This is a genomic window from Collinsella bouchesdurhonensis, from assembly GCF_900155365.1.
In the GTDB taxonomy this organism is placed as follows: domain Bacteria; phylum Actinomycetota; class Coriobacteriia; order Coriobacteriales; family Coriobacteriaceae; genus Collinsella; species Collinsella bouchesdurhonensis.
Genome location: NZ_LT699738.1, coordinates 147,247 through 262,589, shown reverse-complemented (window position 1 = coordinate 262,589; position 115,343 = coordinate 147,247). Strand labels below are relative to the sequence as shown.

At 58.6% G+C, this 115,343-nt stretch carries 99 protein-coding genes, 2 tRNA genes and 1 pseudogene (1 of these 102 running past the window's edge); 80 read left to right on the top strand and 22 right to left on the bottom strand.

The genetic code is table 11. The features are described 5' to 3' along the window. The 21 genes from BQ9843_RS01800 to hisE all read left to right on the top strand — a co-directional run. Window positions 1-701: the final stretch of a DNA methyltransferase gene (locus tag BQ9843_RS01800; RefSeq protein WP_075843636.1), read on the top strand. 2,131 nt of this gene lie to the left of the window's left edge; the window shows 701 of its 2,832 coding nt (coding positions 2,132-2,832); the start codon falls outside the window, past its left edge; it ends in the stop codon at window positions 699-701. Between the two features lie 20 nt (window positions 702-721). After that, entirely contained in the window at window positions 722-1,141 is a 420-nt protein-coding gene (locus BQ9843_RS01795; protein WP_143327601.1) for a selenium binding protein, read from the top strand. Further along, window positions 1,134-2,903 (top strand): GmrSD restriction endonuclease domain-containing protein, encoded by a 1,770-nt coding sequence (locus tag BQ9843_RS01790; RefSeq protein WP_075843634.1) that lies wholly within the window; start codon window positions 1,134-1,136, stop codon window positions 2,901-2,903. Before BQ9843_RS01795 ends, BQ9843_RS01790 begins: the two co-directional genes overlap by 8 nt. A gap of 21 nt (window positions 2,904-2,924) precedes the next feature. After that, on the top strand, window positions 2,925-3,851 hold the full coding sequence (locus tag BQ9843_RS01785; RefSeq protein WP_230205534.1) for a toll/interleukin-1 receptor domain-containing protein: 927 nt from the start codon (window positions 2,925-2,927) through the stop codon (window positions 3,849-3,851). 521 nt (window positions 3,852-4,372) lie between these two features. Continuing rightward, the gene (locus BQ9843_RS01780; RefSeq protein ID WP_195906597.1) at window positions 4,373-6,106 is read left to right on the top strand and encodes a carbohydrate-binding domain-containing protein; all 1,734 of its coding nucleotides are present in this window, start codon (window positions 4,373-4,375) and stop codon (window positions 6,104-6,106) included. A 247-nt stretch (window positions 6,107-6,353) separates the two neighbouring features. Further along, window positions 6,354-7,367: a LacI family DNA-binding transcriptional regulator gene (locus BQ9843_RS01775; protein ID WP_075843631.1), complete on the top strand. Its 1,014-nt coding sequence runs from the start codon at window positions 6,354-6,356 to the stop codon at window positions 7,365-7,367. A 558-nt stretch (window positions 7,368-7,925) separates the two neighbouring features. Further along, window positions 7,926-10,430, top strand: a complete 2,505-nt coding sequence (locus BQ9843_RS01770) for a phosphoketolase (RefSeq protein WP_075843630.1) — start codon at window positions 7,926-7,928, stop codon at window positions 10,428-10,430. Between the two features lie 338 nt (window positions 10,431-10,768). Then, window positions 10,769-12,370 (top strand): ATP-binding protein, encoded by a 1,602-nt coding sequence (locus BQ9843_RS01765; RefSeq protein ID WP_195906596.1) that lies wholly within the window; start codon window positions 10,769-10,771, stop codon window positions 12,368-12,370. After that, complete coding sequence (locus tag BQ9843_RS01760) at window positions 12,360-13,082, top strand: response regulator (RefSeq protein ID WP_075843628.1); 723 nt, start codon at window positions 12,360-12,362, stop codon at window positions 13,080-13,082. The genes BQ9843_RS01765 and BQ9843_RS01760 overlap by 11 nt, the downstream gene beginning before the upstream one ends. Window positions 13,083-13,294: 212 nt before the next feature. Then, window positions 13,295-16,153 (top strand): cation-translocating P-type ATPase, encoded by a 2,859-nt coding sequence (locus tag BQ9843_RS01755; protein WP_075843687.1) that lies wholly within the window; start codon window positions 13,295-13,297, stop codon window positions 16,151-16,153. Between the two features lie 2 nt (window positions 16,154-16,155). After that, on the top strand, window positions 16,156-16,809 hold the full coding sequence (locus tag BQ9843_RS01750) for a potassium channel family protein (protein WP_075843627.1): 654 nt from the start codon (window positions 16,156-16,158) through the stop codon (window positions 16,807-16,809). Window positions 16,810-16,819: 10 nt separating this feature from the next. Further along, window positions 16,820-17,479 carry an NAD-binding protein gene (locus BQ9843_RS01745; RefSeq protein WP_075843626.1) on the top strand — a complete coding sequence of 220 codons (660 nt, stop codon included), beginning with the start codon at window positions 16,820-16,822 and terminating at the stop codon, window positions 17,477-17,479. 148 nt (window positions 17,480-17,627) lie between these two features. Next, window positions 17,628-19,427, top strand: a complete 1,800-nt coding sequence (gene hisG / locus BQ9843_RS01740; protein ID WP_326844818.1) for an ATP phosphoribosyltransferase — start codon at window positions 17,628-17,630, stop codon at window positions 19,425-19,427. 64 nt (window positions 19,428-19,491) lie between these two features. Beyond that, complete coding sequence (hisD, locus tag BQ9843_RS01735) at window positions 19,492-20,892, top strand: histidinol dehydrogenase (protein ID WP_075843625.1); 1,401 nt, start codon at window positions 19,492-19,494, stop codon at window positions 20,890-20,892. A gap of 2 nt (window positions 20,893-20,894) precedes the next feature. Next, a complete protein-coding gene (gene hisC / locus BQ9843_RS01730; protein WP_075843624.1) occupies window positions 20,895-22,010 on the top strand; it encodes a histidinol-phosphate transaminase in 1,116 nt (371 codons plus the stop codon). Continuing rightward, the gene (hisB, locus tag BQ9843_RS01725) at window positions 22,011-22,598 is read left to right on the top strand and encodes an imidazoleglycerol-phosphate dehydratase HisB (protein WP_075843623.1); all 588 of its coding nucleotides are present in this window, start codon (window positions 22,011-22,013) and stop codon (window positions 22,596-22,598) included. Window positions 22,599-22,619: 21 nt separating this feature from the next. After that, a complete protein-coding gene (locus tag BQ9843_RS01720; protein WP_075843622.1) occupies window positions 22,620-23,390 on the top strand; it encodes an imidazole glycerol phosphate synthase subunit HisH in 771 nt (256 codons plus the stop codon). Next, window positions 23,387-24,139, top strand: a complete 753-nt coding sequence (locus BQ9843_RS01715; protein WP_075843621.1) for a 1-(5-phosphoribosyl)-5-[(5-phosphoribosylamino)methylideneamino]imidazole-4-carboxamide isomerase — start codon at window positions 23,387-23,389, stop codon at window positions 24,137-24,139. The genes BQ9843_RS01720 and BQ9843_RS01715 overlap by 4 nt, the downstream gene beginning before the upstream one ends. Then, on the top strand, window positions 24,133-24,915 hold the full coding sequence (hisF, locus tag BQ9843_RS01710) for an imidazole glycerol phosphate synthase subunit HisF (RefSeq protein ID WP_075843620.1): 783 nt from the start codon (window positions 24,133-24,135) through the stop codon (window positions 24,913-24,915). The genes BQ9843_RS01715 and hisF overlap by 7 nt, the downstream gene beginning before the upstream one ends. Next, complete coding sequence (gene hisI, locus BQ9843_RS01705) at window positions 24,916-25,248, top strand: phosphoribosyl-AMP cyclohydrolase (protein WP_022387589.1); 333 nt, start codon at window positions 24,916-24,918, stop codon at window positions 25,246-25,248. It abuts the gene before it with no gap. Window positions 25,249-25,303: 55 nt separating this feature from the next. Beyond that, window positions 25,304-25,621 (top strand): phosphoribosyl-ATP diphosphatase, encoded by a 318-nt coding sequence (gene hisE / locus BQ9843_RS01700; RefSeq protein ID WP_075843619.1) that lies wholly within the window; start codon window positions 25,304-25,306, stop codon window positions 25,619-25,621. Window positions 25,622-25,729: 108 nt separating this feature from the next. On the opposite strand, the gene BQ9843_RS01695 is transcribed toward hisE, so the two are convergent. Together BQ9843_RS01695 and BQ9843_RS01690 are read right to left on the bottom strand one after the other, a co-directional pair. Continuing rightward, complete coding sequence (locus tag BQ9843_RS01695) at window positions 25,730-26,638, bottom strand: PHP domain-containing protein (RefSeq protein ID WP_075843618.1); 909 nt, start codon at window positions 26,636-26,638, stop codon at window positions 25,730-25,732. A 28-nt stretch (window positions 26,639-26,666) separates the two neighbouring features. Continuing rightward, window positions 26,667-27,011 (bottom strand): DUF4190 domain-containing protein, encoded by a 345-nt coding sequence (locus tag BQ9843_RS01690; protein ID WP_040219758.1) that lies wholly within the window; start codon window positions 27,009-27,011, stop codon window positions 26,667-26,669. A gap of 215 nt (window positions 27,012-27,226) precedes the next feature. On the opposite strand from BQ9843_RS01690, the gene larC reads away from it, so the two are divergent. The 3 genes from larC (at window position 27,227) to yfcE (ending at window position 29,604) form a co-directional block, all read left to right on the top strand. Next, window positions 27,227-28,555, top strand: a complete 1,329-nt coding sequence (gene larC, locus BQ9843_RS01685; RefSeq protein ID WP_075843617.1) for a nickel pincer cofactor biosynthesis protein LarC — start codon at window positions 27,227-27,229, stop codon at window positions 28,553-28,555. Window positions 28,556-28,639: 84 nt separating this feature from the next. Beyond that, entirely contained in the window at window positions 28,640-29,011 is a 372-nt protein-coding gene (locus BQ9843_RS01680; RefSeq protein ID WP_022387595.1) for a hypothetical protein, read from the top strand. Window positions 29,012-29,049: 38 nt separating this feature from the next. Beyond that, a complete protein-coding gene (yfcE, locus tag BQ9843_RS01675) occupies window positions 29,050-29,604 on the top strand; it encodes a phosphodiesterase (RefSeq protein WP_075843616.1) in 555 nt (184 codons plus the stop codon). 34 nt (window positions 29,605-29,638) lie between these two features. Here yfcE and BQ9843_RS01670 read toward each other — a convergent pair whose 3' ends face one another. Continuing rightward, window positions 29,639-30,886 carry a helix-turn-helix domain-containing protein gene (locus tag BQ9843_RS01670; RefSeq protein ID WP_075843615.1) on the bottom strand — a complete coding sequence of 416 codons (1,248 nt, stop codon included), beginning with the start codon at window positions 30,884-30,886 and terminating at the stop codon, window positions 29,639-29,641. A 458-nt stretch (window positions 30,887-31,344) separates the two neighbouring features. Between BQ9843_RS01670 and BQ9843_RS01665 the strand changes: the two genes are divergently transcribed. Continuing rightward, a complete protein-coding gene (locus BQ9843_RS01665) occupies window positions 31,345-32,310 on the top strand; it encodes a DegV family protein (protein ID WP_075843614.1) in 966 nt (321 codons plus the stop codon). A gap of 87 nt (window positions 32,311-32,397) precedes the next feature. Here the strand turns inward: BQ9843_RS01665 and BQ9843_RS01660 are convergent, their stop codons facing one another. Continuing rightward, window positions 32,398-32,919: a nitroreductase family protein gene (locus BQ9843_RS01660; protein ID WP_075843613.1), complete on the bottom strand. Its 522-nt coding sequence runs from the start codon at window positions 32,917-32,919 to the stop codon at window positions 32,398-32,400. Between the two features lie 286 nt (window positions 32,920-33,205). Here BQ9843_RS01660 and BQ9843_RS01655 point away from each other — a divergent pair, with 286 nt between their 5' ends. The 4 genes from BQ9843_RS01655 (at window position 33,206) to BQ9843_RS01640 (ending at window position 37,846) form a co-directional block, all read left to right on the top strand. Next, window positions 33,206-33,502 carry a hypothetical protein gene (locus BQ9843_RS01655; protein WP_022387600.1) on the top strand — a complete coding sequence of 99 codons (297 nt, stop codon included), beginning with the start codon at window positions 33,206-33,208 and terminating at the stop codon, window positions 33,500-33,502. A 187-nt stretch (window positions 33,503-33,689) separates the two neighbouring features. Then, window positions 33,690-34,172 carry a MarR family winged helix-turn-helix transcriptional regulator gene (locus tag BQ9843_RS01650; RefSeq protein ID WP_083647863.1) on the top strand — a complete coding sequence of 161 codons (483 nt, stop codon included), beginning with the start codon at window positions 33,690-33,692 and terminating at the stop codon, window positions 34,170-34,172. 16 nt (window positions 34,173-34,188) lie between these two features. Next, window positions 34,189-35,949, top strand: a complete 1,761-nt coding sequence (locus tag BQ9843_RS01645) for an ABC transporter ATP-binding protein (RefSeq protein WP_075843612.1) — start codon at window positions 34,189-34,191, stop codon at window positions 35,947-35,949. Then, entirely contained in the window at window positions 35,942-37,846 is a 1,905-nt protein-coding gene (locus BQ9843_RS01640; RefSeq protein WP_075843611.1) for an ABC transporter ATP-binding protein, read from the top strand. Before BQ9843_RS01645 ends, BQ9843_RS01640 begins: the two co-directional genes overlap by 8 nt. Window positions 37,847-37,924: 78 nt before the next feature. Here the strand turns inward: BQ9843_RS01640 and cysE are convergent, their stop codons facing one another. Beyond that, on the bottom strand, window positions 37,925-38,638 hold the full coding sequence (gene cysE, locus BQ9843_RS01635) for a serine O-acetyltransferase (protein ID WP_075843610.1): 714 nt from the start codon (window positions 38,636-38,638) through the stop codon (window positions 37,925-37,927). 173 nt (window positions 38,639-38,811) lie between these two features. Between cysE and BQ9843_RS01630 the strand changes: the two genes are divergently transcribed. From BQ9843_RS01630 to BQ9843_RS01620, 3 genes are all read left to right on the top strand, one after another. After that, window positions 38,812-39,099 (top strand): type II toxin-antitoxin system Phd/YefM family antitoxin, encoded by a 288-nt coding sequence (locus tag BQ9843_RS01630; RefSeq protein WP_075843609.1) that lies wholly within the window; start codon window positions 38,812-38,814, stop codon window positions 39,097-39,099. Window position 39,100: 1 nt separating this feature from the next. Next, window positions 39,101-39,403: a hypothetical protein gene (locus tag BQ9843_RS01625; protein ID WP_075843608.1), complete on the top strand. Its 303-nt coding sequence runs from the start codon at window positions 39,101-39,103 to the stop codon at window positions 39,401-39,403. Window positions 39,404-39,557: 154 nt separating this feature from the next. Continuing rightward, entirely contained in the window at window positions 39,558-40,205 is a 648-nt protein-coding gene (locus BQ9843_RS01620; RefSeq protein ID WP_022387607.1) for a VTT domain-containing protein, read from the top strand. A gap of 94 nt (window positions 40,206-40,299) precedes the next feature. Here the strand turns inward: BQ9843_RS01620 and BQ9843_RS08830 are convergent, their stop codons facing one another. Then, a complete protein-coding gene (locus BQ9843_RS08830; RefSeq protein WP_075843607.1) occupies window positions 40,300-40,671 on the bottom strand; it encodes a DUF6591 domain-containing protein in 372 nt (123 codons plus the stop codon). 16 nt (window positions 40,672-40,687) lie between these two features. On the opposite strand from BQ9843_RS08830, the gene BQ9843_RS08825 reads away from it, so the two are divergent. After that, window positions 40,688-40,852, top strand: coding sequence for a hypothetical protein (locus tag BQ9843_RS08825; protein WP_154665538.1), 165 nt, complete (start codon window positions 40,688-40,690; stop codon window positions 40,850-40,852). A gap of 118 nt (window positions 40,853-40,970) precedes the next feature. Here BQ9843_RS08825 and BQ9843_RS01610 read toward each other — a convergent pair whose 3' ends face one another. After that, window positions 40,971-41,423: a helix-turn-helix domain-containing protein gene (locus BQ9843_RS01610; protein ID WP_075843606.1), complete on the bottom strand. Its 453-nt coding sequence runs from the start codon at window positions 41,421-41,423 to the stop codon at window positions 40,971-40,973. A 311-nt stretch (window positions 41,424-41,734) separates the two neighbouring features. Here BQ9843_RS01610 and BQ9843_RS01605 point away from each other — a divergent pair, with 311 nt between their 5' ends. From BQ9843_RS01605 to BQ9843_RS01560, 10 genes are all read left to right on the top strand, one after another. Beyond that, a complete protein-coding gene (locus BQ9843_RS01605) occupies window positions 41,735-42,841 on the top strand; it encodes a branched-chain amino acid aminotransferase (protein ID WP_268258795.1) in 1,107 nt (368 codons plus the stop codon). Window positions 42,842-42,921: 80 nt separating this feature from the next. Next, a complete protein-coding gene (locus BQ9843_RS01600) occupies window positions 42,922-44,010 on the top strand; it encodes a M42 family metallopeptidase (RefSeq protein ID WP_083647862.1) in 1,089 nt (362 codons plus the stop codon). A gap of 187 nt (window positions 44,011-44,197) precedes the next feature. Continuing rightward, window positions 44,198-45,973 (top strand): LPXTG cell wall anchor domain-containing protein, encoded by a 1,776-nt coding sequence (locus BQ9843_RS01595; protein ID WP_075843605.1) that lies wholly within the window; start codon window positions 44,198-44,200, stop codon window positions 45,971-45,973. Window positions 45,974-46,194: 221 nt separating this feature from the next. Beyond that, window positions 46,195-47,049: an amino acid ABC transporter substrate-binding protein gene (locus BQ9843_RS01590; protein ID WP_075843604.1), complete on the top strand. Its 855-nt coding sequence runs from the start codon at window positions 46,195-46,197 to the stop codon at window positions 47,047-47,049. A 108-nt stretch (window positions 47,050-47,157) separates the two neighbouring features. After that, window positions 47,158-47,811: an amino acid ABC transporter permease gene (locus tag BQ9843_RS01585; RefSeq protein WP_022387614.1), complete on the top strand. Its 654-nt coding sequence runs from the start codon at window positions 47,158-47,160 to the stop codon at window positions 47,809-47,811. 12 nt (window positions 47,812-47,823) lie between these two features. Further along, window positions 47,824-48,606, top strand: a complete 783-nt coding sequence (locus tag BQ9843_RS01580) for an amino acid ABC transporter ATP-binding protein (protein WP_075843603.1) — start codon at window positions 47,824-47,826, stop codon at window positions 48,604-48,606. A gap of 117 nt (window positions 48,607-48,723) precedes the next feature. Continuing rightward, window positions 48,724-49,407: an orotate phosphoribosyltransferase gene (pyrE, locus tag BQ9843_RS01575; protein ID WP_022387616.1), complete on the top strand. Its 684-nt coding sequence runs from the start codon at window positions 48,724-48,726 to the stop codon at window positions 49,405-49,407. Window positions 49,408-49,623: 216 nt separating this feature from the next. Then, window positions 49,624-50,196 carry a hypothetical protein gene (locus BQ9843_RS01570; RefSeq protein ID WP_022387617.1) on the top strand — a complete coding sequence of 191 codons (573 nt, stop codon included), beginning with the start codon at window positions 49,624-49,626 and terminating at the stop codon, window positions 50,194-50,196. A 540-nt stretch (window positions 50,197-50,736) separates the two neighbouring features. Continuing rightward, window positions 50,737-52,635, top strand: a complete 1,899-nt coding sequence (locus tag BQ9843_RS01565) for a carbon starvation CstA family protein (protein WP_040219784.1) — start codon at window positions 50,737-50,739, stop codon at window positions 52,633-52,635. Between the two features lie 226 nt (window positions 52,636-52,861). Continuing rightward, the gene (locus BQ9843_RS01560) at window positions 52,862-54,862 is read left to right on the top strand and encodes a hypothetical protein (RefSeq protein ID WP_075843602.1); all 2,001 of its coding nucleotides are present in this window, start codon (window positions 52,862-52,864) and stop codon (window positions 54,860-54,862) included. 118 nt (window positions 54,863-54,980) lie between these two features. Here BQ9843_RS01560 and BQ9843_RS01555 read toward each other — a convergent pair whose 3' ends face one another. Continuing rightward, a complete protein-coding gene (locus BQ9843_RS01555) occupies window positions 54,981-57,134 on the bottom strand; it encodes a Tex family protein (protein WP_075843601.1) in 2,154 nt (717 codons plus the stop codon). Here BQ9843_RS01555 and BQ9843_RS01550 point away from each other — a divergent pair. Beyond that, complete coding sequence (locus BQ9843_RS01550) at window positions 57,133-57,354, top strand: hypothetical protein (protein ID WP_075843600.1); 222 nt, start codon at window positions 57,133-57,135, stop codon at window positions 57,352-57,354. The genes BQ9843_RS01555 and BQ9843_RS01550 overlap by 2 nt on opposite strands. Before the next feature lie 283 nt (window positions 57,355-57,637). On the opposite strand, the gene BQ9843_RS01545 is transcribed toward BQ9843_RS01550, so the two are convergent. Together BQ9843_RS01545 and BQ9843_RS01540 are read right to left on the bottom strand one after the other, a co-directional pair. Then, window positions 57,638-57,708 (bottom strand) — tRNA-Gln (locus BQ9843_RS01545). Between the two features lie 37 nt (window positions 57,709-57,745). Beyond that, window positions 57,746-58,651 (bottom strand): peptidoglycan-binding domain-containing protein, encoded by a 906-nt coding sequence (locus tag BQ9843_RS01540; RefSeq protein ID WP_195906593.1) that lies wholly within the window; start codon window positions 58,649-58,651, stop codon window positions 57,746-57,748. Between the two features lie 241 nt (window positions 58,652-58,892). Between BQ9843_RS01540 and BQ9843_RS08700 the strand changes: the two genes are divergently transcribed. Continuing rightward, entirely contained in the window at window positions 58,893-59,036 is a 144-nt protein-coding gene (locus BQ9843_RS08700; protein WP_154665537.1) for a hypothetical protein, read from the top strand. Here BQ9843_RS08700 and BQ9843_RS01535 read toward each other — a convergent pair. The 3 genes from BQ9843_RS01535 to BQ9843_RS01525 all read right to left on the bottom strand — a co-directional run bounded on the left by BQ9843_RS01535 (window position 59,033) and on the right by BQ9843_RS01525 (window position 62,613). Then, window positions 59,033-60,052: a polyprenyl synthetase family protein gene (locus tag BQ9843_RS01535; protein WP_040219788.1), complete on the bottom strand. Its 1,020-nt coding sequence runs from the start codon at window positions 60,050-60,052 to the stop codon at window positions 59,033-59,035. The genes BQ9843_RS08700 and BQ9843_RS01535 overlap by 4 nt on opposite strands. Before the next feature lie 105 nt (window positions 60,053-60,157). Next, window positions 60,158-61,219, bottom strand: coding sequence for a UDP-glucose 4-epimerase GalE (gene galE, locus BQ9843_RS01530; protein WP_075843599.1), 1,062 nt, complete (start codon window positions 61,217-61,219; stop codon window positions 60,158-60,160). Window positions 61,220-61,374: 155 nt separating this feature from the next. Further along, window positions 61,375-62,613 carry a coiled-coil domain-containing protein gene (locus tag BQ9843_RS01525; protein WP_230205533.1) on the bottom strand — a complete coding sequence of 413 codons (1,239 nt, stop codon included), beginning with the start codon at window positions 62,611-62,613 and terminating at the stop codon, window positions 61,375-61,377. A gap of 167 nt (window positions 62,614-62,780) precedes the next feature. Here BQ9843_RS01525 and murB point away from each other — a divergent pair, with 167 nt between their 5' ends. After that, window positions 62,781-63,743: a UDP-N-acetylmuramate dehydrogenase gene (gene murB, locus BQ9843_RS01520; RefSeq protein ID WP_075843598.1), complete on the top strand. Its 963-nt coding sequence runs from the start codon at window positions 62,781-62,783 to the stop codon at window positions 63,741-63,743. Between the two features lie 202 nt (window positions 63,744-63,945). On the opposite strand, the gene pknB is transcribed toward murB, so the two are convergent. The 6 genes from pknB to BQ9843_RS01490 all read right to left on the bottom strand — a co-directional run bounded on the left by pknB (window position 63,946) and on the right by BQ9843_RS01490 (window position 73,674). Then, a complete protein-coding gene (pknB, locus tag BQ9843_RS01515) occupies window positions 63,946-65,889 on the bottom strand; it encodes a Stk1 family PASTA domain-containing Ser/Thr kinase (protein WP_022387627.1) in 1,944 nt (647 codons plus the stop codon). Window positions 65,890-65,939: 50 nt separating this feature from the next. Next, the gene (locus BQ9843_RS01510) at window positions 65,940-68,828 is read right to left on the bottom strand and encodes an FtsW/RodA/SpoVE family cell cycle protein (RefSeq protein WP_075843681.1); all 2,889 of its coding nucleotides are present in this window, start codon (window positions 68,826-68,828) and stop codon (window positions 65,940-65,942) included. Next, a complete protein-coding gene (locus tag BQ9843_RS01505; protein WP_075843680.1) occupies window positions 68,828-70,012 on the bottom strand; it encodes a Stp1/IreP family PP2C-type Ser/Thr phosphatase in 1,185 nt (394 codons plus the stop codon). The genes BQ9843_RS01510 and BQ9843_RS01505 overlap by 1 nt, the downstream gene beginning before the upstream one ends. Before the next feature lie 437 nt (window positions 70,013-70,449). Continuing rightward, window positions 70,450-70,863 (bottom strand): FHA domain-containing protein, encoded by a 414-nt coding sequence (locus tag BQ9843_RS01500; RefSeq protein ID WP_022387630.1) that lies wholly within the window; start codon window positions 70,861-70,863, stop codon window positions 70,450-70,452. Window positions 70,864-70,872: 9 nt separating this feature from the next. Next, the gene (locus tag BQ9843_RS01495; RefSeq protein ID WP_075843597.1) at window positions 70,873-71,871 is read right to left on the bottom strand and encodes an FhaA domain-containing protein; all 999 of its coding nucleotides are present in this window, start codon (window positions 71,869-71,871) and stop codon (window positions 70,873-70,875) included. A gap of 6 nt (window positions 71,872-71,877) precedes the next feature. Beyond that, window positions 71,878-73,674, bottom strand: coding sequence for a serine/threonine-protein kinase (locus BQ9843_RS01490; RefSeq protein WP_075843596.1), 1,797 nt, complete (start codon window positions 73,672-73,674; stop codon window positions 71,878-71,880). A 146-nt stretch (window positions 73,675-73,820) separates the two neighbouring features. Between BQ9843_RS01490 and dnaX the strand changes: the two genes are divergently transcribed. Then, window positions 73,821-76,283: a DNA polymerase III subunit gamma/tau gene (gene dnaX, locus BQ9843_RS01485; protein WP_075843595.1), complete on the top strand. Its 2,463-nt coding sequence runs from the start codon at window positions 73,821-73,823 to the stop codon at window positions 76,281-76,283. 432 nt (window positions 76,284-76,715) lie between these two features. Here the strand turns inward: dnaX and BQ9843_RS01480 are convergent, their stop codons facing one another. Then, on the bottom strand, window positions 76,716-77,564 hold the full coding sequence (locus tag BQ9843_RS01480; RefSeq protein ID WP_075843594.1) for a MurR/RpiR family transcriptional regulator: 849 nt from the start codon (window positions 77,562-77,564) through the stop codon (window positions 76,716-76,718). Window positions 77,565-78,121: 557 nt separating this feature from the next. On the opposite strand from BQ9843_RS01480, the gene BQ9843_RS01475 reads away from it, so the two are divergent. The 12 genes from BQ9843_RS01475 (at window position 78,122) to BQ9843_RS01420 (ending at window position 86,980) form a co-directional block, all read left to right on the top strand. Next, a complete protein-coding gene (locus tag BQ9843_RS01475) occupies window positions 78,122-78,910 on the top strand; it encodes a PTS mannose/fructose/sorbose/N-acetylgalactosamine transporter subunit IIC (protein ID WP_075843593.1) in 789 nt (262 codons plus the stop codon). Between the two features lie 36 nt (window positions 78,911-78,946). Next, complete coding sequence (locus BQ9843_RS01470) at window positions 78,947-79,903, top strand: PTS system mannose/fructose/sorbose family transporter subunit IID (protein WP_083647861.1); 957 nt, start codon at window positions 78,947-78,949, stop codon at window positions 79,901-79,903. A gap of 13 nt (window positions 79,904-79,916) precedes the next feature. Continuing rightward, window positions 79,917-80,336: a PTS sugar transporter subunit IIA gene (locus BQ9843_RS01465; RefSeq protein ID WP_022387637.1), complete on the top strand. Its 420-nt coding sequence runs from the start codon at window positions 79,917-79,919 to the stop codon at window positions 80,334-80,336. 12 nt (window positions 80,337-80,348) lie between these two features. Then, the gene (locus BQ9843_RS01460) at window positions 80,349-80,840 is read left to right on the top strand and encodes a PTS sugar transporter subunit IIB (RefSeq protein WP_022387638.1); all 492 of its coding nucleotides are present in this window, start codon (window positions 80,349-80,351) and stop codon (window positions 80,838-80,840) included. An 8-nt stretch (window positions 80,841-80,848) separates the two neighbouring features. Next, entirely contained in the window at window positions 80,849-81,838 is a 990-nt protein-coding gene (locus BQ9843_RS01455; protein ID WP_075843592.1) for an NAD(P)-dependent oxidoreductase, read from the top strand. A 114-nt stretch (window positions 81,839-81,952) separates the two neighbouring features. Then, window positions 81,953-82,678, top strand: a complete 726-nt coding sequence (locus tag BQ9843_RS01450; RefSeq protein WP_075843591.1) for an HAD family hydrolase — start codon at window positions 81,953-81,955, stop codon at window positions 82,676-82,678. Window positions 82,679-82,692: 14 nt separating this feature from the next. Then, entirely contained in the window at window positions 82,693-83,256 is a 564-nt protein-coding gene (locus BQ9843_RS01445) for an STM3941 family protein (protein ID WP_075843590.1), read from the top strand. A gap of 11 nt (window positions 83,257-83,267) precedes the next feature. After that, window positions 83,268-83,561, top strand: coding sequence for a UxaA family hydrolase (locus BQ9843_RS01440; RefSeq protein WP_075843589.1), 294 nt, complete (start codon window positions 83,268-83,270; stop codon window positions 83,559-83,561). Further along, window positions 83,558-84,727: a UxaA family hydrolase gene (locus BQ9843_RS01435; protein WP_075843588.1), complete on the top strand. Its 1,170-nt coding sequence runs from the start codon at window positions 83,558-83,560 to the stop codon at window positions 84,725-84,727. The genes BQ9843_RS01440 and BQ9843_RS01435 overlap by 4 nt, the downstream gene beginning before the upstream one ends. A gap of 68 nt (window positions 84,728-84,795) precedes the next feature. Next, window positions 84,796-85,455, top strand: coding sequence for a bifunctional 4-hydroxy-2-oxoglutarate aldolase/2-dehydro-3-deoxy-phosphogluconate aldolase (locus BQ9843_RS01430; protein WP_230205529.1), 660 nt, complete (start codon window positions 84,796-84,798; stop codon window positions 85,453-85,455). 80 nt (window positions 85,456-85,535) lie between these two features. Further along, complete coding sequence (locus tag BQ9843_RS01425; protein WP_022387645.1) at window positions 85,536-86,633, top strand: iron-containing alcohol dehydrogenase family protein; 1,098 nt, start codon at window positions 85,536-85,538, stop codon at window positions 86,631-86,633. Between the two features lie 74 nt (window positions 86,634-86,707). Beyond that, window positions 86,708-86,980: an HPr family phosphocarrier protein gene (locus BQ9843_RS01420; RefSeq protein ID WP_022387646.1), complete on the top strand. Its 273-nt coding sequence runs from the start codon at window positions 86,708-86,710 to the stop codon at window positions 86,978-86,980. 215 nt (window positions 86,981-87,195) lie between these two features. Here BQ9843_RS01420 and ilvD read toward each other — a convergent pair whose 3' ends face one another. Beyond that, entirely contained in the window at window positions 87,196-88,848 is a 1,653-nt protein-coding gene (ilvD, locus tag BQ9843_RS01415; RefSeq protein WP_040219802.1) for a dihydroxy-acid dehydratase, read from the bottom strand. Window positions 88,849-89,067: 219 nt separating this feature from the next. Between ilvD and gnd the strand changes: the two genes are divergently transcribed. From gnd to BQ9843_RS01380, 7 genes are all read left to right on the top strand, one after another. Further along, a complete protein-coding gene (gnd, locus tag BQ9843_RS01410; protein ID WP_407641404.1) occupies window positions 89,068-90,135 on the top strand; it encodes a phosphogluconate dehydrogenase (NAD(+)-dependent, decarboxylating) in 1,068 nt (355 codons plus the stop codon). 138 nt (window positions 90,136-90,273) lie between these two features. Continuing rightward, window positions 90,274-90,594: a YbaB/EbfC family nucleoid-associated protein gene (locus tag BQ9843_RS01405; RefSeq protein ID WP_075843587.1), complete on the top strand. Its 321-nt coding sequence runs from the start codon at window positions 90,274-90,276 to the stop codon at window positions 90,592-90,594. A 3-nt stretch (window positions 90,595-90,597) separates the two neighbouring features. After that, window positions 90,598-91,194: a recombination mediator RecR gene (gene recR / locus BQ9843_RS01400; RefSeq protein ID WP_022387650.1), complete on the top strand. Its 597-nt coding sequence runs from the start codon at window positions 90,598-90,600 to the stop codon at window positions 91,192-91,194. 511 nt (window positions 91,195-91,705) lie between these two features. Then, window positions 91,706-95,242, top strand: coding sequence for a pyruvate:ferredoxin (flavodoxin) oxidoreductase (gene nifJ, locus BQ9843_RS01395; RefSeq protein ID WP_075843586.1), 3,537 nt, complete (start codon window positions 91,706-91,708; stop codon window positions 95,240-95,242). 206 nt (window positions 95,243-95,448) lie between these two features. Further along, a complete protein-coding gene (locus BQ9843_RS01390) occupies window positions 95,449-96,891 on the top strand; it encodes a MurT ligase domain-containing protein (protein ID WP_075843585.1) in 1,443 nt (480 codons plus the stop codon). Next, window positions 96,881-97,630, top strand: a complete 750-nt coding sequence (locus BQ9843_RS01385; protein ID WP_075843584.1) for a glutamine amidotransferase — start codon at window positions 96,881-96,883, stop codon at window positions 97,628-97,630. Before BQ9843_RS01390 ends, BQ9843_RS01385 begins: the two co-directional genes overlap by 11 nt. A gap of 604 nt (window positions 97,631-98,234) precedes the next feature. Beyond that, window positions 98,235-99,443, top strand: a complete 1,209-nt coding sequence (locus tag BQ9843_RS01380; protein WP_075843583.1) for a glycoside hydrolase family 3 protein — start codon at window positions 98,235-98,237, stop codon at window positions 99,441-99,443. A 63-nt stretch (window positions 99,444-99,506) separates the two neighbouring features. Here the strand turns inward: BQ9843_RS01380 and BQ9843_RS08565 are convergent, their stop codons facing one another. Continuing rightward, a complete protein-coding gene (locus BQ9843_RS08565) occupies window positions 99,507-100,148 on the bottom strand; it encodes a C39 family peptidase (RefSeq protein ID WP_230205527.1) in 642 nt (213 codons plus the stop codon). 977 nt (window positions 100,149-101,125) lie between these two features. On the opposite strand from BQ9843_RS08565, the gene BQ9843_RS01370 reads away from it, so the two are divergent. The 14 genes and pseudogenes from BQ9843_RS01370 to BQ9843_RS01310 all read left to right on the top strand — a co-directional run. Next, on the top strand, window positions 101,126-102,412 hold the full coding sequence (locus BQ9843_RS01370) for a metal-dependent hydrolase family protein (protein ID WP_075843582.1): 1,287 nt from the start codon (window positions 101,126-101,128) through the stop codon (window positions 102,410-102,412). A 348-nt stretch (window positions 102,413-102,760) separates the two neighbouring features. Then, entirely contained in the window at window positions 102,761-103,705 is a 945-nt protein-coding gene (locus BQ9843_RS01365; RefSeq protein WP_075843581.1) for a zinc dependent phospholipase C family protein, read from the top strand. A gap of 252 nt (window positions 103,706-103,957) precedes the next feature. Next, the gene (locus BQ9843_RS01360; protein ID WP_075843580.1) at window positions 103,958-105,211 is read left to right on the top strand and encodes an MFS transporter; all 1,254 of its coding nucleotides are present in this window, start codon (window positions 103,958-103,960) and stop codon (window positions 105,209-105,211) included. 85 nt (window positions 105,212-105,296) lie between these two features. Next, on the top strand, window positions 105,297-105,875 hold the full coding sequence (locus BQ9843_RS01355; RefSeq protein WP_040219818.1) for a QueT transporter family protein: 579 nt from the start codon (window positions 105,297-105,299) through the stop codon (window positions 105,873-105,875). Between the two features lie 77 nt (window positions 105,876-105,952). Continuing rightward, window positions 105,953-107,161 carry a glycosyltransferase gene (locus tag BQ9843_RS01350; protein WP_075843579.1) on the top strand — a complete coding sequence of 403 codons (1,209 nt, stop codon included), beginning with the start codon at window positions 105,953-105,955 and terminating at the stop codon, window positions 107,159-107,161. Next, window positions 107,148-108,500 carry a sensor histidine kinase gene (locus BQ9843_RS01345; protein WP_075843578.1) on the top strand — a complete coding sequence of 451 codons (1,353 nt, stop codon included), beginning with the start codon at window positions 107,148-107,150 and terminating at the stop codon, window positions 108,498-108,500. The genes BQ9843_RS01350 and BQ9843_RS01345 overlap by 14 nt, the downstream gene beginning before the upstream one ends. 96 nt (window positions 108,501-108,596) lie before the next feature. Further along, the gene (locus BQ9843_RS01340) at window positions 108,597-109,313 is read left to right on the top strand and encodes a LytR/AlgR family response regulator transcription factor (RefSeq protein ID WP_075843577.1); all 717 of its coding nucleotides are present in this window, start codon (window positions 108,597-108,599) and stop codon (window positions 109,311-109,313) included. Continuing rightward, window positions 109,313-109,780 carry a metallophosphoesterase family protein gene (locus tag BQ9843_RS01335; protein ID WP_075843576.1) on the top strand — a complete coding sequence of 156 codons (468 nt, stop codon included), beginning with the start codon at window positions 109,313-109,315 and terminating at the stop codon, window positions 109,778-109,780. Before BQ9843_RS01340 ends, BQ9843_RS01335 begins: the two co-directional genes overlap by 1 nt. A 196-nt stretch (window positions 109,781-109,976) precedes the next feature. After that, window positions 109,977-110,053: transfer RNA gene (locus BQ9843_RS01330), tRNA-Asp, on the top strand. Window positions 110,054-110,160: 107 nt separating this feature from the next. Then, window positions 110,161-110,226 (top strand): annotated as a pseudogene (locus tag BQ9843_RS08965) (zinc-ribbon domain-containing protein); the annotation flags it as partial. 33 nt (window positions 110,227-110,259) lie between these two features. Beyond that, on the top strand, window positions 110,260-112,311 hold the full coding sequence (locus BQ9843_RS01325) for a hypothetical protein (RefSeq protein ID WP_230205525.1): 2,052 nt from the start codon (window positions 110,260-110,262) through the stop codon (window positions 112,309-112,311). A 122-nt stretch (window positions 112,312-112,433) separates the two neighbouring features. Further along, window positions 112,434-113,132, top strand: coding sequence for a dTMP kinase (tmk, locus tag BQ9843_RS01320; protein ID WP_075843574.1), 699 nt, complete (start codon window positions 112,434-112,436; stop codon window positions 113,130-113,132). Continuing rightward, a complete protein-coding gene (locus BQ9843_RS01315; protein ID WP_075843573.1) occupies window positions 113,132-114,256 on the top strand; it encodes a DNA polymerase III subunit in 1,125 nt (374 codons plus the stop codon). Before tmk ends, BQ9843_RS01315 begins: the two co-directional genes overlap by 1 nt. After that, a partial coding sequence (locus tag BQ9843_RS01310; protein ID WP_075843572.1) for a PSP1 domain-containing protein occupies window positions 114,247-115,343 on the top strand: 1,097 nt, incomplete at its 3' end. The genes BQ9843_RS01315 and BQ9843_RS01310, both read left to right, overlap by 10 nt.

Sequence of the window (115,343 nt, the reverse complement as noted above, 5' to 3'; positions counted from 1 at the left end):
TTGGATCAAAAGAGTTCATTCATGGCTATCACCGCTGGTGCCTGTGGCTTGGGGAGGCAACCTTCTCAGATTTAAAGCAGCTTCCTGAGTGCAGAAAGAGGGTAGAACAGGTTCGTGAATACAGGCTTGCAAGTAAAAGCGCTGGAACCCGGAAAATAGCAGATAAGCCAACGAGATTTCACGTTGAGAACATGCCCGAGGGAAGTTCCATCATCATCCCAGAGGTGTCTTCAAGCAGAAGGAAACGTGTTCCAATGGGCTTTGTTGGTCCAGAGATATTCTGCAGCAACAAGGTTAGATTGATACCTAATGCCTCTCTCTATCACTATGGCATTCTGCAATCTCAATTCCATAATGCATGGGTTAGGATCGTAACTGGAAGATTGAAGGACGATTACCAGTATTCGGCCAATATTGATTACAACAACTTCGTCTGGCCTGACCCAACGGAACCGCAACGCGAGGAAGTCGAGCGCTGCGCCCGGGCCGTGCTCGATGCCCGTGATGCTCAAGAGGATGCGACGCTCGCGGACATGTACGATCCAAAGAACGAAACGTTCTTCCCCGAGCTGATGTCTGCGCATAAGGCGCTCGACGCTGCTGTCGAAGCTGCCTATGGCGTCGACTTCGGTGGGGACGAGGAGAAGATAGTCGCCCATCTTTTCAACCTGTACGCCAAGAAGGTCGGTGATAGCGAATGATCCACCCCACGCGTTTCTCCTTGCCTGACGAGGAATACCTGACCCTTCTTGGGGAGGCGGTATACGTATTCAACTCGAATGTCTCGTTCTTTGTGGAGAATCTTATGCACGCCGGGGCTCCCGATTGGTATGGGCTTACCGACATGATGACGGGGCAGCTCAAGGACGAAGGAAAGAAATGGCTTGTGAACGAAGAGGACGTAAGAATCCTGGAACTGCTCTGTGATCTTGGAAATGAGAGGAACAGAATCATTCACAGTTTTCCGGTGACGCATGGTGGACGACAGGAGCTCCGAACGAAGGTTAAGGCCAAGGATGCAGAACGCCCAAACTATCAATACCAGATTGACCGTGAACTGCTCTGCTCCTTCATCGACAGAAATCAAGAATTGAACGACGAGCTATACAAGTGTAGAGATAGGAATACCGCCAATGCCTAACTCCATCTATAACCCCATATCGCTTGAGGTTGGTAACATCCTGAAGGATGTTCAGACGGGTAAGATTGGCTTGCCTGACTTGCAACGACCCTTTGTATGGGGCAATGACAAGGTCCGTGACCTTCTCGATTCCATGCTTCGTGGATACCCCATCGGTTATGTGATGTTGTGGGATTCTCCGAGCGATGATGCGGGCAAGAGGTCCGTGATAGGTTCGAACCAAAAGGTGTATGCCGTTCCCAAGTCCCTTGTCATCGACGGACAGCAGAGGCTCACTGCCCTCTTGAGCTCTCTGTACGGCGTACCCGTGCGAGACAAGAACTTCAGGGAGCGTACGGTGAAGATCGCCTACGACCCCATCGCACGCTCATTCAAGAATGCCGATGCCTCGACCGAGAGGGATTCGCGCTATGTGCCGGACGTATCCGAGGCTTTCGCAGCGAACCACGATAACAAGCTGAGTGTCTACCGCAAGGCGTTCATCAAGCGCCTTAACGAGGCGAATGCCAAAAAGGGCGAACCCGAGCTCGACGATGGCGGCGAGGATGCCGTCGAGAGTGGGCTCAACGCATTGCTCGGGCTTGAGCGTTATCTCCTGCCGACGCTGGAGATTTCCGAATCGGCGGACGAGGAGATCGTATCGGACATCTTTGTGCGCGTGAACTCGCAGGGGCAGGCGCTTAAGCAGGATGACTTTATAATGACCTTGCTTTCTGTCTACGAGCCCGCCATGAGGGAGCGTATCGAGGGGTTCTGCGCCATGAGCCACTCGCCTGCAAAGGGCACCTCGTACAACCCGCTCATGACCCTCTCTCCGACGCATATCATTCGCACCACGGTGGGCGTGGGGTTCAAGAGGGGTCGCCTGCGTTACGCCTACCAGATTCTTCGCGGGCGAAATCTCAAGAAAAAGAAAACGACGCCCGAGACTCGAGCCGAGAACTTTGCCACGTTCGGCCGCGCCCTCGATCTCGTGCTCGACTTGAACAACTGGCATGCTTTCATCAACACGCTGGCGGAGGCGGGCTACGTCTGCTCCGACCAGGTGGGGTCGGGCAACGCACTCATGTTCTGCTATGCGTTCTACCTTATCGGGCGCTATGAGTTCGACATAGAGCCGCTTGCCGTCCGCAGGCTCGTGCGGCGCTGGTATTTCGCCGCAGCAATAACGGGGCTCTATGTGGGGTCCTTCGAATCCGAGTTCGAGCAGCAGCTTAACGACGTCTCGCGCCTTGATACTGCCGACGAGTTCCAGGCGTACTTCGACCGTAGGCTCGCTGCCACCATGACGGACGATTATTTCTCCATTACGCTGCCCAGCTCCCTCGATGCAAACGAGGCGACGGGTCCGACCTGGTGGGGCTTCGTCGCGGCCCAAGTCGTGCTCGGTGCCAAGGCGCTGTTCAGCACGGCCCCTCTTTCTCAGCTGCTGCTTACCGGTTCGTCGGGCTCCAAGAAGGCCCTGGACAAGCATCACCTGTTCCCAGATAACTACCTGAAGGTCGAGGGCTACCTTTCGCAGCGCAGCAATCGAGGTAACTTTACCCTCGTTGACTATCAGAACAACATCTACATCTCGGACGACGCGCCGAGCGAGTACGTCAGGAGGTACCGTGAAGCCCTGGGCGAGGACGAATACCGCCGCAACTGCGAGGAACATGCCCTGCCCCTCGGATTCGAAGAACTTGATTACGAGGACTTCCTCGGTCAGCGCAGGCGGCTAATGGGTGAGCTCGTGAAGAGGGCATATGAGCGACTGTAGATTACGGACTTGGGGGTCATTTTGACCAAGGTTTTCATATCCTACGCATGGGAAAGCGAAGAACACTGCGAATGGGTAAAGGCGCTGGCCAACCGCCTTCTGTCGGACGGGATCGATGCAGTCCTGGACCAATATGATCTCGAACTGGGTGACAGGTTGCCGCAGTTCATGGAGAAATCGGTCAGATCGTCGGACTATGTCCTTATAGTATGCACTCCCACTTATAAGCAGAAGGCCGATGAACGAATCGGCGGGGTGGGCTACGAGGGCCACATCATCAGTGGCGAGCTGTTTTCGCAGCGCAACGAGAGGAAATTCATCCCGGTCTTAAAAGAAGGTAGTGTCAAGGATTGCATCCCAACCTTCCTTGAGGGGAAACTCGCGATTGACCTGAGCGAAAGGGGCGAGCTGGAGGGCTACAACGACCTTCTTGCGACTCTTTATGGGGTCAAGAAGAAGCCGAAGGTCGCGGCTGTTCATCGCATCGCTCAGACGTCTTCGAAAAACGTCTTCGAAAAACGCGAAGAAGAGGGCGAGGGCTCTGAGCCCATCAGAATCGTCGGCATTGTGGTCGATGAGGTGAGAGAACCGAGGAACGACGGAACGAGGGGGAGTGCCCTGTACGAAGTGCCGTTCCGATTGTCGAGACGCCCCAGCTCTCTGTGGCGCGAGTTCTTCTTGAAGTCCTGGGACTTGCCGCCAAGATTTACCACCATGCATAGGCCCCATATCGCATCGGTTGCCGGCGACGAAATAATCCTTAATGGGACCACCATCGAAGAAGTTAGGGACTATCACCGTGACACCCTCGTCTTGTGCGTGGAAGAGGCTAACAAACTTGAGGCCGAATATCTTGAGAAGGAACGGAAACGCCAAGCTCGCGAAGAAGCTGCTCGGTCAGCCTATCGGAAGAACGTCGAGGACGTTGCGGGGACGATAGACTTCTAGACCGGCTTCCACCGTAGGACTGCCATAACAATTGGCCTTGCGGCCGATGGGCCCCGCTTATGGGCGGGATCCCCGCGACGCATGGCATCGCTCCCGCTGCGGTGCCCTGGCAACGCTCCCCGGGGTCGCGTTTCGTCCGCCTCTGCTCACGCCGGCCTCGCCCGCCGTGCGACACCCCCCCATGGGTTACGTCGCCACGGCGTCTGGCTCGCCATGGCGCTGCGGCTGTTCAGGCTTCCACAAACGCCCCCATGCTCGCCTGGCTCCATTTCCGGGCCATGTGTCCATCGCTGCCAGCGGATAATGAGCCGCTGGGCGATATGAGCAGGGAGCTTGCCCCCTGTACCATCTAACATGCTACACAAGATCGCAAAGCTATCGAAAACGGCGCCACCGCGACTGCCGTCGGACACATGCCGCAGCGACCTCGACATCAACCGTCGGTACTCATGGTTGCACCAGGGCGCGTCAAACGCCGGTTTCACTCCTTTGCGAGTCCACCAGGACGAAAGGGGGGCGTCATGAGTAAGATACGGAAACTGATAGGTTTTGCCTTAGCACTCGCCTTCACTATGGCGATGCTGCCGGCAATGGCATTTGCTGATACGTCGTACTACGACCTGTATGTCAATGGCGAGCGATTCACCAGCGACAATCTCGCCATCGAATGCGGCGAGGGCACGGCAACGTACGACCCTGCTACGCAAACCCTTACGCTGGATAATGCATCCATCACGAATGCACTCGGTTCTGGCGGCATCTATTCGGGGCTGACGAGCGATCTGAACATCGTGCTCCAGGGTGAGAACCGCATTACTTTTGATGGCAACATGGGCGTTATGGCTACGGGGAATATCGAGCTTTCGGGGTCTGGCAGCCTCACTATCGATGTTGCGGGGGAAACGAGGGACGGCATAAGCGCTGCCGGTAACGTTTCGGTACATGGAACGACCCTTAACATTAATGCCCCGGGTGGTGTTGGCATTTGCAGCGACGGTTCGGTATTCGTCGACAACGCGAGGCTCACGTCGCACGCGCTGTATGCGGGTATCGATGCCGCTAACCTTACTATTAACAACAGCAGCGTGGTCGACATTTCAGCGACGGAAAACAATTGCAACGCCGCGTACATCAGCTCCTGCGGTGGCACCACGGGCGGCAACTTGAGCATCTCGAATTCTAACGTCGTGGCGAAAAGCCTCTTCCCCGGTCTGTTCGCCGGCGGAAACCTAACGGTTGATGGCGGCTCTGTCCAATCGACCTCTACCGCCGATGCCGCTCTGTGGGCAAGCGGCGATCTGACCGTCAAGGGCGGCGCAAAGGTCATGCTCGCCGGCGTATATCCGGCTGGCTGTGCTGGCGATTTCACAGTCTACGCGGCCGAGGTCGATGCCAAGAACACAAACGTGGATAATATCCCCGCGCTCTCGGATAACCCCGTCATTTACGGTGATTTCGACCTGACGCAAGCCGTTGCCGTTGACAGCGAGGGCGCGACTATCGACCTCATCGAGCACGATGGCGTCGAGCAGGCCAAGGGCTTCCTGCATCTCTATAAGAACATCCACTTCACTACGGGCGAGAAATCCGTCACCTATAGCTTCCCCTTCACGAAGGTCGTTAAGAAGGGCGGCGACATCGCTCCGGGCAAGCAGGAATTTGAGCTCGAGATTTTCAACGTTGGCGTCGGCCAGATTGATGATTACGCCGACGTGACCGTGACGGCGAGCGTCGCCACCAACGGAGTGGGGGAATACAAGGGCGTGCTTACCATCAAGGGTCCCAAGAGCCAGGTCCGCGACATCACCTGTGAGGGTTTCTGCGTGCGTGAGAAGAATACGGGTGTGGCAAACTGGACGTATTCCGACACTGTCTACCAGATCTTCTGCCATGAGTACACGATTGCGACCGATGCCCAGTCGGCCACCCAGTCGAGTTATGAAATCTTCCCCGTCAAGCTGGTGGAAACCGATAACGGTGCATTCTACGAGAAGACTCAGGATACGCCCGTGGCAAGCATGACGTTTGAGAACATCTATACGGAAAAGGCCGCTCCCGCCGAGGGCGATAAGCCTGATACCGGCAAAAAGCCTGCTGCCACCACAAAGCCTGCCGGAAAGAAAAAGACCACTGCAGGCAAGATTCCCAGCACGGGCGACAGCAGCGCCCCTGCTATGGAGTGCGCCGCATTGCTGGCAATCGCAGGCGTGCTAGCTGTTGGGCTTTCGATCAAGAGATTGCACTGCAAGCGCTAGGGAGAGTTTTTAAGAACCGATCGGTCATTCTACTCATGACTGCTCATAGAGTATAGAGCCAAGAAGCCCGCTCAATGTCTTTGACGTTGAGCGGGCTTCAACGGTTAATGGCCCCATGCGTGCTAAATGCCCGCGCGTTTGGTGCGCGTTACGCGCAGATGTCCGCACTCTCCAGCCCACTTCCCCTCCCGGGGTGGTAAAGTTGTTGACCACACGGAAATGCCGGCGCGGAAAGGGAACGATCGCATTGGCCCAGAAGGTGACACTCAAGCAGATTGCCAACGAGGTGGGGCTTTCTCCCTCCTCGGTTTCCCTCGTGCTCAACAACCGGCCCTGCCGCATCTCGGAGGAGAATCGTCGCCGCATCAAGGAAGTCGCGGCGCGTGAGCATTACGTTCCCAACCAGATCGCTCGCAGCCTGGTGATGCGCGAGTCCAAGACGCTTGGCCTCATCGTCCCTAACATCGAGAGTCGCTTCTTCTCATCGCTTGCCAAGAACCTAGAGCAACGTTGCCGCGCTGAGGGGTATGCCCTGTTCATTACCAACTCCGATGGTTTGCCCGAAAACGACCTGGATTTGTTGGCCCTTCTCGTCACGCGTGGGGTGGACGGCATCTTCTTGGTTGTTGCCGATGAGCTCGCAGACGACAGCGTGCTGGTCGATGAGCTTTCTCATCTGCCTGTGCCCTATGTGATGATCGACCGTGTGGTGGACAACCTCTCCTGCGACAAGGTTTTGTTCGATCATGAGCAGGGCGGCTACATGGCAACAAAATACCTGCTGGAGAAGGGCCACGAGCGCATCGCGTGCATGGTCAACGCGGCCAAATCCATGACGGGCCGCAAGCGTCTTGCCGGTTATGAGCGTGCCCTTACCGAAGCCGGCGTGGCATTTGATCCCTTGCTGGTGGTCGAGACCGACTACTACATCTCCGATGCCTATGAGGCGTCGGCAAACGTGCTGGATACCGATGCCACGGCCGTTTTTGCAAGCTCCGACAACATTGCTCTTGGCCTGCTCAAGCGTCTGTACCAGCGCGGCTGTCGTGTGCCGAGCGACTACTCGGTAGTGAGCTACGACAACAGCGCCGCCGATGCCTTGTTTGAGCCGGCTTTGACCTCGATCGAGCAGGACGTGACCATGCTTTCTGAGCACGCTATCAACATGATGCTCCGCAGGATTGAAAAGCCGATGGCACGCCCCATCGAGCGTGTGCTCGAACCGCGTCTGGTGGTACAGGGCAGCGTTTCCCCGCGCTAGCGGGGACGGGGCGCCTGCGTCTTCTTGGCGCATGCTGTAAAAGCAAAAATGGCTTTGCCCGAATGCTTCATATGAAGGCGTTGTGGAGAGCCGGGGCGATAATCTTTTAGATTGTCAAAACTGCGAACGAGCTCACCATGCTGCATAAATAACCAAATAATGTCCCCTAATATGCATGAGTCTTTACAGTGCTAAAACGTTTTTCCATAACGATAAAACGTTTTACCGCCTATACTCTCAATTCGGATACAGGTGCTTGTTGTACCTGATGCCGTGCCAATAAGCGTCGGTTCCCCCATACGCCCCACCTGTCCCTAAAGGGGGTGTGTTTTCAGACGCTTTTTAAGCCTTGGCGCCCCGTAGGAGAGAGCGGTGCGCGCCAGGGAGGCCAGCATCAAAGCGCTTGAGATCTGACGCATGCGGTCCCTTGCATGCGCCGATGCGTGCGAGATGCGCTCCCGCGGCGATTGCCCTGCCCGGCAGGCCGCGGGAACGCAGCGCATCGTTTATCGGGAGTTACACGCCGGCGCCCACCGGCGAGAATACAGGAGGCAATACATGACTCAGCCCGTTATCGGAACGCCGTGGAAAAAGCTCGATGCGCCCGTTTCCAGCGAGGAGCTCGAGGGAGTGGAGAAGTATTGGCGCTGCGCCAACTATCTCTCCGTCGGCCAGATCTACCTGCGCTCTAATCCTTTGATGCGCAAGGATTTTGTCGATGAGAAGACGGGCGAGGTGCGCGACTTTGGCCGCCCCGACGTCAAGCATCGCCTGGTGGGCCACTGGGGCACCACTCCGGGCGTGAACTTTTTGTTTGGCCATGTAAACCGCCTTATTGCCGACCACCAGCAAAACGCCATCTTCCTTATGGGCCCCGGTCACGGCGGCCCGGCCGGTACCGCGCAGTCCCTGCTCGACGGCACCTATCGTGAGATTCGTCCCGACATCACCGATGACGAGGCCGGTCTGCAGAAGTTCTTCCGTCAGTTCTCCTATCCCGGCGGCATTCCCAGCCACTTTGCACCCGAGACTCCGGGCTCCATCCACGAGGGCGGCGAGCTTGGCTACACCCTGTCCCACGCGTACGGCGCCGTGATGGATAACCCGAGCCTTCTTGCCGTGGCCGTGGTGGGCGATGGCGAGTCCGAGACCGGTCCGCTTGCGACCTCTTGGCAGTCCAACAAGCTTGTGAATCCCAAGACCGATGGCATCGTGCTGCCCATCCTGCACCTCAACGGCTATAAGATCGCCAACCCCACGATTCTGGCGCGCATCTCCGACGAAGAGCTCACTAAGTTCTTTGAGGGCATGGGCTACGAGCCACACTTCTTTGTGGCCGGCTTTGACAACGAGCCCCACAGCTCCATCCATCGTCGTTTTGCCGATCTGTTCGAAGAGGTCTTTAACAAGATCTGCGACATCAAGGCACGCGCCGAGGCGGGCGACGAGACGCGTCCCGTCTACCCGATGATCGTGTTCCGCACGCCCAAGGGCTGGACGTGCCCCAAGCATATCGACGGCAAGAAGACCGAGGGCAGCTGGCGTGCGCACCAGGTGCCTCTGGCATCTGCCAAGGATACGCATGAGCACTTCCGCGTGCTGCGCAGCTGGCTTCGCTCGTATAAGCCCGAGGAGCTCTTTACCGCAGAGGGCCAGATTCGTCCCGAGGTAACGTCTTTTATGCCTACAGGCGACCTGCGCATCGGTGCCAACCCCAATGCAAACGGTGGCAAGGTGCGCCACGAGCTCACGCTGCCCGACATCCATGCCCATGAGGTTCCCGTGGCGGAGAAAGGCCATGGCTGGGGCGCAACCGAAGCGGCGCGCGTCTTTGGTGCCTATACCGCCGATGTCATGGAGCTCAACGACGACTTCCGTATCTTCGGTCCGGACGAGACTGCATCCAACCGCCTGCAGGACGCTTACAAGGTGACGCACAAGCAGTGGGATGCCGGCCACTATGCCGACGCCGACAACGATGAGCTGCTGGCGCCCACCGGCCGCGTGGTCGAGCAGCTGTCCGAGCATCAGTGCGAGGGCTTCCTCGAGGCCTATACCCTCACCGGTCGTCATGGCGTGTGGAGCTCCTACGAGTCGTTTGTGCATATCGTCGACTCCATGGTCAACCAGCACTGCAAGTGGCTTGAGGCCTGCGTGCGCGAGATTCCCTGGCGTGCTCCCATCTCCGGCTTGAATATTCTGCTGTCCAGCCACGTGTGGCGTCAGGACCACAACGGATTCTCGCATCAGGATCCCGGTTTTGTGGATCTGCTGCTCAACAAGGCAAACGACACCCATGTGGTCAACGCGTACTATCCGTGCGATGCAAATATGGCGCTTGCCGTGGCCGAGCGCGCGTATACGTCCACGAACTGCGTGAACGCCATCTTCTGTGGCAAGCAGCCGGCGCCGACGTTCATCACGGTGGACGAGGCCCGTGCCGAGCTTGAAGAGGGCCTTGCCGAGTGGAAGTGGGCAAGCAGTGCTTCCAGCCTTGATGAGGCCGATTTGGTTATCGCTTCTTGCGGCGACGTGCCTACGCTCGAGGCGCTGGCGGCACTCGATATGCTCAAGAAGATCGGTGTGAAGGCGACCTTCGTGAACGTGGTCGACCTACTCAAGATTAAGAGCACGGCCGAGAACGACCAGGCTATCTCCAACGAGCGCTTTGCCGAGTTCTTTGGTACCGATAAGCCGGTCCTGTTCTGCTTCCACGCATATGCGGGCACGATTCATCGTCTGATTTGGGATCGCCCCAACCATGACAACTTCCACGTGCACGGCTACGAGGAGAAGGGCTCCACGACGACTCCCTTCGACATGCTGCGCCTCAACAACATGGACCGTTGGGCGCTTGCCGCCGACGCCCTGCGCATGGTGGATGCTCAGAAGTGGGCGGCGCAGATTGAGGAGTGGGAGAACTTCCGCGAGGAGGCCTTCCAGTTTGCCGTGGACGAGGGCTACGATCATCCGGCCTTTACTAGCTGGGTGTGGCCCGATGCCGCTGCGGCAACCGAGGGCCAGCTGTCGGCTACGCAAATGACTGCCGGCGATAACGAGTAGCTGGTTAACGTGTGGGCGGCGCATCCCTGTTTGAAGGACGTCCAGGCGCTCGGGCAATAGGCTAAGTTGCCTCTCGATTTTGCTCGACGCTCCGTAAACTCAGCCCCCTATGCATGCCCGCGTCCGGGTTTTCCGGATGCGGGCATTTTTATGTGCTCGGACCTTTTTCATATTGAGAGAAGCCATGCGGGCGGGATTGTGCCTCAGCTTTTTGCATGAGCTGCGCCCTGCCTGTCTATTGTTTCATTTCGATGCTTTTGCGCGTTGGGTTGTAAGATACTCGCAAACGATACCGATGAAACGGGAGGGACGCGCGGGTGTTGGAGCGGCGCGAGCGGTTGGATAGCAGCAGGAGGGACCGTCTGGGTGCTTCTTGGCTCGAAAGCAAGGTTTTCGCTTGGTCCGACGATCCCACGCCAAAGCGCTATGCAATCGATCTTGCTTGCATATTCTTGTTTTTGGTGACGGCCACGCTGGTGGGTTTTGCTTTCTTTGCCTTTGATATGGAGGCGTGCATCGTCGTTACCTATGTGCTTGCGGTTCTTTGCATATCGCTCTTTACGGTAAAGCGTGCGTACTGCCTTGTCGCATCGGCGCTTTCTGCGCTCCTGTATAACTACTTTTTCACCACGCCGCGCTTTTCGTTGACGGCCTGGGGGCGCGCGTATCCTGCTACCTTTGCCGTGATGTTTGCGGTCGCCCTTATTGCGAGCACGGTTGCCATGACGCTGAGGCGAGAACTGCACGCTTCTCACACGGCGTACCGTAGGACCAAGATCATGCTGGAGGCAGACGAGGCCTTTCGTCGCTGCGAGACGCATCGCGAGATCGTAAGCGCGGCGGGCGCCCAGCTGTCGAGGCTCCTTGACGCAACGGTTGTGTGGTACTGCGATGAGGGGGAGGGCTTCTTGGAGCAAAGGAGCTTCTCCTCGGCCGGCGCGTCTCCAACCCCTCCGGTGATCGAGCTTTCTATGGCAAGAAGGGCCTTGGAGGACGGTGAGAGCGTCGGCGTTGGGACGAAGCTTTTTCCTTCGGCATCCGGTCTGTACCTGCCTCTGCGCTCTGGTACCGATGTCGTGGGCGTCATGGGTATCTGCCTTATGGGCGCAGCCCCGCTTCCCGCGGAGCGCAACGAGGCCGAGGCCGTTGCGGGAGAGGCATCGCTTGCCCTTGCCCGTGCAAGGGCGCTTGAGGAGCGCGAAAAGGCTGCCGTTCTGGCTAAAAATGAACAGCTGCGTGCCAATCTGCTTAGGTCTATCTCGCATGACTTGAGAACGCCCCTTACGGCAATTTCGGGCAATGCCGATGTGCTCCTGTCTGATGGCGAGGACCTGAGTGCCAAGAAGCGCGAAGGGCTTTTGCGCGATATCCGCTCCGATGCCATGTGGCTCAATGCCACGGTGGAAAACCTGCTTGCGATCACGCGCTTGGAGAATGGTGAGGTGCACCTTTCGACGACAACGGAGCTACTCGATGATATCGTCGAGGAAGCGCTGCGCCATGTAAGCCCGGACTCCGAGTTCCACGACATCGAGGTCGAGCCGAGCCGCGATCTTTTGCTTGTCGACGTGGATGCGCGTCTTATGGTGCAAGTTGTGGTGAACCTGCTGAACAATGCCGTTGCCTATACTCAGGTGGGCTCGCGTATTCGCATTATGTCGCGCGCCGATGCCAACATGGCCGTTGTGCGTGTGGAGGATAACGGCCCCGGTATTGCCGAAGGGGATCGTTCCCGTGTGTTCGAATCGTTCTACACGGCAAGTCATGCTCTGGCAGATTCGAAAAGGAGCGTGGGCCTAGGGCTTGCTTTATGCAAATCGATCGTGGAGGCACATGGCGGCAGCATTGGCGTCGATGCGGTCGAGCCGCATGGATGCGCGTTTTGGTTTACGCTGCCCTTGCATCGTATGGAGAATGGAGATATAGACCATGCCGATTGAGAGCCATGCAAAAATCCTTGTTGTCGAGGATGACGCTACGGTTAGAAACCTGGTGCTCACGGCGCTTGAGGCCCAAAGTTTTGATCTTCTTGCCGAGTCTACAGGGCGAGGCGCCATCGCCTCGGCCGCCACGAATGCACCCGATGTGGTTTTGCTCGACCTGGGGCTTCCCGATATTGACGGCATCGAGGTCGTTCGCGCTATACGCGTGTGGTCCCAGATGCCGATCATCGTGGTGTCCGCCCGAAGCGAAGACGCCGATAAGATCGTTGCGCTCGATGCGGGGGCCGATGATTATCTCACCAAGCCGTTTTCGGTAGGCGAGCTCCAGGCGCGTATTCGCACGACCTTGCGCCGCTCGAGCTACCTTTCGAATGCCCCCATGCGCGAGAGCTCCACGTTCGAGAACGGAGATCTTCGTATCGACTATTCGGCGGGCGTGGCATACCTGTCCGGCGAGGAACTGCATTTGACGCCCATCGAGTACAAGCTCCTGTGCTTGCTGTCCCACAATGTGGACAGGGTCCTTACGCACAGCTTTATCTTGAATGAGGTTTGGGGTGCCGAGCACCAGGCGGACCTTGCGTCGCTGCGCGTATTTATGGGCACGCTGCGCAAGAAGATCGAGTCCGATCCGGCGCATCCCCGCTATATCCAAACCCATGTGGGTGTGGGCTATCGCATGATTCGCGCCACTGCGGCTAAAGACTAAACATAGCCGTTTACCTGGTGTCTTTAGGCCTTCTTTATCCGAGTTTAACGGCACTTTTATGCCTGACGCATGTTGAATCGTGCGAGGGTGACAGCCTTGTTCTAAAGAGGCCCAAGGGTGGCTATTCTTCCTTTGCGTTGGCGGCATTGCCGCCGGCCGCGCATGTCCGTCGGGCACGCGCGCAATCAAAGAAAGGAGGACCCTTGGATACTGTGTCCGAATCGCATGAGGAGAAGATTTCGCAGCTCGCATCGCTCACCGGCGCGGATGCGCTGGCGGCCATGGACAGCAGCGCTGCTGGCCTGACGAGCGATCAGGCAGCGAAGCTGCAGGCCAAATACGGCAAGAACCTCATCCAGGCGGCCAAGAAAAAATCTCCAGTCCTGGCATTTCTCTCCAACTTCACGCACCTCATGGCTATTTTGCTGTGGGCGGCAGGCATCATCGCCCTGGTGGCAGGTATGCCCGAGCTGTGCGTTGCCGTGTGGTTGGTAAACTTGATCAACGGATGCTTTAGCTTTTGGCAGGAGCATCAGGCGGACAAGGCAACCGAAGCGCTCAAGAAGATGCTCCCGTCTTACGTCAATGTTATTCGCGATGGCCAACAGTCTCAGGTGCTTGCGGAAGACCTCGTGCCTGGCGACATTATGGTCCTAGCAGAAGGCGACAAGATCTCTGCTGATGGCCGTGTCGTGCGCGCCTCTGATCTGCAGGTGGACCAGTCGACACTTACCGGCGAGTCCAATCCGGTGCGAAAGACCGCCGACGCCGTGCTCGAGCCCGATCTGACCGCTGCCGAAACGCCCAACCTCGTGTTCGCGGGAACTTCTGTTTCCGAGGGCAACGGCCGTGTTGTTGTCACAAAGATCGGCATGGCGACGGAGTTTGGCAAAATCGCGAGCCTGACGCAGAACATGGAGGACTCCGAGAGCCCCCTACAGCGCCAGCTTGATCGCCTGACCAAGCAGGTTACGCTGTTTGCCCTGTGCATGGGCATCGTGTTCTTCCTGCTTGACGTGCTCTTTGTGCACAACGGCCTTGCCTCCTCGTTCATCTTTGCCTTGGGTATGGTCGTTGCCTTTATTCCCGAGGGCTTGCTGCCCACGGTTACGCTGTCGCTTGCTATGGCAGTGCAGCGCATGAGCAAGCGCAACGCTTTGGTGAAGAAGCTCAGCTCTGTTGAGGCCTTGGGCTCTACGAGCGTTATTTGCACCGACAAGACCGGCACGCTTACTCAAAACGAGATGACCGTCAACCATCTGTGGACATGCGAGCGCGAGTACGAGGTCACTGGCGTGGGCTATGCTCCCAAGGGCGACATCGAGAGCGACGGCGAGAAGTGGCTGGCTGCCGATAACAACGAGCTTCGCCTGCTGGTGGCAGGCGGCGCGCTGTGCTCCAATGCGCGTCTTGTTGCTCCCGAGGAAGAGGGCGGCCGGTATACCGTTTTGGGCGATCCCACCGAGGCATGCCTGCTCGTGAGTGCCCAGAAAGCCGGACTTACGCTCGAGGACCTCGAGCGCGAGATGCCGCGCGTGAGGGAGCTTCCCTTTGAGAGCCGCCGCAAGCGCATGACGACCATCCATCAGCTCAAGCGTCCGTTTGAAGGCGCTTCCCGTATCGCATTTGTGAAAGGCGCCCCTAACGAGGTTGTCCGTCTTTCCGAGCATGTGCGCTGCCGCGGCGAGGTCGCTCCCATGAGCGATGAGATGCGCGAGCGCATCATGGCTGCAAACGATAGCTATGCAGCGAATGGTTTGCGCGTCCTCGCTTTGGCATATCGCCCACTGCGCGCCGACGACGATTCCATTCCCCGCTCGATGAGCGATTACACTCCCGATAACATCGAGTGCGGTCTTACCTTTGTTGGACTGCTCGTTATGCAAGACCCGCCAAGGCCCGAGGTTGCGGCAGCCGTTGCCGAGTGCCGCCGCGCTGGCATCCGCGTTGTGATGATCACGGGCGACTACGGTCTTACCGCGGTGTCCATTGCCCGCAAGATTGGTATCGTGCAGGGCGAGCACCCGCGCGTCTTCTCGGGCGTCGAGCTCGAGAAGACCTCGGATGAGGAGCTCAAAGAGGCGTTGAAGGGCGAAGTAGTCTTTGCTCGCATGGCGCCGGAGCAGAAGCTGCGCGTTGTCGAGAACCTGCAGCAGATGGGCGAGATCGTGGCTGTCACCGGAGACGGCGTGAACGACTCTCCTGCGCTTAAGAAGGCAGACATCGGCGTTGCCATGGGCATCACCGGCACGGACGTGGCCAAGGAGGCCGCGGACATGATCTTGACCGACGACAACTTCGCCTCGATCGTCCATGCCATCGAAGAGGGCCGTGCAGTCTACGCCAACATCAGGAAGTTCATGCTCTATATCTTGAACTCCAATGTTCCCGAAGCTGTTCCTTCTGCGATCTACCTGCTCTCGGGCGGAGCGGTGCCTCTGCCGCTTACGACGATGCAGATCCTCACCATCGACCTGGGCACCGATATGCTGCCCGCCCTTGGTTTGGGTACCGAGCCTCCCGAGGCCGACGTTATGAGCAGGCCCCCTCGTGACCCGAATGAGCCCTTGCTTTCGGGCAAGGTCATGCGCAAGGCCTTCCTGTGGTACGGCATGCTTGGCGCGCTCTTCTCCTTCGCTGCGTTCATGTTCTGCCAGATCATGAATGGCTGGCATCCGGGCATCGCGATGTTTGGCGTGGGCGCCGACCTCGATCCGGTCTATGTCCGTGCAACGACCATGGCGCTTGCTGCTATCGTCTTCACGCAGATTGGCGAGGTTTGGAACTGCCGCACGGAGACCGCTTCGGTTTTTGCCACGGGCCTGTTCTCGAACAAACAGATCAACAAGGGTATTCTGTTCGAGATCGTGCTCATTGTTTTCATCACGCTGTTCCCACCGTTCCAGGGCGTCTTCCACACCAGTCCGTTGCTGCTGAACGACTACGTGTTCTTGGTGCTGCTTCCGCCCGTCATCTTGTTGATTGAGGAGTGCCGCAAGGCCATCGTTCGCAAGAAGAACCATATCGACCGTAATGGCGTCGTGCTTTCTCAGACGCCGGAAAAGAGGTAGCCATGAACGTAATCGTCGTGGGCATGGGACGCATGGGCGTGAACCTCGCCCGCAAACTTGACAGGCAGGGATATAGCGTCTGCGCTATCGATCAGGACCCGGAGCGCCTTGAATCGCTGGGGGAGTCGTTTGGCGGCAGCACCGTAGAGGGTGTTGGCTTTGACCGTGCAGTCCTCGAGGCCGCCGGAATCGACCGTGCCAGTGCCGTGATCGCCTGCACCTCGTCCGACGAGACGAACATCGTCGTCGCGCGCATCTCGCGTCAGACCTATCGCGTCCCCCGCGTCATCGCCCGCCTGTACGAGATCTCCAATGCCGAAACCTACCGTAGGCTCGGCATCCAGAGCATCTCCACCACCGATTGGGGCGTGCGCCGCGTTTGCGAGCTTTTGACGTTCAACGAGCTGGACGATGTTGTCGAACTTGGGTCCGGCGATGTGCGCCTCGTGCGCGCCGACGTCCCGGCGCTTCTTGAGGGAAGCCCGGTGCGCGAGCTCACTGTTGTGGGCGAGATCAGCATCGTTGCCGTTTCGCACGATAACGAGACATTCGTGCCCACGCAGGGAACGGTGCTTGACCACGGAGACATCATCTATGCGGCGGTTGCGTCGAGCGCTGCGGGCAAGTTCCGCACCATGCTCGGCTTGGCCGAGTAAGGAGGCAACCATGAATATCATTATCGTCGGCGGTGGCAAGACCGGCTCGTATCTCGCCTCCCTGCTGAGCAGCCGCGGCGACACGGTGCGCGTTATCGAATCGAGAAAAACCGTGGTGCAGCGTCTTGAGGCAAAGCTGCCGGAGGGCACGGTCGTGCGCGGCATGGGCTCGAGCCCCGATGTCCTCGAGGCGGCAGGTGTGCTGCATTCAGACGTCGTGATTGCCGTTACGGGTAACGACGAGGTTAACCTTGTGATTTCGATGCTCGCAAAGATGGAGTACGGCGTTGGCCGCGTGGTCGCACGCGTCAACAACCCGGCGAATGCCTGGATGTTCGATGCCTCTATGGGCGTCGATGTGGCCATCGACCAGGCCGATCTGATTACGCGCTCCGTCGAGGAAGGCCTTGATATCGAGGACGTCTACACGATTATGCGCTTGGGCAAGAGCGGCCACGCTATTGTCCAGGGCGAGGTGCGTCCCCGTTCCTCGGTGGTTGGGAAGGCAGTGCGCGACCTGCAGCTGCCCGAGGACCTTGTGCTTGTGGCTGTCGAGCGTGACGGGGATATTGTTATCCCCAATGGCGGCACGGAGCTCTGCGCAGGTGATCGCGTGGTTGCGTTCTCCGACGATTCTGGCAGGGATTTTTTGAGCCACGCTTTGCAGTAGACATTGCTAATTTGCAAAAGGCCGCATCTGGGTTTTCCGGGTGCGGCCTTTTTGTGAGTGGGGCCATGTTCTCTCATGTGGACTTCCATGTGCGATTGTCACGGTTCTGTTACCGATTTTGAGGGGTTCGCGCAGAAGGCACTCTAGTATGCTAAAGTATCGGACACCGGCCGAGGCCGGTTCTTTTTTCGATATGTTGGCTATCGTAGAGGGGATGGACGCACGTATGACGGCCACACCGTGGGGATTCAGGGACATTTTGCCCGAGGAGGCTCAGGCGCGCGAGGAGATCGCACAGACGGTGAGGGACTGCTTTCGTGCTCATCATTACCTTCCAGTCGAAACGCCGCTGCTCGAGGACAAGGGCTCTCTCGAGGAGGGTGGCCGCATTGCGGACACCCCGTTCAAGTTGTTTGATGACGATGGCCGCTTGCTCGTAGTGCGACCCGACAATACGCTTCCCATCGTTCGCCTGGTCTCTACGCGCATGCGCTCGGCCGATTTGCCGCTTCGCCTGCGCTATGAGGCTCCGGTCGTGCGCGAGCAGGTGCGTGGCGCTGGCGGCTCCCGTCAGTTTACGCAGCTGGGTTTCGAGCTTATCGGCGAAGGGGACGCCGCGGGCGATGTCGAGATGGTTTCGCTGGTGACAAGCGCCGTTCGTGCTCTGGGCCTTGCCGATGCCAGGGTTGTATGTGGCAGCGTCCGTCCTTTTAAAACGCTTCTTGCACATGTGAGCGACGCATCTTTGGCCGAGGACGCCTTGCGTATGGTTCACGCAAATGATTTTGTGGACCTGGACGCTCGCGTGATGGCAAGCAGCGAGCCCGATGCCATGAAGGCTGCCATCTGCGAGCTGCCGCGCCTGGTGGGCGGTGCATCGGTTCTCGATCGCGTGGACGAGCTTCTCGCCGCAGCCGGTGTCGCAGACGACATGACGTGCGAGCTTCGTGCGCTTATCGCGGGTTTGGATGCTCAGGACGCCGCGCTGCTCTCCTTTGACTTTTCCATTATGAATTCCTTCGATTACTACACTGGTCTGGTGTTCAAGGCCTATGCGGGCGGTCTTCCCGATCCCGTGGGTTCGGGCGGTAGGTATGACTCGGTGTTCTCTGGCGTGTTCGAATCCGATGACGAAGTGCCCGCGGCGGGTTTTGCCTTTTCGCTCGAGCGTCTGGAGAGCGCGCTGAACACGGCAGAGGACGCCGCCGACGGCGACCACGCTGCCGTGCGCACGGGCAACGCAGCGGGCGCCCCGTTGCGCATCGCCGTGCCCAAGGGTTCTCTCAAGGCCGATACGCTCGAGGTTCTGGAGGCCGCCGGCATCGATGCCTCCGAGCTGCGCGACCCGGGCCGTCATCTTATCGTGCACGGCCGTGATACCCGCGCGGGCGAGGACGGCATCGGCGACATCGAGTTTATTATCGTGCGCCCCAGCGATGCGCCTGCCTTTGTGGGCTGTGGCGGCGCCGACTGCGGCATTTGCGGCCGCGACTCCCTGATCGAGGCCGGTCTCAACCTTTTGCAGCTGGTCGACCTTGGCTATGGCGCCTGCAAGTTTATCGAGGCGGAGCCTTCCTGGCGTGCAGGCCAGGCCGAGCGCAATTATGCCCGTCGTGGCTCGTTGCGCGTCGCTACTAAGTATCCGCGCATCGCTGCGGCGTGGTATGCGAGTCGCGGCGTGGTGGCGGATATCGTCTCACTACACGGCAATATCGAGTTGGGGCCCATCGTCGGCATGACCGACCGCATTGTCGATATCACGGCCACGGGTTCCACCCTGCGCGAGAACGATCTGGTTATCACCGGCGAGATCATGGAATGCACAGCGCGTTTCTTTGTGAACCCCGGTGCTGCCCGTTTGGATCCGCGCGTGCGCATCTTGGGCGAGCGACTGGCCGCTGCGGTGGAGCATCTCCATTTCGAGCCCGTTGCGGGCTCGGCTCAGTAGCGGGCATATATCGATTTTGACGTAGCATGGGCGCAGATGCCCAATAGAGATAGGACTGTTTGAGATGAAGACCATCAAGTTGGCAGCGGGCGAGCTGCTGAGCGTCAACCAGCTCAATCGCAAGGGCGTGCTGCCCGAGAATATCGTGGCTTCTGCCAAGGAGATCGTGGCCCGCGTGCGCGCCGAGGGAGACGCGGCGGTACGCGACTATTGCAGCCGTTTTGACGGTGTTGACCTTGAGAGTTTCCGTTTGCCGCAGGAGCAGATCGATGCGGCGCTTGAGGGCTTGGACCCCACGTTTGTCGCGGCGCTCGAGAAGGCCGCCGCACAGATTCGCGAGTTCCACGAGCGCGAGGTCGAGCAGAGCTGGTTTACCACGCGCACGGATGGCACCATGCTCGGCGTCAAGGTGACCCCGCTTGCGGCGGCCGGCATCTACGTGCCGGGCGGACGCGCGCAGTATCCTTCGACGGTACTCATGAACGCTATTCCCGCCAAGGTTGCAGGGGTCAAGCGCGTGGTCATGGTCACGCCTCCGCAAAAGGATGGACTTATCAGCCCCTACACGCTTGCTGCCGCAAAGCTCGGCGGTGTGGACGAGATCTACATGGTGGGCGGCGCGCAGGCAGTAGCGGCGCTCGCTTACGGTACCGAGACCATCCCCAAGGTCGATAAGATCACCGGTCCGGGCAACGCGTTCGTGGCTGCTGCCAAGCAGATTGTCTCGGGTGATATCGGTATCGATATGATCGCCGGACCGTCCGAGGTTTGCGTGCTCGCCGATGCGAGCGCGAACCCCATGGTCGTTGCGGCTGATCTTATGGCGCAGGCTGAGCACGACCCGCTGGCAGCTTGCTACCTGGTTACCTGCGATGCCGATTTTGCCGCCCAGGTCGAGCGCGGCATCGAGGTCCTGGTGGCTCAGTCGCCCCGCGCGGAGATTACGCGTACCTCTCTTGACAACGAGGGCACGATCGTAGTCGCTGCCGATATGTCGGCGGCAGTCGAGGCCGTCAACACCGTGGCGCCGGAGCACTTGGAGCTTCACTGCAAAGATGCCATGGGGCTGCTGGGCGGCATTCGCAACGCCGGTGCCATCTTTGTGGGCGCTTGGAGCTCCGAGCCCCTTGGCGACTACGTTGCCGGTCCCAACCACACGCTTCCCACGGGCGGCACGGCGCTTTTCTCCAATCCGCTTTCTGTCGAAGAGTTCGTCAAGCGCTCGAGCGTCATTTGCTATACTCCTCAGGGCCTGATGAAGGATGCGCCTGCGACTCAGCGTTTGGCTGAGGCCGAGGGCTTGTGGTCCCACGCTCTTTCTGCGGCGCTGCGTCGTCGCATTCTGGAGCAGGGTGAAGATTCCGTAAGCTGCGAGGCACTTGCCGGCACGGACCTTACTGCTGTTGCTTGGCCGGACGATGACGTCCAGACGGTCGCCCGTGGCGCGGCGTCGGCGGGTGAATAGCGATGGCGGAGCTTTCCCAGAAGATGAAGGAGCTCGTGCAGCCGTATCTGGCGAGTATCGAGTCGTATGACCCCAACTTCACGCCCACGAGCATTAATCTCTCGGCAAACGAGAACACCTATCCCGTGCCCGAGGGCGTGCGCGAGGCCGTTGACGCCGCCTTGGCCGCAACGCCCCTCAACCGCTATCCCGATCCCATGAGCAACGACTTGCGTGACGAGCTGGCCGTCTGGCATGGTGTGCCGCGCGAGATGGTCTGCGTAGGAAACGGTGGCGACGAGCTGCTCTATAACTTCCTGCTCGCCTTTGGCGGGCGCGGGCGCACGCTGCTCAATTGCCCACCGTGCTTTAGCGAATACGCGTTTTTTGCCTCGCTTGTTGAGACCGGGGTGCGTGACGTATGGCGCGATCCCAAGACCTTCGAGCTCGATTGCGCGGCGGTGCTCGAGGCGGCCCCCTCATGCGATCTTGCTATCGTGACCTCGCCCAACAATCCCACGGGAGATGTGGCTTCGCTCGATTTTGTCGCTAAGCTCTGCGAGGCATGTCCCGGTATGGTCATGGTCGACGAGGCGTATATCGAGTTTGCCGATGCCTCCTTTGGTGCCAAGACCACAGCCCAAGGACTTATCGAGAAGTATTCCAACCTCGTTATCCTGCACACACTGTCCAAGGCCTTTGGGGCGGCAGGCACGCGCTGCGGATATGTGATCGCGGCGCCCGAGGTTATCGACGTGTTTGCGGCGATTCGCCAGATCTACTCGGTCAATGTGCTTACGCAGGCGGCGGCGCTTGCGGCCGTGCGCGCTCGCGATGCCTATGCGCCGGTTGTGGCCCAGGTTGCCGCGGAGCGTGAGCGCGTCAAGGCTGCGCTCGAGGCGTTTGCTGCCAAAGGCCTGCCCGTTGAGGTCTGGCCGAGTTTTGGCAACTTCCTGCTTGTGCGTATGGCGCGTGCGACCCGTGTGCGCGAGCGTCTGCGCGACGAGTACTCGATTCTTGTGCGCGACTTTAGCTATGCGCCCGGACTTGCCGGCTGCCTGCGCATCACCGTGGGTACGCCTGCAGAAAACGACGCTGTATTGAGTGCGCTTGCCGTGCTCGTAAAGGAGGAGATGTAGATGTCTCGCACCGTAGAGGTAGCCCGCAAGACGGGGGAGACCGACATCCAGATCAAGCTCGACCTCGATGGGTCTGGCGTTTGCGATATCGATACGGGTGTGCCGTTTTTCGACCACATGCTCAACGCGTTTGGTCGTCATGGCCAGTTTGACCTGACGGTGCATGCCGCGGGCGACGTTGAGGTCGATGCGCACCACACCGTGGAGGATACGGGCATCGTGTTGGGCGAGGCGTTTTGCCAGGCGCTTGGCGATAAAGCGGGCATCACGCGCTTTGCTGATTCGACCATCCCCATGGACGAGACGCTCGTCATGGCGGCAGTCGATATTTCCGGCCGCGGTCAGGCCTATTGTGACCTGCCGCTGCCCACCGAGCGCGTGGGCTCGTTCGATACCGAGCTTGCGGTCGAGTTTTTCTACGCCTTTGCGCGCGATGCCCAGCTCACGCTGCACGTGCGCGAGCTGGCGGGCGAGAACAGCCATCACATTATCGAGGCGGCATTCAAGGCCACGGGCCGTGCCATGCGCTTTGCGTGTGAGATGGACCCGCGCGTAAAGGGCGTGCCATCGACCAAGGGAACCCTTTAGCTGGGCGTTTTAATCGATTGAATGGTAAGAGAAGAGGGAACAGTGCTCAGTCCATCGATTGTCATCGTCGACTACCACAAGGGCAACCTGTCGAGCGTGGTGCGCGGTTTTGCGCGCGCTGGCGCCGAGGCCTATGCGAGCGACGATCCCGCGTGTGTCCGCGCGGCCGACGGCATCGTGATTCCCGGCGTGGGGTCGTTTTACGATGCCATCTCCTATATGAGCGAGTCGGGGCTTGACCAGGCGGTGCTCGAGGCCGCTGGCGCAAACAAGCCGATCTTAGGTATTTGCCTGGGGCTTCAGCTGCTGCTTGACCGCGGTGACGAGGGTGTTCCCGAGGATACCTCTGTAGCTATTGCGAACGACGCTTACGGCAAGGGTTTAAATCCCGGAGTGATTTTTGAGGCTGACGGCAGACGTTGGGTGCGCGGTTTGGGACTGATTCAGGGGTCGTGTTCGCGCCTTGAGTCCACGCGTCTTAAAGTTCCCCATGTTGGTTGGGATCAGGTGCATCTGACCAAGGAGGGTGCCGCTTCGCCTCTTCTGCGTGGTTTCCCCGAGGGCGCCAACATGTACTTCACGCATTCGTATGCGGCAGACCTCGATGTGCCCGCTGCCGATACCCTTGCCCATACGCACTATACGCGCAGTTTTGCCTGTATGGTGCAGCGTGGGCGCGTTTTTGGCTGCCAGTTCCATCCCGAGAAATCCTCGGCGCGCGGTCTGCGGCTTATCGAGAACTTCGTGGGCATCGTCGAGGGTGCCATGAACGATGGGGAGGTAGACGCATGATTTTGTTTCCCGCTATCGATCTGATTGGCGGCAAGGTCGTTCGTCTGGAGCGCGGCGACCGAAGCCGCTGCAAGGTTTATTCCGACGATCCCGTTTCGGTTGCGAGGGAGTTTGCCGCGCAGGGCGCAACGTGGCTTCATGTGGTCGATCTTTCGGCTGCATTTGAAGAAGACGAGGAGGCACGTGCGGCCAACTCTCGGGCCATCAAATCAATCTGCCAGGTAGACGGCCTGTCTATCGATGTGGGCGGCGGCGTGCGCTCGCTTGCACGCATCGATGAACTTGCGGGGTATGGCGCCAAGCGCATTGCCATGGGTACCGTTTTGGTAACGGAGCCGGGCTTTGCTGAGGTCGCGGCGCGCGGCTTTGGCGACCTGCTGGTAGCCGACGTTGCCGCTCGCGATGGTCAGGTCAAGGTGAACGGCTGGCGCGATGGCGTGGGCTTGGCGCTTGACGAGGTGGTGGGGCAGCTTGCCGAGCAGGGCTTCAGGCACCTGGTCTATACCGATATCGCTCGCGATGGCATGCAGACCGGTATCGATGTGGCGGCATATGCCCACGTGGCCCACGTTGCCGGCTTTCCGGTTGTCGCCTCGGGAGGAATCTCCATGCTCGACGACATTCGTGCGGTTGCCGCTGCGGGCGCGGATGTCATCGAGGGCGCTATCACCGGGCGTGCCCTGTATGAGGGCAACTTCACGTTGGCCGAGGCCTTGGCCGTGGCCCATGGAGAGGAGAGCGCATGCTAACCAAGCGCATCATTCCGTGTTTGGATGTCAAGTGCGGACGCGTTGTAAAGGGCGTCAACTTTGTGGAACTGCGCGACGCGGGTGATCCTGTCGAGCTTGCCTCGGCGTATGACCGTGAGGGAGCCGACGAGGTCGTGTTCTTGGACATTACCGCCACGAGCGACAATCGCGCGACAACAATCGACATGGCTGCGCATGCGGCCGAGGAACTCTCCATTCCCTATACGGTGGGCGGCGGTTTTCGCGATCTTGCGGGTATGCGCCAGATGGTTGCGGCGGGTGCCGACAAGGTGTCGCTCAACTCGGCTGCTGTGCGCGATCCAAATTTGATTACCCAGGCCGCTGCGGCGTTTGGCAGCCAGGCGGTGGTGTGCGCTATCGATGCCAAGCGCGTGGGCATGCCCGGAAAGCCCGGTGCCGACAAGTGGGAAGTCTTTACCGCGGGCGGTCGCAATGCCACGGGTATCGATGCTGTTGAGTGGGCTGCGGAGGCGGCACGACGCGGCGCGGGCGAGATCTTGCTTACGAGCATGGATCGCGACGGCACCAAAGAGGGATTTGATCTGGCGCTCACGCGTGCCGTTGCTCGCGCGGTCTCCATCCCTGTGATCGCGAGCGGCGGCGTGGGTACGCTCGAGCATTTTGCCGAAGGCGTTATCGAGGGCGAAGCCGATGCCGTGCTTGCAGCAAGCGTGTTTCACTTTGGAACCTTTAGCATTCGCCAGGTAAAGGAGTACATGGCAAGTCAGGGTATCCCGGTAAGATTGGATTTTTAGATGATCGAGGTCACAACGCCCGCGCAGCTCACCTATGACGAACGCGGCCTCATTCCGTGCGTGGTTCAGCAGTACGACACCGGTGAGGTGTTGATGGTGGCGTGGATGAACGAGGAGTCGGTGGGGCTCACGCTTGAACGCGGCACCACGTGGTTTTGGAGCCGCAGCCGCCAGGAGCTTTGGAATAAGGGCGCGACCAGCGGAAATATGCAGCAAGTGCGCGAGCTATGGACCGATTGCGATAGCGATACGCTGCTTGTGAAGGTCGACAGCCCCGGTCCGGCATGTCATACGGGTGCACGCAGTTGTTTTTTCAAGCGTGTTGAGCCGTAGGTAGATGGGATACAAGCCGCGATAGCAGCGGCGTTACGTTTGGGAGGAATCAAGCATGGGCGTACGTACCGCTAACGTGCAGGATGGCAATATCGGAGAGACTCTGGAGAGCCTGGCCGCGACGATTCATGGGCGTCGCGAGTCTTCGCCCGAAGAGAGCTATACGGCGCGCCTTTTGACCGATGTCGAGGATGAACTGCTCAAGAAGATTGCCGAGGAGGCAAGCGAGGTGATCATGGCCTGCAAGGATAAAGACCACGACCACATTCGCTACGAGGCGGGCGACTTGGTGTACCACCTGCTCGTGACGCTCGAGCGCTACGGCGTGACCCTCGATGAGCTTGCCGGCGAGCTCAATGCGCGCATGAAGTAGCCGGTTTTACATAACGTAATCGGGCGGGCGCCTTCTGCGAGGATGGCACCCGCCCATTTTTGGTCGCTTTTGGCAACGGGTGGCGATGCTTCGCGATGCCCCGGCGCCCTAGAGGGAGACGGTCTCCCATGCTCCGGCATCGCGGGGGATATCAAACGAGCGGTATCCGCAGCTATAGGCGAATGCGTAGGCGTCGCAGATGCCCCAGCAGATATCACAGGCGCGGTGCGCATCAGACCCAAACGCGATAGGGACGCTCGCATGGACAAAACGTTCGAGCAGACCGCGGGTGGGGTAATAATCGTTCACGCTTTTGCGCATACCGGCCGTGGAAACTTCGATGCGCCTGTGCGTATCGTGTGCGCAGGCGGCCATCTGGTCCCATAAGGGGGCAAGATCAAAATCCGGCGCAAGCCCCTCGTTGGCAAAGCGCATGGGGAGGTCCGGGTGCGCCATTACATCAAAATCGAGCGGGCTTTCGCAGGCAGCGCACCAGGCGTCGACATAGCGGCGCCAGACCTCGTGAACGCCGAGGTTTTCCCAAACATGCAGATCTGCATCGTAATCGATCCAGCCGGCGTCGGAGTTGGGCGGGTCGGCACGGGGCACATCTGCGGTGCCGGCAGCGCCCGCGGCTCCTGCCATGATATTGCCCGGGTCGCCGAGCCAGTGAATGCTGCCCAAGCGCACAGCGGCGCCTGCCGACCATGTTTTGACCAGGGGCTCGCATCCGGGATACCAGTCGCATTCGAAGCCGTAGAGCAGCTTGAGCGAGGGCGAAAGCTCGGCCGCGAGTTTGACAGCATCGTCGAAGGCGGCACGATGGGCCGGAAGGTCTGCAACCGTGACTTGCACACCTCCAGGAGCATCCATGCTGGCGGGCAGGGTGAGGTGATCGGTCGAGACCATTAGCTCGCAGCCGGCGCCCGCCGCCGCGCGGACGTTTTCCTCGAATGTCGAGACGCCATCGGAAAAATGCGTGTGAGTATGGCAGTCGACCAACGGGCAGCAAGGCATAAGGGCTCCTTTATTGGGCGATGGCTTGTTACAGCAGACCCATGTTCTTGAGCTTGAGCAGGTAGATGCCTACGAGTGCGAGGCTGCTCAGGATGCAAAGCACGCCGATAACGATGCCTGCGAGGGCAAGGCCAAGGCGTGGAGATGCCTGCTTGCGTGCCACAACGCCCAATACGATGGCGACGATGCCGGCGATAACGCTCAAAATCCAGCTGACATAGCCGCCGAGGATGGCTCCTGCTACGGCAAAGATGAGAGAAGCGATGGGAAGGCCGGGATTGCCGGAGCCGGGCTTGGGGGCTCGTTTTGCCGGGCTCGGGTCGTCCTCATCAAAGGCGTCGTGGATGCTTTGCTTGATATCTTCTTGGGACATGCGTGCCTCCCGTACATATTGTTGGCGCATTGCGTGCAAACGATGCCGCAAAGCATAGCACGCGGGCATGGGATTATCGTGGTGCGCGCCGCTGCTCCGTATGCCTGCGTGGACAAGTTGGGCTAGCGCAGAGCATGTTTGTTTGCGTTGCGCATCTGCTGTGGTAGCGTTGGCGGGAAACGTTTGCGCTTGAGATCGAGAGGGGCTGCGTGGAGATGGCGATAAGGGCGGCGGACACGAGACGCGGCAAAACACTCTATTTGGATTGCCAGGCAGGAATTGCCGGTGACATGTTGGTTGCGGCGCTTCTTGACCTTGGGGGAAAGCCCGCGCTGGAGCGGTTGACGCAAATGCTCGAGAAATTGTCGCTCGAGGGGTTTTCGGTTTCGGTGACGCGCGTGAAGAAGGCTGGTATCGATTGCTGCGACTTCGACGTGAAGCTGGACGCTGCGCACGAGAACCATGATCATGACATGGCCTATCTGCACGGTTTGGGCGACACTTCCCACGACCACGACCATCATCATGCGCATCGCGGTTTGGCGCAGGTCGAGCAGGTCATCGATGCCGCCTCGCTTTCCGACCGTGCACGCGGCCTCGCTCGCGACGCCTTTCGCATTCTCGCAAGGGCCGAGGCAAAGGCCCATGGTCTGCCAATCGACCAGGTTCACTTTCACGAGGTGGGCGCAGTCGATTCCATTGTCGATGTTCTTGCGGCGGCATTCTTGATTGACGATCTGGACATTGAGCGAGCGATTGTCCCCGCGCTGACCGATGGCCATGGGACGATTCGCTGCCAGCACGGCGTTATCCCGGTGCCCGTTCCCGCAACGTTGAACATCTGCATCGCCCATGGCTTGCCGCTGTCCTCGAGTTCGGTTGAGGGTGAACTTGTGACGCCCACCGGCGCGGCGCTCGTTGCCGCCCTGGAGCCCGAGTTTTCCCTGCCCGAGCGCTATACGATTCGCGCGGTGGGGCTCGGTGCGGGCAAGCGCTCCTACGAGCGTCCATCGATCTTGCGCGCAATGCTCATCGAGGAGCTTGACGCGCGCGTTGGTGCTGCCGCCCGTGAACCTCGCCCCTCGCTCTCTGCCGAAACGCAAGCGCCCAACTGCATTGTTAAGCTCGAATGCGATATCGATGACTGCTCGCCGGAGGTTTTGGCCTATGCTGCGGAGCGTTTGCGTGAGGCTGGTGCGCGCGAGGTGCACTGGCTGCCGATTTTTTGCAAGAAGGGCCGTCCCGCTTATCAGCTGCAGGTTATTGTGGAGCCCTCCGATGTTTTACGCATGGAAGAGATTATCTTGAGCGAGACGACGACCATCGGTATTCGTCGCCAGCAGATGGAGCGCACCTGTTTGCCTCGGGCCATCGAGTCGGTGGAGACACCTTGGGGTGACGTCTTGGTAAAGACCGTTCGTCTTCCCGACGGCACGCGGCGCACGACCCCGGAGTACGAGGCCTGTGCTGCCATCGCACGCGATAAAGGCGTTGCGCTGCAGACGGTGATGGATACCGTGCGCGAGGCGGTTTGCGGCCGATGAGGCGCGTCCGCGTCCGATAGGGCGGGGTACAATGCTTCGCGTATACGCGTTTTGCTCCGCCGCCCGGCGGGGAGAGGAGACCTTATGTCCACTATGCGAAAAGCCCTCAAGGTTTTGAGCCTTCTTGCCCTGGTTGGGGGTGTCGATCTGGTGATCACCCTTATCGTGCTCAACACTTCCGGCGACCAGGCGCCCGACCTGCTGCATTCCATCGTAATGGGGCTTGTCGTGCTCTTTGCGTTTTTGCTGGGGGCGCAGGGCATCTCTGCTGCTAACGTTCCCGTTCGAGCCCGCGGCCTGCTGCCTGTGGCGCTCGTCGGGCTGCTTGTCAATGCCGCCGATGTGGTGCTTGCTATCCTGAACGGCACCGCTGTTGTGTCGGTTGTGATCAACGCATTGATCATCGCGGGCATTTCCTATTGCGCCAGCGCTGTCGCAAAAGAATCCCTGCGCTAGCGTTATTCGTTGCAAGGTGTCTTGAGATTGGACCTATCATGAAGTTTCTTATCGCATCCGACATCCATGGCTCCGCGTATTGGGCCGAGCGCCTGATGTCTGTCATCGAGGCCGAACAGCCCGATCGCATCATTCTTTTGGGTGACCTGCTCTATCACGGTCCCCGCAACGATCTTCCCCGTGACTATGCTCCCAAGCGCGTGATTTTGCTGCTCAACGATCTTGCCAAGAGCGGGCGCGTGATCGCTGTGCGCGGCAACTGCGAAGCAGAAGTCGATCAGATGCTGCTCGAGTTTCCCTGTATGTCCGACAGCGCTCTCGTGATGGATAGCGACGGTCGCGAGCTCTTTTGCACGCATGGCCATGTGTTTGGCGCCGGCATGCACAACAGCGTCGATAACGCACCGGCGCTGCCCGCCGGCTCCGCGCTGGTGTACGGACATACGCATATCAAGGTCAACGAGGAGAGCCAGAAGCATCCGGGCTTGTGGCTTTTCAATCCAGGCAGCGTATCCATTCCCAAAGATGGGACGCACAGCTACGGCATCTACGAGGACGGCTCCTTCCGGCACGTGGTTCTCGAGGAAGCCTAGCGAAAGCTTCGACGAGGCGCATTTTGCTCGCGTGTTAGCGAAGGAGGCGCCAAAGGGTAGTGCGGCTGATGCCCAAGACATCGGCCGCTTTTGTTTTGTTGCCGCCCAGGTGGTCGACAACCAGCTGGGCGATATCTCGCTCGGTGTCGGCGAGGGGGCGCAGGATATAGAGGTCGGTTTCCAGGGCCGGAGATGAGAAGACTCCGGAGCGAATCACGTTTTCCTGAGCAAGAACCGCGTTTGCGTTCTCTTTGCTAACGGGGGCGTCTCCGCCTAGAATCAGCAGGCACTCGGCGACTTCGCGCAACTGCGCGTAATTGCGCGGCCAGCTGTAGGCGTTCAAGATCGCTGCGGCATCGTGCTCGATCGATGGCGCCTCCATTTCAAATTCTTGAGCGAGGCTCGTCAGGTAGCGTTCGACGCGTCGCGCGGGTTCGCCTTGTTCTCGCACGGAGGGGGCAATGCAGACCGCGCAGCTGAGCTGCTCGGCACATTGGGCCACGGCATCGCACTCTCCACCACCGGGAATGTCGTTGCCCGAAAGAATCACGCGGCAGCGTTCGGTCAGGGCTCCCTCGCGCAGCGTTGCCAGAAGTTCGCGATGGCGGCGTTCTTCCAGGGCATGCAAGCGCCTGATATAGATGGTCATATCGGTTTGATAGAGCGGCGAATCTGCGGATTTGAGCAGATGATGCCAGGAGCGGTCGTTCAAGATATCGCAGCTAATGCGAACAAATGGCTGGTGGGAAAGGGAACCGCTCAAATAGAGAAGCTCGGCTATCTGGTCTTTGCCAGACCCTGCTTCGCCTTCCAGCATCACGGGCGTGTTGTGCTCGTAGGATGCAAGGACAAGCGGGGAGAGGGCCGCTTCGCCCTCGATGATGCCAAAGGCGCTTTGCTCAAAATCGATGCGCACGTCTTCGGCATTGAGCCAATCGATGCCGGGCCGCACGGTGCTGCTGCGTCGATGGCGCACGGTAAAGACGTCAAGCGCGTGCCCGCCCACATTTTGTTTGCGGGGATAGAGCGTGAAGAGCTTGCGGTCGCGCGTAAACAGCAGGCGCCCTCCCTCGGATGCCTGGTCTCGATGGTTTCGCGCGTATTGGATCAGGGCATCGCGATGCTCCTGTGTCGATGTCAGGGTGGTAAAGGCAACGGATGCGTCGCTGTCGAAGGCGATGATATCGATGCCGGCGTCGGCAAGCGCTCCGACAAGAAGCCCTTGCAGTGAGTCCGGGGCAAGATAGCTGACGGCGGGGCTGTTTGTGTCTCGGTTGTCCATGGGCCACCTCTGTGACTGTTTCAAAATTAAACGATAATTCGCATTTGTCAGTATAGAGCAGGAAAAGGCGACGCGCGATTATGGTGGTGCACCAAACAGAAGGTGCCTGACGGAGTGGCTAACCGCCAGCTTCCAACTGGGCGATGAGGGTTCTTGGCAACGCCCGCCATCGCCGTGCGATAACGGATTTCGAGCCGGTGCGCACGGCGATGGTGAGCGACATTACTAACACTGCGGACAAGCCCGCCGAGTGCCCTCAACGCCCCGTTGGTACCCTTTCCGTTCTTGTGACGCCATCCACACAAGAATGAGGAGCGACCCCGAGTTCTCGGGGTCGCTTTGTTTTTGGCGTGCACGCTTGCTTGCGTATGTGCGCAACTTCTGCTTTTGCCGCTCGAAGGCTGCCGATGCTGTCACAATTGTGCGCATATGTTTTTCGATCCGAGCGGAGTTTTTTCATGCCCACTTCCGGTGCTGCCTGCAATATCATCGTCGATTCATGCTGCGAGCTTTCGAGGGGTTACTGCGAACGCGCGGGCCTGCGCGTGCTCAATTTTTCCTATACCGAGACCGTTAAAGGTGACGATGGCCTGACGGGCGTGGACGATATGTATGAGAGCATTTCGGCACACGATTTTTACGAGGCCATGCGCCATGGTGCACAGCCAATGACCTCGCAGCCTTCGCAGCTCGCTTTCGAGGCCGCCTTTAACGAGGCGATCGATTCGGGCGTGCCAACGGTGTATCTGGCTTTTTCGAGTGGGCTTTCCGGTGCATATGAGGGCGCCTGCACCGCGCTTGCGCGCATTTGCCGCGAGCGCGAGGTCGAGTCTGCGGCAGAGCTGGGCGTGTATGTTGTCGATCTTAAGCTGGGCTCCACGCCCCAGGGCCTGATCATTGCCGAGGCGGTGCGTCAGCGCGACCGCGGCCTTACTGCTGCCGAGCTTGCCGCTTGGGCGGCCGAGGCGCGCTATTACGTGCAGACGATGTTTATGGTCGACGATCTTGATGCCCTACATCGAGGCGGCAGGATTCCTGCCGGTGTGGCGCTTGTAGGCGGAAAGCTGGACGTCAAGCCGCTGCTCACCTTTGATACCGATGGCAAGCTCGCCGTTGTGGGCGTGGTGCGCGGTCGTAAGAAGGGGCTGCGACGCATGGCGGAGTTCTATAGCAAGGGTCGCAATGCAGACTTGTACTCTAACGTCGCGGCTATCGGCAACGCCGATGCCACGGGCGATGCCCGTCGGCTGCATGAGCTGATTGCCAAGCAAGACGACACCACGATGTTTCTCGAGACGAATATCGGTCCCACGATTGGCTGCCATGTGGGGCCGGGCATGGTGTCTGTTTCCTTCTGGGGCGAGGACCGTCGCGGCCAGACTTCGATTTCCGATCGTATCGCCGGAATGGTTAAAGGCAAATAGCGCAAACGCACCAGGCGTATGAGAAATCGGGCCTGTCCAAAGATGCGGACAGGCCCGATTGCATACAAGGGTTACTGGGGGTAAAGGCTACTTTACGTACACCACGTTGTCGCGACGCGGTTTGGGATCGCTTGCGGGGCCGGCGGCGTAACCCAGGATGCAATGGCCTATGCCGCGCAGCGATCCGTCGGAGGGAAGACCCCAAGATGCCAAAAGCGCGCGCCCTTCTTTGGACTCAAACTCCTCGCGTGCGCGATGGATCCAGCACGAATCGACGCCTAGGGCATGTGCCGCATTCATGAGGTTGCCCATAGCGAGGGCGCCGTCTTCCACACAGGTGGGAACGCTTGCGTCAACAAGCACCACAACTACCGTCTGCGCTCCATAGAATGGATCGGTGTCGACTCCCATAATCTGGGCGTTCATGCGCGAAAGCTGTTTGACTGTGGCGGGATCGGTTACGGCAACAAAGGTGACGGGCTGGCGTCCCATGCCGCTTGCGGCGAAGCGGCCCGCTTCGATAATGGTATCGAGCGTTTGGGCGTCGACAGGGCGATCGAGGTATGCTCGGCAGCTGCGGCGCGTCTTTAGGGCATCGAGAGCATCCATAACGGTTCCTTTCGATTGGGAATTGGTCTACGGGGCTATCTATACCCACTGAGCTTATATGAATAATGACTTAGGACTTGCAGAATTTTAAGATGCATAGGGCTTGGCAATGTGTGCGTTGCACATTCGGCTGCCATATCTTTTTCGTTTTCTTCCGTTTGCGTGTATGTCTGTGCCGCCTGCCTAAATGACCTGTCGCGTGGGGCCTTAAACGGGTTTATTTGAAGATAACGCTCTGTTTGATACGGGGCTTTCACATCCGCCCGCGACCATTTGGGAGGTCATCATGGGATTGAAGGCAGACGAGACGATATCCTTGGAATTCGAGGATCTCCTGAGCTACCTGCGGTCTAAGACGCGCATCTTTATGGATGCCGACGGCGGTCAGTATTACATCACGCACACCGATGGCTACTGGCGTGTGCAGGATTGCAATCAGCTCAACGAGAAGGGCCGCTTTACGGATTGCTCCGAGCTGGTCAACACCTTGTCCGAGCTTATCGAGCTTCCCTGGCATGACGGAAAGAGCATCCACGACCTCTGTGCGGGCGCTACGTTCTACGAGTCGATACAGGAGGACTAGACGAACGCTTGCGTTTTAATAATCGATTTCCCTTTTGCCCGTCAGCTCACGTTGGCGGGTTTTTTATGGCAAGGTTCGCTTTGGCGCGAATGACCCCCTCTTGACAGTAATCCGAAACCGGACTACCCTCTCTCGAAAGAAATGTCCGATTTCGGATTACTGATGCCGAGCGAATCTTCGGAGGGGTATGGACGATATGGATGGGGACGAGCTCGCTGCGATGGCGCAGCGCCTCGACCATGGTTACAACCAGGTGGATAAGCTCTACTACGAGGTTGCTCGGGCATGTGGGCTTCCGGAGTGCTCGTACTGGATGATCTATGACATCGTGCAGCATGGCGGCTCGCGTCCCGTTGCCGCGCTTTGCTCGGAGTGGGGCTACAGCAAACAGACCATCAACTCGGCGCTCAAGCATCTGTCGATGCGCGGGCTTGTGGATCTGGTTTACGCCGAGGGAAGCCGCAAGAACAAAGTGGCCCAGCTAACCGTCGAGGGCGTGCGCTTTTCAAAACGCTTTATCGCGCCCGCACTTGATGCCGAGGTTAAAGCCCTCTCGACGCTGACCGCTACCGAGCGCAAACGCTTCGAGGCCTTGGTAAATAAGTATGATGCCGCGCTTTCGCTCGAGCTCACGAAGCTCAAAGAAGCAATCCTGGAAGAAACTCGATAACGAACGAAGGATATATATGAAAACGCTTGTGCGTTTCCTCAAACCTCATAAAGGGCTCGTTGCCCTCACCCTTCTTGTTTTGCTGATTGACAACGCGGGAACGCTGCTGGTTCCCACCATGCTTGCAAATATGGTCAACGTGGGCATTACATCGGGATCGACCGAGTACATCCTGCGCAACAGCCTGCTCATGCTGGGCGCTACCGCTATGGCCTCGGGCGGTGCGGTGACCGGCTCTTACCTCACTGCGCGCTTGGCCTCGCGGGTTGCCTGCGACATCCGCTGCGCGATCTATCGTAAGTCCCTGGAGTTTTCGGCGAGCGATTTCGAACGCTTTGGAACCGGTGCCATGATTACGCGCACGCTGGGCGATATCAACGTGATTCAGCAGGCGATTATCATGACCTGCCAGTTGGTGCTGCCTATGCCGGTGCTCGCCGTCGTCGGTATCATCCTTGCTTTTAGGATCGACTACCAAATGGGCCTCATGCTGCTGATCGCCGTGGCTATCGTAATGGTGCTTGCGGTGATTACAGTGGCCAAGACGGCGCCGATCTTTATTCGCCTGCAAAACTTTATCGACCGCATGAATGTGGTGCTACGCGAGAACATCATCGGTGCGCGCGTGATTCGAGCGTTTGGTCGGGAGAAGCGCGAAGAGGAGCGCGAAGGGCGCGTGTTCGGGGAGTATGCGCAAAACGCCATCCGCGTGAACTACGTGTTTTCGGGTCTCGATTGCTCGTGTTTCTTCGTGATGAACATGGTTGAGGTGTGCGTTATCTGGCTTGGCGGCAATCGTGTGGGTGCGCATGCCATGCAGATTGCCAGCATTTCGGCAGTGCTGGAGTATGCCATCCTCATCCTCTTCTACATCATGACGGCGCAGATGGTGATGGTGACCATGCCGCGCGCCAAGGCATGTCTTGATCGTGCGCGCGAGGTGCTGGAGCTCAAGCCTTCCATTGTGGACAGCGCGGATGCCAAGGCGCCTTCTGTTGCGGCGGAGCCTGTGCGTGCGCTTGCAGGCGAACGGGATGTGGTGGCGCGCTTTGACCACGCGAGCTTCCGTTTTGCCGATGCTGACCAAGATACGCTTCATGACCTTACTTTTAGCTGTCGACGTGGGCAAACCACGGCGATTATCGGATCGACGGGATCGGGCAAATCGACGGTGGCAAAGCTGTTGCTGCGCCTTCACGACATTACGCGCGGGCGCGTGCTTTTGGGTGAGCGCGATGTGCGCGATATCACGCAGCGTGAACTGCGTGCACGCATCTCGTATGTGCCACAAAAGGCATGGCTCTTCTCGGGCACCGTGGCGAGCAATCTGCAAGACGGCTTGCCCGATGCGACTGAGGAGCAAATGCGCCATGCCCTCGATGTTGCCCAAAGCCAGTTTGTCTACGATCTCGAACACGGGCTCGATGCGGCGGTGGCCCAGGGGGGAACGAACTTCTCGGGCGGTCAGCGCCAGCGTTTGGCCATCGCACGCGCGATTATCAAGCTCGCGGACCTCTATATCTTTGACGACAGTTTCTCGGCGCTCGATTTTAAGACCGATGCCGCCCTGCGCGCCGCGTTGACGCAGGAGATGCGCGGCTCTGCGCTTCTCATCATCGCCCAGCGCATCTCGACCATCTTGCACGCCGATCAGATCATCGTGCTTAAGGACGGCGAGGTTGTGGGCCAGGGGCGCCACGAGGAGCTCATGGAAACGTGCGAGGTATATCGCGCTATCGCCGAATCGCAGATGAGGGGAGGTGAGGCGCATGAGTGAGAAGAAGAAGTATCTTTCTGCCGAGGAGATTTTTGCCGAGGAAGAGCAGGAGGAGCTGAGGCGCGAGCAAAAGCGCTTGGCCGATCTGCACGATTCGGAGGAGGAGCTTGAAGACCTCAAGCCCCGCAACACCTGGGCGACGGTGCGTCGTCTATGGGATGAGGCGGCAGACCAGCGCTGGCGCTTTGTGGTCGTAGTCATCGCCATCGTTTTCTATACGGTGTGCTCGATTGCAGCGCCCGCCTACTCCGCGCATCTCATCGACTATATCTGGACGCAGGTTCAAGCGGCCGATGCTGCTGGCAGGCAGTTCTCGATCGGCTGGGGGACGGGCGGCGAGAAGATTCTTTTTTACCTGGGAATCTGGACTGTGGCGCTCGTTTTCTATTCGACGCAGAGCCTGTGTATGGCGAGTTTTGCGGAGCGCCTTAACCTTAATTTGCGCAATCGCTTGGCGGCAAAGCTAAACCGTTTGCTGCTGAAGTTCTACGACGGGCACAAGCCCGGTGAGATTGTGAGCCGTGCTACAAACGACCTCGACAAGATGAGCGAAGTGCTGCAGCGCGGCGTGCTCACGCTGCTCACAGCGATAGGCAGTATCATCGGCTCGGTGATCATGATGCTTACGTATAGCGTTGAGCTCACCGTGATTTTCCTGGTCTTTTCGGCAGTCTCCCTTGGTATTACCGCTTTGGTCTCAAAGGCGACTCTTGGCGCTGCGGCGCGGCGACAGGAGCTTTTGGGAACCTTGACCGGGGCAGTTGAGGAGGCCTACAGCGGACGTTTGGTGATTCGTTCGTTTTGCCGCGAGAAGGCCAGCGCCGATGAAGTCTGCTCGCAGGCCGCAGAACTTGCTGACGCCAACTGCAAGGCGGATTTCTACACCAATGCGGTGGGACCGGCAATTCGTTTCCTAAGCAGGCTCTCGCAGATTATCATTGCCGTTGTGGGCTGCAATATGCTTGTTGCCGGCCGTATGACCGTCGGTATATTCCAGGCATTTTTCCAGTACATCTATACGGCAGGCGAGCCCATAACGCAGTTGAGCTACACCATCAACTCGATGCAAAGTGCGCTGGCGAGCGTGGAGCGCGTGTTTGACGTACTCGACGAGCCCGAAATCGAGCCCGATCCGGCGCCCGAGCTGGCGGCGCATGTGCCTCAGCCTATGCAGGGGCGCGTTTCGTTCGAACACGTGAAGTTTGGTTATACGCCCGAGAAGACTCTTATGAAGGACGTGTCCTTTACGGCGGAGCCCGGCCAGAAGATCGCGATTGTGGGTACGACGGGCGCGGGCAAGACCACGCTCGTTAACCTGCTCATGCGTTTTTACGAGATCGATGGGGGCCGCATCACGCTTGATGGCGTGGACACGCGTGCCATGACCCGAGCGGAGCTGCGTTCGAACTTTGGCATGGTGCTGCAGGATGCATGGCTATTTGACGGCACCATTGCCGAGAACATCGCGTACGGATGCGATGGCGCTTCGCGTGAAGAGGTTGTTGCTGCCGCCCGTGCCGCGCAGGTTGATTTCTTTGTGCGCACTATGCCCGCCGGCTATGACACGCAGGTGGCAAACGACGCGGAGAACATCAGCCAGGGTCAGCGCCAGCTGCTCACCATTGCGCGCGTCTTGCTGGCAAATCCCAAGATCTTGATTTTGGACGAGGCGACGTCGAGCGTGGACACGCGTACCGAGCGCGCTATCGACCGTGCGATGGCGGCGCTTATGCAGGGCCGCACGAGCTTTGTGATCGCCCATCGGTTGTCGACGATCGTGGATGCCGACTTGATTTTGGTCATGCATGCGGGCAATATCATCGAGCAGGGAACGCATGAGGAGCTGCTCGAACGGGGCGGCGCGTATGCGACGCTCTATCAGAGCCAGTTTGCGTAAATGAAATGAGGCGAGGTGCCGGGTTTGGCACCTCGCCTTTTTGCTGTGACGTGAAGGTCTATTCGTACGAGCGCGTGGCTATTTTTTGGCGGCTTGCTCGGTTAGCTGGCGCACGAGGGCGGTGAGCTCGGCTACTTCCGCCTCAAGCTCCGCGACGCGACGAGCGTTCTCGGCGATGCTCGCGCGGTTGCGGGCCGATGCCTCCTCGCCGGGGTCGGGCATGAACTCGCGATGGCGCTTGGCATCGAAGGTCTCTTCAAAGACGCGGCAACCGTTGCGCTTGACGATGCGTCCTGGCACGCCCACCACGGTGCAGTTGGCGGGAACGTCTTTGACCACCACGGAGTTGCCGCCGATCTTTACGTTGTCGCCGATGGTGATGTTTCCCAGCACCTTGGCGCCGCAGCCAACGGTCACGTTGTTGCCCAGCGTGGGGTGGCGCTTTCCTGTCTCGTTACCGGTACCGCCCAGGGTGACGCCCTGGTAGAGCGTGCAATTATCGCCAATGACCGTGGTCTCGCCAATGATGACGCCCATGGCATGATCGATGAAGAAGTGCTTGCCGATTCTCGCTGCGGGGTGAATCTCGACGCCGGTCATATGGCGGGTGATCTGCGACATGATGCGCGCAAGGCTTTTGCAGCCATGGTTCCACAGCCAGTGCTCGGGCACATGGTTCCATTTAGCGTGAAGGCCGGGGTAGGTGAGGAAGATGACAAGGCCGTTTTGCGCGGCGGGGTCCTCCCGCTTGACGTTGGCGATATCCTCGCGAATAGTCGTGATAAAGCTCATCTTCGGCACCCCTCCTGTGCAAACGATGCGCTTAAGTATAGCGAATCACTAGGATTAATAGGTACCGGGAAAAAAGAAAGAATAATACGTTTCGCAAAGTTCGGTTGGTTTGACCGGAAGGCTATTTACTGTATATTTACTGTAAATATAGCACTACACTGAAAGGAGCCGCTATGCCAGCCGTTGCATCGCTTTCGGAGTTCAATCGCAACCAAACAGCCCTTATCGATACATTGGAAAAAACCCAAGAGCCTATTTATCTCACGCGCAACGGAAAAGCGAGCGTGGTGGTGATGGATGCCGCGGCTTTTGACCGGATGGTATCGGCCAAGGAGCGCGCGCAAAAATGCGAGATGGATGTTTACCAAGGCTTGATGCGTGGCTATGCTGACGTCCTTGACGGAAAGACGTCGGACGCAAAGGATGCCCTTGGCGCCATTCGCGAAAAAAAGGGCTGGTAGCGTGAGTTATAAAGTTGAGATTACCGATTACGCTCTCGATTTTATCGAGCGGAATGTGGCGTTGAAATCGGCTTTGAGGCGCTTTGAGTGGGCGGTCGAGATGCTGTCAGCGTTTCCGTCCCTGGGCCCCGTCTACGATCCTGAGTACATAGCGGCTCGACCGCCGTTTCCCTGTAGATATTTGCCGCTTCCCGATACGCCTTTTACGCTTTACTACACGGTGGATGAGGCGGCCTTTCGGGTGACGATTGTTGATATCGAGTGGTCTGCCGGGGATCCTCGAAAGCGTTTTCCGGGATTGTAGGGCGGTGCGTGCCCGGACGACGCCCTCGATGGCTACACCTGTTACTTATGCATAGTTGTTGCTAATCGCGTTGGCTTTTTGTTGCACGGTATCGCCGCACGTATACTTTTTTGCTTGGACGCATCGCACGCCCAAAGCAGAGAGGTTTTACTCCATGGATTTTATCAACACGATCGTCGAGCTGCTTAAAGATCCGCGTACGGCGATTTCTGCCTGGATCGCAGCGGGTCCGCTCACGGCCTATGGCTTTATCTTCTTGATTATCTTTATCGAGACTGGCGTGGTCTTCATGCCCTTTTTGCCCGGCGATTCGCTGCTGTTTGCAAGCGGCTGCTTTGCCGCCGACGGCAGCTTCAATATCTTCACGCTGCTCGCGGTGGCATGGTGCGCAGCGATTTTGGGCGATCAGTGCAACTTTATGATCGGCCACTTCTTTGGCAAGAAGATTATCGCTTCGGGCAAGGTCAAGGTCATGACGCCCGAGCGTATCGAAAAGTCCGAGGCGTTCCTCGACAAGTGGGGCCATCTGGCCATCTTCTTGGGTCGTTTTTTCCCGTTCATCCGCACGTTCGTGCCGTTTCTCGCCGGCGTAGGTGGCATGAAGTGGCATTCCTTCGTCCTCTTCAACGTGCTGGGCGGTATTACCTGGTCCACGCTCTTCACGCTGCTGGGATTCTTCTTTGGCGGCATTCCTTTTGTACAGGAGCATTTTGAGCTGCTGATCGTAGGTATCGTTGCCGTCTCGGTTGTCCCAACGGTTGTGGGCCTGCTCAAGGCAAAGTTTGGCAAGAAAAACGCGTAGGTTTTTGGAAAACCAATCGGTGTGAAAAAGATCCGCCATCGCTGGATGGCGGATCTTTTTGTTGCTAGCTTGGTGTGTGGCGTTTAGCTTGTGGTTACTGGATCTCACTCAGCTTCTGCGCAACGCGCCCTTGGACCTCTAGGTAGTAGACTTGGTCATCGGCAGACAGCGAGCTTTCGTCAACGTCATCAAATTTTTTCGACCAATCGCTGTACTGCTGCATCATCGATCCGTAGTCAGCAAGCATCGAGGTGGTGTCGTCTGAATCCTCGTACTTTTTCATGAACTCAACGTAGCTGTTCATAAACTGCTCGTAGCCGTCCATCAGGGCGCGGAAGTCGGACGAGGATGCAGCCGGAGTATCCTCGGGGCTATCAGCAGAGCTGTCGGTGGAGCTTTCGTTGCCTGTGTCGGCGGCCTCGACTCGGGGGAGGCGAGCTGCATTCGGTGAGTGCCGACCAAACATTGCGGCGGACGAGCTCTTGCCGCATCTTTTTTCGCACGAAGGGATCGGCTCCGTCGATTGTGACGAGTTCGGTAATGCCGTCTTCGCCGCGCGCGAGCACCTGCTCGACGCGATAGGTGTCGTCAAGGCTCATGGCATGCATGAGCTGGCTGCCGTTCAAGCCGCCCTCCCTTCATGGTAACTGGGCAAAAGCCTCAAAAATGATATGTCAACAACTGCTTTGTTTGTTCAGTTGGCAACTGAATCGCAAGGTGCGATGCAAGGGGCGATGGGGGACGCAGGTCGACACCCAGATAATTCTATCTGAGCGAATTTGTTCCCAGAAGCGTCCTTTCACCTAGACGGTAGAGCTCATCGTCGGTGCAGGCGCGACTCATGCCGTGTTTGATACACCAGATGACGATGGCGTCGCGGCGGTCCTTGCACCAGAGTTCGGCGACGCTATCGAGTCTTAGGAGGCGCTGCGTTTCGCAGAGTGTGCAGCCGATGCCGAGCGCCAGCATGATAGCGTGGTCGCGTCCTGGTCTGCTCTTGCCGGCGAAAATGTCGTACACCACTGTGGGATTGAGGCCCGATTCGCGCGCAACTTCGGACCTTTTGAGCCTGCGAGCATCGGTGAGCTCGCGAAGAAATTCCGTCAGCGTCGTGTTGACCGTCTCATGCGTATCGAGATAGCTTTCGACGCTCGAACTCGCGAGCAGCCGCTTGAGCAGGTCTTCGGTCAGGTGCTCTTTTTCCATGGTGACGGTCATATGCGGCTCTCCTTGCCGTTGCAACATCGGGATGCGTACCTTCAGTATAGAGATTGTTGCGGCCGCAACGTGCCGTGTGGCGGCGCTGGCGCTGGATAGCCGCATGACACCCCGTCCTCTCGATGAGTATTTGAACATCAATCCCTCATGAGGTGGGCGTCCTTGCTTGTACGGACAACTCCACGTGCGAAACGTTACGGTTGTATTTCGTTTGTCCTCAAACGAGAGAAAATGTGCCACAGGTCGGTGGTGGGAGTAGAATGCCCAACATGCGACCGTCTTGGCGAGAAGCCCACACATGTGCTGCAGGCATGCGTGGTCCAAATGCCGACGCGGCGCGTGGACTATTGCAAGAGAAGGAGCACAGTATGACCGTTGAGAAGAAGGATCTGGATTGGGGCAACATCGGCTTCAATTACATGCAGACCGACTACAGCTATGAGGCACATTGGAAGGATGGCGAGTGGGACGAGGGCGGCCTGACGACCGACCATACCCTGCATGTTTCCGAGTGCGGCGGCATTTTCCATTACTGCCAGGAGGTCTTCGAGGGCCTCAAGGCATATACCACTCAGGATGGCAGCGTCGTGTGCTTCCGCCCCGACCAGAACGCACAGCGCATGTATGACTCTGCCCAGCGCCTCGAGATGCCCCCGTTCCCTGTTGACCGCTTTGTCGAGGCCGTTAAGCAGGTCGTTACCGCTAATGCCGCGTGGGTTCCGCCCTTTGGCTCGGGCGCTACGCTCTATGTCCGCCCGTTTATGATCGGTTCCGGCAACGTGATCGGTGTTGCTCCTGCTCCTGAGTACACGTTCCGCATCCTCGTCACGCCGGTTGGTCCGTACTACAAGGGTGGCCTCAAGGCCGTCAAGCTGCGTATTTCCGATTACGACCGTGCTGCACCCCACGGCACCGGCAACATCAAGGCCGGCCTCAACTACGCTATGAGCCTCAAGCCTTCCGTCGAGGCTCACGCTCAGGGTTACGCCGACAACCTGTATCTCGATTCTGAGTCCCGTACCTACGTTGAGGAGACTGGCGGTGCCAACGTGCTGTTCGTCGACGGCAACACCCTTGTGGTTCCCAAGAGCCACACCAACTCCATCTTGCCCTCCATCACCCGTCGCTCCCTTGTGCAGGTAGCTCAGGACCTGGGCATGACCGTGGACGAGCGCCCTGTGGAGTGGGCCGAGGTCGCCTCAGGCAAGTTCTCCGAGTGCGGCATGTGCGGTACCGCAGCCGTCATCTCCCCGGTGGGCGAGATTGACAACAAGGTCTACGGCGCCGACGAGACGGTCGTTTTCCCCGCTGGCCATACCGAGTGCGGCCCGGTGATGAAGAAACTGCGCGAGACGCTCACTGGCATCCAGGATGGTGCCGTTGAGGATAAGCACAACTGGGTCTTCAAGGTCTGCTAAGGTACATTTACCAATAGCGTTTGCATGCTCGACCTCCGCCGGCGCAGGCCTGCGGGGGTCGTTTTGTTGAAAGGACAGCAATGAAGATCGATCGCAACGAGGTGGTTCGGCTGCTCGAGCGCCTCTCCAATGCCAAGGGTCCTTCGGGTTTTGAAGATGAGGTTATCGATGTGGTTCGCGACTTTTGTGACGGATGGGCCACGGTGGAAGAAAACACGCTGCGTGATGGCTTGATTGTGCCGAACGGCACGGGGCTTGACGGCGACCGCGCTCGTCCGCGCGTGATGATGGATGCCCATGGCGACGAAGTGGGCGGCATGGTGCGCACCATTCGCGCAAATGGAACTATGGGCTTTGTGACGCTGGGGCGTTTTCCCGAAGGGGCTCTTTGCGGCCAGGACGTGCTGGTGCGCAATGCCCGGGGCGAATGGCTGCACGGTACCATTGGCGTCAAGCCGCCGCATTTTACCAGTGCCGCCGAGAAAGCCGCCCATGTACCGCCCGAGATGATTCTCGACGTGGGCGCGACAAGTGCCGAGGAGGCACGCGAGCGCTTTTTCCTGCGCATCGGCGAGCCTTTTGTCGTGGCGACGCAGTTTACCTTTGATGTCGAGCGCGGCATCGCGGTGGGCAAGGCGTTTGACTGCCGCGCGGGCGTGGCGGCGATGCTGATCGCCCTGCGCGAGCTCGCTTCTCGCGACGACCTGTCCGTCGACGTGGTCGCATCCGTTTCCGCACAGGAGGAAGTGGGGGAGCGCGGCGTGGCGGCAGCGGCGCGGATGCTCGATCCAGATGTTGCGTACATGTTCGAGGGCTGTCCTGCAGACGATACCTTCTTGGCTCCCGATGAAGTGCAGACGGCGCTTCACGGCGGTCCTATGTTCAGACATTTCGACCGTTGCATGATCACGAATCCTCGCTATCAGCGCTTTGTGTTGGATGCCGCCGAGGCAGCGGGACTGCGCGTGCAAGAGAGCGTGCGAGAGGGCGGTGGCACCGATGGCGGTCTCGTGCATCTTATGGATGTGCCGTGCGTGGTTTCGGGCGTGCCCTGCCGATATATCCACACGGCTACCTCGATTTGCGCCATCGACGACGTGATCGAGTCGGCCCGTGTTGCCGTCGAGGTCATTTCGCGTATGACTCCCGAGGTTATTTGCGGCTTTTAATACCTCGTTTTGTTGGCGTGCGGCGCACAGAAGGTGCAAATGCATCCTTTACCTGCGCCGCATGCTGACGGGGGATTGCAAAAACAGGCGAGATTCAACATACTAGATATACCTCTTGCGCTCTGACGCAATCGCACATCAAATGAACCCATCCCCGCAAAAGGGGACGCAGAACCAGGGAGGAACCATGAAGCCTAAGCATCAGGCTATCGTTGCCGGACTCGCACTTTCGCTCACGCTGGGCGTGGCGGCACCTATTCCCATGTTTGCACAGACCGATACCGTCCAGCAGCAAGATATCGCCGGCAATGCCAACGCCGATCCCATCACTGATGTCGACGCAAAGCAGCCCGCTCCTTCGGATTACGATCCCGCCGATGAGTATTCGGAAGTCGTGGACCCTTCGCCTCTTATGACGCTCTCCTTGAATTCGATCATGGCGACGAGCTCCTCGAGCCTGCAGCCCAAGGCGCTTTCCTCTGAGATGAAGTACTTTGCCCAAAACGAGAGCGGCAGCAATTACAATCTGGGCTTTAGCTATGGCGACGGCTATCATGCCATGGGCTTCTACCAGTTTGATCGCCGCTATGCGCTCGTCGACTTCATGCAGGAGTGCTACAACTACAATCCTCAGAAGTACGGCATGTTCAAGGCGGTCATCGATCGCGGCAGCGAACTTAAGCGCGACGCCGATGACGTGATTTACGACAAAAAGACTCACAAGCTCACCGAGCTGGGCCAGCTTGCCGAGGATGCCTGGCATGCCGCGTATGCTGCCGATCCACAAGAGTTCTCGGCACTCCAGGATGCATATGGATATCAGGAGTATTACCTGCCGGTCGAGCGCATCGTGCGCAAGTACGGGCTTGACCTTTCGGGCCGTGCCGACTGCCTTAAGGGCTTGTGCTGGGGCATGAATAACCTGTTTGGCTCGGGTGGCTGCCAGAAGTTCTTCAAGATGGCCAATCTTTCCAACGATATGTCCGACGAACAGGCCGTGACTGCTATCTGCGATGCGTTGATCGATTACATGACCAACACGTCGACCAATCAGTATGCCGCAAGCTATGCGAATCGCTATGAGCGCGAAAAGAAGACGTGCCTGACATATCTAGCCCAGCACAAGACCGAAAACGATGCGAATAAAGACACATCTGGCTCGGGCTCTGATACGGGTTCCGACGTCGGTGCCGGTTCTGGTTCCGGTGCCGGTTCGGATTCCAACAATGGCTCGGGCTCCGGCACGGGCTCCGATAGCGGTACGGGTTCTGGCTCGGGCTCTACCGATCAGCCGTCTCAGGGCGAGGGCAGCGCGGGTGGTGGTTCTTCTGCTGCCGGTGGTACCGTCACGACGCCTGCGGGTGGCAGCACGACGGGCTCTCCGAACGCTCCTTCTACCGATATGGGTACGGGGTCCACATCTTCGCCGAGTACGGGCGGCGGTGCAGATTCCGGTGACGGCTCGACATCGGGCGGTAGCTCGAGCTCGAACGCTCCGAGTGGTACGCCCTCGGATAGCGCGGCTGGATCGAACGGTTCTGCCGATGCTGATGGAGACTCTGGCGATGATGCCGGAGATGCCAATGGCGGTGCGACAAACGGGGATACTTCTGACAACGGAGCCTCCTCTGGTGCAGGCACGCAGGGTTCGGGCTCCACTTCGCTGCCGAGCACGGACGGAAAGCCGGATGGCGGTAAAGACGGTGCCGATTCGAAAGACGATGGCGGCAAAGGCCAGGGAGACAAGGGCATCAACGGCCAGGGCAAGGCCATGGTCAAGGCCGGTGCCGACAAGGCCGATACGAAGTCGGGCGAGGTCGAGAAGCTTCCCGCGACGGCAGACGCCAGCACGATCGGTCTTGTGGTTTCTGCAGCGCTCTCGCTTTCGGGCGTTGGCGCCGTGGTGGCAGGCAAGCGCCGTTCGGCCGATAAGGTTCCCTTTGAAGATGGCTTTAGGGGCTAACGTATTTATCTTGTAACAATCGAGCGGGAGCGGGGTTGCAGCGTTGAGCTGCGGCCCCGCTGATTTTTAACGCTGTGTGTCGTTTTTTCTCCACTCGACTAAAGTAATTCCTTGCGTTTTACACTCCACTAGGCTAAAGTGAAACGCGTTACGAAAGAGGCCGGCGGTTTTGCGCGGGAAGCGCGAAGTTGCCGGCATTGCGATGAGATTGAGGATTACCCATGAATAAGAAGCGCTTTATGGCTTTTGTTGCATGCGCGTTTGCGCTTGTTGCCGCCTTTGCTCTGGTTGGCTGCGGTGGCACGTCTGCCCAGACGGCGGGCTCCGCTGCTGGCTCCGCTTCTGCCGGCAGCGATGATTCCGCAGACATCAAGACCCTGACGGTTGGCTTTGACCAGTCCTATCCTCCCTATGGCTTTGTGGGCGATGACGGCGAGTTCACCGGTTTCGATATCGAGCTTGCCACCGAGGTTGCCAAGCGTTGCGGCTGGGAGCTTAAGCTCGAGCCCATCGACTGGGATGCCAAGGACAGCCTGCTTAACTCAGGTGCCATCAACTGCATCTGGAACGGCTTTACCATGGAGGGCCGCGAGGACGACTATACCTTCTCCGATCCCTATATGCTCAACGGCCAGGTGATCGTGGTCAAGAAGGATAGTGGCATCAAGAGCCTGGACGACCTTGCCGGCAAGACCGTCATCACCCAGACCGACTCTGCCGCCGAGGACGTTTTGAGCGGCGATAAGGCCGACCTTGCCGCCACCTTTGCATCGCTCGAGACCATCGGCGACTACAACACGGCTTTCATGCAGCTTGAGTCCGGTGCCGTCGACGCGGTTGCCTGCGACCTCTCGATTGCCCAGTATCAGCTTGCCGCAAAGCCCGACGAGTACGTGCAGCTCGACGAGATGCTCTCCGAAGAGCACTATGCCGTGGGCTTCAAGAAGGGTGACGACGCCCTTGCCTCCAAGGTCACCGAGACCCTGAAGGAAATGGACAAGGACGGTTTTGTCAAGGACCTGTGCGAGAAGTACGCGGATTACGGCATTAGCTACGATAACTGGGTGCTTAAGTAAGGATTGCTTCATTCAGGGCGCCTGTCCGGGTGCCTCGCAATGGGTAGACTGTGCTCCCGATGTCGGCTGGTCGGCATCGGGAGTTGCGTGTCTATAGAAAGGTAGAGCATGGATATCACAACGATGTCGGGAATGTTGCTCTCGGGTTTTGGTACGACACTGCAGATCTTTGTGTTGACGCTCGTGGGATCGATCCCCTTGGCGGTGCCCGTGGCGCTTGCGCGTATGAGCAAGATTCGCCCGCTCGCGCTTCTTGCGCGCATCTACATCTCCGTTATGCGCGGCACGCCGCTGATGCTGCAGATGTTCGCTATCTATTTTGCGCCGTACTACGTTTTTGGTATCCGCTTAACGCCGGATTCCAAGTGGTACGCGTGCATCGTCGCTTTTATCATCAACTACGCTGCGTATTTTGCCGAGATTTACCGTTCGGGCATTCAGTCCATTCCGCGCGGTCAGTATGAGGCGGCCGAGGTTTTGGGCTATACCAAGGTGCAGACGTTTTTCCGCATCGTGCTGCCCCAGGTGGTCAAGCGCATCCTGCCGGCTATGGGCAACGAGGTGATCACGCTCGTCAAGGACACGTCGCTTGCCTTCGCAATTGGCGTGGCCGAGATGTTCTCGACCGCAAAGGCGCTTGTCGCCTCGCAGGTGAGCATGGTGCCCTTTGCCATTTCTGCAGCGTTCTACTGGGGCTTCAACTTCTTGGTCGAGGTCGCTATGGGCGCGCTGGAGAAAAAGCTCGATTATTACCACGACTGATAGGGGGCAACAATGACCGATTCCAATCGCTGCGCGGCTCCTGTCTTCTCGATGGAGCACGTGAGTAAATCCTTTGGCAAGACCTGCGTTTTGCGCGATATCTCGCTTTCGGTACGTCCTGGTGAGGCCGTGGCCATTATCGGGCCTTCGGGTGGCGGCAAGTCGACGCTGTTGCGCTGTGCCACCACGCTCGAGACCATCGATGCGGGGTCGCTGCGCTATGGTGACCTGACGGTCGCTTCTTCGGAGGGCGGTACGGTCACCTATGCCAAGGGGGCCGATCTTCGTGCGGCAAAGAGCCGCTTTGGTCTGGTGTTTCAGGGCTACAATCTCTTCCCGCACATGACGGTGATGCGCAATATCTGTGACGCTCCCATTGCCGTGCAAAAGCGCCCGCGTGCAGAGGTGGAGGCCCAGGCCCGGGCGCTTATCGCCAAGATGGGCCTTGAGGGCTGTGAAAACAAGGTTCCCTGTCAGCTTTCCGGCGGCCAGCAGCAGCGTGCAAGCATCGCACGCGCTCTGTGCCTCAATCCCGACATTCTCTTTTTTGACGAGCCCACCAGTGCGCTTGACCCCGAGCTGACGGGCGAGGTGCTCAAGGTGATACGTCAGCTTGCAGATGAGGACACGACGATGATCATCGTCACGCACGAGATGGCTTTTGCCCGCGACGTTGCCGATCGCGTGGTCTTTATGGATGGCGGCTTGATCGTAGAAGAGGGCTCGCCTGCCCAGGTGCTGGGCTCTCCGCAGCATGAACGCACCCGTGCGTTTCTTTCGCGCTATAGCGGATAGCACGCGGTTTGTGAGATAAAGACCAAGGCGGGGCGGTGACGCTAAACGTTGCCGCCCCGTTTGTTATTCACTGGTATCATGGGCAGCAGATTCGCTCGCAACCGAAGGGAGCTTCGTATGGAGGCTTACAAGCAAGAGTTCATCAAGTTCATGGTCGAGTCCGACGTGCTCAAGTTTGGCGAGTTTACGCTCAAGAGCGGCCGTCAATCGCCGTTTTTCATGAACGCCGGTGCTTACGTGACGGGCAGTCAGCTCAAGCGCCTGGGCGAGTACTATGCGCAGGCCATTCACGATAACTTTGGCGACGACTTCGACGTGCTGTTTGGACCTGCTTACAAGGGCATTCCCCTGGCCGTGGTGACCGCCATTGCCTATCACGAGCTGTATGGCAAGGAGGTCAAATACTGCTGCGACCGCAAGGAGGCCAAGGACCACGGTGCCGATAAGGGCAACCTGCTGGGTTATGAACCCAAGGACGGCGACCGTGTGGTGATGGTCGAAGACGTGACCACGTCCGGTAAGTCCATCGACGAGACGTATCCCAAGGTCAAGGCTGCTGCCGATGTCGAGATCAAGGGCCTCATCGTGTCTCTCAACCGCATGGAGGTCGGCAAGGGTGGCGTGACCACCGCGCAGAAGGAGATCGAGGCCAAGTACGGTTTCCCCGTCGCGAGCATCGTCTCCATGGCCGAGGTTGTCGAGGTGCTCTACAACCACGAGATCGACGGCAAAGTGGTTATCGACGATACCCTCAAGGCGGCTATCGACGCGTACTACGAGCAGTATGGCGCCAAGGAGTAGCATCTCTGCCCGTTGCTAATTAGATGTTGAGCGGACGTTCCGTATTCGGGGCGTCCGCTTTTTAATAACTGGTAAAGATCTAGGCCGCTCCTCGAATAATGTCCTGTCATCGCTTGTTGAGAGCAGGGGGTCTGATACATTCAAATCATTGTGTAAATGGGCTTGGGGGAACATGGAGAGTGCCATGGCGGGCCCGCGACCACGTTCGGAGGAACGATGAAGAAGAAACTCACGACGCTCGCGCTTATTCTGATCGCTGCGCTGAGCATGCTTGCGCTGTGCGCCTGCAACAACGGTCCTTCGTCGGAGGAGGTCATTCGAGAGGGCCTGTCCGGAGAGCTCGACACGATCGTCAACAAGAAGGGTGACGATTGGGATGAGATGATCAGCGACATTGAGGATGAAGCCGACCTCTCCCAGTTCGGTATCGATGCCGAGGAGTTCGTTAACGTTTTGTTTGATGGCTTTGATTACGAGATCACCTCGGTCGATGTCGACGAGGAAGACGATACCGCCGTTGCGCACGTGACGCTCACCTCTAAGTCCATGAAGGACGTGATGACGGCTTTGCAGCAGGCAGCCGATGACTTTATGGGCGATCCCAACAACTATGCAGGTTTGAGCGAGGACGAGCTTTACAAGAAGGTCGGCGAGCTGATGATGGATGCCATCCGTGGCGTCGAGACGCAGAATGTCGATGTGGATCTTGAGTGCGAGCGCGACGAGGACGGCAACTGGACCGAGGCCGATAGCGTTGCGGACGAGATTACCAATGCACTGATGAGTTAATCGCCAATCGATATCTTGCCTCTGGGGGCCGGGAATAATTCCCGGCCCCTTTTTGTTTGAAACAAAAACAAAACCTATCAACAACCCGAAAGACAAGAACGAAAAAGCGAAAGTAAGGGGTTGGTAAGCGCGCTTGGGACGAAGGCTTCGTTTGAGTGTGGGTACGGCATGGGGACACATGAGAAGCCCGGCTGCGCAGCTTTACCTAAACTGGCGGTGTGCGGTCTGAGGAAACGCTTACGAAACAATTAAAGCCGAGCTTGACTTCATTGAGCTAAAGCGTAGACTGCATAAATGCAACGTAGGGAGATGGGAATTCAACAGGGACCCATCGCTTTGTAGAGGAATGCCACAGCATGTTTATGAGCCAGCTACACATTATCAGCGTAATTATTATTTAGCGCGGGTTGGCGATAAACAGTCAGCCCGTGCCAAATGCGGGCGGCTGATAAAAGACGAGGGCCGTCGAATCGAAAATCGACGGCCCTCGTTTTTTATCGAAATCGAAAGTGTTGGGGAAACCTCAGAAGGAAGGATAGTATGAACGGAGTTGTAGTCATGCTCGTGTGCGCGGCGGTTCTCGCCTGCGGCTATCTCGGGTACGGACGCTGGTTGGCCAATAAGTGGGGCGTCGATAGGGAGGCCCTTACTCCTGCCAAGCGCATGAAGGACGGCAAGAACTTCTCGCCCGTCTCTGCATTCACCGCATTTTCGCATCAGTTCAGCTCGATCTGCGGCGCAGGCCCTGTCACGGGCACCATCGTGGCCATGGCTTTTGGCTGGCTGCCCGTTGTGCTGTGGGTGCTCGTGGGCGGCATCTTCTTTGGTGCCGTACATGACTTTGGCGCCCTGTATGCCTCGATGAAGAACAACGGCAAGTCGCTGGCCCAGCTCATCGAGAAGTACATCGGCAAGACCGGTCGTCGCCTGTTCCTCCTGTTCTGCTGGTTGTTCTGCATCATCGTCATCGCTGCTTTCACCGACATGGTGTGCGGTACCTTCAAGTTCACCCCGGTCATGGGTGCAGATGGCGTGGCTACCGCTGCTATCGACTTCACCAAGTCCTATGCCGCCGGTTGCGCAGGTACCATCTCCATCCTCTTCACCTTTGTTGCCATTGCTTTTGGCTATGCCCAGAAGAAATTCAACCTCACCGGTGTGGCCGAGTTCGCCACCGGCGTGGTGCTGATGGTTCTCATGTTCGCCGTGGGCATGCAGTTCCCGCTGTACCTCGATAAGTTCCAGTGGTTCGCCGTCGTTATGGTCTACCTGGTCTTTGCCGGTGCTATGCCCATCAGCGTGCTCAAGACCCCGCGCGACTATCTCACTTCGATCATGATGATCGTCATGATCGTCTGTGCCGTGCTGGGCATCTTTGTCCTGGGCGCTCAGGGTCAGGCAACCATCACCGCTCCTGTGTTTACCGGTTTCTCCACTGCTTCTGGCATGATGTTTCCCATCCTGTTTGTTTCCGTTGCCTGCGGCGCACTTTCCGGCTTCCATAGCCTCGTGTCCTCCGGCACCTCTTCCAAGCAGGTCGAGAAGGAGGCCGACGCCGTCAAGGTTGGCTACGGCGCCATGATCGTTGAGTCCTTTGTGGGCGTCCTCGCCATCGTTGTCGCCGGCATCATGTTCTCCTCGATGAATACCGCCGGTACCGGCACGGTGAACGTTGCCAACGGCGGCCTTGCCTCCACCCCGTTCCAGATCTTCGCTGCCGGTATCGCTCGCGGCATGACGGCTTTTGGCGTCGACCAGACCGTTGCCACCGTGTTCATGACCATGAACGTCTCGGCCCTTGCTCTCACCTCGCTCGACGCTGTTGCCCGCATCGCCCGCACCTCGTTCTCCGAGTTCTTTGCCAAGACCAATGACGCTTTGGCCATCAATGCCAAGACCGGCGTCATGAAGGTTTTGGGCAACCCCTGGTTCGCTACGGTTGTGACCCTGCTTCCCGGTCTTGCCCTGGCCTTTGGCGGCTATGCCAACATCTGGCCGCTGTTTGGTGCTTCTAACCAGCTGCTCGGCGGCATGACCATGATCACGCTCGCTGTGTTCTGCAAGTGCACCGGCCGCAAGGGCTGGATGCTCTACGTGCCTGTGGTGTTCCTGCTGGTATGCACCTTCACCTCTCTGGTGCAGAGCGCCCTGGGCTGCGTTGCCGCTATCCAGGCCTACGGTCTGTTTGGCTCGATCCCCGCAGCAACTGCCGGCGCCGCTGCGACGCCCGTGCTTGCCACCAAGGGCCTGCAGCTGCTCTTCGCCGTGTTGCTGATGGTCCTGGGCCTGATTGTTGCCGTGAACTGCCTGAAGGAGCTCTTTGGCAAGGAGGCTGGCTCCCTGCCCGACGAGGAGCCCGAGTGGACCGAGATGGGCCGCGCCGAGTATGGTCGCGCATCCGTTGAGGCTCCTGCCGATGGAGCTGCTCAAAACGCCTAATCGCGTCTGAGCGTACCTTTCGCACATCGTTATATTCGCCCGAGTGCTCTGCAGCCGCACTCGGGCGTTTTTTTATTTTGGCGATACGTGGTGCCGGGGTACGCCCAACTGCTTGCAAGGAGTCCTGTTGCGCCGCACTCCCCGTGGAATCGTTCGAGCAAGAAGCCTCGTTTAGATTCCATGGGGTACCATAAAGACATTTGTGTTTATCTTCGAGGAGGCTTGTGTGTCTTCATCTTTGTATAGCGATAATCAAAACGATGTCGATGCGCTGGCGCGTCGCATCGCTGCTCTCACCTCGTTGAGCTCCAAGCAGGCAGCTGTTATTTCGCGCGGTCTATTGGGCCGTAAGGTCCTCAAAATCAAGTCGAGCTCACTGGGCGGGCTTTTCCGCTCGATCGATAAGGATATCGATACCAAGCGTCTACGCGATGAGTTTATCAAGTCGGGGCTTATCGAGCGCATCGATGAGACCGGTGTCGACGGGCGCCCTGCCATCTATTCGATTTGCGCAAAGGTTTCCGAGCTTATTATTGTTGATGGCGCCGAGGATCTGAACGATGGCTTTGACGTCGAGGAGGAGCCGGCGCCTGTCGAGACGTTGGCTGCTGAGGCTAAAGACGCTGGACAGGCTGCACCCGCAGCGGCGGCGTGCGGGTCCGAGAAAGATTCTGGATCAGCGAAGCCCGCGGTACCTCGAGCCGAGGATACCCGTCGCGACCAGGAATTGCCCGCCACCGCGCCTTCCGAGGCAGCTCAAAAGGAAGAGCAGGCAAGCCCAAACGATACGCCAGCGCCCTTTGTCTCGAAGGTGGGCCGAGGAGCGCGTGTACATCGTCGCACGCAGGACAAGAAAGCATCACGGGATACCCGGGACACTTCCGTCGAGCAGCCAAGGCTCGCCGAGCCGAAGGCCCAAGAGCCAGAAGTTCACGCCATGGGACCCAAAAAGCAGCAGCCGCAGGCTCAGGATGCTCCGTCCGCTCCTGCCGAGAAAAAAGCGCTCGTTCCCAAAGAGCCAGCCGTTTCAAAGAAAGGCGCAGCATTTAAGCAGGCGGAGGCAAATCGCGGTCGCGTTGCTTTTGCCGAGCGAGATACTCAGCGAAAGCATGAGGACGCTAAGGAGGGAGAGACTCGCTCTTCGGTAAAAAAGGAGACTCCTGCGAACAGGAAGCGAAAGGGAAAGCCCGGGCGTTCCGAGGCGGTCAAGTCGTCTCACAAGCAGGATTCGCCTTCGACTCAGACAACGGGGGCTCATCGCTCGAACGATTCCGTCCGGCCCGAATCTCGCTCTATCGTACGCGTGATTCGAGGGCAACTCGCAAAGGTGGCAACCGTGTTGCCGCTTTCTGCTGTTGCGCACGGCGATCGCGTCCAATATGCCAAGATTACGTGCGTTGACAATCGTCCGATGGCGAAGACCGCCGAGCGCGAAAACGGTCATCAAAACGCCAAGCAGCAGCTTGCGCATGATTTTGAGGCCATTACCACGTGGATCGAGCAAACGGACGGCATGGATACCCCGTACGCCTCGCGTCGTCAGCGCGCCTTTGAAATTTTTAACGATGAGAAGGCCTTTGATGGTAAGCGCGGTGAGCGCCTGTTCAAGCGCCTGAACGACCGCGGCGTTAACGTGGCAGCGCTCAAGATTACGCCCCAGCGCCCGTATCATTTCACGAGCTTCTTTGGCATCGGTGCCAATAAGCCGTTCATCATGGTCGAGAATATCGATACGTACGACGAGATCGCGCGTCTGCTGCGCGGCAAATCGTCGGTCAAGCTTTTTGGCGTGCGCGTGAGCGGCGTAATTTTTGGCAGCGGTTGCAAGGCGAGCGTTTCGCATGCGTTGGACGATTATCTGTCCGATATCGGCTATGGATACGACTATGTGTACTATGCGGGCGATATCGACCGCGAAGGCGCGCGCATCGTCGAACAGGCCCGTGCGGCAAACAATACGAAGATTCGCATGCACGCGGGTATGTACAAGGCTATGCTGGCGGCTCACAAGCGTCGTTTGAAGGACGGTCGCGGGGTGGAGCATGCATCCGAGAATCAGGGCGTGCCGCAAAATCTCGCACGCGCTATCGCCGACCTGCCCATGGTCACGCGCGTGCAGTTCCGCAATATCTTGCGTGAGGGCGGCCGTATCCCACAGGAGATCCTAACCTCGGCCGATTATCGCGACTCAAGCTCCGGAAGCCTTGACCGCATCCTCAACAGCTAAGCAACGTGACAAAAAGTCGACAGGTTTATTTTGTTACATTTTCACAATTCCTTCATAAAAGGCGTCCGCACTGCGAACCGAGTTGCAGTGCGGACGCCTTGACTTTTGCTATCGAGAGCTATCGAGGCTCTATCATGCTGAGCGAGATTTTCTTGCGATCACGGTCGACTTTCTCGACCCACACGTCAACGGTGTCGCCTACGCGAACAACGTCGCTGGGGTGTTTGACAAAGCGATTGGCCATCTTAGAGATATGCACCAGACCGTCTTGATGCACGCCGATATCGACAAACGCGCCAAAGTCCACGACATTGCGCACCGTGCCTTTAAGTTTCATGCCCGCCTCCAGGTCATCGATAGAGAGGGCAGAGCGGCTAAAGACAACTTCGGGGGCGTCGTCGCGAGGATCACGGCCGGGCTTTTTGAGTTCGTCGATGATGTCGATGAGCGTCAAGATACCGCAACCGAGCTCTCCGGCGATCTCGCCGATGCTGCCTACGCGGCGTTCGATGTCGGGGATTCCGCCGCGCTTGAGCTCATCGGCTTTAACGCCCGCACGCTTGAGCACCTCGTTGGCAACGGCGTAGCTTTCGGGGTGGACGCTTGTTGCGTCGAGCGGATTTTTGCCATCTGCAATGCGTAAGAATCCTGCAGCGTTGAGATACGCCTTGGGGCCGAGCTTCGAGACCTTCTTGAGTTGCGCGCGGTCGGTGAAGGGGCCGTTCTCCTCGCGGTAGGCAACGATGTTGCGGGCAACCGTTGGCGTGATGCCGGACACATAGCCCAGCAGGCTTGTGCTTGCGGTGTTTACATCGACGCCCACGCGGTTGACAACGTCTTCTACAACATTGCCCAGCGAGTACGAAAGCTCGGCCTGGTCGAGGTCATGCTGATACTGGCCAACGCCAATGGACTGGGGCGGGATTTTGACCAGCTCGGCAAGGGGGTCTTGCAGACGGTGACCTAGGCTAAGGGCGCCGCGCACCGTGACGTCAAGATCGGGATATTCCTGGCTCGCCAGCTCGGATGCCGAGTAAACCGACGCTCCGGCTTCGTTGACGATGGTGTAGCGAAGCTCGGGTGCCTGCTCGGCGATGAACTCGCTCACGACCTCCTCGGTTTCGCGGCTTGCCGTGCCGTTGCCAATAACAATGGTGTTGACCTTGTCCTTTTTGACCAGGCGAGCCAGCTCGCGTTTGGTGCCGGCGACGTCGTGGCGCGGCTTGGTGGGGTAGACGACGCCGTGGTCGAGCAGCTTGCCGGTCTCGTCCATGACGGCGACCTTGCAGCCAGTGCGGTAGCCGGGATCGAGTGCCAGCACGCGTGCGCCGCGAACCGGTCGAGCTGAGAGCAGGCCTTCGAGGTTTTTTGCAAACACGTTGATGGCGTCGGTTTGAGCGCGCACGGTGAGCTTGGCGCGGGCCTCGCGTTCGAGTGAAGGCGCCATGAGACGTTTGTAGCCATCGGCGATAGCGGCGTCGAATATGGGGGCGAAAACGCCTTGCCGACGCGGCCAGCGGCTTCCCAGGCGCGAAACGGCTGCCTGGTTATCGACGTTCACGCGAACCCGTAGCTTCCCCTCTCGCTCACCGCGGTCGATGGCGAGAACACGGTGGTTGGGGATGCGACGCAGCGGCTCATCGTAGGCATAGTAGGGCTCGTATGGGGTCTTTTCGGTGGGGTCGGTCGCCTCGACAACGATATCGGCGGTGTTTTGGGTGAAGGCGCGCAAGTCGGCGACATTCTCGGGGTCTTCGGCGACAATTTCCGCCACGATATCGGAGGCGCCTGCGAGGGCTTTTTCGGCGGTATCGAAGCCGGCTTCCTCATTGATGTATGCTGCGGCTGCCTCGATGGCCGAGCCACCGCCCTTGGGGTTTGCCTGCATAATGATCATGTTGGCAAGCGGCTCGAGTCCCGCCTCGCGGGCCTTTTGGGCGCGCGTCATGCGCTTCTTGCGATAGGGTTTGTAGAGGTCCTCGACACGCTGCAGCTGCTCGGCTTCGCGAATCTGCTGCTCCAGCTCGGGCGTGAGTTTGCCCTGGGCATTGATGAGCACGATGACATCCTCTTTGCGCTGCTCGAGATTGCGCAGGTAGCCCAGGCGTTCGTTGAGTGCGCGAAGGGCGACGTCGTCCATGCCGCCGGTCGCTTCTTTGCGGTAGCGGGCGATAAAGGGGATGGTGTTCCCCTCGTCGATGAGCTTGACGGCTGCGTCGACGTCGGTGACTTTAAGATCGAGCTCGCGAGCAAGTTGTGCGATGAGATCCATGGGACTCCTAGCGTTCGTTGCTGCGTTTGAGCAATGGGGCAACAAGAATACCATTGCGCGCGACGTCGATGGTTTAGGGCAATTGCTCTTTGGCGGCTCTTCAGAATACTATGAGCAAACTGGCCGTTGCAGAAAGCAGGGCATTTGGCGTGAGTCTATTGGCCACCGCACCTGCTCAGGCTATCTCTTTGAGAAAAAGGCGGTTAAAAAACGATCATAAGGCCCCTGTTTCTACAAACTTCCTGATTTCAGTAGCAGTATTGCATTATGCGGAGTAGACGGGTCTTTCGAGCTCTATTTATCTGGGATTTTCTAATCAAAATAGTGCTTCTAATTGTAAAAGCGCCAGATTGCTACTGAAATCAGGAAGTTTTGATTTGCTCAAAGGGTTTTGGGCTGAAAGTCGTTTGCTCAAGGGCCGTACGGGAGATATCGACTTGCCAAGAGTTGCAACTCCAAACAAAAAGCCCCGGCGCCATGGCCGGGGCTCAATAAGACAAGGGCTGGGGTAGAGGGATTCGAACCCCCGTAACCGGCACCAAAAACCGGGGTCCTGCCGCTGGACGATACCCCAATGCGGACGTGCTGCTATCGCAGCCTGTCTAGTTTACCTAATCACTCAAGGCAGCGCAAACGCCATCGAGAATACGCACAGCAAGGGTTTGCGCATCGCTTGACGTGAACGTGCCGTTGTAGCACGTAAGGCCGGTGAGTTCGATACGCAGGTGCGCGGGTTTGGATGCAGCTGCCTCAAAAGCGGTGCTAATGCGCTTGGCAAGGTTGTTGCACTGGGCGAGCGTAAGGGTCGGGCGCGGCTCGGCGTTCTCTGGGAGCTCGTCGCTTGCGAGCTCAAGAACCAAATCCATGCCCTCGGGAGCTTCGCCCTCGCTGAGCACCATGCCACTGTTTTCCGTTGTGGCCGAGGCGATATTCCACATGCGCGAGGCGATGTTGCGGGCGATGGCGTCCTGTCCGCTTACGGCGATGCGATAATGCTCAAGCACATTCGCGGCGCGCGCAAAGCCGGTACGCTCTTCCGCCTCCAGCACAGAGGGCTTTCCCTCCCATACGTGGCGCAGGCGATCGATGTAGCGAAACGTGTCCTGGAAGGCCATGCCATCGGCAAACAGGCCGACATTTTCCTGGAACTGCTGCAGGGCGTTTTCGGTATGCGGGCCAAAGTAGCCATCGACATCGCCGCACCCAAAGCCTAGGGCGTTCAAAGCTTGCTGCAAAGCGACGACATCGGCCCCGTGGAAGTTGGGAAGACGCAGGTAAAGCGTGCGATCGCCCAGTTTATACGAGGCGTCTACCAACGCGCTCCAGCAGATGATGTCAACGTCGCCCAGGGCGTCGAGGCCCGAGGTGACGCGAAACGACGCCACGGCGCGCGCAGTCGTATCTCCGTAGAGCTTCTGCGTGTATTCCTGTTCGTCGATGGTATAGCCCAGGCCAATCAGGCGCGTTTGAATATCTTCAACTGCGGGTCCCTGCATGCCCTTTGTAATCGGATCCAAGAGAACCCCTTTCATATGCAATATGGCGCGTGCCGCCTGTGGGCGGTCCGCGTTCAAAGTTACCCATCAGTGTATCAAGTTAACGAGTTATGCGCTAAGTCGCACGACATCTGCAGCCTACGCACGCAAAACCATAAGTGTCCGCCCGGCGCGAGCCTGACAAAACGCTCGGTCACCCTTTACGTTCCCTTGTTGTTTGTCCCATAGCCTAAAGAAGATACGCCAAGAAAGGAGAAACGCCATGAGCGACGCATGGGGCGAGGTATTGACGATGGACGACGGCACGAAGGCGGACGTTGTCCCGTTGCTGGAAGACCGTGCTGCTTTGGCGTCTATCGCGCTGTTCGGTGTACTGGCTGCTGCTCTCGTTGTCTTTTACCTTTAGTTCAGACGCTCGACAAAGAAATCCGCCATGCCCAAAAGCAGGTCCTTGCACTGAGGGTCGAGTTCGACGCTTTCCAGCGCGGCTTTGGCGTGGGCGGTAAGATCGAGCGAGTATGAGTGCGCATATGCGATAGCGCCCGTACGCTCGAAAATCTGAACGGCGCGGTCCAGACGATCGGGATCGGTGGTTCCGCTTGTGAGGATATCCATCAGCTCGTCGTGGGAGGCGTCATCGGCATAGTTGAGGGCATGGACGGCCACCAAGGTACGCTTGCCTTCGGTGATGTCGCAGCGAAAGTCCTTATTGCGTGCTTCTTTTTTACCCACCAGGTTGAGCAAGTCGTCTTGAATCTGGAACGCCAGGCCGGTGTGAAGGCCAAAGGTGCGCAAGGCAGAGATCTGCTCCTCGCTGCCGCCGCCGATGATGGCTCCGCAGGCAAGTGGAGTGGCGCCGCTGTAAAACGCCGTTTTGTGTGTGGCCATGGCGAGATAGTCTTCGATGCTCAAATCAAAGCGGCCGTCGCGTACCCAGCCCAGGTCCAGCGCTTGGCCTTCGATGGTTCGTGCCGTCATGGAGGTGAGCTCTTGTATGAGTCGCACCTTGAGGGGCGCGTCGAGGTCGGGATCGTTTGCCACGGCGGCGCTAACGAGCATGAGTGCGTAGTCGCCGCAGTTGATGGCGATGCCCTCGCCCTCGGTGATGTGCAGGCACGGCTCGCCGCGACGGAGCTGTCCGTTGTCGGCGATGTCGTCGTGGATGAGCGCTCCGGTCTGGAAATGCTCGATTGCGGCGGCGCAAGTTGCCGCGCGGTTCCAGTCGCCGCCTACCGCGCGGCAAGCGAGCATGCAGATGAGCGGCCTATGGCGTTTTCCCGCGTTGGCCGAGTAGTGACCGAGGGGCGCATACAGGTATCGCTCGATATCGGCGCTATCGGTCTGGTGGCGAAAGTACGTGTCCAGATAGGCGTTGATCTCGTTGAGGTGGGCGCTTAGGAACTCAGTGAAGGAACTCTGCACGATAATGCTCTTTCGGGTGAAGGGTGCTGGTCGCTAACGGGTGGAACAAACAAAACGTGGGGCAAATCCCTTGCACGGAATTTGCCCCACGCCAAATGTGATTGATTACTCGGCGTCAGCGAAGCCGTTGGGGTTGCGGGACTGCCAGTTCCAGGAGTCGCGGCACATGTCGGCGAGGTTGTACTGAGCCTTCCAGCCCATCTCGCGCTCGGCCTTGGTGGCGTCGCACCAGTTTGCGGCGATGTCGCCTCCGCGACGCTCACGAATGACGTAGGGGAGTTCTTTGCCACAGGCTTTGGAGAAGGCACGAATCACGTCGAGAACCGAGCTGCCGGTACCAGTGCCCAGGTTGAACACCTCAACGCCCTCGCGGCCGTTCATCCAGCGCAAGGCCGAAACATGGCCGGAGGCAAGGTCGCACACGTGGATGTAGTCGCGCACGCCGGTGCCATCGGGGGTGGGGTAGTCGTTGCCATACACTTGCACGGCCTCGCGCTTGCCCACGGCAACCTGCGCCACATACGGCACCAGGTTGTTGGGGATGCCTTTGGGGTCCTCGCCGATAAGGCCCGAGGGATGTGCGCCGATGGGGTTGAAGTAGCGCAGCAGCACGACGTTCCACTCGGGGTCTGCCGTGTGGAGGTCGGTAAGGATCTGCTCGATCATCCACTTAGTCCAGCCATAGGGGTTGGTAGCGCTCTTCTTGGGGCTCTGCTCGGTGAGGGGCAGGCTGTCGGGGTCGCCATAGACGGTGGAAGAGCTGGAGAACACAATGGACTTGCAGCCATGGTTGCGCATGACGTCTACGAGCACCAAGGTGTTCTCGATGTTGTTGTGATAGTACTCGATGGGTTTGGTCACCGATTCGCCCACGGCCTTAAAGCCGGCGAAGTGGATCACGCGGTCGATGTTGTGATCGGTAAAAATCTTCTCCATGGCATCGCGATCGAGCACGTTTGCCTTATAGAAGGTGAGATTTTGCGCCTTCTCGTCCCCAACGATCTGACGCACGCGCGATACGGCGACCTCACTTGCATTGGAAAGGTCATCGACGATAACGACCTGGTAGTTGCAATTAAGCAGCTCGACAACGGTATGGGAGCCGATAAAACCAGCGCCGCCGGTTACCAGCACGCAGGTATCCTGCGGCTCGAGCATTTGGGACATAAAGTCTCCTTTCGGAAATGGTTGTCGTGCAAATCAGTATAGAACACTGGCCTATGCGTTTTGCGAAAGTGGGGTAACCGCTGCGTTATGGCATGAAAAAACCGGCCGCAGAAGCGACCGGTCGAAAGGCGTAGCAGCGGGTTTGGAGGGTGGCGTTAGGACAGCACGATACCCTTTGCCCAGCCCCAGCGGGGCGTGACGGTGGAGTTGTAGAAGTTGATCCAGTAATCGGCGCTGCAGGTTCGGATATAGCCGATGTTGTCCATAACGGTCCCGCCGCCCACGTAGATTCCCACGTGGCCGTAGATGGCTCCCGCGCTCGTAAAGGGGTGCGAGGAGACGGCGATGATCATGCCGGTCTTTAGATTGCTGCGATTGGAGCTAAAGCAGTAGTTGGCATACATGTCGCAGGCGTTGCCCGGTACGTTGCCCAGACCCGCGTTGCAAAAGACGTCTGCCACCCACCAGGCGCACAGTCCGGCACCGGGCGAGGGGGTGTGCTGTGCCCAGTAGACGACCTTCGAGGCAGAGCCTGTTCCACCGCCGCCCACGCCGGCGCTGCCGGAGCCGCCACCGGAGTTGCCACTGGAGCTGCCGCCTGATTGCTGGGCCTTCTTCGCTTCTTCTGCGCGCTTGCGTGCTGCCTCTTCGTCACGCTGGGAGGCAAGCAGCTCTGCGTCGCGCTTCGCCATGAGTTCCTTGACGTCGGAGTCCAGGCCATCGAGAACGGTTTGAACCTCGTCCTTCTTGGCGCTCATCTCGTTGAGCTTTTGAGTTTGCTCATCTTTCAGCGCCTCAAGATCGCTCTTTTGATTCTCGAGTTCTTCTTTCTTCGAGGCAAGGTCGTTTTGAATGTTCTGGATTTCGCCGATGGTCGCGCGGTCGCGATCGTTCATCTTGTCGAGGTAGTACACGTTCGAGATGAGCTCATCAAAAGAAGAGGAGGAGAGCAAAAGGGTGAGTGTGTTGTTGCCTCCGTTCTTGTAGCTTTCGCTCACGCGAGCGGAAAGGGTGCCCTGCTTTTGCTTGAGCTCTTCTTGCTTTTTCTCGATTTCTGCCTGGGTGGCATCGATATCGTTTTGCACCGACTCGATGTTGCCCATGGTCTTGTTGAGCTCCTCGGCAAGCGCTTGGTATTCGCTGGCGATTGCGTTGAGCTGAGATTGGACCTCGTTGTACTTTGCTTGGGCGTTGTTGAGGGCATCGGTGGTTTCTTTGGTTGCCGATGCAGCCGAGGCGGTGCGGGGGATGCCATAGAGCACGGCGGCGGTAACGGCACCGAAAGCGAACTTGAGCGCCTCACGGCGTGTCATACCGTACGAGATATATGAAGTGGATTTAACGTACTTGGCGTTGGCTCGCGTTCCATTGCCAGTGCGCGGATGCTGTGACATATGTTCTCCATTGATTGTTCGTGTATATGTCGAAAGCGCTATATGTGTATTCAGGATAGCGTATTTTGAGAGGTGCGTTAAGTTTTTCATCAACCGTCAACGCGGTATAGCATAAAGGGGCTTGCGGTATAGTCTAGGCAGTCCATTAAGACCCAAGGCGGTATACCATGCATGAATTCGACGATTGTTTTGACACCAATTTTCTATGCGTCCTTGCATCGATTGTGGGCGAGGACGGCGTGCTGATGGCCGAGCCCATGCGCGATCACACGACGTTTAATATCGGCGGTCCCGCGGACGTGATGATTTTGCCGCGTACGCGTGATGAAGTGGTCCGCGTCCTTGATATCTGTCTGACGGGCGGCATGCCTTGCGAGATCGTGGGCAACGGGTCGGATCTTTTGGTGGGAGACCGCGGGCTGCGCGGGGCGTGCATTCTTCTGCGTGATAACTATAGTGACATGACGGTGGCCGGCAATCGTATCCGGGCTGCGGCAGGAGCGCTTTTGCGCGACGTGGCGCTTACCGCTGCCGACGCCGGGCTTTCGGGATTAGAGCCCCTATGGGGCATTCCCGCTACAGTGGGCGGCGCCTGCTTTATGAATGCCGGTGCGTACGATTCCTGCACCGCAAATGTGCTGGAGTCCGTGGAAGTCTATGTCCCCGGCGCTAAGCTGGAGGATGGCTCCCGCGCGAGCGGACAGGTTCGCACGGTTCCTATTGCCGAGCTTGGCATGGGGTATCGCAAGAGCCGCGTTCATGACGAGGGGTGGATTGTGCTCTCTGCGACGTTTGCCTTGACGCCCGACGATCCGGATATGATTCGCCGCGCGATGGATGAGTATCAGGCACGTCGCGAGGAAAAGCAGCCGCTCGATATGCCGAGTGCCGGCTCGACTTTCAAGCGCCCCGAGGGTTATTTTGCCGGAAAGCTCATCATGGATGCCGGCTTGCGCGGTGTTCGCGTCGGTGGCGCCCAGGTGTCCGAAAAGCATTGCGGTTTTGTGGTCAATGCCGACCATGCCTCTGCCGCCGATGTCTGCGCCCTGATTGAGCATGTGCAAAAGCAGGTTAAAGATCAGTTTGGCGTTGACCTTGAGCCTGAGGTGCGCCGTATCGGTGAGTTTTAATCCACGGCGATGAGATTTTGCGGCGGGCTTGATTGCGCCTTGCCGCATGCCGAGCCCCTGCATCTGCGCCTCCAAGCAGATACAGGGGCGTTTTAATCGCGAAGTCATACGATGACCTGTACTGATGGCATTGCTGCCGCCATAAAAAGCGGGCGCATCCCGTTGGGAATGCGCCCGCTGCTCTCGTGATGTAAAGGCTGGCTTATTCGCTGGGGCCAGTCGAGATGTAGAGGATGATCACCGTGCCCGCAGGTTGCTTGCCGCCGGGGCTGTACTTAATGACGTTGCCAACTTCGACCGAGCTGCTTGACTGCTGACGCGGATCATACTTGAGGCCTGCGTTGGCAATGGCTTCCTCGGCGTCTTCGGCCGTCATGCCCGTAAGGCCCAGGGAGTCGACGTCGACCTCGTCACTCGAGGTGTCCTTGCCTTCGGAAATATAGATGGTGACCGTCGAGCCCTTCTTGGCGGTGCCGGTGGGGCTTTGCTTCATGACGTAGCCCTTGGCATACGTATCGCTGGTGCCGCCGCTCTCGACATTCACGCTAAAGCCGGCGTTGCTCAGCGTGTTGGTAGCGTCACTCTCGGTCTTGCCTACCACGCCGGGGACCGAATCGGTCTCGGGGCCCGAGGATACGACGATGTCGACCTTTGAACCCTTGTCGACCTTCTCGCCAGCCTTGGGGCTCTGATCGACGATCTTGCCCTCGTCGGCATCGTTTGCCTCTTGCGTGGTGCTGCCTACGGTGAGGCCGGCATTCTCAATGAGTTTCTTTGCTTCGTCAAGATCCGAGGCATTTGAAAGATCGGGAACCTCAACTTGGTCAATAGGCTTCGAGCCCTTGGAGATCACGATGTCGATTTTTGAGCCAGCGGCAGCGGTCTTGCCTCCGTCCGGCGTTTGCTCGCAGACCTGTCCCTCGGGATATTGGTCATTGTAGCTTTGATTCACATTGCCGGGCTCAAAGCCGCTGCTTTTGATACTGGCAACAGCCGCTTCCTGCTTCATACCCAAAAGGTTGGGTACGCTCTTTTGGTCTCCACCGTTTAGAAAGCCCGAGACGGCAAAGACTGCGATGGCGACAAAGGCGACGATTGCGATGGCGATGGCAGCGATCTTACCTTTGCCCATGCCGTGCTTCTCATTGTCGTAAGAGCTGGTATTGATCTGATTGTTGGGTCGAATCACGGGATTCGATGCCGTGTCGCCGGGGGCGGTGGGGCGCACCATGGTTTGCGTCTTGTCGCCCATGCGCATTGCCTCGGTTCCGCCAGCGCCCGCCATGCCGGCGATGACGCGGGTGGGCTCGGGCACATCTACGGCGCGGCCCGCAAGGTAGGAGTTGAGCACCTGGCGCAGCTCGTCTGCCGTTTGGAAACGATTCGCCGGGTCTTTTTCCATGCACTTGAGGATGATTCGCTCAAGATCGCCGTCGACATTGGCGTTGATCTGGCTCGGCGGTACGGGAAGCTCGTTGACCTGCTTGAGGGCGACGGAGATGGCATCGTCGCCGTCAAAGGGAACGCGGCCTGTGGCGCACTCGTACATCACCACGCCGAGCGAATAGATATCGGAGGTGGGGCCGAGCTCCTGGCCGCGCGTCTGCTCGGGACTTACGTAGTGGGCGGTGCCCAAGACGTTGTTGTCCTGAGTGAGGTGGCTGTTCTTTGCGCGGGCAATGCCAAAGTCCATCACCTTGATGTTGCCGTCGGGCTGCACCATGATGTTTTGAGGCTTGATGTCGCGGTGGATGATCTCGTGCTTGTGGGCAATCGAGAGCGCGCCGCAGATCTGCGAGCCGATCTGCGCGACCTTCTTGGGGTCGAGCGCGCCGTGGCTGCGCACGCCGCTCTTAAGATCGGTGCCGTGAAGCAGCTCCATCACGATGTAATAGGTGTCGCCATCCTTGCCCCAGTCGTAGACGCCTACGATGTAGGGGCTCTGCAGGGCTGCTGCTGCCTGGGCTTCTTGCTTGAAGCGCGCGGCGAACGTGGGGTCTCCTGCATACTGGGGCAGCATGATTTTGACCGCTACGGCACGGTTCAAAACCTGGTCTTGAGCACGGAAAACCGTGGCCATGCCACCGGTTCCGACCTTCTCCTTAAGGAGGTACCTTCCTCCCAGCAAGCGCTGTTGCTCCGCCATTCTTACTCCTCACACTTCAAATGCATCGAATGCATACTATTCATATACCATCACGCGCCTTGAACGGCCAAGGCTACTTTCAAAACCTGGCTCGCAAGTTCTGCGGCACTGGCTTCGCCGCTGTCTTCGGTGTAATCCTCCAACATGACCGAGATGGCCACGGTAGGCGTGTCATAGGGGGCAAAACCGATAAAGACCGAGTTGATGTTTCCCGATCCGATCTCTGCGGTGCCCGTCTTGCCGGCTACCTTAACGCCGGAAACCTGAGCAACCTGTCCAGTACCGTCTTCGACAACCTCCAGCATGGCTTCCTTGACCTTAGCTGCGGTATCCGAGCTAATTGCCTGGCCAAGCGAGCGCGACTGGGTGGTTTTGACCACTGTGCCCTCGGGGGAAAGCGTCTGCGCAACAACATAGGGCTTCATGGCGATGCCGTTGTTGGCGATTGCGGCGGCGATCACGGCGTTTTGCATCACCGTGGTCTGAGGGCCGGGGGTGTGGCCTTGTCCAACAGGCTGGCCGGCGCCTGCCCAGGCAAGCTCCCATTCCGTCATCGCGCCGGCGTCGGGAATGATCGACTCGGCGGTGCCAAAGTCTTGGCCAAGCGACTGCCCGTAGCCGAATGCACGCGCATACTGTGTAAGGGTGTCGGCGCCGATATCGGTGGCTAGCTGGCCAAAGACAACATTGGAAGAGAGCGCAAAAGCGCGCTCGAGGCTTACGGTTCCGTAATTGGCGTTGAGGTGGTTGGTGACATCGGCGTCGCCGATTTTCATGGACGAGGGCGACTCGAAGCTTTGGTCCAGGGTTGTCTTGCCCGAGTCGAGTGCTGCGGCGAGCGTGACGACCTTGAAGGTCGAGCCCGGCGTGTAGAGCGACTGGGTGGAACGGTCCACGAGCGACCCCTGGGATTCGTCATTGGTGCCCATGAGGGTTTCGACATTGGAATTGTCGTAGCTGGGGGCACTCGCCTTGGCAAGCACGGCGCCGGTGCGCGGGTCGAGCACCACGATGGCACCCTTCTTGCCAGCAAGCGCCTGTTCGGCGGCCTGCTGAATGCTCGAGTTGATGGTGAGCTTCACGGTGTTGCCGGGCTGGGTGATGCCGGCAAGCGAGTTGACGGCATTCTTCCAACTGGAGTAATCGCGCGATCCGGTGAGCGTGTCGTTCATCGACGATTCGATGCCGGTGGAGCCGTACTGCGTGGAATAGTAGCCCACCGTGTGCGCGGCGAGGTTTCCGTTGGGATAGGAACGCGAATAGGTTCCGTCGGCGTTTTGGACCGATTCAGCAAGCGTCACGCCATCGGAGGTGATGATGGAGCCGCGCTTGATATAGGCGGCGCGCATGATCGTGTGGTTGTTGCTGGGCATGCTCTGGATGTTCTTGGCCTGGAACACCTGGAGATAGGTGAGATTGCCAATGAGGATGGCAAACAGGCCGGTGAAGACGAACACTGTGACCGTAAGGCGCTTTGCCAGCGCAACGCGGCCCAGTACGCCGGATTCGGGCGTGTCAAGCAGGCGTCGACGCATGCGCGAATTGGGACGAGCGTGCGATCCGGCGGTGGCACCGGTGCTGGCCGTGAAGAAGCGGGTGCCGTTTTTGCTGGTGGGAGCCCCTGCAACAGCGCTGTCGGGAAGGGCGGTGGAGACGCCTGTGCCCGCAAGCTCAACGCTGCGACCGGTTGCCTCGTCGCCTGCGCGCATGAGCAGTGCCACAATGACAAAGCTCGCAAGCAGGGAGGAGCCGCCCTGACTCATAAAGGGCAGGGTAACACCGGTAAGCGGGATGAGTTTGGTTACGCCGCCCACGATCAAGAACGCCTGGAACGAGATGGCGGCGGTGAGGCCCGTTGCCGTGAAAGCGGCAAGGTCGGACTTGGCGCGTGCGGCGGTGGTGAGGCCGCGCACCGCGAAGAGCATAAAGGCAAGAAGAACCGCGGCGCCGCCAAGCAGGCCCATCTCTTCGCCAATGGCGGAGAAGATGAAGTCGGATTCGACGATTGGGATGAGCTTGGCGAGGCCCTTACCCACGCCCACGCCGGCCAGTCCGCCGTCGGCCAGGGAGTAAAGCGACTGTACGATCTGATAGCCCTTATTCTGCGCGTCTGCAAACGGGTTGAGCCAGATTTGGAAACGCACTTGCACGTGGGACAGGAAGTGATAGGCGCCCACGGCTCCGATTGCCAGCAGGAAAAAGCCGATGATCACGTAGGAGACACGGCCGGTTGCGGCGTAGAGCATCATCAAAAAGATGGTGTAGAACAGCAGTGCCGAACCCAGGTCGCGTTCGAAAACAACGACCAGAAGGCAGATGCCCCACACCAAGAACAGCGGGGTGAGCAGGCGCAGGCGCGGAATCTTGAAGCCCATGATCGAGTGGCTGGAGATGGAGAGCAGCTCGCGGTTCTCGGAGAGGTAGCCGGCCAGGAACAAGACGATGAAGACCTTGGCGAACTCGCCGGGCTGGATGGTAAACGAGCCAATGCGAATCCACAGCTTGGAGCCGTAAATCTCGGTACCGATAAACATGGGCAGGATGAGCAGCAGGATGCCGATCGCGCCAAACGTGTACTTATAGCGCTTCACGATGTCGAGATTCTTGACCAAAGCAAGCGTGATGACCATGAGCGTGATGGACACGAACAGGATGATCAGCTGGTTCATGGCAAGGCTCGGTGCCAGGCGCGTGACAAAGGTGATGCCGATGCCCGAGAGGAAAAAGACAATGGGCAGAATCGCCGGATCGGCGCCGGGGACAAAGATGCGCGCGGCGATGTGCGCCGCGGTGAAGGCGGCGAACAGGCCGATGGGTACGGCAAGCGTCTGGAATGAAAGCGTGGCTCCGGTGCCCGTGACATAGAGTGCATACAGAAGCGTTACCGGGAACGCGGAAGCGATGAGCAAGAAAAGCTCGGTGTTGCGGCGGCTTCCCATCATGCGCCTCCTTTGGTGGTTTGAGTCGTATCGGTCGTATCGGTTGGAGTGCCTGTGGCGGAACTATCGGCGCCGCTCGAATCGGTTTCCCCCGCGTTGGCGTCTGCGCTCTTGCGAATCGTCTCGGCGGTGAGCACCTGTTCGGTTTCGGCGGCATCGATTTGTGCACGGTATTCCGAAATCGTATTGCGCGCGTCCTCGAGACTATCTTGCGGAATGCCTTCTTCAAGACGGTTGCGCGTATCGTCGGGCAGGTCTGAGAGCTTGACCGACGTGGTGTCTTCAATGTGATAGAGCTTTATGCCCAAAAAGTCGGCATGGATGCCGGTATAGATCGCTACGGTATCGTCGCTGTTCACGCCCAAAAACACGGAGCGCGTGATAGACACGGCGGCAACGATGCCCGAGAGCACGAGCGCGGCTACGAGCGCGACCAAGGCGATGATGAGGTTACGGCGGCGCTTGCTGATGAGGGTTTTGATGCGCCCGTCGTCCACCACATCTACGACGACAACGGTCACGTTGTCTCCGCCACCTGCTGCCAGGGCTGCGTCCACCAGATTGTCAGTGCAAATCTGTGCGGTCGAGGACTGGGCGGCGATGGTCTCGATATCGCCGTCCGGGACCATGCTCGATAGGCCATCGGAGCACAGGATCAGGCGGTCGCCCTCTTCGATGTTGAGCTGGAAATGGTCTGCGTACATGGCGGGGTCGGAGCCGAGTGCGCGGGTGATGACCGAGCGATTTGGGTGCGTGCGCGCCTCGTCGGCGGTGATTTCACCGGCGTCTACGAGTTCCTCGACATAGGAATGATCACGCGTTACGCGGATGAGGGTGCCCTCATGCAGCAGGTAGGCGCGCGAGTCGCCCACGTGGGCAATGGCGATGGTGGTGCCGTCGATATAGGCGCAGGTCGCGGTGCAACCCATGCCCGATTTGCCCAAGCCGTTCGCTGCGGCTTCGATGATGGCGGCGTTGGCGGCCTCGACCGATGCCGCGAGAAGCGCGGGGTCGGCAGCGTTCGGCGCCGTCTTCGCGATGGTTTCCACAGCAAGCGAAGATGCAACTTCGCCCGCCGCGTGTCCGCCCATGCCGTCGCAGACGCAAAAGAGCGGCGACTGCACCAGATAGGAATCTTCGTTATGGGAGCGCACGCAGCCCACATCGGATCGTGCTCCCCACATGAGCGTGGTGGTGGTTCCGGNGTGGGCCGGGGGCGCGGGCTCGTCATCGGGTGCGGCGTCGGATGCGTCGGGCGCCTGCTCCGGGCATGGCTCTGCAGGAGCCTCGGCGCTGGCAGTGGGGATGACGGAGACCGGGGCAGCGTCCTTTTCGGCCAAATCGATGTCTTCATTCAGGATGTCGACGGCAGCGGCGTGCGTGGCGGCGTCTTCGTTCAGGATATCGAGGGCGGCGGCGTGCACGGCGGTGCGGTCGGCATCGTCGGCTGGTACGGTGTCCTGCGGAGCATCCACAGGCTCTGCCATGTGCGCTCCCACTGTGGGAACATCGGCGTGTTCGACAGGGGAAGGCGCCATATGGGCAGCATGCGCCGCTGGCGTGGCGGCATCGTCGCCAAGACCAGTATCAGCTTCGAAAGAGAAATTGTTCTCCTCGTCGATCATCGGCGATTCACTTTCATCACGACATCGCCGATTTGCACCTCATCGCCTTCGCGCAGGGTGGCAGGCTCGGTGAGTGTGCGGCCGTTGACGAGCGTTCCGTTCAAGGAGTTGAGGTCCTCGATCACGAGGGCGGGACCTTGGGTGGTGAAACGTGCGTGCGATGCCGAGACAAAGGGCTCGTTAATGCAGATATCGGACGAAGGCGAGCGGCCCACGATTACGGGTCCAAGCATGTCCACGTGGATGCCACGGATGCCGCGAGGGCCCTTGTCGACATCGATGGTCCAAATTGCCGAGTCACGGCGTTGACCGCGGACGAGACCAACGCCGGTCTTCATGACGGCGAACAGGAAGATATAGAGCAAGACGACGAGGACGATGCGCCCCGTGAACAAGATCAGGTCGATCATGAGCTGCTCCTAGCTTCTGAACTCGAAGTTGCTAAGACCAAAGGTGAGCAGGTCGCCGTTGCGCAGCGGGCAGCGCGTGATGCGGCGGTTGTTCACAAACGTGCCATTGGTGGAATTGAGGTCCTCGATGGACCAGTCGGAGCCCGTGAAGGTGAGTTCGGCATGGCGGCGCGAGACGTTGGGGTCGCGAAGGATCACGTCGGCGGCGGCGCGCTCGCGGCCAATGATGCAGTGTGCCGCGTTGACCTCGAGGGTTTCGCGGGTCACGACATCGATAAGCTGGGCCAAAGGCTGTGCGGGAGCCTGGTTTGCGCGTGCGTTTGCCATGTTGGCGGCGATGCTTGCCGCGGCGCCGATCGCACCGCCGGTTGCGGCTGCTCCGCCCATGCCGGCGATTGCCTCGCGCGTTACGGTTTGCGGCACGGGGATGGGCGCTGCAGGATCGGGCGGGTTGGGGGCAAACGGATCGTTTTCGACGGCTGCCGGGCTGGGCACCTGTGCCACGGGACGCGAGGCGGGGGCAGGCTGGATGGGGTTTTGCTGCGGCACGGGAGCGGGCTGGACGGGGCGCGGCGTTTGCTGCTGGCGCGGCATCGGTGTCGACATGCCGTTTTGGTACGCGCGCTCTTCCTCGTACAAACGTCCCAGCGTGGGGGCATCGACGTTCTCGGCAAAGACGGAGAACTTGCCGCCCTTAAGAGAGGGGTCGATCATAAAGCGCACCAGGGGCTCGCCTACAAAGGTGTAGCGCTTCTTCTCTGCCTGAGCCTTGACGAACTCGCTCACTTCGCGCGAGAGCTGCGGGTAGTAGGGGGCCATCAAAGGGTCGTCGTCATTGGCAATCAAGATCGTATAGAGTGCCGGCGCGGTGTTGACGCCATTGACCACAAGCGTCTGATCTTCCATCTCGTGAGCCGCCTGCTTGGCGAGCTTCTTGAAGGAAAATGGTGCGCGGGCGGCACCGAGGATGCCTGCCACGTGGTCTTCGAAGGTGTTCAGAAACTTCACGTACGATCACTCTTTCGACGGGCCGTGTTCATAGCCAAATAGATACATGTCAATCCAAACAATTATAGAGGATACGATTCCGGCTCCAAATGCATTTGCGATGTTCTCGGGGCGCAAGCTGGCAATTTCCATAGGGTGCGCAAGACAGAGGGTGCCGATGGCGAGGACGACCGGGCAGACTTCGGCGAGCAAAAAGAGCAGGCGAGAGCCCTGTTTTTGGTAATTTGACCACCCGCGGTCAAACAAATATGAGAGCCCCGCCGCCCCTGCAGCGCAAATGAGGGCAGGGACGATAAAGGACACATCGAGAAGTCCTCGGGCCAGCATATCGGCTCCAAGGACTCCGCCTGCCGTGCAAGCGAGAAGCGACAGCCTTCCTAAGATCATGCCGAGCGCACACGAGATTCCCGCCTCGGCAGGCGACGCGAGGTACGCGGCCAGGCAAGCCCCGACAAGACAGGCATCGGTCGGCAGTGATGGCGATGCGGATAAGGCATAGGTCACGACGAGTGCCGTTGATGCATGGCGCGAGGTGCGTCCCCATACGAGCCACCACGATGTTCCCAATGCGGCGATGAGCGCGAGGGAGGGCAGTGCGGGGACGAGGGGGGTCGAGTTGACAATTATGGTGAAGAGCCCGGCTGCAAGCAGGGCCGAGCCGATCTGAGGCGCGGCGCCGCCAGCGGCCCCGATGACGATGGCAGAGAGGGCGGCAGGAGCCTGAGCCAGGCCCATGGCGTGCAGGATGGCAAAAGACGGCCAAGCGACGCCGAGGCCCGATGCGATGACGCCCAGCAGCAATCGGGCTTGAGGGTATCTGGTTCCCAAAAGGCCTTTTGCCGGATCGGTTACGGTGGGCTCGTCGTCTTGAGTCGGCTCCACGGGGTCCATCTCGTCGGAAGTCATGCGCGCGATCATGCGTGCGAGGCTCTTTTTGCCCTGACGCGCATTGCCCATCTCCGATAGGAACGCCTCGGCAAAGTCGTCCGCGCGAACGGGTCGGGATTCCGGTGCGGGGGAGAGCGCCTGCAAAAGCGCGTGCTCCGCAGATGCGGGGATATCGGGCAAAAGCTCGCTGGGCGTCTCGACACCAGCTTCGATGCGCTTGAGCGAGTCTGCGGGAGACGCGGCGACAAAGGGCTTGCCGCCGCAGAGCGACTCGTAAAGCACGCAGGCAAGGGAGAACAGGTCGGAGCGCTCGTCCACTACAGACCCGTCGAGCTGTTCGGGCGACATGTATCCGATGGTTCCGCCGCGCGCTCCGCCCCAACCCGCGGCGCTCGTGAGGCACGCCATGCCAAAATCGGCCAGTTTGACGTGGCCGCTGTGGTCGATGAGCACGTTTGCCGGCTTGATATCGAGGTGCAGCACGCCGTTTTCGTGCGCGTAGGCAAGCGCCTGACATAAGGAGTCCGCGATGTGCGCCTCCTCATCGTACGTGAGTGAGTGGCCGTCGACTTGAGCGAGGAACTCCTCGAGCGAAAGTCCGTCCACGTATTCCATGACCAAGTAGGCGAAGGAGGCATCATAGGTGAAATCGATGACCGAAACGATGTTGGGGTGCTGCAGCATACTTGCGGTGCGTGCTTCGGCAAGCGCTGCGGCGGTGGAGCCTGCCGGTGCGGGCATGCCTTCTGCAACAAGGGGGATGCGCTTGATGGCGACGCGTCGCTGCAGGCGCGAGTCGAGACAGATCTCGACGCTGCCAAAACCTCCGGTTGCGCGCGTCTCGAGCGGGCGATAACGACGCAGGAGGGTTGCAGCACCGTTTTGCTGCGGGCTATGTTGCGAGAACAACGGCATGAAGTCACCTAATGCGTTTGGGTTTTGGTTCGCACGGGGTACGTGCGGGTGTCATGTTTGCCGTTAGTTTAGCACGGCCGCTATGGGTGCGGCGTCGCACGACACGGTAGAATAGGGCCCGTAATCATTTGAGTTGAGGAGCACCCATGGAATCGCTCTACAGAAAATATCGCCCTCTCACCTTTGATTCCGTTGTGGGGCAACGGCATATCGTGTCGACGCTTGAGCACGCGGTGGCGGAGGGTCGTCTGTCGCATGCGTACTTGTTCTGCGGCCCGCGCGGCACGGGCAAGACCACCATGGCGCGCATTCTCGCCAAAGCCCTGTTGTGTCAGCAGGCAGAAGGGGCTCGTGCCCAGGGCGCATCGGGCTGCATGCCCGACGGAACATGTCCTGAGTGCGAGGCTATCGCCGCGGGGACGCACCCCGATGTCTACGAGCTCGACGCGGCTTCGCGCACCGGCGTCGATAATGTGCGCGAGGAGATTATCAATTCGGTGAGCTTCGCCCCTGTGCGCGGCGCCTACAAGGTCTATATCATCGACGAGGTCCACATGCTCTCGCCGGCGGCGTTTAATGCTCTTCTCAAGACGCTTGAGGAACCGCCTGCGCATGTGGTGTTTATCCTATGCACCACCGATCCGCAAAAGATCTTAGAGACGATTCTTTCCCGTTGCCAGCGTTTTGATTTCCACCGCATCTCGATGGAGGATATCGAGGGCCGCCTACATTACGTGTGTGAGCAGGAGGGCTTTGAGTGCGACGAAGAAGCTTTGCAGATCGTTGCCCGCCATGCCCGCGGCGGCATGCGCGATGCTCTTTCCACCTTGGAGCAGCTTTCTGTTTTTGGCGACGGTGCTGTGCGAGTGGGCGATGCTCGCTCCCTTTTGGGCGAGGCTTCGGGCGCGATTCTCGCGCAGTTTTCGAAGGGTATCGCCACACGCGATGTTGCGACGCTCTTTGGACTGGTTCGCACGCAGGTCGAAGAGGGAAACGACTTGCTGGAGGTTACACGCGATCTTGTCTCGCACATGCGTGATGTCTACACGGCGCGCGTGGCGGGTACCGCTCCCGAACTTTTTGATTGCCCCCCAGAGAACATTCCCGCCTTGGGCGAGGAGGCGTCTTGCTTCGAGACATCCGATCGCCTTGCGCGCATTCTTACCGTGCTGGATGATGCCGCTATCGAGATGCGCAATGCTTCCGATCCGCGTCTGGTGCTCGAGATCGCCCTCACGCGTCTTTCGCGTCCCGAGAGCGATTTGACGCTCGAGGCTTTGGCCGAGCGCTTGGACATGCTTGAGACAAAGCTGTCCTCTGGTTCCTTTGCGGCTCCCGCTACTTCGTCTTCTGCGCAGAATCGTGAACAGAAGGCGGTGCCGCAGGCTGCTGCGTCGGCGAACAGGCCGACTTCGAATACGGCGGCGCCTTGGAACAATCCGACGCCTGCGCCTCAGCCCGCTTTGACGCAGACGGCGCCAAAAGCCGCATCTGCGTCTCAAGAACGATCCGCCTTCTCGGTTCCCACCGCGCCTGCACATCGGCCGGCGTCTTCTGCTTCACAATCTGCAGCGCAGCCAGCGCACAAGGCTGCCCCCGCACCCGCCCCTGCTTTAGGGCGATCCGCTCCAAAGTCGGCGCCACAGCAATCTACGGTGGCAAAGCGTGCCGTCGCCGACGCCCCCAAGACCCCTGCCGTGGAAGACCAGTCCGATCTTCAACGCAAATGGAATGAGGTTGTGAAGCGCGTGACGGCGCAAAAGGCTTCGCGCGGGGCATTGCTGCTCCATGCTCGCGCGCAGTCCGATGATGGATTGCGTTTGACCATTGAGCTTCCTGCGGGTTCCGTCTTTGCCATGAAGATGTTGCAGCGAGCAGATTCCTGCGAGGCTATCGTGCCGGTGGTTTGCGAGGTATTCGGTTCGCGAACCGTCGAGTATGTAATGCCCGGCGCGCCTGCGCCGCAGCCGACGTCCGCGGCGCCTTCCCAACAAGATCTTGCGCCCGCTTCCGCTCCTGTGCCCGAGGTATTCGAGCATCCGGTGCCGCCTGTCGCTGAGCCCGCTGCCCCAGCCGCTGGGTCCGCTGCTCCCGCCATCGTCGCGTCAAGATCGCCGTTCCAGCCGCCCGCTTCGAGCGCTGCTCACGCAGTCCCTGCAACGCCGGCTCCGGCTTCGCAGCCGATTGCGCCCGCGGTTGCTCCTGCTACAGAGACCGTGGCCTCCGGTGCGGTTCCGACAAGCGATACCGACGAGCGTGCCCCTTGGGAAGGTGAGCAGGTTCCCTATGACGATGCCATGATCGGCGAGGCCGACGCCGAGGAGCCTCCCTTCCAAGAGCCCGCCTCCGACCCTGCAGCTTCGCCTTTTGCAGTACCCGCACCGGCGCCTGCCGAACCCGCTTCGTCGCCTCAGGTTGATGAGACGTCTGTTTCTGTGCCCGCCGTCGAGCCGGTGCGCTCGACTCCGGCGCCGAGTTCGCCTTTTGCCGCGAGCCCGTTTGGCAACGTGATGGAGCAAAACCTGACGCCGCAGACCGTCGAGGAGGGCAAAAACCTGCTCAACAGCGTTTTTGGCGAGGGCGTTGTCTTCAAGCCCGTCGACAATTAAGCGAACGATATAGCGAACGATAAAATCGCGCCCGGCTATGCATCGAGCATGGCCGGGCGCGCTCATAAGCAACGTGCTGCCGTGAATGAGTGGCGGTTTTCGTTATTCTTTTCCTACTGCCGTGAATGAGTGGCGGTTCTGTTCTTCTTTTCCGCCGCACCGACCTCTGATAATCGGCGGCTTTTCATTCGTTTTCGAACGAGTGGCGGTTCTGCATACGTTTGGGAGAGGAAAACGCCCCGTAAACGAGCGAATTTCCGCCACCCATCTCGGGAACGAGCGAATTTCCGCCACTCATTTGAAGCGAGGAGTCAGATGACGGTCTCGTTCCAAAAAGGGGCGAAGAAAGTATTGCCGGGGGCGCGTATAAGCGAAATGTGAAAGAAGCGCCTTTGCCCCTTGCCTTTGCACTTTGCCCTTTGACCCTTGCCTTTAATGGTCCTCTTTGGTGGTGCTGATGATCGTGCGGATTCGGCTCAAGGATTCGGAAGCATTGGGGTTGCGAAACATCAACGTGGTGTAGAGCGAGTCGATGATGGCGAGCTGCGGGTAGCGGCTCGAGAGCGACTCGGAGCGATAGCCCGTTTCCTCGGAGGTCGAGACAAACGTCACGTCGGCATATTCGGAGATCTTCGCATTGGGGTAGCTCGTGATCACGATAACCTTGCCGCCCGCGCTTTTGACCATGCGCGCGATGGCGAGCATCTCTTTGGTAACACCTGTGTGGGTAACTACAAAGGCACAATCTTCCGGTTGCGTGAGGGAGGCATGCATGAGCTGCATGTGCGAATCCATGATGAAGTGGCAGCTGATGGGGGAGCGCAGAAACTTTTGGTAAGCGTCGAGCGCTACGACTGCCGATTCGCCGCAACCGTAGAACGAGACGATGCGCGCGCTCGTTAAAAACTGCAGCGCCTTCTCCAGATCGTCCTCGCGAATCATCGCGAGCGTGTCGGAAAGTGAAGTCGCCGAGGAATGGAATACCTTCTTTGCGATGTCGAGGGAGCTGTCGTTGGGGCGAACGTTTTCGTGAATCGAGATCTCGGGGTCGAATTCTTCGGAAAGCAAATTGTTGCGGAAGTCACGGAACCCGTTGTACCCCAGGCTTCGCGTGAACTTAAAGACCGTCGAATCGGCGATGTCGAGCGTGCTGGACATCTCGGAAATGGTCATGCGCGATGCTGCGCGTGGGTCGTCAAGAATAAAACGCCCGATTTTTTGCTCCTTGGCGGAGAGGTTGGGCATGAGAGACTTGATTTTTAGAAGTACGGCGTCGGCCATCGGTGCTCCTGGTTAGAAAAAACTTATTTCTCACTCTGCAGTGTAGACCGAAATCAAAAGAAAGCATCTCATCGGCAAATATTTTTCGATGAGAAGCATCCCGGGTAATTGAACGGTGTTCACTTTTATACAAATGCAGTGACTTGTCGCGATTATTACCAACAGTATTAGCAGGTAATAATGGATAAAGGGGGTTTATGACAATGATTGCCACAGGGGTCGGCCCATCGATAAAACGTGAGCGAAAGAAACCTGAGGCATGGAACGAAAAGAATTCCGAAAGAAAAAACAAAAAATGTTTTTTCAAAAAGCACTCAACACGCAAAACCAAAAATATACATCCATAACCGTTCACCTTCAAGAAGAATTATGTGAACGATGTGTTATATACCGTTCGCCGGAAAATCAAAAATAAAGATATGAATGAATCGTGTTTGACCATAAAATTTTTTTCGAAAGGCACGGAGTTTGGCTGTTGGCGCAGTGTCGAGCTTCGTGGAAGAAGGATCGGGTTAAAGAGGATCCGGTCCTAGAAAGAGGAGAGAAAGGAAGAGCCAATGAGTGTCGTTCAAGCACTGCTGATTGCACTTTTCGTCGCAGCAGTCGAGTCGCGTGCCCTCGGCTACGCAACCCTTACCATGCGTTTCTCGCCGCTGATGGCGGGTTTCGTGGTTGGTCTTGTTCTGGGCAACATGCCCCTCGCAATGACCACGGTTGCAACCATTCAGCTTATCTATATGGGCGTTGTCGCCCCCGGTGGCGCTATGCCGTCCGAGCCCTGCATCGCTTCTGCGATGGCAGTTTCCACGGTTATCGTCGGTAACCTCAAGCCTGAGGCCGCCGTCGCCATCGCCGTGCCTGTCGGCCTGCTGGGCAGCTACCTGTATCAGCTCCGCTTCTTCATGAACACGTTCGCGGTCACCAAGATGGATGCCTGCGCCGTCAAGGCTGACTCCAAGGGTCTTGCCATGTGGATCGGCGTTATGCCCACCATCTTCTCCTTCGTGCTGTTCGTGCCCCTGATGTTCGTCGCTCTGTACCTCGGCGCTCCCGTGGTCTCCGGCTTCATGGACACCATCTCCAACGGCCCCGTGCTCCACGTGCTCAGCACCGTCGGTGGCGGCCTTGCCGCTCTTGGTATCGCCATTACCATGCACGTCATCGGCAACCGCAAGCTGCTGCCGTTCTTCTTCCTGGCCTACTTCATGCAGGTGTTCGCCAACATGCTCAACACGCAGCTCACCGCTGTCAAGGGTAGCTTCAGCGTTCCGATGATCTTCTGGGCCATCATCGGCGTGATCATCGCTGTTGTCTACGAGCAGCTCACCGAGAAGTCCGCTGAGTAACGACCCTTCTAGATTAAAGAAAGGATGGGAATACGCATGAGCGAAGAGATTTTGAACGAAGCTGTGGCTGAGGCCCCGCTTTCTCAGGATTATCACGATTACCTCAACGAGGACGGCCAGATCGTCGCCGATCCCCGTTTGATGCTGGGCGAGGAGAACAAGCCCGAGGAGATCACCACGAAGGACCTGCTTAAGGTTTGGTTCCGTTGGTGGTGGGCAAACGAGGTCCCGCACTCCTTCGACCGCATGGTTGCTCCTGCCTTCACCTTTGGCCTGATGCCGGTTCTGAAGAAGCTCTACAAGAACCCCATCATGCTCGGCGAGGCTTATCAGCGTCACCTTCAGTTCTTCAACACCCAGGCTGTCTGGGGCGGTGGCATCATCTCCGGTATCACCGTCTCTCTCGAGGAGGAGCGCGCTAAGGCTCTGAACGAGGGCGACGTTGATGGTGCTATCGATTCTTCCATGATCCAGAACACCAAGATCGGTCTGATGGGCCCGCTCGCTGGTATTGGCGACTCCATCGACTCCGGTACCGTCCAGTACATCTTCATCGCCCTGTTCCTGGGTATGGCCCAGGAGGGCAGCTGGCTCGGCGCCGTTCTGCCGTTCGTTTGCTTTGCTACCGCAACCTTTATCTACGGCTTCCTGTTCACCAAGATGGGTTACACCATGGGCCGTCGTGCCGCGCTCGAGATCATGAAGGGCGGCAAGATTAAGTCGATTATCAACGCCCTTGGTGTTTTGGGTCTGTTCATGATGGGTATCATGGCTGCTAAGTACGTTACTCTGTCCACCCCGCTCGCTTGGGAGATGTCTGGTAAGGCGTTCAACCTCCAGGGCATCCTCGACGGCATCCTGCCCGGTATCCTCCCGCTGTGCGCAGTTCTGGGCCTGTTCTTCTTCTTCCAGAAGCAGGGCATGAAGGTTACCAAGGCCATGCTTGGCTTCACCGCCATCCTGATCGTCCTCGGTGCCATCGGCCTTCTCTAAGGAGTTACTCGGAATGCTGAACAAGGTTCTTATCATTACGCACGGTCTCTTTGGCATCGAGCTGAAGAAGTCCGCAGAGATGATCATGGGCGAGCAGGAGAACGTTGAAGCTCTTGGTCTGATCCCTGGTCAGTCCGTTGACGAGCTCCATGCTCAGGCTCTTGAGATCGTCAAGAAGAACGAGGCTGATGGGTTCCACACCGTGGTCATGGTTGACCTCATGGGTGGCTCCCCCAGCAACGTCGCCCTCATGACGTGCCTCAAGGAGGTCGACTGCGACGTACTCGTCGGTGTCAACATGCCGATGCTGATCGCTGCCATCTCCGGCCTGACCTTCCAGGAGGACTCGGAGCTTGCCGAGAGCGCCTTCGCCGAGGGCCAGAACGGTATGTGGCTGATCAACCATGCTGAGAAGAAGCACGCACAAGCCTAAGGAGTACTAAACATGGCAGAAATCACCCTCGCTCGCGTCGATGACCGTCTGGTTCACGGCCAGGTCATGCAGGTCTGGACTAAGGGCCATGGCACCAACGCCGCCTACGTCATCGATGACGCCACCGCTGCTGATGAGTTCATGAAGGAGATCTACGAGTCCACCCAGTCCACGGGCGGCCTCGCCATCAAGGTCTTCTCTTCCGATTCCATCGTTGACGAGTGGAACAAGAACCAGTTCGGCAACGACAATGTTGCTCTGATCTTCAAGAGCATCGCGTACGCCAAGAAGGCCGTTGACGGCGGCGTGCCTATCAAGGAGCTGAACGTTGGTGGCATCGCCATCAAGCCCGGCACCACGAAGGTCATCGAGTCCGTTGGTCTTTCCAAGGACGACGCTGAGCTCTGCAAGGCTCTCGACGCTGCTGGCGTCAAGGTCTACTTCCAGAAGATTCCTTCTTCTGAAAACGTTTCTCTGTCCGCTGCACTCGCAAAGATGGGCTAGTTCAAAACATGGATTACCGTATCGCAATCGTTAACTCTTCTTCCTTCGGCACCCGTTTCCCCGATCAGATGGATCGTCTCCGCAAGATCGGCGAGGTCGAGCGCGTCCGCGTTGCCGGCACGTGCTGTGGTGCTGAGCTCGCTAAGGCTCTCGAGGGCTTTAACGTTGTCATCTCTTCGGTGACTCCGTTCTTCGACAAGGAGTTCTTCGAGAACAAGCGTGATCTTGTCCTGCTTTCCCGTCACGGTATCGGTTACAACAACATCGATATCCCCGCTGCCGAAGAGGCTGGCTGCCTCGTCACGACCGTTTCCCCGCTCGTTGAGCGCGATCCGGTCGCCGAGGGTGCCGTCGCCATCCTGCTCGATGCCATGCGTCGCGTGAGCGATTCCCATGTCGCCGCCAACGAGGGCCGTTGGGCTGAGCGTGCAAGCTTCGTCGGTAACGGTCTGTCGGGCAAGACCCTGGGCATCATCGGCTGCGGCAACATCGGCTCTCGCGTTGTCGAGATCCTCGCTCGTGGCTACGACATGAAGGTTCTTGCTTGCGATCCCGTTCATCATGATGACTGGGCTGCTAAGCTTGGCGTTCCGTTTGAGTACACCGATGTCGACACGGTTGTTGCCAACTGCGACGTCCTGACGCTCAACGCCGACCTTAACCCCACATCCTTCCACATCCTGAACGCCGATGTGTTCTCTAAGATGAAGAAGGGCTGCTACGTCGTCAACAACGCTCGTGCCGACCTCATCGATCAGTCTGCTATGCTTGCTGCTCTCGAGGACGGTACGGTCAAGGCTCTGGCTATTGACGTTATGCACGACGAGCCGCCGCTGCCCGACGATCCGTACTTCAACCATCCTCAGGTTCTCGTTTGCCCGCACATCTCCGCTTACACGGAGGAAGGCCTGCGCGGCATGGGCGAGAAGTGCGTGGGTGACGTTGAGCGCTTCGTCAACGGCGAGGCTCCGGTTAACGCCAAGACCAAGCTTGCGTAAGGTGCATTGACATCCGCATCTCCTGGCCCCGGCTGGGGGATGCGGATTTTAATTTCGAAATTAATCGAAATTATTTCGTAATTAGCCCCATCAAAATCGAAATTTGGAGGGAAAATGCGCTCAATCCATGCTGTTATATTCGACATGGATGGTCTCGTTTTTGATAGCGAGCGCATTGCTATGCGGGCTTTTATCCGCACCGCACTTCATTTTGGTTTCCAGATGAATGAGCTAATGCACCTTAATTTGACGGGACGTGTGGAAGAAGACTGTGCCGCGCAGATGCAGCGCATGTACGGGCAGGACAAGGATGTTCGAGCCTGGCGTGCCTACTTACGTGAGCAAAAGGCTTCCATTCGCAAGGCGCAAGGGGGCCGCGTTGGCAAACGCCCCGGCCTCCTTGCTCTTCTGAGTTACTTGCATGAGCGTGACATTCCGTTTGCGCTGGCGAGTTCTTCCACCCGGCAGACCATTGATTCGTATCTCGAGAGTGAGTACCTGCTCCACGAGTTTACGAATATCGTCGATGGCTCCCAGGTGGAACGAGGCAAGCCCGACCCAGAGATCTTCCTCAGGGCAGCGACGCTTTTGGGTGTTGAGCCCGAGCATGCTTTGGTTCTCGAAGACGGACTGGCAGGTATCACCGCCGCGAATGCGGGCGGTTTCGTGTCAGGATTCGTGTACGACGATCTGTCATTTGCCGGTTCGGTCGATACCGGTTTCCCGATCCTTATCGACCTTATGAGCGTTGATGATGTTCGCACGACTGCGGATGTGTCGTTTGATACGCTTAATGACGTTATCGGATACCTGGAGAAAGCCCGTTCGGTGCGGCAGTAAGCGAGGTTTTGGACATGGAAAAACGCGAGATTTATACCAGCATCAGAAAGACCATCATGATCATGGTTTCCTATGTGCTGATTGCCGTCGCCGTGAGCGCGCTCGTCTTCACGCAGTCCAACCTGTTGATTTTGAAGGTCTTTGGCGTTTTGATCGACGTGGTTATAGCCGCGGCATTTGTCTTTACCTTTCGCAAGATGCTCAACCGCAAGCCGCTGTTTGTTTTTGACGAGAACGGTGTGACCGATTACTCCAAGCCCGAAGATATCATCACGCTTCCGTGGAACCAGCTGGTGAGCGTGGGCCTCAAAGCTGCCAACAGTAACGACTTGATGCTCAATATCGTGGGATACAAGACAGCCGACCAGCTTGAGAACATTACGCCCGAAATTCGCCAGCAGCTCGCTGCCAACGACAACAAAGCCTATTATGCCCTCGAGGTCTCCGGCTTGTGGGTTGCTCGCAAGGATATTCGAGAGACCTTTGAGTGGATGAAGGAGACGATCCCTGCTCTTAATGGCGAGATTCAATTTGTCGATTTCGAAGATCCTTTGGCAAAGCTCGGAAAGAAATTCTAAGGAGGTTCAAGATGGCAAAACGTGCGCTGCTTATGGCGGAAGCCGACGACGTCGCGACCGTGATCGAAGCGGTTTGTGCGGGCGACACGGTTGCCGTCGAGACCAAGCAGGGAGAGGCCGTGGAGGAGCTCATCTCTTCGCACGACATCCCTCGGTTCCACAAAATCGCCCTGCGCAATATGGCGGCTCATGACATCGTGCATAAGTACGGTCAGGTTATCGGTGAGGCTACAGCGCCTATCAAGCGCGGCGATTACGTGCATATCCACAATATCGAGAGCATCAAGACAGGGGTGGAACGATGAAGGGGTATCGCAGGCCCGATGGCCGTTTTGGTATTCGTAACCATGTCCTGATTCTTTCTACCGTGGGATGCGCCAACATGATGGTGCGCAAGATTGCGGACCAGGTTCCGGGTGCCGTGGCGCTCGAGAACTCCAAGGGGTGCGGCCAGGTTGGTTCCGGTCGCGCGATTATGCGCCGTTGCCTGTTTAACCTTACACTCAACCCCAATGTCTACGGTACGCTAATCGTCGGCCTTGGCTGCGAGACCACCAAACCCTACGAGCTTGCCGACGAGATTCGTCAGGTGAGCGATAAGCCTCTCGAGGTCATTACCATCCAGGACTGTGGCGGTTCCGTGCGTGCCCTCGAGCGTGGCGTTGAGATTGCGCGCAAGCTTGTTGAAGATGCCTCGAAGGTCGAGCGCGAGCCTATGGAGCTTGGCGACTTGCTGTTGGGGACCAATTGCGGTGGATCCGATGCAACGAGCGGACTTGCCGCCAATCCTGTTATCGGCGTCGTTAGCGATAAGGTCGTAGCTGCGGGTGGTACCGTAATGCTTGGCGAGACAACCGAGCTTATCGGTACCGAAGACATCTTGGCCTCTCGTGCGGCTACGCCCGAGGTTGCGAATGATATCTATACGATCGTCCACGGGCTTGAGCAAAGTTTTGTTGAGGCCGGCGTAGACGTGCGCGGTGCCAATCCTTCGCCTGGCAACATGAAAGGCGGCCTCTCCACGCTGGAGGAGAAGGCTCTGGGCGGCATCAGCAAGGGCGGCACTACGCCCATCACCCAGGTGGTTCCCTATGGCGTACGTCCGACCGAGAGCGGCCTTACCGTCATGGATACCCCGGGCTATGACATCGAATCTGTCTCGGGCATGACCTGCGGTGGCGCTCAGGTGCTTATCTTCTCTACGGGCCGTGGAACGCCGATCGGCAACCCGCTTATCCCCGTGATCAAGGTTACGGGCAACTGCGAAACCTACGCGCGCATGAGCGACAACATTGACTTTGATGCATCGGGTGCTGTTGAGGGAACCTCAACCATCGCCGAGCTGGGCGATCACCTCTATCGGATGCTCGAAGACGTGTGCGATGGCGCTGAGCCTGCGGCGGAGCGTTTGGGCTTTGACGACTTCTCCATCTTCCACAACCAGGAAGTGTGGTGTACCTGCATTCCCTAATGCCTGGGTCTAGGCCTGCGGCATATATGTTTATTTATAAGTTCGACATGAAGAGAGAGGAAATCGATATGTCGACCGAGTACATGAAAGAGAACGGTTTTTACGAGCAGCTTGAGAAGACGGCCGTTGTGCCTGTCGTTGTGCTGGAGAAGGTTGAGGATGCTGTTCCCATGGCCAACGCTTTGGTCAAGGGCGGTCTTCCCGCCGCTGAGGTGACCTTCCGCACCGCTGCTGCTGCCGATTGCATCCGTGAGATGTCCGAGAAGTGCCCCGATATCCTCGTCGGTGCCGGTACCGTGGTGAATCTCGAGCAGTGCAAGCGTGCAGTCGAGGCCGGTGCCAAGTTCATCGTCTCTCCGGGCTATGACGACGCCATCATCGACTACTGCCTCGAGAACAAGGTCAACCTGATCCCGGGCGCTGTCACTCCTGCCGAGCTTACGCACCTCATCAACCGCGGCTTTGACATCACCAAGTTCTTCCCGGCAAACCTCTACGGCGGCCTCAAGGCTACCGAGACGCTCTCTGCCGTCTTTGTTGGTCATCGCTTCATGCCCACCGGTGGCGTGAACCTCGAGAACCTGCCCGAGTTCCTGGGCTCCAAGTCCATCATTGCCGCTGGTGGCACCTGGATGGTCAAGCCCGCTCTCTTTGCCGATGGCGACTTCTCCAAGGTCGAGGAAATGACCGCCGAGGCCGCTGCTGTGGTCAAGAAGGTTCGCGGCTAGGACCATCGTCTTATTCACGCGTGTTCGAAGCGCCTTTTGAGCGCTGAAGATATGGTTGCTACACGGAAAAGGGGATTTCAATGAGCAGCAATCAACCCAAGTTGGATACCGCTATCAAGTTTGGCGCCGGTCGTGTGCGTGCTGAGCAGGGCCTGCTTCCGCAGCTGGGCGAGGAGATCGCTCGCTTTGGCAAGAAGGTGCTCATCGTTGCCGGCCCTCGTTCCTGGGATGCCGTCAAAGATCAGCTTGAGCCTGCGCTGAAGGAGGCTGGCGTCGACTATCAGCTCGAGATCTGGACCGGCTGGTGCTCCAACGAGGCTGCTGACGAGCTGACCGAGAAGGCCCACGCCTTTGGCGCCGAGGAAATCGTCGGCGTTGGCGGCGGCAAGATCATGGACCTTGCCAAGGCCACTGGTGAGACCGCTGGGCTGGGCACTGTCAACATCCCGACCTCTGCCTCTACCTGCGCTCCCTTCACCTGCATGAGCGTTATGTACACGCCTGAGGGCGGCAAGAAGACCTCCTGGCGCTTTGACCACGAGATCGACGCTGTCTACATGGACCTCGACGTTATCGCTGCGTGCCCGATTCGTTACAACGCCGCCGGCATCATGGACGCTATGGCCAAGAAGATCGAGATGCTCAACGGTCGTCCCGAGATGCATATCGACGAGAACCCCATCGACGTCTACACCGCATTCAACATGGCCGCTTACGTCTATGACGTGCTGCATACCTATGGTCAGCAGGCCATTGCCGACAACCGCGAGGGCAAGTGCACCAAGACCCTCGGCGACGTTGCCTTCCTCAACGTGATCACCACCGGCGTTATCGCCAACACCACCAAGAGCTTCCGTCAGTCCGAGCTCGCTCACGTCATCTATGACGGCGTGCGCACCCACTTCACCCACGAGGCTGCCGACGCCATCCACGGCGAGATCGTGGCTATCGGCCTGTTCTGCCAGCTGTACTTCAATGGCCTGCAGGAGAAGGAGGCCGAGCTGCGCGAGTTCATGCGCAAGATGGACCTGCCGCTGACCCTTGGCGAGATTGGCATCGAGCCCACCGAGGAGAACCTCAACACGATCGAGGAGTACATTGTGAACTCCCGTCACTACAACAGCACAGATCCGGCAGATCGTCAGCGTCTGCACGAGGCCGTGCGCGAGATGGTGTAATATAAAACCTTGTCATTAGGTAGAGCCCGCGCTGCGTTGGCGCCGACCTCTGCTCAATCCAATAGGAGGCATTAATGTATTCTGAGAACGTTACCGTTGTGAACGCTACTGGCATCCACGCCCGTCCGGCTTCCCAGTTCTCCAAGATGGCCGCTGGCTTCCAGTCCAACGTCACCGTCAAGAAGTCCGACGCCGAGGGCGACGGCGTGAACGCTAAGTCCGTTCTGAACCTCATGACCCAGGGTCTAACCTGCGGCACCGAGATCACCATCGCTGCCGACGGCGCGGACGAGAAGGAGGCTGTGGCCGCTCTCGTCGAGTTCGTCAAGGGTGGTTGCGGCGAGTAGTTCTCGCGCACTCTTATATGAGTCTCGCAATGAGGCCTCGCGCCAATTGGTGCGGGGCCTCATTTTGTTTGGGAATGCGAGCGTGTATTGTCTTTCGCGTCCTGCAATAGATGCCCAGAATCTATCGACCCTACAATCTATCGTCCCATGAAGAAAGCCCGGAAGACCTTGGCCTTCCGGGCTTTGCTAGGGGGAAACGTTGTAATCGCTGGCGATTAGCAGCTCAGCAGAGCGCCGTCCTTGGCGGGGCCGACCATCTTCTGGTAGCGCTTGAGAAGCTTGCCGGGCACGGGGTGCACGACGGGCGTCCAGTTGGCGCGACGCTGCTCCAGCTCTTCGTCGGTGATATCGAAGTTGATGGAGTTGTCGGCAAGGTTGATGTGGACCATGTCGCCATCCTGGATAAGGGCAATGTTGCCGCCCTCAGCGGCCTCGGGGCACAGGTAGCCCACAGAAAGACCGCCCGAAGCACCGGAGAAGCGACCGTCGGTGATGACGGCGGAGCCCGGGATGCCCTTCATGATCTCGGTGACGCGGTGCAGCTCCTTCATGCCAGGACCGCCCACGGGACCCTCGTAGCGGATGATGACGGCGGTGCCGGCAGGAATCTCGTGCTTGTTATAGGCGTCGAAGCACTCTTCCTCGCTGTTGAAGCACATGGCCGGGCCGTCGAAGGTGTGCTGATCGGCAGGAACGGCAGAGGTCTTGACGAGCGTGCCCTCGGGAGCCAGGTTGCCGTAGAGCACCTGGATGCCGTTTGCCACAGAAGCGGGATCGTCCTGAGTGCGGATGACGGAGCGGTCGATGTCCTTCTCGACGTCCACCTGAGCAAGGTTCTCGCCCATGGTGTGGCCGTTGACGGTCATGACGGAGGTGTCGATGGAGCCCTCAATGGTCTTGAGGACGCCCTGGATGCCGCCTGCCTTATAGAGGTTCACGCAGGAGATATCGCCGTTGGGAACAACGTTGCAGACGACGGGAAGCTTGGAGGTAGCCTCGGCAACCTGAGCCCAGGTGCACTTGAGGCCAAGCTCGGCGGCGATGGCGGGAAGGTGCAGCAGGGCGTTGAGGGAACCGCCGATGGAGGCGAGGACGGCCACGGCGTTGTCGATGGCGGCCTGCGTCATGATGTCGCTCGGCTTGATGCCGCGACGGACCAGGTCCACGACGGCGGCACCGGTGCGGCGGGCGATGAAACGACGCTGAGCGGAGGGAGCGGGTTGCAGTGCGCCGCCGGGAACCTCCATGCCCAGGGCCTCGCCCAGGCAGCCCATGGTGTTGGCGGTACCCAGGAACGGGCAGATGCCAGGGCCGGTGTAGTACTTGAGCGTACCCTCGATGACCTCGCGCTCGGTGGCCTCGCCACGGAGGAACTTGGCGCGCAGGTTCTTGGAGTAAGAAGGCTTGACCTCGTCATAGCAGGGGCCGGCGGTTACGAGTGCTGCGGGTAGGTTGATGCGAGCGGCTGCCATAAGCAGGCCAGGGATGATCTTGTCGCAGCTGCCCATGTAGACGACGCCGTCAAAGCAGTTCTGACCCATGATCTGGGCCTCACAGGAGTCGGCGACGATCTCGCGATGGGGAAGGCTGTAGTGCATACCAGCGTGGCCCTGTGCCAGGCCGTCGCAGATGGCGATGGTGTTGAACTCAATGGGCTCGCCGCCGGCCTCGAGGATGCCCTTCTTGACTTCCTGAGCGAGCTGACGCAGGGGCTCGTGGCCCGGGCAGATCTCGTTCCAGCTGTTGGCGATAACGATCAACGGCTTGTCGGGGTTCTCGAGGGAATCGACAGCTACGCCTGCAGAGGCGAGGTGTGCCTTGGAAATGGCCCTCTGGAACGGCTCGAGTTTGTCAATTGCTCTTGTCACGATTGCTCCCTTCTTGCGGTTCTCTCTCATAAACCGCGTTGCCAAACATGACTTTCTGTTAACAAACGACAGTAATGCCGAAATTATTTTTTCGGCCTTTCATCATTATATATAGTGACGAATCCCCCTGTTTTTAGCAACGTTTTATCGCCATTAGACAAAAATTTTTTCGAATTCGGCGCGATAAATTGTCGAGACTTTGCGAAGAGCGCTCAAAAAATGATCTTGATAAGACGTTTGACCAATTCCGCAAGCAAAAAAGACGACGTTTCACCCTTGCATGGGGCGTACGGAGGTGTGATAACGGGGGAGCCGGCGTGCGTTTTTCTCTCCACGACGCGCCGGCTTATGTTTGGTAGTGTGGTCTTTGTTGGAAAAGGGGCGGGCAGCATGGAGATCGGAATCGTCGGTCTGGGCAAGATGGGCGCAAACATCGCGATGAACCTGAGGGACAGCGGGCATCGCGTGGTGGGCTTTGACATGAGCGAGGTCGCCCGCGCCGCAGTCGAGGCCGAAGATATCGAGACGGTCGATTCCATGGCGGGCTTGGTTTCTGCGCTCGGCACTCCCCGTGTTGTATGGGCCATGGTCCCTTCCGGCCCCATTACCGATGCGGTACTCGCCGAGCTGTTCGAGATGCTCGATGAGGGCGATATCGTGATCGACGGCGGCAACTCCAACTATCACGATTCCGTGGCGCATGCCGAGCAGGCTGCTGCCCACGGTATCCGCTTTATGGATTCGGGCACGTCGGGCGGCAAGTCCGGTGCTCGCAACGGCGCCTGCCTCATGATCGGCGGCGATCGTAGCGCATATGAGTATGTGGAGCCCATGCTCGATGACATGTCGTGCGAGGGCGGCCTGCTGTATACCGGTCGTGCGGGCAGCGGTCACTTCATGAAGATGGTCCACAACGGCATCGAGTACGGCATGATGCAGGCGATCGGCGAGGGTTTTGCGCTCATGGAGGCAAGCGACTTTGACTACGACCTCAAGGCCGTCGCTCATAACTGGAACTGCGGATCGGTTGTTCGCAGCTGGCTTATGGAGCTTATGGAGCAGCAGCTTGGTGAACATCCCGGCTTGGAGGACATCCGCGGCGTGGTGGACGCGAGCGGTGAGGCCAAGTGGACGGTGGAGACGGCTCTTGACCTGGAGGTCCCGGTACCTGTGATTGCGCTTTCGCTCATGACGCGCAACGCCTCGCATATCGAGGACTCGTTTGCCAACAAGGCGGTCGCAGCGATGCGCAACGGCTTTGGCGGGCACGCGATTCACACTAAATAATACCGGCAATGCGGCGCGGATGTCGCGGCGACACCGCGTCGCTCGTCGTAATGGTGTAAGCGTAAAGGTATTTGTGGTTGCCGCCCCGCGTGCATGGTACGATTCTTCTGGTTAAAACGCCGAAGATAAGGAGCCATCATGGCCGGTATGAACATGCAGCAGATGATGAAGCAGGCGCGCAAGATGCAAGAGCAGCTCGCCGCAGCCGAGGACAACCTCAAGACCCAGACCGTCGATACCAGCGCGGGCGGTGGCATGGTGAAGGTCACCATGACGGGTGACATGAAGATCGGGTCCATTAAGATCGATCCGGATGCGTGCGATCCCGAGGACGTCGAGATGCTGCAGGACATGATCATGGCCGCCGTCAACGAGGCCATCCGCAGCGTGGGCGAGCTTGCCAACAAGCAGATGGGCGCCATCACCGGCGGTCTCAACATCCCGGGTATGCCGTTCTAAATCATGACGGCAGACCATAGCCTACAGATTCTTCTTGATGAGCTGGGCAGACTTCCGGGCATTGGTCCCAAGTCGGCTCAGCGCATCGCGTATTACCTGTTGGAATCCGACGTTGAGGAGGCGCGTCGCCTGGCAGACGCCATCCTCTCCGTCAAGGAGCAGGTGCATTTTTGCAGCCGTTGCTTTAACTATGCCACGGGTGACGAGTGTGCCATCTGCGAGGACTCCACGCGCGATACCACGCGCATCTGCGTGGTGGGCGAGCCTCGCGACGTTACGGCGATCGAGCGCACAGGGTCCTATCACGGTCTTTATCATGTGCTCGGCGGCGTGATCAGCCCTATGGACAAGATCGGTCCCGAGCAGCTTCATGTCCGTGAGCTGCTGGCGCGTTTGGGAACCGAGGATATTCACGAGGTCATTATCGCCACCAATCCCAATATCGAGGGCGAGACCACGGCGAGCTATTTGGCGCGCACCATCAAGCCTCTTGGCATCGAGGTGAGCCGTCTGGCGAGCGGCCTTCCCGTGGGCGGCGACCTGGAGTATGCCGACGAGCTTACGCTCGGTCGTGCTATCGAGGCCCGTCGCACGCTGTAGCTTTTACCTTGCTTTTTGTGGGGGCAGCGGCCTATACGGTATCGCTTCCCTCGTTGATGAAAGATCCCGAGGGAAAGTCGTTTGTGCGCGGGTTTTGTCGCGACGGGCGGGGCGGCGGGGCAATGTGCGAGGCGGGATTGAGCTGTCGTGTGTGCGAGCGACGTGCAAGCGGCGTACGGGGCTCGCGCGGCTGCGGACATGCCGACGTTGCGTAGACGCTAGTCGTGCCTTCGTTCCATCCGAGCTCCCGCTGTGCCGCTTGCGGTTTTCGAAAACGAAAGACGACCCTGAGGAGTACAATAGAACAACCTGTGAAATCGAAGCATTCACCATGGCAGAGACGGGGTCACCCGTCGCATGGCGCACTGTATCGAGTGCGCGTTCATGGGTAGAATGACCTGCGGTTCCAGCGCAATGCATCACATCGCCTGATGCACTGCGACACGTGGCTACATCCGAAAGGCGCCGTCTTTCGGAAAGCATGTACACCCAAACGAGAGGAGAGGGGTATATGGCGCGTAAGTTCAAGTCTATGGACGGCAACGAGGCCGCCGCATACGTATCGTATGCGTACACCGAGGTGGCGGGAATCTATCCCATTACGCCGTCCAGCCCGATGGCCGATCATGTCGACCAGTGGGCCGCGCAGGGCAAGAAGAACATCTTCGGTACGCCCGTTAACGTTGTTGAGATGGAGTCCGAGGCCGGTGCTGCCGGTACCGTCCACGGTTCTCTGGGCGCTGGTGCGCTGACCACCACCTACACGGCTTCCCAGGGCCTGCTGCTGATGATCCCCAACATGTACAAGATTGCCGGCGAGGGCCTTCCCTCGGTTTTCCACGTGTCCGCTCGTACCGTGGCTACCCAGGCGCTCAACATCTTTGGCGATCACTCCGACGTCATGGCGTGTCGTCAGACCGGCTTTGCCATGCTCGCCGAGGGCAACGTCCAAGAAGTCATGGACCTCTCCCCGGTGGCGCACCTCGCCGCTCTTGAGGGCAAGGTTCCGTTCCTCAACTTCTTCGATGGTTTCCGCACCAGCCACGAGATCCAGAAAGTCGCCATGTGGGACTACGAGGACCTCAAGGACATGTGCAACATGGAGGCTGTTCAGGAGTTCCGCGATCACGCGCTGAACCCTGAGCATCCGCACGCTCGCGGCAGCCACGAGAACGGCGACGTCTTCTTCCAGCATCGTGAGGCCTGCAACACCGCCTACGACAAGCTGCCCGCTGTCGTCGAGAAGTACATGGGCAAGATCAACGAGAAGCTCGGTACCGACTACGGCCTGTTCAACTACTATGGCGCCGAGGATGCCGATCGCGTCGTCGTCTGCATGGGTTCTTTCTGCGACGTGCTCGAAGAGGTCATCGATTACCTCAACGCTCATGGTGAGAAGGTCGGCCTGGTCAAGGTCCGTCTGTTCCGTCCGTTCTCCATCAAGCACTTTGTCGACGTGCTCCCCGCGACCGTCAAGAAGATCGCCGTCATGGACCGCACCAAGGAGCCGGGTTCCATTGGCGAGCCTCTCTACCAGGACGTTGTCTCCGCACTCTATGAGGCTGGCCGCACCGACCTCACCGTGGTGGGCGGCCGTTACGGCCTGGGCTCCAAGGATACCGCTCCCTCTTCTGCCTTCGCTATCTACGAGGAGCTCAAGAAGGACGAGCCCAAGCGCGAGTTCACCGTCGGCATCGTGGACGACGTCACCAACCTCTCCCTGCCTCTTGCCGAAGACACCCCCAACACTGCAGCTCCGGGCACCATCGAGTGCAAGTTCTGGGGCCTCGGCGGCGACGGTACCGTGGGCGCCAACAAGAACTCCATCAAGATCATCGGCGACCACACCGACAAGTACGTTCAGGCCTACTTCCAGTACGACTCCAAGAAGACCGGCGGCGTGACCGTCAGCCACCTGCGCTTTGGCGATTCGCCCATCCGCAGCCCGTACTATGTGACCAAGGCCGACTTCGTCGCTTGCCATAACCCCAGCTACATCGTCAAGGGCTTCAAGATGGTCCGCGACGTCAAGCCGGGCGGCACCTTCCTGGTCAACTGCCAGTGGTCTGACGAGGAGTTTGCCGAGCATCTTCCCGCTGTTGCCAAGCGCTACATCGCCAAGAACGGCGTCAATGTCTACCTGATCGACGCTATCGACCTGGCTGCCAAGGTTGGCATGGGCAAGCGCACCAACACGGTGCTGCAGTCTGCATTCTTCGCGCTGGCACAGATCCTGCCTGCCGAGGACGCACTGCAGTACATGAAGGACGCGGCTACCAAGTCTTACATGAAGAAGGGCCAGGCTATCGTCGACGCCAACCATAAGGCTATCGACGCCGGCGCCACCGCCTTCCATAAGTTTGAGGTTCCTGCCGACTGGGCAGACGCTCAGGATGCCCCCGTCGAGATTTCCGACGAGGAGAAGAGCGCCATCGCCAAGCAGGTCAAGGAGCTCCTCGAGCCCATCGACCGCATGGACGGCGACTCGCTGCCCGTCTCTGCTTTCATGGGCTGCGTTGACGGCCAGTTCGAGCTGGGCGCCTCTGCATACGAGAAGCGCGGCGTTGCCGTTATGGTTCCGCATTGGGACGAGACCAAGTGCATCCAGTGCAACCAGTGCGCTTATGTGTGCCCGCATGCTACCATCCGTCCGTTTGCTCTGACTGACGAGGAGGTTGCCGGCGCGCCCGAGCAGCTCCGTGCCATCGATGCCATGGGCCCCAAGGCCAAGGGCATGAAGTACGTCCAGGCTGTGAGCCCGCTCGACTGCATGGGCTGCACCAACTGCGTGAAGGTCTGCCCCAAGGGCGCCCTCGAGATGGTTCCCACCGAGACCGAGCTCGACCAGCAGCCCGTTTGGGATTACCTGGTCAAGAATGTCTCCGAGAAGCCCGAGCTCATCGCCGCGAACGTCAAGGGCAGCCAGTTCAAGCAGCCCTACCTCGAGTTCTCCGGCTCCTGCGCCGGCTGCGCCGAGACCGCGTATGCTCGCCTGGTGACCCAGGTGGCAGGCGACCGCATGTTCATCTCCAACGCCACCGGCTGCTCCTCCATTTGGGGCAACCCCGCCGCGACCTCTCCGTACTGCACGGACAAGAACGGTCACGGCCCAGCATGGAATAACTCCCTGTTCGAGGACAATGCCGAGCATGGTCTTGGTATGGCCGTGGGTTACGAGGCAGTCCAGAACAAGCTCGTCGCCGACACCGAGAAGGTTCTTGCCTCTGACGGCGCCGCTCCCGAGCTGAAGGCTGCCGCCCAGGCATGGCTCGACGCTCGCCACGACACCGAGGCCAGCAAGACCACCGCTGCCGCCTATGTCGCTGAGCTCGAGAAGTGCGGCTGCGATCTTGCCAAGTCCATCCTGGCCGACAAGGCTTACCTCACCAAGAAGTCCTTCTGGATCTTCGGCGGCGACGGTTGGGCCTACGACATCGGCTTTGGCGGCCTTGACCACGTGCTGGCATCCCGCCACAACGTTAACGTCTTTGTCTTTGACACCGAGGTCTACTCCAACACCGGCGGCCAGGCTTCCAAGGCATCGAACCTGGGCCAGGTTGCTCAGTTCGCTGCTGCGGGCAAGACCACCAAGAAGAAGTCTCTCGCCGAGATCGAGATGAGCTACGGTTACGTCTACGTGGCACAGGTTGCCATGGGCGCCAACCCCGCTCAGACCCTTAAGGCCATCCACGAGGCCGAGGCCTACGACGGCCCGTCCCTCATCATCGGCTACAGCCCCTGCGAGATGCACTCCATCAAGAAGGGCGGCATGCAAAACTGCCAGGCCGAGATGAAGAAGGCCGTGGATTGCGGCTACTGGAACCTCTTCCGCTTCAACCCGGCGGCTCCTGCCGGCAAGAAGTTCTCGCTCGACTCCAAGGCTCCGGCCGGCGGTTATCAGGAGTTCCTGATGAACGAGGCCCGCTATGCCTCCCTCACCCGTTCCTTCCCGGAGCGTGCTGAGGAGCTCTTCAAGGAGAACGAGCAGGCCGCTATGGACCGCTATGCTCATCTGCAAAAGCTCCTGACGGTGTATAACGAGGCGTAAAGCTTCCTGCTACAAGACCTGAGAGCGTTCCCGGCGAATGTTCTCGGACATGGAGAGACCCCCGACCGCATGTCGTGCGGCGGGGGTCTCTCCCGTTCTATGGGTTGCTTATCTGCGCTCTTGGATGGCGCATCCTGTTCGTACGATGGGGGTTCTTCGAGGTCGAAGGGCCGCTGCTATAATAAGCGCGTTATTGAGAACTTCACATGGAAGGAAAACCCGCTGTGAGCAATGCCACTAAGGGTGCCAAGGGACCTCGTTTCCATCTCGCTATGGCCGTGTCGAGGGCAGCGGCTTCGGCGCTTAAGCTCGCGCGCCGCAATGCCGGGCAGATGCCGGGCGTTATCGCCGAGAAGATCGATCCTTCGTTCCTTGCTGATGTCGACAAGCCTGCGCGCGTCGTCTTCGTCTCTGGAACGAACGGCAAGACAACCACGAATAACCTGCTGTGCGACCTGCTGCGCGATAATGGCATCGAGATGATCGATAATCGTGCGGGCGGTAATGTTCGCAACGGCGTTGAGAGCACGCTTATCAAGAATGCCACCATTTCTGGTCGTCAGAAGCTCGACGTGGCAGTCATGGAGCTCGACGAGCTTTCGTTCCGCACCGTGCTGCCCGATCTGGTTCCCGAGGTCATCCTCGTCACGAACCTCTATCGTGATTCCTTCTCGCGCAATGCCAACCCCGACTTCATCTTCTCTGTAATGAGTGAAAACATCTCGCCTGCAACCAAGCTTATCTTGAATGCAGACGATATGATCAGCTGCCGTCTGGCGCCGCAAAATTCGAACCGCGTTTACTATTCCATCGCTCGTCTCGAGGATGACTCGTCAGATCCTCAGGGCATTGTGTGCGACCTCACCGCTTGTCCTCAGTGTGGCGGCAAGCTTGAGTATGACTACTGCCATCTGCGCCATCTTGGTCACGCGCATTGTAAGAGCTGCGGTTTCACTAACCCCGAGCCCGATTACGAGCTCGTGGCGCTCGACTGCGACGCTCATACGTTTACCGTGTGTGAGCGCTGCCATGAGGGGGAGCCTACCCACACATATCACTTTGGCAATTACTCGATCACGAACCTGTATAACCTCTTCTCGACGGTTGTTGTTGCGCGTGAGCTCGGCCTTTCCGCCGAGGCTATCGCAGCTTCGCTCGAGCGCGGCATCAACGTGACGGCGCTGCGCTATACAGAGAAGACGGTTGGTGGCAAGCGCTTGGTTGCAGTGGCGTCCAAGGGCGAGAACAGCACGGCGACGTCGGTGGCGCTCGATACGATTCGTAAGGAGCCCGGTAGTAAGGCAGTCATCGTGATGCTTGCCGATGCCCACAAAGCGGCGAACCCCAAGGAGACCGAGTATATCGGCTGGTACTATCAGACTGACTTCGAGTATCTCAACGATCCCAGCATCGAGCAGATTGTAATTCAGGGTGCCACGAATCTCGACTTGCTCCCGCGCCTGCGTATGGCGAATATCGACCCCGCAAAGCTTCACATGGTCGAGACGCCCGAACAGGCTGCTCAGGCGGTCGACCCCATGAGCGTTGATTCCGTGTTCTGGGCATTTGACATCTTTAACGGTGGCGACGTGGAGAAGAGCCGCGAGCTTATTGGGAAGAAGATCGAGGAGGCATCTGATGTCCGCTAATGCAAAGACTGTCATCGAGGTGCTCTACCCCGAATACGCAAACCAGGCAGGGGACAATGGCAATGCCATGTATCTGCGCGCATGTCTGCCCGATGCCGAGTTCATCGAGACGACGCATGACGACGTTCCCTATTTTGCCGAGCACGTGCCCTCGCTGATTTTGCTGTGCGGCATGTCTGAGGCGCAGCAGGTAAACACTATCAAGTTGCTGCAGCCGTATCGCGAACGTCTTGTTGAGCTTATTGATGCCGGTGTGCCCATGCTCTTTACGGGTAGCGCTCCGGAGGTTTTGGGCACCAAAATCGTAAATCCGGATGGCTCGGAGACTCCGGCGTTGGGCCTTCTCGATTTTGTGACGCACTGCAATATCCCCGCACGTTATCACGATGTGGTGATTGGCGACCTCAACGCTCCCGAACGCGATGAGGCTATCAAGGTCGTGGGCTTCAAAATCCAGTTCACTCAGATGGAAGCCGGTGCGGGTCAGCAGCCGTTCTGCCGTAATGAGGTAGGCTTTGGCCTGAATAAGCAAACCAGCGAGGAAGGCTTTAGAAAAAACAACCTTATGGCAACCTGGCTTATCGGCCCGCTGCTGCCGCTCAATCCCGATTTTACGCGTTATCTGCTCGACCTTATCGGCGAGAAGGATGCTCCGCTCGCGTTTGAGGAGGATGTGCGCGCGTCGTACGAGGAGCGTTTGAAGACGTTCCGCTTGCCTGGAATGGGCCTTGCGTACTAGGTGCGCTTTTCGTTGCTTGCGGGTTGGCCGTTGACGGAGCCCGCGGAGGCTATCAAGAGGATTCGGGCGGTGGGACCAGGGGTCCCGCTGCCCGTTTTTGCGTTTGGCGGGGCCGGTCGTGATTTTAATCCGCTTCGGACGCATGCTTACATCTGCTTTCATCGCTTTGGTGGAAAAGTCAAAATATGTACGATTGAAGGCTGTCGATTTTGCATGTATAAAGCTCTAAGGGGCGCAAAGGGTTTCGTACAGCATATGAACACCGTTCATGTTTATTCAAGAGTCTCTTGCCCTGCTTTTGGATGTATTGGAACTTGTTTCATCGTACATTTTTTAGGTTTTCCACCACTTTGAGTCGTTGTGGATGCAATATTTCCCGATGGGGAGCGTGTGGGCGTATTTTTATGCATACACAGCTTATCTTTATGCATTTTATCCTTATGGTGCCGCCGTGCGCATCGGGCGGTGCGTTGCAGGTTGGACGATAGAGTCCGCGGGCTGCTTGGGCGGAAGATTGCCGCCGTGCCGGTTTGTTGCCATGTGCAGTCGAGGGTGTGACAATATGCTTGATGTGTTGTCACATTCAGGGGGAGAGGGGACGGCTATGGACGCATTTGTCTCACGTCGTGCGCTCATATCTTCGCTGAGCCTTGCCGCGATGTCGGCAGGACTGGGCGCGTGCGGCATTTCTGGCGGACGGAGTACGGGGCTTTCCGGTTCGTCTTCCTTAGCTAAGTCGACCGAGCAGAAACCTCTTGTCCAGCAAAAGCTTGAGTCCATGACGCTCGAGCAAAAGGTGGCGCAGCTTTTTCTTGTTACTCCCGAGCAGTTTACTGGTGTGTCTCAAGCGGTTGTTGCCGGCTCTGTTACGCAGCGAGCTCTCGAGGATATCCCCGTGGGCGGTCTGTGTTACTTTGCGCAAAACATTACGGGGGACCAGCAGCTGCGAGACCTTCTTTTGGGCACCTATAGCATGGCATCACGGTCCGGAGCCGGCATTGCCCCGTTTTTAACTGTGGACGAGGAGGGCGGCAGTCTGGTGTCGCGTGTTGCCAACTCGGGCTATTTCGAGGTGCAACGCTTTCCGAACATGGCTGAGGTGGGGGCAACGGGAGACGAGACTCAGGCGGCCCATGTCGGGGCAACGATAGGCGAATATCTGCACGAGATTGGCTTCAATGTCGATTTTGCCCCCGTTGCAGATGTGCTCACCAACTCCCACAACGAGGTTGTCGGGCCCCGTGCGTTTTCCTCCGATCCCGACGTGGTGGCGCAGATGGTGTCCGCCGAGGTCCTGGCGATGCTCGATACGGGCACAATGCCCTGCATAAAGCATTTTCCCGGTCATGGCGATACCGCTGGCGATTCCCATACCGGCGGCGCCGTTTCCTCGCGTTCTGCCGAAGAGATTCGAACATGTGAGTACAAACCGTTCCAAGCGGGAATCGATGCGGGGTGCCCCTTCGTGATGGTGGGGCATATCGAAACTCCCAATCTGGCGGCAGATGGCTTGCCGGCATCGCTTTCCAAAACGATGATTACCGACGAGCTCCGCGTACGCCTGGGGTTTGGGGACGTAGTGATATCTGACTCATTTGTTATGGGTGCAGTTACGCAGCGCTACGCATCGGCCGATGCTGCTGTGCGCTTTATCCAAGCAGGCGGCGATATGGTTTTGATGCCCGAGAACCTGCAGGACGCATACCAGGGACTGCTCGAGGCGGTAAATGAGGGCGTGATTGAGGAGAGCCGCATTGACGAATCGGTCATGCGTATTCTCAAGGTCAAGAAGCGCGCCGGAATGCTCATGTAGCGTGGGTTTGCATGAGGTCAGGTGCCTGCTGGGCTGGGCGCGTTTTGCGCAATTCCTTAAAAGCTAAAGGGAGAGGGCCCAGCTGTAGGTCGATTGATCCACGATGGTATCGATGGGCCAGGTGTGGGAGCTGCGCCAGGCGCTTGCGGGGTCGTGAACGGTCACATTTCCGCTGTCATCGATATCCGAAAGCACGATAAAGTGGCCAACGTTGGTGAAATCGCCAATGTTCATGAGCGAAATAACGGGCTTGCCCTGTGAGAGGGCGGCGGATATCTGGTCTTTATTGCTGTCGAACATCTTGGAGCTGACGCCAAAGGCGGCGGCACCTTCGGTCATGAACGACCACTCGGTGGAACCGCTCGGAGCATAGCCGTGCGCGTCGGCCCAGGCAGCCATCGTGGCTGGCGTGTAATCGATATGGCCGGTGAGATAGACGTAGGCCATCGTGAAGGCGGTTGGTCCGCAGGCATTGTCGCGGACAGTGCCGCCGCCATAGGGGCGCTGCGCCCACATGGGGTCGGTTTGGTAGAGATAGGGCATCTTGCCTTGCTTCCACGACTTCTTGGGTGTTGATATGGGGAGGTCCGCCGGGCTCATAAGAGGCATATCGAGTTGAGTCGTCTCGGCGGCAGGCTCTACACCTGCGGAAATGGTGCCAAAGAGGGCGCCGATGATACCAAAGATCACGATAAGGGTTGCCAAAAGCCCACGTCGAATGCGCAACGGTCCGGCCGGTGCCGCCGCCCCGCGATGTGCCCTAAACCCTGCCCCGCGCATGCCGGGACGTCCAGAGGCAAAGTACATATGGTTGTTGGAATAGGTACCGCGGCGGAGCGGTTGGCCGATTACGGAGCCTTGCGAGCGCGATGGGCGGGCGCCGATATTTCGACGTGATGGGGGCTGGCTGTTTCGCGTTTGAAATTGAGCGCCGCGCAGTGGGCGCTGGCCACTACGGGACGGACTCGAGGTGCTGCGCTGCGGTCGGCTTGCGCTGCGCCTCGTCGGGTTCGAGGGGCGTCCAAGGGCGCTGTTGAGTTTTCGTCCCGATGCGGGGGTGTAGGAACGCTGTGCGCGGCCGAGGTCGTCGGCATGATGGCGCGCGGGGTCGTGTGCGCGCCAGCTGCTTTCGGCTGGCGAATGGTGCCTGCGCTCCGGCTGCGAAGGAGCCTGGCGAAAATGAGGTGCCTGTTGAGGCTCATGCGAAGGCGGTCGTTGGGGGCTTCTTGGCCGTGCGGAGGCGAGGCGGACCGTAGGACGTGCGGTCCCGCTTTCGTACCGGTTATTGTCTTCTCGTGCGTTCATGGCCCTCCGTTGCTGGCGTCAAGTCGCCGAGTGCGCAAGATTGCCCCCATTCTATCTCAAGTAGGATGTTTACCCCCTTCGAGCTCGGCTTTGCGTACATATAACCGCTGGTCCCGCGCCTGGGTCCTTTCGCCGCCAGAGGCTTGACGTATAAGAAGGATGTAACGCATTGACAGGCTTTTTGCGCTTTGGGGCGCCGAGCGCTCGATTGCGAGACCCTTGCAGTCACGCTCGTAGACGCCTGCATTCTTCAGGCATCGGATGCGTTCGTTTCCTGTTAAGGTAGCTGCCGAGGAATAGACATGTGCGTGACGCCCCCGCCTGCGTTGCTGCGTGCGGATAGGGCAACTCTCTATGACGGTCCCGGAGGAGGAATCGTGGGTAAGAAATATGCGATTGTCGGAGGAAAACTCGTTGACGGTACCGGTTCTGCACCGGTTGAAAATGCTCTCATCCTTATTGGGGAGGATGGCAGGATCGAGTATGCGGGCAAACATGAGGACGTGCCTGCCGAAGCCGGCTACAACAGTATCGATGCTGCTGGAAAGACTGTCATGCCGGGTTTGATCGATACGCATCTGCATTTCTCGGGCAACCTGACCGATGACGATACCGATTGGGTCATGCAGCCGCTGCTGGAAAAGCAGGCGGTCGCCGTCAAACAGGCATACGACTGCCTGACCCATGGCCTTACCACTGTGTGCGAAGTGGGGCGGTTTGGTATCCACGTGCGCAATTGCATCAATAACGGCGTGTTCAAGGGCCCGCGCGTCTATGCGACGGGCTTGGGCTTTTGCCGCACTGCAGGACATGGCGATTCGCACCGCTGCAGCCAGCTCGAGAACAAACAGTCGCATCCTTGGGGCGATCAGGTGGATGGGCCGTGGGAGCTGCGCCGTGCTGTTCGGCAGCGCCTGCGTGAGGACCCCGATGCCATCAAGATTTGGGCTACCGGCGGCGGTATCTGGCGTTGGGACTCCGGTCGCGCTCAGCATTATTGTGCCGAGGAAATCAAGGCGGTAATCGATGAGGCAAAGATGGTGGGCATTCCCGTTTGGAGCCATTGCTACAATTCGCATTCCGCTGCGTATGACTCGGTGCGATTTGGTTGCGAGCAGCTGATTCACGGTTTTGATATCGATGAGCGCACCATGGACCTTATGGCCGAGCAGGGCACGTTCTTCACGCCTACCATTGGCTTTTTGCCTACTTGGTACAGCACTTATCCTCCTGTCTATGTGCCCGAGATTCACGATAGGTTCCCCGGCGATACGCTGGTCGAGAAGGAGCTGCAACGTAACTACGACTGCCTGCGCGAAGCCAAGAGGCGAGGCGTGGTCTTTACCATTGGTTCCGACTCCTTCTCGTTCGTGACGCCGTATGGATACGTCACGATCGCCGAGATGTACGACTTTGTGGACAAGGTGGGCATCTCGCCACTGGAGACCATTACATGCGCCACGCTCAATGGCGCCAAGATGGCCCATTGCGATGACGAAACCGGTTCTCTCGAGGTGGGCAAGTGCGCCGATTTGCTGGTTGTAAATGGCGACCCTGCCGTGAATATCCACGATCTTAAGCCCGAGAACATGGATCTCATCATGAAGGACGGCGAGATTGTTGTTGCCGGATCGTTTGGTGAGCGAAACAGGTGGAGCGCGTAAGGGCTTGTCTTCCCATCGGGAGGCCCGAGGCCGTTCCCCTTCGCTGGTCCTCGCGCTTCGCGCTGCGGAATCGCTCAGGGGAACGGCCCCGGGCCTCCCTGCGGCCTCGCCCTTGAAATCGCGGGGCGGGGATGAAGGGTTTGCGCGCCTGCGGCGCCCCGAGGCCGCTGGTCCTCGCGCTTCGCGCTGCGGAATCGCTCAGGGGAACGACCCCGGGCCTCCCTACGCCGCCGCTTCTAAAACGAAGAAAACATGCCGACGTTTGATGATGGGGCGTCGGGGCATAATGGACGCATGCACGTTATCGCGGAAGGAGACCCCTTCCGTGTCCATGAAAGGACTTCCCTTATGCCTGCACTTATCACGCATCATCTTTTTGGCGAGGAGAGCATCGACCGCCTGCCTGCCGGAATCGTCACGTCGGACGAGGAGCGCTGTGCGTTTCTGCTGGGAAACCAAGGCCCGGACCCCTTCTTCTTCCACGTGCGTACGCCGTATATGCGCGACTGCATGCAGCTTGCCAGGGTGATGCATCGTTCACGCATGTCAAAGCAGTTTGCCTGTCTTCGCAACGGCGTGAGCCGTTTACAGAAGCATGACGCTCAGCTTGGGCGCGCTTTTACCCTGGGACTTCTTTCCCACTATGTGCTCGATCGCAACGCTCATCCGTTTGTGTACGAGCAGCAGTTTGGCGTGCTCGATGCCGATCCCGATCTGGCGTCGGCAGCCAGTCAGGTGCATGCGGTGATCGAGAGCGATTTGGATGTCTTGATGCTTCAGCTCAAGCGCAACGGCGCCACGACGGCGGACTATCCGCCGGTGAGTGAGCTTGTTACCAGCGAGCGCATCGATAAAGTGGGCGGCGCGCTGATGAGCCATGTGGCGCGTAGCGTCTACGGTCTCGATGTGGGCGTTGCCGAGTATGGCGGCGCTGTGGCGGATATGCAGATGCTGTATCGCATTATCGAGCCGGCGGGCTCGCTCAAGACCGACGTTATCGGCAAGCTCGAGGGCCTTGTGTCCAATTATTCCTTGCTGGCGTCGCTTGCGCATCCCGTGACCAATAAACAGCCGCTGCGCGCTGGCAATATGGGGCACATCGCGTGGAAGAACCCCTTTACCGAGGCTGTTTCGCACGAGAGTTTCCCGGAGGTTTTCGACCGCGCTTTGGACGACTACGAGCGTGCGGCAGCGTGCTTTGTCGAGTGCGCCGATATGGAGCAGCTGACGGGTCACCTCAACTATTCTGGTCGTCCGCTTGCTGCCGATGAGGAATTCGATCGCGAGGAGTAGTGCGTCGTCTGACTCTCGCCCGTCATATAATTCGTCCGATCAAGCCCGTCTCGCGCGGGCTTTTTTCTACATCTAACTGGGGTCTTCACAAAATGTGACAAAATAAACCTGTCGACTTTCTGTCACATTGAGCGGGTGGGTTCATGCGGCGTTGACGGGTTCTTGACCTGTCCTTGATACAACTTGTCGTACGATATTCTATTGACATTCCGAGCAAACGCCGCTGTGGCCAACCAAAGGGAGACGCACACCATGAAGTACACCAAGCTCGAGCGGAACTGGGTTATGTATGATGTGGGCAATTCCGCACTCGTGCTGCTGCAGACCTCCGTGGTGCCCATCTATTTCAACGCGCTTGCCGCAGGCGCCAGCTCGGCTGGTTTAGTTACCGCATGGGCCAATGCCCAGACGGTCGCCTCGCTCGTGGTGGCGTTCCTCATGCCGATTCTGGGTGCGCTCGCAGATTACGCTGGCAACAAGATCAAGTTCTTCATCGGCTTCTTTCTTACGGGCCTGGTGCTGTGCTTTGCGCAGGCCGTGCCCATGAGCGCTATGGCGTTCCTTGTGATCTACGTGGTGTGTACGATCGGTCTTAACTCGTCCATGACGTTTTACGATGCCATGCTTCCCGACATTACCACCGACGAGCGCATGGATGCTGTTTCCAGCTCGGGCTATGCTTGGGGCTATATTGGCTCGACCATCCCCTTCATCATCTGCCTCGCGCTTATCATGGCCGGCCCTTCGGCGCTCGGTCTCGAGACGATGTTCTGCACACGCATGGCCTTTATCATCACCGGCGTGTGGTGGCTCGTATTCACCCTGCCCCTGCTTCGTACCTATAAGCAGAAGTACGGTCGCGAGCGCAGCAGCGAGGATACGCTCGGCCATATCGTCTCCGGTGTCTTCTCCGAGGTCGCTCATACCATGAAGGAGATTGCCTGCGACAAGGTGGTCCTCCTGTACATGGTGGCGTTCTTCTTCTACATCGACGGCGTGCATACCGTCATTTCCATGGCTACGAGCTACGGCTCTTCGTTGGGCATCGACTCCACGCAGCTCGTCTTGGCTCTGCTCGTCACGCAATTCGTTGCGTTCCCCTCGGCCATCATCTACGGCAAGCTCGCCGGTCGCGTGGGCACTCTGCGCATGATTACCGTGGCCGTGGTCGCCTATATGTGCATCGTCTTGTTTGCCGCGTTCTTCCTCAAGACCGCTACCGAGTTTTGGATCCTCGCCATCCTTGTGGGTATGTTCCAGGGTGGCGTGCAGGCGCTTTCGCGCAGCTACTTTGGCAAGATCATCCCCAAGGAGAAGTCCAACGAATACTATGGCTTCTTTGACATTTTTGGACGTTACGCCTCTGTCATGGGAACTCTGCTAGTATCTGTTGTGACGTCACTCACGGGGGATCCTTCTTTAGGAGTGCTTTCCATCGGGATCCTTCTGGTTGTGGGTTTCGTTTTGCTAGTAAAGCTCTCCAAGATGCAGGGATCCGCTGCGTAAGCGGACGTGCGCACACCTGTCTTGGAACGGAGGGCTTTACGGCGTAGTAAAGCCCTCCGTTTTCATAGAAGGTGAATGAGGAACAATGAAATCGAATTATCTTGCCCGTGTTGGTGTGATCGCCGCCGCTTATGCAGCTTGCACCCTGATTGCCCTGCTCTTTTTGGGAAGCCTCGCGTGGGGTCCTATCCAGTTTCGCGTGTCCGAGGCGCTGTGCGTGCTCGCCCTGTTCACGCCTGCCGCCATTCCCGGCCTGACGCTTGGCTGCGTGATCGCCAACGTGATGAACATCGTCATCTCCGGTACGGGCATGCTGGGCATGCTTGATGTGGTCTTTGGCTCGCTGGCCACCTTTGCGGGCGCCCTTTTTACGTGGAAGATGCGCCGCCACCCCCTCGTGGCACTTGCGGGCCCCGTGCTTGCAAACGCACTGATCGTGCCCGCCTATCTTCCGCTTTTGCTGCAGGGCGTGGGCTTCTACACCATCCCCTTTACGACAATCTCGCTCGATAACTCCTGGCTGTTCATGTATCTGTTCGGCTTGGTGACCACTGGCGTGGGCGAAGCGGTTATCATGTATGTACTTGGGTACCCGTTGGCACGCTCTCTGGCAAAAACGCCGATGTTTTCTGCAGAGAGTGCCGAGTTGGGTATGCATAACTAACGGCGAGGTAGCACGCATGCGGGTCGAGTGGCGCCGCGGCTGACAGATGGGCATGCGCGGCGATGGACGGAGCCAGCATGAAACCCGTTGTCGTGATTCCCACGTACTGGGAAGCAAGCCAGGATGGCGTCTGCACGCCGGGCGGGTACGACCACGCTACCGATATCTATTCGACAACGCCCGATCTTGATCGCTGCCTGCGTTCGCTCGAGCAGGTGCGCAAGCTTCCGCGCGTTGTCATTCTTGTTGTGTGTCCTGCCGCGACGACCGCGCGAGTGCGTCGACGCGTAGAAGAGATCGCGGCGGCGCACCCCTCGATTGATGCCTTGGTTGTGACAAACGCCGAGGCATCGCATATAGCCGACCGCGTGGCGGAGCTTGCCCCCAACGTCATAGGGGAGCCTATATCGCTACGCGGCTACGGTGCCATTCGAAACATGGGTCTGGCCGTCGCGGCGATTTTTGGGCACGACACCGTCGTTTTCTTGGATGACGACGAGATGGTGCTCGGTCCCGATTTTATGGACAAGGCCCTCTACGCCCTGGGGCAGCAAAACAGGCAGGGCGTCCCCATTTTGGCCAAGAGCGGCTACTTTTACGATCGTGCCGGGTCGCCCATGGCCGATGCGACGCAAGCCGGCCCCACAACGCGTTGGTGGACCAAACGTCTCGAATTCAATAGCTGGATGAAGCGAGCCCTTGCGGGAACGCGCATCTCTCGTTCCAACTATGTGTGTGGCGGATGCCTTTCCCTGCACGCGCGCGCCTACATGCACGTTGCGTTTGACCCGTGGATCACGCGAGGCGAGGACCTCGATTATCTCTTTAACATGCGCCTTTGGGGCTTTGAGATGTGGTTTGACAACCAGTGGGTGGTTCGTCATCTGCCGCCGGTGGTAACCCAGCGCGCTCCGCGCTTCATGCAAGACGTATACCGCTGGTACTACGAGCGCGCAAAGATCGCCTACGCCAACCGTCAGCACGACCTAAATCCGGTGACGCCCGAATCGCTTATGCCGTACCCGGGGCCGTGGATCTCTAAGCAGCTCGATGATCGCGTTCGCAAGACGGCTGCGGCACGTGCCATGCTGACGGCCGAGAAGTTTGCCTATCTCAAGATTTTGAAAGATGGCATCCCCGAGGCGGAGTCCTATGCGCGTGCGAACGCGAGCAATTATGTGCGTCTTCAGAGCTTCTGGCCCGCTATCATGAATGGGCTGTGGAACGATATCGATATGCAGGCCATGCTCCTGCAGCGTGAAGAGGAGAACGATGGGCGACAATAGGACCATGCAGGCCGAGGCTTCTTCGCAAGACGGTCTTACGTCGGGAGTGCGCATTCTAGTGGCGGTATGCGCGGCGTTGCTGATCTTCTATTTTATCTATGCATTGATGGTGGACAGCAAACCTTTGGCGACGGTGTTTGCCTGCGCTCTCCTATGCGCATTCCTGCTGATTTTTATCTTCTTGTCCCTCAATCCCGATATCCTTCGCTCGCAGTACACCGAGCAAACGCTTTCGTCGGCGTCGGAGATGCTGGAGGATATCAAGGACGGTTTGACTCCCGAGGGCGCCGAGGCCATCTGTCGCAGGCTGCTTACCGAGACGCGCGCTATGGCCATCGCCATGACGGACGATACGTGCGTGCTCGCTTGCGCGGGCGATCTTGCGAGCGATTTTCCGCCTGGCTCTCTCATTCATACGCCTGCCACGCATTATGTTCTCGAACACGGTATCGTGCAGAGCTTCACGCATGCCGTGGACGTGAAGAGCGAGACCCGGGGGCATCGCGAGATCCCCGCGGGTATCATCGCCCCGCTTAAGGTGCGCGGCAAAGCCGTGGGAACGCTCAAGTTCTACTATCGGCGTTCGCACGAGGTCAATCGCACCCAGTATGCGCTGGCCTCCGGTTTTGCCGAGCTCATTTCCACGCAGCTTGCCATCCATGAGCTCGAGCTGCAGTCCGAGCTTACTGCCCGCGCCGAGGTGCGCGCGCTACAGGCCCAGATCAACCCTCACTTCCTGTTCAACACGCTCAACACCATTGCGGCCCTTACGCGTACCGAGCCGCTGCGTGCCCGCGAGCTGTTGCGTGAGTTTGCCTCGTTCTACCGCGCGACGCTCGACAATTCTGGCTCGCTTATTCCCGTTAGCCGCGAAATCGAGCAGACGCTGCGCTATCTGACGTTTGAGAAGGCCCGTTTTGGCGAGGATCGCATTGGGGTGAATGTCGATATCGACGAGGAGGTCGAGGATACACTGGTGCCTGCATTTGTGATTCAGCCCTTGGTGGAAAACGCGGTGCGCCATGCGATGGGCGACGAAGATCCGCTCCATATCGATATCTCGGTTGCTCCCGAGGGCGAATCCATGGTTCAGATCCAGGTTAAGGACGACGGCGTGGGCATGGACGAGCAGACGGCGGCGCGACTGTTCTGCACACAGCAAAAGGCCCCGCGCACGGATGCTCCCCAGGGCGGCGGTGCGGGCGTTGCCATGCACAATATTGCCGATCGCATCGCGCGTTTTTATGGACCCCGCTCGAGTACGCAGGTTATTTCCTCCCCCGGAGCGGGTACTTCCGTTGTTTTGCATCTTGATTTGCAAAAAAGTATCCTTGAGTAGGGTTAGAATAGAAATTCGGCATTGTATGCCGGCTCGGCGCGATTTTTTAATGGTGCCGGTACTATCGATGGTTACTCCAACGAAGGGACCATATTGATGCTACGTGCGATGATCGTTGACGACGAAGCGCCCGCACGCTCTGAGCTGCGTTTTCTGCTTGAGCAGACTGGAAAAATCGGATTGATTAACGAGGCTTCGAGTGTTCGCTCGGCTATTGAGATGCTCATGGAGAATCGTGTCGACGTGGTTTTTCTTGATATCTCTATGCCGGGAGCCTCGGGCCTTCAGCTTGCGGAGGCGCTTCACCGTTTGAAGAACCCCCCTGCGGTGGTTTTCGTTACCGCCTACAGCGACCATGCTGTCGAGGCATTTGATGTGGACGCTGTGGACTACCTCATGAAGCCGGTCGAGGAAGCTCGTCTTGACCAGGCCATCGGCAAAGTGCTTGCGCGCGTCAAGCCGGTTTCGGAGAACAAGTCGTCCATTGAGCGCATCCCCGTGGAGAAGGGCGGCCGTAAGGTGCTCATCCCCGTGGATCAGATTCGCTACATCATGGCCAAGGACGATTACTCTTGCATTTTTACCGAGGATGATCGCTACCTTTCCACGACCTCGCTTGCGCAGTTCGAGTCCAAGCTGGGAGATTTTGGCTTCTTCCGCGTGCATCGCCGCTATATCGTGAACCTTGCATGTGTTGAAGACGTTGAAACCGCTGCCTCCGGTGCGATTCAGCTGGGTATCACCAGCGTGGAAGATCGCATTCCCGTCTCGCGCCGCCGCGTGGTGCCGCTTAAAAAGGCGCTGAACCTCTAATGGATACGCTGGCGGATGCAAAGCGTATCGATATTATTTCCGATACGCATGGATACCTTTCGGATGAGCTTCTCGCTGCCCTTGAGGGTGCTGACTTGATTATCCATGCGGGAGATATGACGTCCGAGGCCGATTGGGACCATCTCAATACCATTGCTCCTATCAAAGCCGTGTTGGGCAACAACGATTACTATCGCGATTACGGACCAGGGGTGCCGGCGCTCAATACGTTTACGTATGAGGGCTTGAGCTTTGCGGTGGCCCACTATCGCGAGGAGCTCCCGGTGGGGACGGTCGATGTGGCTATCTGCGGTCATACGCATCGTCCCAAAATCGTGCAGTTGAGCAAGTGTTTGGTTATCAACCCGGGATCGCCTACGTATCCTCGTAGCGCGCGGGGCAACACCATGGCTCGTCTTTTTGTGGCTGATGGCCGGGTTATCTCGGCCGACATCATCGATCTATAGTGTGGCGCGGGGCTTGGTCCCCGCGCCATTTTTTGTGTGCAAGAGCGCTGTCTACCTGCAAATTCATTGAGTACGGGGTGTGATTAACCGTCTGTTCGGTTGCTCGATATTCGGGCGTCGGAAAAATTTTTTAAAAAAGTGTTGCGCACATCTCAGAGTTCTGTGTATACTAGCTCTCGCAGCAACGCCTGCTGATGGGGAGTTAGCTCAGCTGGTTAGAGCGCCGGCCTGTCACGTCGGAGGTCGCGGGTTCGAGTCCCGTACTTCCCGCCATCAAATGTTAAAAGCCTTGTCTTCGGACGAGGCTTTTTTCGTATAGATGCAAAACTGTCGTTGATATAGGATTATTCCCGAATGGCAATTCATGAGGGGAGATTCCGGTGTTTTGTGCAAAATGTGGGAACAAGTTGAGCGACGGCGCTCGTTTTTGTGTCAACTGCGGTGCACCGGTTGCTGCTCGTGATGGAGCTGACGTTCCGGTGAGCGCTCAGGGGGATGCTCAAGGGGGCGATGCTCCCGATGCGACCGTTGCGGCTCCTGTTCTTGTGCCCGCAGATGCGACTTCCGATGCCGCACCGGGCCCCGATACCGTGTCTGCCGAGCCCGAGGCCGCTTCTGCCGCCGATGCGCCCGCGGCTCCTACCGACACCGCTGCTAAGAAAAAGAAGACGCCGTTTATCATCGCGGCGGCGATTCTCGTTATCGTCATCATCGGCGTTGCCGCCTTTTTCCTGCTGGGCAACAAAGGTACAGGCGATATCGAGTTTGGCCAGGACGCCGAGGTTGAGCTTGCGGTGACAACCGTCATCAAGCCGCGCAACAAAGACGGCAACCTCATGAATTCCTACGACGCCTACCTCATCAACGAGAAGGCAAAGGGCGACGTTTCTTCTATCAAGACCACGCCGTATCATCTTACGGTCAAAGGTGATCAGGGCTTCAAGCCCTCCGACTTCAAGGATCTCCCCAACAATCGTTACACGCTGGTGATCGTGGACCACGATTCCGATGATGCCGATAGCGAGCAGAAGATTCCCGTCAATTACGACAAGGAGAACAAGAAGGCTCCTTCCGAGGCGATTATCGCGGTGCCCTCAAAGCCCCACAAAGCTCCTGCAAAAGAGGATGGAAAGACCGACGAGCAGAAGGCCTACGGTCTGTTCCTCGATAAGATCAAAGAGTTGACCGATACGTATGGCGCCAGCGGATCAACCGAATGGGGCGGCTCCTACAATCTGGCGACCGGCCTGTGTGTAGCTGATCTTGTAGACTTTGACGGCGATGGCATGAACGAACTGTTCGTGGTCTACAACACCCAGGTTGTAGATTTCAATCAGGAAGCTTGCTTTGACAAGCAGAAGGAGTCGTTCAAAACCGAGGTATGGACCTACCGTGATGGCAAGATCTCCAAGGTCTTTGATAAGTCGGTTGTTCAAGGCAGCAACGGCGGCATAATGTGGACTTGTGTGTATCAAAAAGACAGCAAGTTCTACCTCGTCACTTTTGATACCGCTTACGAAGATCTTGGCGGCGGTGCCTATAACGAGACGACCGATACATTCTTCCACGCTTATGACGGGTCGAAGTTCAAGCAGGCGGCATCGACACACTCTGACGTCGATGTGTCATCGGGCCCGGCTGACGAAACCTATACCGTCAACGGCGAGGATGCCTCGTTCGACGAGATGATGGACTTCCAAAGTTCTTTCTCGCCATATCTGAGCTACGATCTCGTCAGCTTCATTCAAAATGACAACTTTCACGATGAGGGAACGTACTACCCGGTGAACGACCTTCCCAGCTTGGTGGCAAAGACCACCCAAGCGCTCGAGGAGGGTGCTGCGACCAAGAAGGACGACACCGCAAAGGATGCGTCGTACTCTGCCGACATCAAGACGGTTTCCGTGCCGGTGCCCGACGCCTCCAGTGACGTTACCCCTCGTGTTGATACCGATTGGACCTATCTCCAGTTTTCCAAAGACGGTAAGCCTGATGGATGCAAAGACCTCAACGCCAAGCTCAAGGAGAGCTTTGACGCCGATGTCGACGCCACGTCCTCCTGGAGGCTCGATTTGAGCGGCAACGGGAACGGTGCTGCCGAGGTGCTGCAGAACCGCCGCGACACCATGGTGTCTCTCGACGGCTCGATAGCTTGCGTGTTCCAGGAGCGCTACTATACAGCGGGCGGTCCCCATGGGTGGAACAAGAACGCGGTGGTCTACTACGATCTCTCGAAGGGCACCGAAGTCGACGCCGACGTGGCTTTGGGGATTGACAAAGACACTCTGGCGGGCCTGGCTTCCGACGCCATCGATGCGTTCGTGCGTGCCAATCCCGGTATCAGCGATACCGGCGATGTACGCGATCACCTTTACGAGATGGATCGCTATGGCCGCGATAAAGCGGGCATCTTCTTTATCACGCGCGACTACGAGATGGGTACCTATGCCGATGGCTCGCATGTCATCTACATCAAGGCCCTCAACGGCGATGATGGCCTTGTGGGCACGTCGGGGGATTTTGGTAACTGATTAGTGCCCGATGCGCCAATGTGAACACATGAAGCCCGCCTGCGCCCGCCGCGCGGCGGGCTTTGTCCGTCTTACGCGGTATGATAGGTGAGCACAACGAACACAATCGGCAAGGAGAGTTCATGCCGACGATTGATACCCATAGCACACCGGCCTTCATCACCCTGGAGGGCATCGATGGCTGCGGAAAGTCGACGCAGGCGCGTTTGCTCGCCGCCGCTCTCGAGCATGCGGGCTGCGCGGTGCTGCGCTTGCGCGAGCCTGGCGGCACGGAGATTTCCGAGAAAATCCGTGCGCTTTTGCTCGATCCCGCTAACGCGGCGATGAGCGAGACGTGTGAACTGTTGCTCTTCGAGGCGGCGCGCGCTCAGCTTGTGGAAGAGGTCATTGTTCCGGCCCTGGCAGCGGGCCAGGTGGTAGTTTGCGATCGTTTTTACGATTCGACTACGGCATACCAAGCATTTGCCGATGGTCTCGACTGCGCGATGGTGCGCAGCGCCAACGCTCTTGCGGTGGGGGAGTGTGCTCCGCGCCTCACGCTCGTCTACGATGTGAGCGTTGACGAGGCACTTGCTCGTCGCGCCGCGCGCGCGGGCCAAGACCGCATGGAGCTCAAGGGCGATGCCTTTCAGGAGAGCGTCGCTGCGGGGTTTCGCGCCATTGCGAAGCTGGAGCCTGAGCGCGTGAAGCTGATTGATGCCTCGGCGGGCGTGGCTGAGGTGTTTGCACAGACGGTCGCCTGTGCTCGTAGGGCCGGCTTTGCTCTGTCCGATGCCGATGTGCAGGCGGCTCTTGCTCTCGAACAGACCGAGGTGGCCTGATGGTGGCCGACGCATCGCTTTTGGCAAAGCTATCTGGTCAAAAGCGCGTCAAGAGCTTTTTGACACGTGCGGTGGAAGGCGGCCGAGCCGCTCACGCCTATCTGTTTGTAGGCGCTCCCGGTTCTGGCAAGCTCGAGGCTGCATGGGCGCTTGCCCAGGCTCTTTTGTGCGAGGATGGCGGATGCGGGGCTTGTGATAACTGCATGCGTGCGGCGCGTCGCACGCATCCGGACGTGCACTATTACACTCCCGAGAGTGCCACGGGCTATCTCATCAGTCAGACGCGCGAGCTGCTGGAGGATGTTGCTTTGGCCCCTATTCGCGCCAAGCACAAGGTCTATATCATCGACCGCGCGGAGCAGATGCGTGCAAATACGGCAAATGCCTTGCTCAAAACTATCGAGGAGCCGCCCGAGACGGTGACGTTTATCCTGCTGGGCACCTCGACCGATACCATCTTGCCTACCATCGTGTCGCGTTGCCAGTGCGTGCCGTTTCGTACGTTGCCACTCGACGAATCTGCTCAGACCGTGGCGCGTGCAACTGGCGTCGACCTTGCTCGTTGCCGCATGGCCATAGCCGTGACGGGCGGGCCCAATGCTGCCATCGGTTTTCTCAAGAGCGCCGAGCGCCAAGAGGTGCGCCGCCAAATGCTGCGCGCTATCGACATGCTTAGACGCTCGGACGAGGCGGACATTTTGCTTTCTGTGCGCGACTTGCTTGGCGTTATCAAGGCGCCGCTTGCAGAGCTTAAGGATGCGCAGAAAGCGATGCTCGACCGCGACTCGGATTATCTTTCGCGTGGAGCCTTGAAGCAGCTGGAGGATCGCAACAAGCGCGAGCTTACGGCACGCGAGCGTTCGGGTATCATGGAAGCGCTAGCGTGCGTACGATCGCTGCTGCGCGATGTTTTGCTGCTTGTCCAAGACGATGCCGCTTCGATTGTCAACGAGGACGCGCGAGACATTGCGTGTCGTTTGGCCGAGCATGCGACGTGTACGGGTATCGTGCGCGCTATCGAGGCCGTAGGCGATGCCGAGCATCGCATCGCGCGTAACATAACTCCCCAGCTGACCTGCGAGGTCATGCTCTTTGATATAAGAAAGGCGCTTCTATGCCCGTAGTTGTTCCCGTTAAATTTGCTTTTGCCTCGCGCGATTTGTGGTTTGACCCCCAAGGCTTGGACATCGTCGAGGCCGATCATGCCATCTGTTCCACCGAACGCGGAACCGAGATCGGCCTGGTGACCGCAGACCCCTTTGAGGTTCCCGAAGACGAGCTTTCCGCCCCGCTCAAGCCCGTACTGCGCATCGCTACCGATGACGATTTGGACTATGCCGATGAGCTGGCCCAGCGCGGTGACGACGCCATGGAGGATTTCCGTCGCCTGGTTAAGCAAAACGAGCTGGACATGAAGCCCGTTGGCGTCGAGTATCTGTTTGGTGGCGAGAAGGTTGTCTTCTATTTTGCCGCCGAGGATCGCGTAGACTTCCGCCAGCTGGTCAAAGACCTCTCTTCGTGCTTCCACACGCGTATCGACATGCGCCAGATCGGCGTGCGCGACGAAACACGCCTGGTGGGCGGTTATGCCCATTGTGGGCAGGAGCTGTGCTGCACGCGCTTTGGCGGCCAGTTCGAGCCGGTCTCCATTCGCATGGCAAAAGAGCAGGACCTTCCTCTCAACTCCGCTAAGATCTCGGGCGTTTGCGGTCGTCTGATGTGCTGCCTGCGCTACGAGTTCGAGGCCTATAAGGATTTCAAGAGCCGCGCTCCCAAGAAAAAGACGCTGATCGACACCCCGCTTGGCAAGGCCAAGATCCAGGAGTACAACACACCGCGCGAGCAGTTGGTTTTGCGCCTGGAGAGCGGCAAGGTTTTTCGTGTGAACCTTTCCGATATGACCTGCTCTGAAGGTTGCAAGAAGCGTGCCGAGGAACAGGGCTGCAGCTGTCGTCCCGACTGCGTGACGCGCGACATCTTGGAGCGCATCGAGTCCCCGGACATCGCGCTTGCCCTTATGGAACTCGACCGCGAGGCGGGCATCGACGTGGGCGATGGCCTTTCCCGCGCCGATCGCTTGGTGCCCGAGGCGCCTGCACGCCACCGTCGCCAGCGCTCGGGTGAGCATGGGGGCGAAGAGCGTTCTCAGCGCGGCCAGCGCGGTCGCGGGGGCGATGATCGCGGCCAGGGTGCGGCCGACGAGCAAGCGCC

Coding starts and splice junctions, on each gene's coding strand:
- BQ9843_RS01790 (WP_075843634.1), top strand. CDS start 1,134: ATGCCTAACTCCATCTATAACCCCATATCGCTTGAGGTTGGTAACATC.
- BQ9843_RS01780 (WP_195906597.1), top strand. CDS start 4,373: ATGAGTAAGATACGGAAACTGATAGGTTTTGCCTTAGCACTCGCCTTC.
- BQ9843_RS01770 (WP_075843630.1), top strand. CDS start 7,926: ATGACTCAGCCCGTTATCGGAACGCCGTGGAAAAAGCTCGATGCGCCC.
- BQ9843_RS01760 (WP_075843628.1), top strand. CDS start 12,360: ATGCCGATTGAGAGCCATGCAAAAATCCTTGTTGTCGAGGATGACGCT.
- BQ9843_RS01750 (WP_075843627.1), top strand. CDS start 16,156: ATGAACGTAATCGTCGTGGGCATGGGACGCATGGGCGTGAACCTCGCC.
- BQ9843_RS01745 (WP_075843626.1), top strand. CDS start 16,820: ATGAATATCATTATCGTCGGCGGTGGCAAGACCGGCTCGTATCTCGCC.
- hisG (WP_326844818.1), top strand. CDS start 17,628: ATGCTAAAGTATCGGACACCGGCCGAGGCCGGTTCTTTTTTCGATATG.
- hisD (WP_075843625.1), top strand. CDS start 19,492: ATGAAGACCATCAAGTTGGCAGCGGGCGAGCTGCTGAGCGTCAACCAG.
- hisC (WP_075843624.1), top strand. CDS start 20,895: ATGGCGGAGCTTTCCCAGAAGATGAAGGAGCTCGTGCAGCCGTATCTG.
- hisB (WP_075843623.1), top strand. CDS start 22,011: ATGTCTCGCACCGTAGAGGTAGCCCGCAAGACGGGGGAGACCGACATC.
- BQ9843_RS01720 (WP_075843622.1), top strand. CDS start 22,620: ATGGTAAGAGAAGAGGGAACAGTGCTCAGTCCATCGATTGTCATCGTC.
- BQ9843_RS01715 (WP_075843621.1), top strand. CDS start 23,387: ATGATTTTGTTTCCCGCTATCGATCTGATTGGCGGCAAGGTCGTTCGT.
- hisF (WP_075843620.1), top strand. CDS start 24,133: ATGCTAACCAAGCGCATCATTCCGTGTTTGGATGTCAAGTGCGGACGC.
- hisI (WP_022387589.1), top strand. CDS start 24,916: ATGATCGAGGTCACAACGCCCGCGCAGCTCACCTATGACGAACGCGGC.
- hisE (WP_075843619.1), top strand. CDS start 25,304: ATGGGCGTACGTACCGCTAACGTGCAGGATGGCAATATCGGAGAGACT.
- BQ9843_RS01695 (WP_075843618.1), bottom strand. CDS start 26,638: ATGCCTTGCTGCCCGTTGGTCGACTGCCATACTCACACGCATTTTTCC.
- BQ9843_RS01690 (WP_040219758.1), bottom strand. CDS start 27,011: ATGTCCCAAGAAGATATCAAGCAAAGCATCCACGACGCCTTTGATGAG.
- larC (WP_075843617.1), top strand. CDS start 27,227: ATGGCGATAAGGGCGGCGGACACGAGACGCGGCAAAACACTCTATTTG.
- BQ9843_RS01680 (WP_022387595.1), top strand. CDS start 28,640: ATGTCCACTATGCGAAAAGCCCTCAAGGTTTTGAGCCTTCTTGCCCTG.
- yfcE (WP_075843616.1), top strand. CDS start 29,050: ATGAAGTTTCTTATCGCATCCGACATCCATGGCTCCGCGTATTGGGCC.
- BQ9843_RS01670 (WP_075843615.1), bottom strand. CDS start 30,886: ATGGACAACCGAGACACAAACAGCCCCGCCGTCAGCTATCTTGCCCCG.
- BQ9843_RS01665 (WP_075843614.1), top strand. CDS start 31,345: ATGCCCACTTCCGGTGCTGCCTGCAATATCATCGTCGATTCATGCTGC.
- BQ9843_RS01660 (WP_075843613.1), bottom strand. CDS start 32,919: ATGGATGCTCTCGATGCCCTAAAGACGCGCCGCAGCTGCCGAGCATAC.
- BQ9843_RS01655 (WP_022387600.1), top strand. CDS start 33,206: ATGGGATTGAAGGCAGACGAGACGATATCCTTGGAATTCGAGGATCTC.
- BQ9843_RS01650 (WP_083647863.1), top strand. CDS start 33,690: ATGGACGATATGGATGGGGACGAGCTCGCTGCGATGGCGCAGCGCCTC.
- BQ9843_RS01645 (WP_075843612.1), top strand. CDS start 34,189: ATGAAAACGCTTGTGCGTTTCCTCAAACCTCATAAAGGGCTCGTTGCC.
- BQ9843_RS01640 (WP_075843611.1), top strand. CDS start 35,942: ATGAGTGAGAAGAAGAAGTATCTTTCTGCCGAGGAGATTTTTGCCGAG.
- cysE (WP_075843610.1), bottom strand. CDS start 38,638: ATGAGCTTTATCACGACTATTCGCGAGGATATCGCCAACGTCAAGCGG.
- BQ9843_RS01630 (WP_075843609.1), top strand. CDS start 38,812: ATGCCAGCCGTTGCATCGCTTTCGGAGTTCAATCGCAACCAAACAGCC.
- BQ9843_RS01620 (WP_022387607.1), top strand. CDS start 39,558: ATGGATTTTATCAACACGATCGTCGAGCTGCTTAAAGATCCGCGTACG.
- BQ9843_RS08830 (WP_075843607.1), bottom strand. CDS start 40,671: ATGTTTGGTCGGCACTCACCGAATGCAGCTCGCCTCCCCCGAGTCGAG.
- BQ9843_RS01610 (WP_075843606.1), bottom strand. CDS start 41,423: ATGACCGTCACCATGGAAAAAGAGCACCTGACCGAAGACCTGCTCAAG.
- BQ9843_RS01605 (WP_268258795.1), top strand. CDS start 41,735: ATGCGTGGTCCAAATGCCGACGCGGCGCGTGGACTATTGCAAGAGAAG.
- BQ9843_RS01600 (WP_083647862.1), top strand. CDS start 42,922: ATGAAGATCGATCGCAACGAGGTGGTTCGGCTGCTCGAGCGCCTCTCC.
- BQ9843_RS01595 (WP_075843605.1), top strand. CDS start 44,198: ATGAAGCCTAAGCATCAGGCTATCGTTGCCGGACTCGCACTTTCGCTC.
- BQ9843_RS01590 (WP_075843604.1), top strand. CDS start 46,195: ATGAATAAGAAGCGCTTTATGGCTTTTGTTGCATGCGCGTTTGCGCTT.
- BQ9843_RS01585 (WP_022387614.1), top strand. CDS start 47,158: ATGGATATCACAACGATGTCGGGAATGTTGCTCTCGGGTTTTGGTACG.
- BQ9843_RS01580 (WP_075843603.1), top strand. CDS start 47,824: ATGACCGATTCCAATCGCTGCGCGGCTCCTGTCTTCTCGATGGAGCAC.
- pyrE (WP_022387616.1), top strand. CDS start 48,724: ATGGAGGCTTACAAGCAAGAGTTCATCAAGTTCATGGTCGAGTCCGAC.
- BQ9843_RS01570 (WP_022387617.1), top strand. CDS start 49,624: ATGAAGAAGAAACTCACGACGCTCGCGCTTATTCTGATCGCTGCGCTG.
- BQ9843_RS01565 (WP_040219784.1), top strand. CDS start 50,737: ATGAACGGAGTTGTAGTCATGCTCGTGTGCGCGGCGGTTCTCGCCTGC.
- BQ9843_RS01550 (WP_075843600.1), top strand. CDS start 57,133: ATGGGACTCCTAGCGTTCGTTGCTGCGTTTGAGCAATGGGGCAACAAG.
- BQ9843_RS01555 (WP_075843601.1), bottom strand. CDS start 57,134: ATGGATCTCATCGCACAACTTGCTCGCGAGCTCGATCTTAAAGTCACC.
- BQ9843_RS08700 (WP_154665537.1), top strand. CDS start 58,893: ATGAGCGACGCATGGGGCGAGGTATTGACGATGGACGACGGCACGAAG.
- galE (WP_075843599.1), bottom strand. CDS start 61,219: ATGTCCCAAATGCTCGAGCCGCAGGATACCTGCGTGCTGGTAACCGGC.
- BQ9843_RS01525 (WP_230205533.1), bottom strand. CDS start 62,613: ATGTCACAGCATCCGCGCACTGGCAATGGAACGCGAGCCAACGCCAAG.
- murB (WP_075843598.1), top strand. CDS start 62,781: ATGCATGAATTCGACGATTGTTTTGACACCAATTTTCTATGCGTCCTT.
- pknB (WP_022387627.1), bottom strand. CDS start 65,889: ATGGCGGAGCAACAGCGCTTGCTGGGAGGAAGGTACCTCCTTAAGGAG.
- BQ9843_RS01510 (WP_075843681.1), bottom strand. CDS start 68,828: ATGGGAAGCCGCCGCAACACCGAGCTTTTCTTGCTCATCGCTTCCGCG.
- BQ9843_RS01505 (WP_075843680.1), bottom strand. CDS start 70,012: ATGTGGGGAGCACGATCCGATGTGGGCTGCGTGCGCTCCCATAACGAA.
- BQ9843_RS01500 (WP_022387630.1), bottom strand. CDS start 70,863: ATGATCGACCTGATCTTGTTCACGGGGCGCATCGTCCTCGTCGTCTTG.
- BQ9843_RS01490 (WP_075843596.1), bottom strand. CDS start 73,674: ATGCCGTTGTTCTCGCAACATAGCCCGCAGCAAAACGGTGCTGCAACC.
- dnaX (WP_075843595.1), top strand. CDS start 73,821: ATGGAATCGCTCTACAGAAAATATCGCCCTCTCACCTTTGATTCCGTT.
- BQ9843_RS01480 (WP_075843594.1), bottom strand. CDS start 77,564: ATGGCCGACGCCGTACTTCTAAAAATCAAGTCTCTCATGCCCAACCTC.
- BQ9843_RS01475 (WP_075843593.1), top strand. CDS start 78,122: ATGAGTGTCGTTCAAGCACTGCTGATTGCACTTTTCGTCGCAGCAGTC.
- BQ9843_RS01470 (WP_083647861.1), top strand. CDS start 78,947: ATGAGCGAAGAGATTTTGAACGAAGCTGTGGCTGAGGCCCCGCTTTCT.
- BQ9843_RS01465 (WP_022387637.1), top strand. CDS start 79,917: ATGCTGAACAAGGTTCTTATCATTACGCACGGTCTCTTTGGCATCGAG.
- BQ9843_RS01460 (WP_022387638.1), top strand. CDS start 80,349: ATGGCAGAAATCACCCTCGCTCGCGTCGATGACCGTCTGGTTCACGGC.
- BQ9843_RS01455 (WP_075843592.1), top strand. CDS start 80,849: ATGGATTACCGTATCGCAATCGTTAACTCTTCTTCCTTCGGCACCCGT.
- BQ9843_RS01450 (WP_075843591.1), top strand. CDS start 81,953: ATGCGCTCAATCCATGCTGTTATATTCGACATGGATGGTCTCGTTTTT.
- BQ9843_RS01445 (WP_075843590.1), top strand. CDS start 82,693: ATGGAAAAACGCGAGATTTATACCAGCATCAGAAAGACCATCATGATC.
- BQ9843_RS01440 (WP_075843589.1), top strand. CDS start 83,268: ATGGCAAAACGTGCGCTGCTTATGGCGGAAGCCGACGACGTCGCGACC.
- BQ9843_RS01435 (WP_075843588.1), top strand. CDS start 83,558: ATGAAGGGGTATCGCAGGCCCGATGGCCGTTTTGGTATTCGTAACCAT.
- BQ9843_RS01430 (WP_230205529.1), top strand. CDS start 84,796: ATGTCGACCGAGTACATGAAAGAGAACGGTTTTTACGAGCAGCTTGAG.
- BQ9843_RS01425 (WP_022387645.1), top strand. CDS start 85,536: ATGAGCAGCAATCAACCCAAGTTGGATACCGCTATCAAGTTTGGCGCC.
- BQ9843_RS01420 (WP_022387646.1), top strand. CDS start 86,708: ATGTATTCTGAGAACGTTACCGTTGTGAACGCTACTGGCATCCACGCC.
- gnd (WP_407641404.1), top strand. CDS start 89,068: ATGATCTTGATAAGACGTTTGACCAATTCCGCAAGCAAAAAAGACGAC.
- BQ9843_RS01405 (WP_075843587.1), top strand. CDS start 90,274: ATGGCCGGTATGAACATGCAGCAGATGATGAAGCAGGCGCGCAAGATG.
- recR (WP_022387650.1), top strand. CDS start 90,598: ATGACGGCAGACCATAGCCTACAGATTCTTCTTGATGAGCTGGGCAGA.
- nifJ (WP_075843586.1), top strand. CDS start 91,706: ATGGCGCGTAAGTTCAAGTCTATGGACGGCAACGAGGCCGCCGCATAC.
- BQ9843_RS01390 (WP_075843585.1), top strand. CDS start 95,449: ATGGAAGGAAAACCCGCTGTGAGCAATGCCACTAAGGGTGCCAAGGGA.
- BQ9843_RS01385 (WP_075843584.1), top strand. CDS start 96,881: ATGTCCGCTAATGCAAAGACTGTCATCGAGGTGCTCTACCCCGAATAC.
- BQ9843_RS01380 (WP_075843583.1), top strand. CDS start 98,235: ATGGACGCATTTGTCTCACGTCGTGCGCTCATATCTTCGCTGAGCCTT.
- BQ9843_RS01365 (WP_075843581.1), top strand. CDS start 102,761: ATGCCTGCACTTATCACGCATCATCTTTTTGGCGAGGAGAGCATCGAC.
- BQ9843_RS01360 (WP_075843580.1), top strand. CDS start 103,958: ATGAAGTACACCAAGCTCGAGCGGAACTGGGTTATGTATGATGTGGGC.
- BQ9843_RS01355 (WP_040219818.1), top strand. CDS start 105,297: ATGAAATCGAATTATCTTGCCCGTGTTGGTGTGATCGCCGCCGCTTAT.
- BQ9843_RS01350 (WP_075843579.1), top strand. CDS start 105,953: ATGAAACCCGTTGTCGTGATTCCCACGTACTGGGAAGCAAGCCAGGAT.
- BQ9843_RS01345 (WP_075843578.1), top strand. CDS start 107,148: ATGGGCGACAATAGGACCATGCAGGCCGAGGCTTCTTCGCAAGACGGT.
- BQ9843_RS01340 (WP_075843577.1), top strand. CDS start 108,597: ATGCTACGTGCGATGATCGTTGACGACGAAGCGCCCGCACGCTCTGAG.
- BQ9843_RS01335 (WP_075843576.1), top strand. CDS start 109,313: ATGGATACGCTGGCGGATGCAAAGCGTATCGATATTATTTCCGATACG.
- tmk (WP_075843574.1), top strand. CDS start 112,434: ATGCCGACGATTGATACCCATAGCACACCGGCCTTCATCACCCTGGAG.
- BQ9843_RS01315 (WP_075843573.1), top strand. CDS start 113,132: ATGGTGGCCGACGCATCGCTTTTGGCAAAGCTATCTGGTCAAAAGCGC.